Source organism: Proteus sp. FZP2095, assembly GCF_023701425.1.
In the GTDB taxonomy this organism is placed as follows: Bacteria; Pseudomonadota; Gammaproteobacteria; order Enterobacterales; family Enterobacteriaceae; genus Proteus; species Proteus cibarius.
The window spans coordinates 115,344-230,686 of record NZ_JAMQBJ010000001.1 but is presented as its reverse complement, the minus strand read 5'-3'; the positions used below and the strand labels follow the sequence as shown (position 1 = coordinate 230,686).

The 115,343-nt window shown below is 37.9% G+C and carries 102 protein-coding genes, 2 tRNA genes, 2 pseudogenes, 1 riboswitch and 1 other annotated feature (1 of these 108 only partly in view); of the genes and pseudogenes, 48 read left to right on the top strand and 58 right to left on the bottom strand.

What is annotated here, in order from left to right; genetic code table 11:
• The 3 genes from NBG71_RS01055 to NBG71_RS01045 all read left to right on the top strand — a co-directional run.
• Nucleotides 1–952 carry the 3' portion of an HAAAP family serine/threonine permease gene (locus tag NBG71_RS01055; protein ID WP_075672497.1) on the top strand. Its footprint begins 365 nt before the window's first position, so only the last 952 of its 1,317 coding nucleotides appear in the window; its start codon lies beyond the left edge, outside the window; its stop codon occupies nt 950–952.
• A 124-nt stretch (nt 953–1,076) separates the two neighbouring features.
• Nucleotides 1,077–2,441, top strand: a complete 1,365-nt coding sequence (locus tag NBG71_RS01050) for an L-serine ammonia-lyase (protein WP_250916460.1) — start codon at nt 1,077–1,079, stop codon at nt 2,439–2,441.
• A gap of 361 nt (nt 2,442–2,802) precedes the next feature.
• Nucleotides 2,803–4,473 carry a formate--tetrahydrofolate ligase gene (locus tag NBG71_RS01045; protein ID WP_250916459.1) on the top strand — a complete coding sequence of 557 codons (1,671 nt, stop codon included), beginning with the start codon at nt 2,803–2,805 and terminating at the stop codon, nt 4,471–4,473.
• Nucleotides 4,474–4,622: 149 nt separating this feature from the next.
• Here NBG71_RS01045 and NBG71_RS01040 read toward each other — a convergent pair whose 3' ends face one another.
• The gene (locus NBG71_RS01040) at nt 4,623–5,825 is read right to left on the bottom strand and encodes a serine hydrolase (protein WP_075672503.1); all 1,203 of its coding nucleotides are present in this window, start codon (nt 5,823–5,825) and stop codon (nt 4,623–4,625) included.
• Between the two features lie 157 nt (nt 5,826–5,982).
• On the opposite strand from NBG71_RS01040, the gene NBG71_RS01035 reads away from it, so the two are divergent.
• Nucleotides 5,983–6,603 carry a glutathione S-transferase family protein gene (locus NBG71_RS01035; protein ID WP_250916458.1) on the top strand — a complete coding sequence of 207 codons (621 nt, stop codon included), beginning with the start codon at nt 5,983–5,985 and terminating at the stop codon, nt 6,601–6,603.
• 1 nt (nt 6,604) lies between these two features.
• Here NBG71_RS01035 and NBG71_RS01030 read toward each other — a convergent pair whose 3' ends face one another.
• Complete coding sequence (locus NBG71_RS01030) at nt 6,605–7,426, bottom strand: SDR family oxidoreductase (protein ID WP_075672507.1); 822 nt, start codon at nt 7,424–7,426, stop codon at nt 6,605–6,607.
• A 357-nt stretch (nt 7,427–7,783) separates the two neighbouring features.
• Nucleotides 7,784–7,913: a sequence feature (His leader region), on the top strand.
• 44 nt (nt 7,914–7,957) lie between these two features.
• Here NBG71_RS01030 and hisG point away from each other — a divergent pair.
• From hisG to hisIE, 8 genes are read left to right on the top strand one after another with little or no spacing between them, the layout of a single operon-like run.
• Nucleotides 7,958–8,857, top strand: a complete 900-nt coding sequence (hisG, locus tag NBG71_RS01025; protein ID WP_075672509.1) for an ATP phosphoribosyltransferase — start codon at nt 7,958–7,960, stop codon at nt 8,855–8,857.
• 6 nt (nt 8,858–8,863) lie between these two features.
• Nucleotides 8,864–10,192: a histidinol dehydrogenase gene (hisD, locus tag NBG71_RS01020; protein ID WP_075672511.1), complete on the top strand. Its 1,329-nt coding sequence runs from the start codon at nt 8,864–8,866 to the stop codon at nt 10,190–10,192.
• Nucleotides 10,182–11,264 carry a histidinol-phosphate transaminase gene (hisC, locus tag NBG71_RS01015; RefSeq protein ID WP_075672513.1) on the top strand — a complete coding sequence of 361 codons (1,083 nt, stop codon included), beginning with the start codon at nt 10,182–10,184 and terminating at the stop codon, nt 11,262–11,264. Before hisD ends, hisC begins: the two co-directional genes overlap by 11 nt.
• Nucleotides 11,265–11,310: 46 nt before the next feature.
• Entirely contained in the window at nt 11,311–12,378 is a 1,068-nt protein-coding gene (gene hisB, locus NBG71_RS01010; RefSeq protein WP_211838940.1) for a bifunctional histidinol-phosphatase/imidazoleglycerol-phosphate dehydratase HisB, read from the top strand.
• A complete protein-coding gene (gene hisH / locus NBG71_RS01005; protein ID WP_075672517.1) occupies nt 12,378–12,968 on the top strand; it encodes an imidazole glycerol phosphate synthase subunit HisH in 591 nt (196 codons plus the stop codon). The genes hisB and hisH overlap by 1 nt, the downstream gene beginning before the upstream one ends.
• 6 nt (nt 12,969–12,974) lie before the next feature.
• Nucleotides 12,975–13,712, top strand: a complete 738-nt coding sequence (gene hisA / locus NBG71_RS01000; RefSeq protein ID WP_099659786.1) for a 1-(5-phosphoribosyl)-5-[(5-phosphoribosylamino)methylideneamino]imidazole-4-carboxamide isomerase — start codon at nt 12,975–12,977, stop codon at nt 13,710–13,712.
• Nucleotides 13,694–14,467: an imidazole glycerol phosphate synthase subunit HisF gene (hisF, locus tag NBG71_RS00995; RefSeq protein ID WP_075672521.1), complete on the top strand. Its 774-nt coding sequence runs from the start codon at nt 13,694–13,696 to the stop codon at nt 14,465–14,467. Before hisA ends, hisF begins: the two co-directional genes overlap by 19 nt.
• The gene (hisIE, locus tag NBG71_RS00990) at nt 14,467–15,084 is read left to right on the top strand and encodes a bifunctional phosphoribosyl-AMP cyclohydrolase/phosphoribosyl-ATP diphosphatase HisIE (protein WP_075672523.1); all 618 of its coding nucleotides are present in this window, start codon (nt 14,467–14,469) and stop codon (nt 15,082–15,084) included. Before hisF ends, hisIE begins: the two co-directional genes overlap by 1 nt.
• 147 nt (nt 15,085–15,231) lie before the next feature.
• Here hisIE and yiaY read toward each other — a convergent pair whose 3' ends face one another.
• On the bottom strand, nt 15,232–16,383 hold the full coding sequence (yiaY, locus tag NBG71_RS00985) for an L-threonine dehydrogenase (protein ID WP_075672525.1): 1,152 nt from the start codon (nt 16,381–16,383) through the stop codon (nt 15,232–15,234).
• A gap of 313 nt (nt 16,384–16,696) precedes the next feature.
• Between yiaY and NBG71_RS00980 the strand changes: the two genes are divergently transcribed.
• The 3 genes from NBG71_RS00980 to NBG71_RS00970 all read left to right on the top strand — a co-directional run bounded on the left by NBG71_RS00980 (nt 16,697) and on the right by NBG71_RS00970 (nt 21,166).
• A complete protein-coding gene (locus tag NBG71_RS00980) occupies nt 16,697–17,194 on the top strand; it encodes a YbaK/prolyl-tRNA synthetase associated domain-containing protein (RefSeq protein ID WP_075672526.1) in 498 nt (165 codons plus the stop codon).
• Nucleotides 17,195–17,625: 431 nt separating this feature from the next.
• Nucleotides 17,626–18,975 carry a dicarboxylate/amino acid:cation symporter gene (locus NBG71_RS00975; RefSeq protein ID WP_075672527.1) on the top strand — a complete coding sequence of 450 codons (1,350 nt, stop codon included), beginning with the start codon at nt 17,626–17,628 and terminating at the stop codon, nt 18,973–18,975.
• 838 nt (nt 18,976–19,813) lie between these two features.
• Nucleotides 19,814–21,166, top strand: a complete 1,353-nt coding sequence (locus NBG71_RS00970; protein ID WP_191901866.1) for a dicarboxylate/amino acid:cation symporter — start codon at nt 19,814–19,816, stop codon at nt 21,164–21,166.
• 147 nt (nt 21,167–21,313) lie between these two features.
• On the opposite strand, the gene nfsB is transcribed toward NBG71_RS00970, so the two are convergent.
• Nucleotides 21,314–21,967 (bottom strand): oxygen-insensitive NAD(P)H nitroreductase, encoded by a 654-nt coding sequence (nfsB, locus tag NBG71_RS00965; protein WP_075672529.1) that lies wholly within the window; start codon nt 21,965–21,967, stop codon nt 21,314–21,316.
• A gap of 99 nt (nt 21,968–22,066) precedes the next feature.
• Between nfsB and NBG71_RS00960 the strand changes: the two genes are divergently transcribed.
• On the top strand, nt 22,067–22,435 hold the full coding sequence (locus NBG71_RS00960; RefSeq protein ID WP_075672530.1) for a winged helix-turn-helix transcriptional regulator: 369 nt from the start codon (nt 22,067–22,069) through the stop codon (nt 22,433–22,435).
• A gap of 217 nt (nt 22,436–22,652) precedes the next feature.
• Here NBG71_RS00960 and gnd read toward each other — a convergent pair whose 3' ends face one another.
• On the bottom strand, nt 22,653–24,059 hold the full coding sequence (gnd, locus tag NBG71_RS00955) for an NADP-dependent phosphogluconate dehydrogenase (RefSeq protein ID WP_023581264.1): 1,407 nt from the start codon (nt 24,057–24,059) through the stop codon (nt 22,653–22,655).
• Nucleotides 24,060–24,303: 244 nt separating this feature from the next.
• Here gnd and NBG71_RS00950 point away from each other — a divergent pair, with 244 nt between their 5' ends.
• Nucleotides 24,304–25,884 (top strand): TerC family protein, encoded by a 1,581-nt coding sequence (locus NBG71_RS00950; RefSeq protein WP_075672531.1) that lies wholly within the window; start codon nt 24,304–24,306, stop codon nt 25,882–25,884.
• Nucleotides 25,885–25,960: 76 nt separating this feature from the next.
• Nucleotides 25,961–26,260: a hypothetical protein gene (locus NBG71_RS00945; RefSeq protein ID WP_075672532.1), complete on the top strand. Its 300-nt coding sequence runs from the start codon at nt 25,961–25,963 to the stop codon at nt 26,258–26,260.
• Between the two features lie 112 nt (nt 26,261–26,372).
• Here NBG71_RS00945 and dcuC (NBG71_RS00940) read toward each other — a convergent pair whose 3' ends face one another.
• The 5 genes from dcuC (NBG71_RS00940) to apbC all read right to left on the bottom strand — a co-directional run bounded on the left by dcuC (NBG71_RS00940) (nt 26,373) and on the right by apbC (nt 32,615).
• On the bottom strand, nt 26,373–27,734 hold the full coding sequence (dcuC, locus tag NBG71_RS00940; protein ID WP_075672533.1) for an anaerobic C4-dicarboxylate transporter DcuC: 1,362 nt from the start codon (nt 27,732–27,734) through the stop codon (nt 26,373–26,375).
• Nucleotides 27,735–28,009: 275 nt separating this feature from the next.
• Nucleotides 28,010–29,944 (bottom strand): outer membrane assembly protein AsmA, encoded by a 1,935-nt coding sequence (asmA, locus tag NBG71_RS00935; RefSeq protein ID WP_250916457.1) that lies wholly within the window; start codon nt 29,942–29,944, stop codon nt 28,010–28,012.
• 47 nt (nt 29,945–29,991) lie between these two features.
• On the bottom strand, nt 29,992–30,573 hold the full coding sequence (dcd, locus tag NBG71_RS00930; protein ID WP_075672535.1) for a dCTP deaminase: 582 nt from the start codon (nt 30,571–30,573) through the stop codon (nt 29,992–29,994).
• A 67-nt stretch (nt 30,574–30,640) separates the two neighbouring features.
• On the bottom strand, nt 30,641–31,282 hold the full coding sequence (gene udk, locus NBG71_RS00925; RefSeq protein ID WP_075672536.1) for a uridine kinase: 642 nt from the start codon (nt 31,280–31,282) through the stop codon (nt 30,641–30,643).
• A gap of 220 nt (nt 31,283–31,502) precedes the next feature.
• Nucleotides 31,503–32,615, bottom strand: coding sequence for an iron-sulfur cluster carrier protein ApbC (gene apbC, locus NBG71_RS00920; RefSeq protein ID WP_075672537.1), 1,113 nt, complete (start codon nt 32,613–32,615; stop codon nt 31,503–31,505).
• Between the two features lie 204 nt (nt 32,616–32,819).
• On the opposite strand from apbC, the gene metG reads away from it, so the two are divergent.
• The 6 genes from metG to sanA all read left to right on the top strand — a co-directional run bounded on the left by metG (nt 32,820) and on the right by sanA (nt 40,018).
• Nucleotides 32,820–34,847, top strand: coding sequence for a methionine--tRNA ligase (gene metG, locus NBG71_RS00915; protein WP_075672538.1), 2,028 nt, complete (start codon nt 32,820–32,822; stop codon nt 34,845–34,847).
• Between the two features lie 134 nt (nt 34,848–34,981).
• Entirely contained in the window at nt 34,982–35,455 is a 474-nt protein-coding gene (locus NBG71_RS00910) for a CidA/LrgA family protein (protein ID WP_075672539.1), read from the top strand.
• On the top strand, nt 35,449–36,150 hold the full coding sequence (locus NBG71_RS00905) for a CidB/LrgB family autolysis modulator (RefSeq protein ID WP_191901862.1): 702 nt from the start codon (nt 35,449–35,451) through the stop codon (nt 36,148–36,150). The genes NBG71_RS00910 and NBG71_RS00905 overlap by 7 nt, the downstream gene beginning before the upstream one ends.
• Nucleotides 36,151–36,349: 199 nt before the next feature.
• Nucleotides 36,350–37,234: a cytidine deaminase gene (cdd, locus tag NBG71_RS00900; protein ID WP_075672540.1), complete on the top strand. Its 885-nt coding sequence runs from the start codon at nt 36,350–36,352 to the stop codon at nt 37,232–37,234.
• 213 nt (nt 37,235–37,447) lie between these two features.
• A complete protein-coding gene (locus tag NBG71_RS00895) occupies nt 37,448–39,145 on the top strand; it encodes an NAD-dependent malic enzyme (protein ID WP_075672541.1) in 1,698 nt (565 codons plus the stop codon).
• A gap of 141 nt (nt 39,146–39,286) precedes the next feature.
• On the top strand, nt 39,287–40,018 hold the full coding sequence (sanA, locus tag NBG71_RS00890; RefSeq protein ID WP_075672542.1) for an outer membrane permeability protein SanA: 732 nt from the start codon (nt 39,287–39,289) through the stop codon (nt 40,016–40,018).
• Here the strand turns inward: sanA and yeiB are convergent.
• The 3 genes from yeiB to NBG71_RS00875 form a co-directional block, all read right to left on the bottom strand.
• Nucleotides 40,015–41,166 carry a DUF418 domain-containing protein YeiB gene (gene yeiB, locus NBG71_RS00885; protein ID WP_099659792.1) on the bottom strand — a complete coding sequence of 384 codons (1,152 nt, stop codon included), beginning with the start codon at nt 41,164–41,166 and terminating at the stop codon, nt 40,015–40,017. The two genes, sanA and yeiB, sit on opposite strands and share 4 nt — an antisense overlap.
• 15 nt (nt 41,167–41,181) lie before the next feature.
• Nucleotides 41,182–41,841 carry a GTP cyclohydrolase I FolE gene (gene folE, locus NBG71_RS00880; protein WP_023581251.1) on the bottom strand — a complete coding sequence of 220 codons (660 nt, stop codon included), beginning with the start codon at nt 41,839–41,841 and terminating at the stop codon, nt 41,182–41,184.
• 148 nt (nt 41,842–41,989) lie between these two features.
• Nucleotides 41,990–43,159, bottom strand: coding sequence for a YbfB/YjiJ family MFS transporter (locus NBG71_RS00875; RefSeq protein WP_075672544.1), 1,170 nt, complete (start codon nt 43,157–43,159; stop codon nt 41,990–41,992).
• Nucleotides 43,160–43,368: 209 nt separating this feature from the next.
• On the opposite strand from NBG71_RS00875, the gene moeA reads away from it, so the two are divergent.
• The gene (gene moeA / locus NBG71_RS00870) at nt 43,369–44,610 is read left to right on the top strand and encodes a molybdopterin molybdotransferase MoeA (RefSeq protein WP_191902103.1); all 1,242 of its coding nucleotides are present in this window, start codon (nt 43,369–43,371) and stop codon (nt 44,608–44,610) included.
• A 5-nt stretch (nt 44,611–44,615) separates the two neighbouring features.
• On the top strand, nt 44,616–45,383 hold the full coding sequence (moeB, locus tag NBG71_RS00865) for a molybdopterin-synthase adenylyltransferase MoeB (protein ID WP_250916456.1): 768 nt from the start codon (nt 44,616–44,618) through the stop codon (nt 45,381–45,383).
• A gap of 73 nt (nt 45,384–45,456) precedes the next feature.
• Here moeB and NBG71_RS00860 read toward each other — a convergent pair whose 3' ends face one another.
• Genes NBG71_RS00860 through NBG71_RS00850 form a run of 3 tightly spaced genes read right to left on the bottom strand, consistent with a single transcriptional unit; the run spans nt 45,457 to nt 48,062 of the window.
• Complete coding sequence (locus NBG71_RS00860) at nt 45,457–45,888, bottom strand: NUDIX domain-containing protein (protein ID WP_075672547.1); 432 nt, start codon at nt 45,886–45,888, stop codon at nt 45,457–45,459.
• A complete protein-coding gene (locus tag NBG71_RS00855; RefSeq protein WP_075672548.1) occupies nt 45,885–47,084 on the bottom strand; it encodes a DegT/DnrJ/EryC1/StrS family aminotransferase in 1,200 nt (399 codons plus the stop codon). The genes NBG71_RS00860 and NBG71_RS00855 overlap by 4 nt, the downstream gene beginning before the upstream one ends.
• 15 nt (nt 47,085–47,099) lie before the next feature.
• Nucleotides 47,100–48,062 carry a Gfo/Idh/MocA family protein gene (locus tag NBG71_RS00850; RefSeq protein ID WP_250916455.1) on the bottom strand — a complete coding sequence of 321 codons (963 nt, stop codon included), beginning with the start codon at nt 48,060–48,062 and terminating at the stop codon, nt 47,100–47,102.
• Nucleotides 48,063–48,615: 553 nt separating this feature from the next.
• Here NBG71_RS00850 and NBG71_RS00845 point away from each other — a divergent pair.
• Nucleotides 48,616–50,316, top strand: coding sequence for an amidohydrolase (locus NBG71_RS00845; protein ID WP_109420147.1), 1,701 nt, complete (start codon nt 48,616–48,618; stop codon nt 50,314–50,316).
• 89 nt (nt 50,317–50,405) lie between these two features.
• Here NBG71_RS00845 and NBG71_RS00840 read toward each other — a convergent pair whose 3' ends face one another.
• Together NBG71_RS00840 and NBG71_RS00835 are read right to left on the bottom strand one after the other, a co-directional pair.
• Nucleotides 50,406–50,870, bottom strand: a complete 465-nt coding sequence (locus tag NBG71_RS00840; protein WP_075674377.1) for a GNAT family N-acetyltransferase — start codon at nt 50,868–50,870, stop codon at nt 50,406–50,408.
• Between the two features lie 9 nt (nt 50,871–50,879).
• Complete coding sequence (locus NBG71_RS00835) at nt 50,880–51,458, bottom strand: LOG family protein (protein ID WP_075674376.1); 579 nt, start codon at nt 51,456–51,458, stop codon at nt 50,880–50,882.
• 331 nt (nt 51,459–51,789) lie between these two features.
• Here NBG71_RS00835 and rhtA point away from each other — a divergent pair, with 331 nt between their 5' ends.
• Nucleotides 51,790–52,680 (top strand): threonine/homoserine exporter RhtA, encoded by an 891-nt coding sequence (gene rhtA / locus NBG71_RS00830; protein WP_075672772.1) that lies wholly within the window; start codon nt 51,790–51,792, stop codon nt 52,678–52,680.
• Between the two features lie 274 nt (nt 52,681–52,954).
• Entirely contained in the window at nt 52,955–53,461 is a 507-nt protein-coding gene (dps, locus tag NBG71_RS00825; protein WP_075672771.1) for a DNA starvation/stationary phase protection protein Dps, read from the top strand.
• Between the two features lie 64 nt (nt 53,462–53,525).
• On the opposite strand, the gene dinG is transcribed toward dps, so the two are convergent.
• The gene (gene dinG / locus NBG71_RS00820; protein WP_250916454.1) at nt 53,526–55,634 is read right to left on the bottom strand and encodes an ATP-dependent DNA helicase DinG; all 2,109 of its coding nucleotides are present in this window, start codon (nt 55,632–55,634) and stop codon (nt 53,526–53,528) included.
• A 252-nt stretch (nt 55,635–55,886) separates the two neighbouring features.
• Here dinG and NBG71_RS00815 point away from each other — a divergent pair, with 252 nt between their 5' ends.
• From NBG71_RS00815 to fabZ, 3 genes are all read left to right on the top strand, one after another.
• Nucleotides 55,887–56,795, top strand: coding sequence for a LysR family transcriptional regulator (locus tag NBG71_RS00815; protein WP_075672769.1), 909 nt, complete (start codon nt 55,887–55,889; stop codon nt 56,793–56,795).
• A 74-nt stretch (nt 56,796–56,869) separates the two neighbouring features.
• Nucleotides 56,870–57,751, top strand: coding sequence for a dihydrodipicolinate synthase family protein (locus NBG71_RS00810; RefSeq protein ID WP_211838925.1), 882 nt, complete (start codon nt 56,870–56,872; stop codon nt 57,749–57,751).
• A 186-nt stretch (nt 57,752–57,937) separates the two neighbouring features.
• Nucleotides 57,938–58,363: a 3-hydroxyacyl-ACP dehydratase FabZ gene (fabZ, locus tag NBG71_RS00805; RefSeq protein WP_075672767.1), complete on the top strand. Its 426-nt coding sequence runs from the start codon at nt 57,938–57,940 to the stop codon at nt 58,361–58,363.
• A gap of 56 nt (nt 58,364–58,419) precedes the next feature.
• Here fabZ and NBG71_RS00800 read toward each other — a convergent pair whose 3' ends face one another.
• Both NBG71_RS00800 and purB read right to left on the bottom strand, forming a co-directional pair.
• Nucleotides 58,420–59,808 carry an MmgE/PrpD family protein gene (locus NBG71_RS00800; protein WP_191901857.1) on the bottom strand — a complete coding sequence of 463 codons (1,389 nt, stop codon included), beginning with the start codon at nt 59,806–59,808 and terminating at the stop codon, nt 58,420–58,422.
• Nucleotides 59,809–59,889: 81 nt separating this feature from the next.
• Nucleotides 59,890–61,257 carry an adenylosuccinate lyase gene (gene purB / locus NBG71_RS00795; RefSeq protein ID WP_075672765.1) on the bottom strand — a complete coding sequence of 456 codons (1,368 nt, stop codon included), beginning with the start codon at nt 61,255–61,257 and terminating at the stop codon, nt 59,890–59,892.
• 404 nt (nt 61,258–61,661) lie between these two features.
• On the opposite strand from purB, the gene metC reads away from it, so the two are divergent.
• From metC to sseA, 4 genes are all read left to right on the top strand, one after another.
• Complete coding sequence (gene metC, locus NBG71_RS00790) at nt 61,662–62,837, top strand: cystathionine beta-lyase (RefSeq protein WP_250916453.1); 1,176 nt, start codon at nt 61,662–61,664, stop codon at nt 62,835–62,837.
• Nucleotides 62,838–62,871: 34 nt separating this feature from the next.
• The gene (dcuC, locus tag NBG71_RS00785) at nt 62,872–64,239 is read left to right on the top strand and encodes a C4-dicarboxylate transporter DcuC (protein ID WP_075672763.1); all 1,368 of its coding nucleotides are present in this window, start codon (nt 62,872–62,874) and stop codon (nt 64,237–64,239) included.
• A gap of 285 nt (nt 64,240–64,524) precedes the next feature.
• Nucleotides 64,525–64,710, top strand: coding sequence for a YohO family small membrane protein (locus tag NBG71_RS00780; RefSeq protein WP_075672762.1), 186 nt, complete (start codon nt 64,525–64,527; stop codon nt 64,708–64,710).
• A 13-nt stretch (nt 64,711–64,723) separates the two neighbouring features.
• Entirely contained in the window at nt 64,724–65,566 is an 843-nt protein-coding gene (sseA, locus tag NBG71_RS00775) for a 3-mercaptopyruvate sulfurtransferase (protein WP_075672761.1), read from the top strand.
• Between the two features lie 76 nt (nt 65,567–65,642).
• Here sseA and NBG71_RS00770 read toward each other — a convergent pair whose 3' ends face one another.
• From NBG71_RS00770 to rhlE, 3 genes are all read right to left on the bottom strand, one after another.
• Nucleotides 65,643–65,891, bottom strand: coding sequence for a GlsB/YeaQ/YmgE family stress response membrane protein (locus NBG71_RS00770; RefSeq protein ID WP_075672760.1), 249 nt, complete (start codon nt 65,889–65,891; stop codon nt 65,643–65,645).
• A gap of 193 nt (nt 65,892–66,084) precedes the next feature.
• Nucleotides 66,085–67,017, bottom strand: a complete 933-nt coding sequence (gene dusC / locus NBG71_RS00765) for a tRNA dihydrouridine(16) synthase DusC (protein WP_099659806.1) — start codon at nt 67,015–67,017, stop codon at nt 66,085–66,087.
• 11 nt (nt 67,018–67,028) lie between these two features.
• Nucleotides 67,029–68,453, bottom strand: a complete 1,425-nt coding sequence (gene rhlE, locus NBG71_RS00760; protein WP_075672758.1) for an ATP-dependent RNA helicase RhlE — start codon at nt 68,451–68,453, stop codon at nt 67,029–67,031.
• Between the two features lie 372 nt (nt 68,454–68,825).
• Here rhlE and NBG71_RS00755 point away from each other — a divergent pair, with 372 nt between their 5' ends.
• Genes NBG71_RS00755 through NBG71_RS00735 form a run of 5 tightly spaced genes read left to right on the top strand, consistent with a single transcriptional unit; the run spans nt 68,826 to nt 74,572 of the window.
• A complete protein-coding gene (locus NBG71_RS00755) occupies nt 68,826–69,524 on the top strand; it encodes a CerR family C-terminal domain-containing protein (RefSeq protein WP_075672757.1) in 699 nt (232 codons plus the stop codon).
• An 11-nt stretch (nt 69,525–69,535) separates the two neighbouring features.
• Nucleotides 69,536–70,522 (top strand): secretion protein HlyD, encoded by a 987-nt coding sequence (gene hlyD / locus NBG71_RS00750; protein ID WP_075672756.1) that lies wholly within the window; start codon nt 69,536–69,538, stop codon nt 70,520–70,522.
• Nucleotides 70,523–70,535: 13 nt separating this feature from the next.
• Complete coding sequence (locus NBG71_RS00745) at nt 70,536–72,305, top strand: ATP-binding cassette domain-containing protein (RefSeq protein ID WP_099659808.1); 1,770 nt, start codon at nt 70,536–70,538, stop codon at nt 72,303–72,305.
• A complete protein-coding gene (locus NBG71_RS00740; RefSeq protein ID WP_159241882.1) occupies nt 72,298–73,449 on the top strand; it encodes an ABC transporter permease in 1,152 nt (383 codons plus the stop codon). Before NBG71_RS00745 ends, NBG71_RS00740 begins: the two co-directional genes overlap by 8 nt.
• A gap of 13 nt (nt 73,450–73,462) precedes the next feature.
• Nucleotides 73,463–74,572 carry an ABC transporter permease gene (locus tag NBG71_RS00735; RefSeq protein WP_075672753.1) on the top strand — a complete coding sequence of 370 codons (1,110 nt, stop codon included), beginning with the start codon at nt 73,463–73,465 and terminating at the stop codon, nt 74,570–74,572.
• 108 nt (nt 74,573–74,680) lie between these two features.
• On the opposite strand, the gene NBG71_RS00730 is transcribed toward NBG71_RS00735, so the two are convergent.
• The 5 genes from NBG71_RS00730 to moaA form a co-directional block, all read right to left on the bottom strand.
• On the bottom strand, nt 74,681–75,391 hold the full coding sequence (locus tag NBG71_RS00730; protein WP_036938325.1) for a Bax inhibitor-1/YccA family protein: 711 nt from the start codon (nt 75,389–75,391) through the stop codon (nt 74,681–74,683).
• Between the two features lie 194 nt (nt 75,392–75,585).
• Nucleotides 75,586–76,047 carry a molybdopterin synthase catalytic subunit MoaE gene (gene moaE, locus NBG71_RS00725; protein ID WP_075672752.1) on the bottom strand — a complete coding sequence of 154 codons (462 nt, stop codon included), beginning with the start codon at nt 76,045–76,047 and terminating at the stop codon, nt 75,586–75,588.
• A 1-nt stretch (nt 76,048) separates the two neighbouring features.
• A complete protein-coding gene (moaD, locus tag NBG71_RS00720; RefSeq protein WP_075672751.1) occupies nt 76,049–76,294 on the bottom strand; it encodes a molybdopterin synthase sulfur carrier subunit in 246 nt (81 codons plus the stop codon).
• Nucleotides 76,291–76,770, bottom strand: a complete 480-nt coding sequence (moaC, locus tag NBG71_RS00715; protein ID WP_072062889.1) for a cyclic pyranopterin monophosphate synthase MoaC — start codon at nt 76,768–76,770, stop codon at nt 76,291–76,293. The genes moaD and moaC overlap by 4 nt, the downstream gene beginning before the upstream one ends.
• 39 nt (nt 76,771–76,809) lie before the next feature.
• Nucleotides 76,810–77,790 carry a GTP 3',8-cyclase MoaA gene (gene moaA, locus NBG71_RS00710; protein ID WP_099659810.1) on the bottom strand — a complete coding sequence of 327 codons (981 nt, stop codon included), beginning with the start codon at nt 77,788–77,790 and terminating at the stop codon, nt 76,810–76,812.
• A riboswitch (molybdenum cofactor riboswitch) is annotated at nt 77,780–77,922 on the bottom strand. Its footprint overlaps the gene before it by 11 nt.
• Nucleotides 77,923–78,201: 279 nt before the next feature.
• Between moaA and yvcK the strand changes: the two genes are divergently transcribed.
• Nucleotides 78,202–79,140: a uridine diphosphate-N-acetylglucosamine-binding protein YvcK gene (gene yvcK, locus NBG71_RS00705; protein ID WP_075672749.1), complete on the top strand. Its 939-nt coding sequence runs from the start codon at nt 78,202–78,204 to the stop codon at nt 79,138–79,140.
• Between the two features lie 103 nt (nt 79,141–79,243).
• On the opposite strand, the gene NBG71_RS00700 is transcribed toward yvcK, so the two are convergent.
• The 6 genes from NBG71_RS00700 to bioB form a co-directional block, all read right to left on the bottom strand.
• Nucleotides 79,244–80,194 carry a DUF1266 domain-containing protein gene (locus tag NBG71_RS00700; RefSeq protein WP_075672748.1) on the bottom strand — a complete coding sequence of 317 codons (951 nt, stop codon included), beginning with the start codon at nt 80,192–80,194 and terminating at the stop codon, nt 79,244–79,246.
• A gap of 188 nt (nt 80,195–80,382) precedes the next feature.
• The gene (uvrB, locus tag NBG71_RS00695) at nt 80,383–82,392 is read right to left on the bottom strand and encodes an excinuclease ABC subunit UvrB (RefSeq protein ID WP_075672747.1); all 2,010 of its coding nucleotides are present in this window, start codon (nt 82,390–82,392) and stop codon (nt 80,383–80,385) included.
• A 470-nt stretch (nt 82,393–82,862) separates the two neighbouring features.
• Entirely contained in the window at nt 82,863–83,546 is a 684-nt protein-coding gene (gene bioD / locus NBG71_RS00690) for a dethiobiotin synthase (RefSeq protein WP_075672746.1), read from the bottom strand.
• A complete protein-coding gene (gene bioC, locus NBG71_RS00685) occupies nt 83,539–84,303 on the bottom strand; it encodes a malonyl-ACP O-methyltransferase BioC (protein ID WP_075672745.1) in 765 nt (254 codons plus the stop codon). The genes bioD and bioC overlap by 8 nt, the downstream gene beginning before the upstream one ends.
• The gene (gene bioF, locus NBG71_RS00680) at nt 84,278–85,441 is read right to left on the bottom strand and encodes an 8-amino-7-oxononanoate synthase (protein ID WP_075672744.1); all 1,164 of its coding nucleotides are present in this window, start codon (nt 85,439–85,441) and stop codon (nt 84,278–84,280) included. The genes bioC and bioF overlap by 26 nt, the downstream gene beginning before the upstream one ends.
• A complete protein-coding gene (gene bioB, locus NBG71_RS00675; RefSeq protein WP_075672743.1) occupies nt 85,441–86,478 on the bottom strand; it encodes a biotin synthase BioB in 1,038 nt (345 codons plus the stop codon). The genes bioF and bioB overlap by 1 nt, the downstream gene beginning before the upstream one ends.
• A 103-nt stretch (nt 86,479–86,581) precedes the next feature.
• Here bioB and bioA point away from each other — a divergent pair, with 103 nt between their 5' ends.
• Nucleotides 86,582–87,856 carry an adenosylmethionine--8-amino-7-oxononanoate transaminase gene (bioA, locus tag NBG71_RS00670; RefSeq protein ID WP_075672742.1) on the top strand — a complete coding sequence of 425 codons (1,275 nt, stop codon included), beginning with the start codon at nt 86,582–86,584 and terminating at the stop codon, nt 87,854–87,856.
• A gap of 76 nt (nt 87,857–87,932) precedes the next feature.
• Here the strand turns inward: bioA and pgl are convergent, their stop codons facing one another.
• Nucleotides 87,933–88,922, bottom strand: a complete 990-nt coding sequence (gene pgl, locus NBG71_RS00665; RefSeq protein ID WP_156733119.1) for a 6-phosphogluconolactonase — start codon at nt 88,920–88,922, stop codon at nt 87,933–87,935.
• A 149-nt stretch (nt 88,923–89,071) separates the two neighbouring features.
• Between pgl and NBG71_RS00660 the strand changes: the two genes are divergently transcribed.
• Entirely contained in the window at nt 89,072–89,893 is an 822-nt protein-coding gene (locus NBG71_RS00660; RefSeq protein WP_075672740.1) for a pyridoxal phosphatase, read from the top strand.
• An 82-nt stretch (nt 89,894–89,975) separates the two neighbouring features.
• Here NBG71_RS00660 and modC read toward each other — a convergent pair whose 3' ends face one another.
• The 4 genes from modC to NBG71_RS00640 form a co-directional block, all read right to left on the bottom strand.
• Complete coding sequence (gene modC, locus NBG71_RS00655; protein WP_250916452.1) at nt 89,976–91,040, bottom strand: molybdenum ABC transporter ATP-binding protein ModC; 1,065 nt, start codon at nt 91,038–91,040, stop codon at nt 89,976–89,978.
• The gene (gene modB, locus NBG71_RS00650; protein ID WP_075672738.1) at nt 91,034–91,726 is read right to left on the bottom strand and encodes a molybdate ABC transporter permease subunit; all 693 of its coding nucleotides are present in this window, start codon (nt 91,724–91,726) and stop codon (nt 91,034–91,036) included. Before modB ends, modC begins: the two co-directional genes overlap by 7 nt.
• 17 nt (nt 91,727–91,743) lie before the next feature.
• Nucleotides 91,744–92,514, bottom strand: a complete 771-nt coding sequence (gene modA, locus NBG71_RS00645) for a molybdate ABC transporter substrate-binding protein (protein ID WP_250916451.1) — start codon at nt 92,512–92,514, stop codon at nt 91,744–91,746.
• 344 nt (nt 92,515–92,858) lie between these two features.
• Nucleotides 92,859–93,002: an AcrZ family multidrug efflux pump-associated protein gene (locus tag NBG71_RS00640; protein ID WP_071788544.1), complete on the bottom strand. Its 144-nt coding sequence runs from the start codon at nt 93,000–93,002 to the stop codon at nt 92,859–92,861.
• 159 nt (nt 93,003–93,161) lie between these two features.
• Between NBG71_RS00640 and modE the strand changes: the two genes are divergently transcribed.
• Complete coding sequence (modE, locus tag NBG71_RS00635; protein ID WP_075672736.1) at nt 93,162–93,953, top strand: molybdenum-dependent transcriptional regulator; 792 nt, start codon at nt 93,162–93,164, stop codon at nt 93,951–93,953.
• A 145-nt stretch (nt 93,954–94,098) separates the two neighbouring features.
• Here the strand turns inward: modE and NBG71_RS00630 are convergent, their stop codons facing one another.
• From NBG71_RS00630 to NBG71_RS00605, 7 genes and pseudogenes are all read right to left on the bottom strand, one after another.
• Entirely contained in the window at nt 94,099–94,605 is a 507-nt protein-coding gene (locus NBG71_RS00630; protein WP_156733117.1) for a contact-dependent growth inhibition system immunity protein, read from the bottom strand.
• Between the two features lie 3 nt (nt 94,606–94,608).
• Nucleotides 94,609–94,902 (bottom strand): annotated as a pseudogene (locus tag NBG71_RS18820) (endonuclease toxin domain-containing protein); the annotation flags it as partial.
• Between the two features lie 263 nt (nt 94,903–95,165).
• Nucleotides 95,166–95,522 (bottom strand): contact-dependent growth inhibition system immunity protein, encoded by a 357-nt coding sequence (locus NBG71_RS00620; protein WP_238795175.1) that lies wholly within the window; start codon nt 95,520–95,522, stop codon nt 95,166–95,168.
• A gap of 155 nt (nt 95,523–95,677) precedes the next feature.
• Nucleotides 95,678–95,776, bottom strand: a pseudogene (locus tag NBG71_RS18815) (hypothetical protein); the annotation flags it as partial.
• Nucleotides 95,777–96,139: 363 nt separating this feature from the next.
• Nucleotides 96,140–96,472, bottom strand: coding sequence for a hypothetical protein (locus tag NBG71_RS00615; RefSeq protein ID WP_069369151.1), 333 nt, complete (start codon nt 96,470–96,472; stop codon nt 96,140–96,142).
• On the bottom strand, nt 96,469–101,814 hold the full coding sequence (locus NBG71_RS00610; protein ID WP_250916450.1) for a DUF637 domain-containing protein: 5,346 nt from the start codon (nt 101,812–101,814) through the stop codon (nt 96,469–96,471). The genes NBG71_RS00615 and NBG71_RS00610 overlap by 4 nt, the downstream gene beginning before the upstream one ends.
• Nucleotides 101,815–101,829: 15 nt before the next feature.
• The gene (locus NBG71_RS00605) at nt 101,830–103,371 is read right to left on the bottom strand and encodes a ShlB/FhaC/HecB family hemolysin secretion/activation protein (protein ID WP_196576133.1); all 1,542 of its coding nucleotides are present in this window, start codon (nt 103,369–103,371) and stop codon (nt 101,830–101,832) included.
• Nucleotides 103,372–103,564: 193 nt separating this feature from the next.
• Between NBG71_RS00605 and modF the strand changes: the two genes are divergently transcribed.
• A complete protein-coding gene (gene modF / locus NBG71_RS00600) occupies nt 103,565–105,031 on the top strand; it encodes a molybdate ABC transporter ATP-binding protein ModF (RefSeq protein WP_099659817.1) in 1,467 nt (488 codons plus the stop codon).
• A gap of 389 nt (nt 105,032–105,420) precedes the next feature.
• Complete coding sequence (gene gpmA, locus NBG71_RS00595; protein WP_036938379.1) at nt 105,421–106,173, top strand: 2,3-diphosphoglycerate-dependent phosphoglycerate mutase; 753 nt, start codon at nt 105,421–105,423, stop codon at nt 106,171–106,173.
• Between the two features lie 74 nt (nt 106,174–106,247).
• Here gpmA and aroG read toward each other — a convergent pair whose 3' ends face one another.
• Nucleotides 106,248–107,306 (bottom strand): 3-deoxy-7-phosphoheptulonate synthase AroG, encoded by a 1,059-nt coding sequence (aroG, locus tag NBG71_RS00590; RefSeq protein ID WP_075672732.1) that lies wholly within the window; start codon nt 107,304–107,306, stop codon nt 106,248–106,250.
• A 243-nt stretch (nt 107,307–107,549) separates the two neighbouring features.
• Nucleotides 107,550–108,278 carry a nicotinamide riboside transporter PnuC gene (gene pnuC, locus NBG71_RS00585; protein ID WP_083629089.1) on the bottom strand — a complete coding sequence of 243 codons (729 nt, stop codon included), beginning with the start codon at nt 108,276–108,278 and terminating at the stop codon, nt 107,550–107,552.
• Between the two features lie 252 nt (nt 108,279–108,530).
• Between pnuC and NBG71_RS00580 the strand changes: the two genes are divergently transcribed.
• Nucleotides 108,531–109,418, top strand: coding sequence for an aminoglycoside 6-adenylyltransferase (locus tag NBG71_RS00580; protein ID WP_075672731.1), 888 nt, complete (start codon nt 108,531–108,533; stop codon nt 109,416–109,418).
• 177 nt (nt 109,419–109,595) lie between these two features.
• On the opposite strand, the gene NBG71_RS00575 is transcribed toward NBG71_RS00580, so the two are convergent.
• The 9 genes from NBG71_RS00575 to ybgC all read right to left on the bottom strand — a co-directional run bounded on the left by NBG71_RS00575 (nt 109,596) and on the right by ybgC (nt 115,314).
• Nucleotides 109,596–109,671: transfer RNA gene (locus tag NBG71_RS00575), tRNA-Lys, on the bottom strand.
• 31 nt (nt 109,672–109,702) lie between these two features.
• Nucleotides 109,703–109,778: transfer RNA gene (locus NBG71_RS00570), tRNA-Lys, on the bottom strand.
• 155 nt (nt 109,779–109,933) lie between these two features.
• Nucleotides 109,934–110,701, bottom strand: a complete 768-nt coding sequence (gene cpoB, locus NBG71_RS00565) for a cell division protein CpoB (protein WP_156733112.1) — start codon at nt 110,699–110,701, stop codon at nt 109,934–109,936.
• Nucleotides 110,702–110,710: 9 nt separating this feature from the next.
• Entirely contained in the window at nt 110,711–111,205 is a 495-nt protein-coding gene (pal, locus tag NBG71_RS00560) for a peptidoglycan-associated lipoprotein Pal (RefSeq protein ID WP_075672729.1), read from the bottom strand.
• A gap of 45 nt (nt 111,206–111,250) precedes the next feature.
• Nucleotides 111,251–112,546, bottom strand: coding sequence for a Tol-Pal system beta propeller repeat protein TolB (gene tolB, locus NBG71_RS00555; protein ID WP_075672728.1), 1,296 nt, complete (start codon nt 112,544–112,546; stop codon nt 111,251–111,253).
• 142 nt (nt 112,547–112,688) lie between these two features.
• Nucleotides 112,689–113,756: a cell envelope integrity protein TolA gene (gene tolA / locus NBG71_RS00550; protein ID WP_075672727.1), complete on the bottom strand. Its 1,068-nt coding sequence runs from the start codon at nt 113,754–113,756 to the stop codon at nt 112,689–112,691.
• 28 nt (nt 113,757–113,784) lie between these two features.
• A complete protein-coding gene (gene tolR, locus NBG71_RS00545) occupies nt 113,785–114,210 on the bottom strand; it encodes a colicin uptake protein TolR (RefSeq protein ID WP_023581195.1) in 426 nt (141 codons plus the stop codon).
• 22 nt (nt 114,211–114,232) lie between these two features.
• Nucleotides 114,233–114,919 (bottom strand): Tol-Pal system protein TolQ, encoded by a 687-nt coding sequence (tolQ, locus tag NBG71_RS00540; RefSeq protein ID WP_075672726.1) that lies wholly within the window; start codon nt 114,917–114,919, stop codon nt 114,233–114,235.
• Nucleotides 114,919–115,314: a tol-pal system-associated acyl-CoA thioesterase gene (gene ybgC, locus NBG71_RS00535; RefSeq protein WP_250916449.1), complete on the bottom strand. Its 396-nt coding sequence runs from the start codon at nt 115,312–115,314 to the stop codon at nt 114,919–114,921. Before ybgC ends, tolQ begins: the two co-directional genes overlap by 1 nt.
• Nucleotides 115,315–115,343: the final 29 nt, after the last annotated feature.

The following is a 115,343-nucleotide window of genomic DNA, read 5'->3' as shown; positions in this document are numbered from 1 at the left end:
TATCACCAATACAGTAGAAAGCTTTATTGTGAACCAAATGCACATGGCTGCACCACCTCGCGCAATTTTATCACTGGTACTTATTGTTGGTATCATGTCGATTATTCGCTTTGGTGAACAAGCTATCGTTAAAGCAATGAGCGTATTAGTATTCCCATTTGTTGCAGTTCTAATGATCTTAGCACTGTATCTGATCCCTGAGTGGAATGGTGCGGTTCTTGAGACTCTCTCTTTTGATCACGCAACAACATCAGGTATGGGTCAAGGACTATTAGTAACCTTATGGTTAGCTATCCCTGTAATGGTGTTCTCTTTTAACCACTCTCCAATCATCTCTGCGTTTGCTGTGGCGAAACGTGAAGAATACGGCGAAAATGCTGAGAAAAAATGTTCACGCATTTTAGCTTATGCGCACATCATGATGGTTATCACTGTAATGTTCTTCGTGTTTAGCTGTGTATTTAGCTTAACACCAGAAAACTTAGCAGAAGCTAAAGCACAAAACATCAGTATCCTGTCTTACCTTGCTAACCATTTTGAAGCACCAGTTATCGCTTATATTGCTCCATTTATTGCTTTCGTTGCGATTACTAAATCTTTCTTAGGCCACTACTTAGGTGCTCGTGAAGGTTTCAACGGTTTAATCATCAAATCACTGCGTGAAAAAGGTAAAACAATCGAGAAAGATCGTTTAAACAAAATCACTGCACTGTTTATGCTGGTTACAACTTGGATTGTTGCAACATTAAATCCAAGCATTTTAGGTATGATTGAAACTTTAGGTGGCCCAATCATTGCAATGTTACTGTTCCTTATGCCTATGTATGCAATCCGTAAAGTACCAGCGATGAAAAAATATGCAGGCCATATTAGCAACGTATTCGTTGTAATCATGGGTCTTATCGCAATCTCAGCAGTTTTCTATAGCTTAATTAACTCTTTCATGGGCTAATAAGGCATCTGATGGCTACTTTCCGAAAGGAAGTAGCCATCACAGCTTTAGATTTCAAAACTGACACTTAACACTCTAATAATCACACAGTTGCGCCTTTAAATTAATTAGGGAGGCGAATATTATGGTTAGCGTCTTTGATATTTTTAAAATTGGTATCGGTCCTTCAAGCTCACACACTGTAGGCCCAATGAAAGCAGGTAAGGAATTCGTTGATTTACTTGCTGAAAAAAATCTCCTCTCTTCTGTTTCCCGCGTTATCGTTGATGTTTATGGCTCTTTATCTTTAACAGGTAAAGGTCACGCAACTGATATTGCTATTATTATGGGACTCGCAGGAAATTTACCTGATACTGTCGATATTGATTCTATCGCCCCATTTATTAAACAAGTAGAAACAACTGGTCGTTTAATGCTGGCAAATGGCATTAAAGAAGTCGATTTTCCGGTTGAGGGCGGTATGAACTTCCATACAACCAACCTACCCCTCCATGAAAATGGCATGACCATCACCGCGTATAACGGTGAACAGGTTTTATTGAAGAAAACCTACTATTCAATTGGTGGCGGTTTTATTGTTGATGAAGAGCATTTTGGTCAACCTGAAGAAAATTCGGTTCAAGTTCCTTATCCTTATCAATATGCGGCTGATTTACGTCGTCATTGCAAAGAAACTGGGCTTTCTTTATCTGCATTAGTGATGCAAAACGAATTAGCATTACGCAGTAAAGAAGAGATTTCGGCTCATTTCGCAGCTGTTTGGGAAGTGATGAAATCTGGAATTGAGCGCGGTGTAAATGCCGAAGGCTTATTACCTGGGCCTTTACGCGTACCTCGCCGTGCTTCTGCATTACGCCGTATGTTAGTAACCGAAGATAAAACCACAACCGATCCAATGACAGTTGTTGATTGGATTAACATGTTTGCCCTTGCCGTGAATGAAGAAAATGCGGCGGGAGGACGTGTTGTAACAGCACCAACAAACGGTGCTTGTGGCATTATTCCAGCAGTCTTATCTTACTATGATAAATTTATTCGCCCTGTGAATGAAAACTCTTACACCCGCTTTTTCTTAGTTGCTGGTGTTATTGGTTCACTTTACAAAATGAATGCATCTATCTCAGGTGCGGAAGTGGGTTGCCAAGGCGAAGTTGGTGTTGCTTGCTCAATGGCAGCAGGCGCATTAACTGAACTTTTAGGCGGTAGTCCAGAACAAGTTTGTATCGCAGCAGAAATTGCGATGGAGCATAACTTAGGACTTACCTGCGACCCAGTGGCAGGACAAGTACAAGTTCCTTGCATTGAACGTAATGCTATCGCGGCCGTACAAGCCGTAAACTCATCTCGTATGGCTTTACGTCGTGTCAGTGATCCTCGTATTTGTTTAGATAAAGTTATCGAAACAATGTACGAAACAGGCAAAGACATTAACGCTAAATATCGTGAAACGTCTCAAGGTGGATTAGCCATTAAAATTTCTTGTGACTAAACCTGAGAGTCTCAATACAGATATTTATAATATATAAGGCGCTGATATCAGTGCCTTTTTTGTTTATTAATATCAATCTCAATACCCTTTTTTTTATATCATCTTTTTTGTATGAGATTAAATTGTCATCCTTAGTTAAAATACGTTTTTTCAAAAACGCAAAGCACCACTCAATAGTGATAATTTAAAGTAAAAGTAGGAGCTAACAATAAATATTATTTAAATGGCGTGACAATGAACGCGTTATCTAAAGTAAATAACTACAAATTAATCAATCTATTGGTGATATTTAGATTATTGTCTAAAGTTGATAAGTAAAGATCACTAGAGACATCAATAAACGGGATAAACGAGAACTAAAATGAAATCAGATATTCAAATCTCCCAAGAAGCACACCTCTTACCTATTCAGGACATTGCTAAAAATTTAAATATTAATCAAGACGATATCGAGTTTTATGGCAAATACAAAGCTAAATTTAGCCACAGTATTTGGTCAAAAGTTGCGACAAAAAAAACCGGAAAGTTAGTTTTAGTTACAGCCATTAACCCAACGCCTGCTGGTGAAGGTAAAACAACGGTCACTGTGGGACTAGGACAAGCACTTAACCATCTTGGAAAGAATGCCATTATTGCGCTACGTGAGCCCTCTTTAGGTCCTTGCTTTGGCATTAAAGGCGGTGCAACGGGAGGTGGTTATTCGCAAGTCGTTCCAATGGAAGATCTCAATCTTCACTTTACTGGCGATTTTCATGCTATAACCTCTGCCAATAACTTACTTGTAGCCATGCTTGATAATTCAATTTATCAGGGAAATCCTTTAAATATCGATCCTAAAAAAATCGTGTTTAAACGTTGTATGGATATGAACGATCGCGCTTTACGTAATATTGTTGTGGGATTAGGTGGCGAAAAAGACGGTATCACAAGAGAAGATAATTTTGTTATTACTGTTGCTTCTGAAATTATGTCTATCCTCTGTTTAGCAGAAGATATTGGCGATTTAAAACAGAGGCTTTCTCGTATTATTGTTGCCTATTCTTATAATGGTGATCCTATTACAGCAAACGATTTGCAAGCTGTCGGAGCAATGGCAAGTTTATTAAAAGATGCAATTAATCCTAATTTAGTACAAACACTCGAAAATACGCCAGCCATTATTCATGGAGGCCCCTTCGCTAATATTGCACATGGATGCAATAGCGTAAGAGCAACAAAATTGGCACTTCAACTTGCAGATATTACCGTAACAGAAGCCGGTTTTGGTGCCGACTTAGGTGCTGAAAAATTCTTTGATATAAAATGTCGGATCAGTGGATTACGCCCTGATTGTGCCGTCATTGTTGTAACCACTAAAGCGCTAAAATATAACGGTGGTTTAAGTAAAGGTGAATGGAATAATGAAGATTTAGTTGCCCTTGAAAAAGGGATTGTGAATCTTGAAAAGCACATTGAAAACCTTAAAAAATATGGCTTACCGGTGATTGTCTCTCTTAATGCTTATGTCACTGATAGTATTGCAGAGCATCAGTTTATCGAACAATTTTGCCAAGATAGAGGTTGTCGATTCGCAATTACCAAAGTGTGGGAAAAGGGAGGCGAAGGTGGCATTGAATTAGCTAACCAAGTTATTGATACTCTTGAAAATGAGCATAGCCAATTTCAATTAATCTACCCTAATAACATACCATTGAGTAAAAAAATCAATACCGTTGCAAAAGAAATTTATGGTGCAAATGGTGTGACTTATAGCCAACATGCTCGCAAAATGTTGGATAAAATAGAAAGTATGGGCTTTTCTCATTTTCCTGTTTGTATGGCAAAAACTCAATATTCACTTTCAGATAACCCCGCCTTATTGGGTCGCCCGACTGATTTTACAATCAACGTTCGTGAAGTATATGTTTCTGCTGGTGCTGGTTTTGTTGTCGCTTTAACAGGTTCTATCACAACAATGCCTGGATTACCGAAAACCCCTGCTGCTATCACAGTGAATGTTGATAATCAAGGTAAAATCGATGGGCTTATTTAAGTTCTAGACTAGAGATATTCCCTTACTTTATTGAATATAAAAAATCCGTAATCATTAAATAATTACGGATTTTTCTATAAAAATAACAACTAGTCTTTCTTTTTGGGTGAGAAACTCAGTAACGCTTTGTTAAAGCTATTATTGGGGAATTAACCAAAAATAGCATTAAACCAACCAGATACTGTTTTAACAACAAAATCCCAAATACGACTAAAGAAACCACCTTCTTTAACAGTTTCTTTTACCACTAATGGGCGCTGTTCAATGATCTCGTCATTTAATAAAAAGTTAACTGTACCTACAACCTGATTTTGCGTTAATGGTGCTTCTAGTACTGGATCCGTTAGAGTAAAAGAGGCTTTTAGATTTTTCAATTCACCTTTAGGAATCGTGATTGAAGCATCATTAGCAACACCTAACGAAACTTCGCCTTTATCGCCGTACCATACTTTTTGTGTAGTCAGTGGTGTATCTGCTTTTACTGGTGTTACCGTTTCAAAAAAGCGGAAACCCCAACCTAATAATTTTTCACTTTCAGCAAAACGTACTTTATCTGATGGTGTTCCTAAAACAACAGCAATTAAGCGCATATTACCTTCCGTTGCCGAAGAGACAAGATTGTACCCTGCCCCATTAGTGTGACCTGTTTTCACACCATCGACATTCATATTCTTATTCCACAATAAACGGTTACGATTTGGCTGACGAATATTGTTGAATGTAAATTCTTTTTCTTTATGAATTTCATACTCTGAAGGTACATCGCGGATCATAGCTACTGTAAGTAATGCCATATCTTGTGCAGTGGTATATTGTCCTTCAGAATCTAACCCATGAACGGTTTTAAAGTGTGTATTTTTTAAACCAAGATTGTTAGCGTAGGAATTCATTAAATCAACAAAGGTTTCCTGACTACCTGCAACATGTTCTGCTAAAGCAATGCTGGCATCATTACCTGATTGAATAACCATGCCTCGGTTTAAATCAATTACTTTGACCTGATCACCCGGTTTTAAGAACATCAATGATGATCCCTTTAATACCGGATTTCCTGTTGCCCATGCATTACGCCCTACAATCACCGTATCGTCAGGTGACATACGGCCTTCTTTAATAGCTTGTCCAACAACATAGCTACTCATAATTTTTGTAAGACTGGCAGGATCTAAACGCTCATCAGGTTTTTCTGATGCCAGAATTTTTCCGCTGTTGTAATCCATTAATACATAAGATTTTGCCTCTATTTGAGGAGGCACCGGATTATTTACCGCAAATGAAGGACTAGAAATAATTAGCAGTAAACCCATTCCCGCGGTAACCTTACCCAGAACAGATGGAATATTTTTTTTCATTACCGATCACCCTTTTATATCAATTTGTTAAAGCTTTCCTACTATATGGCTTTCTGGAATAAGACGCCAACATTGATATATAGAGATTTATCTTATATTCATATTTAGCGCCCTATAGAGGGAAATTTTATTACTTATCGTGGTTTAGGAGACCTTTATGTTAAAAGTCTGGGGTAGAAAAAACTCATCTAACGTTAAAAAAGTTCTTTGGTGCTTAAAGGAACTAAATGTTCCTTATGAACAAATCGATGTTGGAGGCCCTTTTGGTGGACTCAATGAAGCCAATTATTTAGCTATGAATCCCAACGCTTCAATTCCAACCTTACAAGATGATGACTTTGCTTTATGGGAGTCTAACACCATTATTCGTTATTTATGTGTAAAATATGAAAATAACACACTCTATCCCATTGATCCTAAACAACGAGCAAATGTAGAAAAATGGATGGATTGGTCAAATGGCAGCTTATTTGCTCCCATTCAACAAATGATGATCACGATTGTTCGTACACCTAAAGAGCAACAAAACCCTGAGATTGTTAACACATTAAAAGAGAAGCTTAATAAATTAATTAAAATTGCTGATGACCAACTTGCAAAAACAGATTACTTTGCAGGAGATGCATTCTCCCTTGCTGATATGGCGATCGCACCATTGGTCTATCCATGGTTAGAAGTTTGCAAAGATAGACCTCACTTCCCTCACATTGAGCGTTGGTTTGCACAATTAAGTGAAAGACCTATTTTCCGTGATATCGTGTTACTACCTGTCAATTAAGTTAATTCATCGGCATTTTGTCGGGATCTGGATAATGGTAATGGAATCCAAGATCTCGACAGATCTCCTGACCATCAATTTCTCGTATTAAAGGCTTCTCTTCGTCAGCAAATTCTGGCGGAATAAGGTCGAGTTGATTTGACACTCTTGAATAGAAATCTTTCTTTTTAGGGTGAATGGGGGCACATAAATTATATAAATGACCACCTTCATTCTGTGCAAGAAGTTGTTCAACAGCAAAAATCACATCATCCAAGTGGACTAAATTAACGCATTGATGAGCGCCTTTGACCTGTTTTTTACCTGATAAAAAACGTCCTGCATGACGCCCCGGCCCGACTAATCCAGCTAATCGAAGAATATCAACTGTGGTCAACGGTAAACGATGTAGCCAATTCTCAACTTCCGCTAACATTTTTGCTGATTGTGTTTCTGGTCGAATATCCATTTCTTCCGTGATGTTACCTGTTTGATTGCCATATACAGAAGTAGAGCTAATGTAAATGACTCTCGTAACATGTCGAGACATTGCGCTATCTACCAGCGTTTGAATGGCTTCAACATAATCATAACCACCACCAGCTGCACTTGGCGGTAACGTGATAATCAGGACGTCCGTTTCCATTAAGTAATCAAAATCATCTCTATCACATTCAATTGCGGGTGTTAAATTCACTAAACAGCAGTCAACGCCACTCATTCTTGCTGCTTCTACGCCATCTTCGGTGGTTTTAGTCCCTTTAACTTGATAGCCTGCATCACGCAACGCAACGGCAAGTGGTAAACCTAACCAACCTAATCCTACGATGGTTATTCGTTTCATTTTGCTCCCCTACTTAAATGGCTTAGTCAAAGTATGCTATAAAATTTTCGTTTCGCCATTACTTATAAATACTACTTATATTTCGTGAACGTTTAGTACCTCCCTATATACTCGCCTACTTGTTCCATTAAGTAAATAAGAGAAATATTAAAATTACATTAAAAACAAAAGGTTACAAAATAATTAAATTATTATTAAAAAATAGGTTGCTTTCTGCTTTACAAATCATGTAGGTTGAAAGGCAGACAAATTCTAAATGCAGGTTACTAAATACAGATTAACAGTAACGGGCATTATTAAATAACAAATAGTGTTATTAGCTAGGAAAATAATTATGTATAGCATTCAACTAAACCACCATCATCACCATCACCCTGACTAGTCTTTCAGGCGATGAGTGCTGGAAGACGTTTAAGAAACGCTTCCGGTGGTCTGAATGCAGATAACAACTAAAACCCCGGAAGGCAACTTCCGGGGTTTTTTTATAGCTAATTTTCACCACAAAAATACGGATAATGATAGGGTAATATTATGTTAGATAAAGCAAGATTAAGAATCGCAATGCAAAAATCAGGACGTTTAAGCGATGATTCCCGTGCTCTTTTAGCGCGTTGTGGCATCAAAATTAACTTAAATCAACAACGTCTGATTGCTTACGCTGAAAATATGCCAATCGATATTTTACGTGTTAGAGATGATGATATCCCAGGGTTGGTAATGGATGGCGTTGTTGATTTAGGGATCATCGGTGAAAACGTTTTAGAAGAAGAATTATTAAAACGTCGCTCTCAAGGTGAAAACCCAAGTTACCTGACGCTACGCCGTCTCGATTTCGGTGGCTGTCGTTTATCTCTGGCAACTCCTGTCGATTTCGATTATCAAGGTGCGGAATGCTTAAATAATACTCGTATCGCAACCTCCTATCCAAATCTGCTCAAACGTTATTTAGATCAAAAAGGCATCAAGTTTAAATCGTGTTTATTAAATGGCTCTGTTGAAGTCGCGCCTCGTGCGGGCCTTGCTGACTCTATCTGCGACTTAGTTTCTACTGGTGCAACATTAGAAGCGAATGGATTAAAAGAAGTTGAAGTGATTTATCGCTCAAAAGCATGCTTGATCCAACGCGATGGTGAAATGGAAGCTGATAAGCAAGCACTTATCGACCGCTTACTGACACGTATCCAAGGTGTTATTCAAGCAAGAGAATCAAAATATATAATGTTACACGCACCAAGTGATTGCCTTGAAGAGGTGATTGCATTACTTCCGGGAGCTGAAAGGCCGACTATTTTACCTCTGGCGGGTGACCAAAATCGTGTTGCAATGCACATGGTAAGTAGCGAAACCCTATTCTGGGAAACAATGGAAAAGCTTAAAGCATTAGGTGCAAGTTCAATTCTTGTTTTACCAATTGAAAAAATGATGGAATAAGGTGAAATGATGAAAACGGGTTTTAATACATTAACTTACTGGAATAAATGCACTAAAGAACAGCAACAAGTGCTATTAACTCGCCCTGCTATTTCTGCATCAGGTTCAATTACAGAACAAGTTGCTAGCATCATTTCACAGGTACGCAATGATGGGGATAAAGCGCTTAAAGCACTTAGCCAAAAATTCGATAAGGCAGCGCCGGAAAGTGTTTTGGTGTCAAAATCGCAAATCGATGAAGCTTCATCAAAACTTGATAGCAAAATAAAACAGGCGATAGCACAAGCGATGAATAATATTCGTCGCTTTCATGAGGCGCAAATTCCTAACACTATCAACGTGGAAACGCAGCCTGGCGTATTTTGTCAGCAAGTCAGCAGACCCATTGATGCAGTAGGACTTTATATTCCCGGAGGTTCGGCGCCATTACTGTCAACGGTAATGATGTTAGGTATTCCAGCCCGTATTGCTGGTTGTCGCAAAGTGATTCTTTGCTCACCGCCCCCTATTGCTGATGAAATTTTATATATTGCTCAACAAATTGGTATTGATGAAATCTTCCAAGTCGGTGGCGCGCAGGCGATTGCAGCCATGGCGTTTGGTACTGAATCTATTCCTAAAGTTGATAAAATTTTTGGCCCCGGTAATGCTTATGTAACTGAAGCAAAGCGTCAAGCAAGTCAATCGCTACAAGGTGCTGCAATCGATATGCCAGCAGGGCCTTCTGAAGTGCTAGTGATTGCTGATGCGAACGCAAATCCTGCATTTATTGCTGCTGACTTACTTTCGCAAGCTGAACATGGCCCTGATTCACAGGTTGTATTATTAACACCTGATGAAACACTCGCCAAAGCCGTTATAGCTGAAACTGAAACACAACTGGCACTATTAAGCCGTGCCGAAATCGCGAAACAAGCACTTGCAGAAAGCCGGGTCATTATTACTCGTGATCTTGACCAGTGTATTGAAATCAGTAACAGCTATGGCCCAGAACACTTAATTATTCAAACCAATGATGCTGATGCTCGTGTTGATAGCATTACCAGTGCTGGCTCTGTTTTCCTTGGTGCTTGGTCACCTGAATCAGCAGGAGATTATGCTTCTGGTACTAATCACGTTCTGCCGACTTATGGCTATACAGCAACCTACTCAAGCTTAGGCTTAGCTGATTTTATGAAACGCATGACAGTACAGAAACTCACCGCCCAGGGTTTATCTGATTTAGCACAAACCATTGAAATATTAGCGCAAGCGGAACAACTCACTGCACACAAAAATGCTGTCACACTTCGTGTTAACGCTTTAGCTCAGGGGAAAAAGAGTGATGAAAACTAAATTTGATATCAATACACTTGCAAGAAAAAATGTACGTGAATTAACACCTTATCAATCTGCTCGACGCTTAGGGGGAAATGGTTCTGTTTGGTTAAATGCAAATGAATACCCTATCGCGCCTGACTTTACTTTTAATGAAAAAAACTTAAACCGTTACCCTGAATGTCAGCCTGTTAACGTCATTAATCGCTACGCAAAATATGCAGGTGTAGAGACTAACCAAGTCTTAGTTAGCCGTGGTGCAGATGAAGCTATTGAGCTTCTTATTCGTGCTTTTTGCGAGCCGGGTAAAGATGCCGTACTTTATTGCCCACCAACATATGGAATGTATAGCGTTAGTGCTGAAACTTTCGGTATAGAACAGCGTGTTGTCCCTACACTTGCTAATTGGAGTCCAGATGTCAAAGCCATCGCATCACAGCTTGATAATGTAAAACTTATCTATCTGTGCAGCCCTAACAACCCGACAGGAAATATTGTTGAACCTTCACTGATCCGCGATGTATTGGAGCTTGCTAAAGGTAAAGCTATCGTTGCAGTTGATGAAGCTTATATTGAGTTTTGTCCACAAGCATCAATTGTTTCGTGGCTAGAGGATTATCCAAATTTAGTTATTTTACGAACCTTATCGAAAGCATTTGCATTAGCAGGGCTTCGTTGTGGATTTACACTGGCCAACCCACCTGTCATTGAATTATTACTGAAAGTGATCGCACCGTACCCACTTTCAACACCTGTTGCAGATATTGCTGCACAAGCATTAACAGCAGCAGGCATTGAGATAATGAAAAAGCGAGTGGCAGAAATTTCACGCAACAGAGCCATTTTATCTGATTCGTTAAAAAAATTGCCTAATGTTGAACAGGTTTATAACAGCGAAACCAACTATATTTTAGTGAAATTCACTGATGCGACTCTGGTTTTCCGTACTTTATGGGAACAAGGGATTATTTTACGCGATCAACAGCGTCAATATGGGCTTAATGGCTGTTTGCGTATTTCTATCGGTACAGCTGAAGAATGTGATAGCGTGATTAATGCTATAAAAAATATTCAAACTACAAACGCATAAAACATTAAAAACGATAACAACAAATCGCAACTGAGGGATCTCAACCATGAGCCAAAAAATTCTTTTTATTGACCGTGATGGCACTTTAATCACTGAGCCACCAACAGATTACCAAGTTGATAGACTTGATAAACTTGCCTTTGAAAATGGCGTGATCCCCGCACTGACTGCGCTGCAAAAAGCGGGTTATAAACTCATTATGATCACCAATCAGGATGGATTAGGCACTGAAAGCTTTCCTCAAGCAGATTTCGATCCGCCTCATAATTTAATGATGCAAGTTTTTTCATCTCAAGGGATCACTTTTGATGATGTGTTAATTTGTCCTCATAAACCTGAAGACAACTGCCCTTGTCGCAAGCCAGAAACAGGGCTTGTCACCCAGTATTTAGTTGATGGCGCACTCGATAAAGATAACAGCTATGTCATTGGCGATAGACAAACTGATATTCAGTTAGCTGAAAAAATGGGTATCAAAGGCCTGCTTTATAATGCCAATGAACTCAACTGGGCTGTTCTCACAGAGCAACTAACGAAAAAAGATCGCTATGCCCACGTTGAGAGAAAAACTAAAGAAACACAAATTGCGATCGATGTTTGGCTTGATCGTGAAGGCAATAGCCAGATCAGCACCGGTGTCGGTTTCTTTGATCATATGCTTGATCAAATTGCCACACACGGCGGCTTTCGTATGAACATCAATGTTAAAGGTGACTTAGTTATTGATGATCACCATACGGTGGAAGATACCGGTCTTGCTTTGGGTGAAGCATTACGTGAAGCATTAGGTGATAAACGAGGTATTGCTCGTTTCGGCTTTACATTACCAATGGATGAATGCCTTGCAAGTTGTGCGTTAGATATCTCTGGTCGTCCACACCTTGAATACAAAGCCGAATTTAAATATCAGCGTGTCGGTGATTTAAGTACAGAGATGATTGAACACTTTTTCCGTTCACTCTCTTACACCATGGGATGCACATTACACCTGAAATCGAAAGGCAAAAACGATCACCACAAAGCTGAAAGCTTATTTAAAGTCTTTGGCCGTACATTACGCCAAGCCATTCGTGTCGAAGGCAATACTTTACCAAGTTCAAAAGGTGTTCTGTGATGAAAGTGGTTATTCTTGATACGGGTTGTGCCAATTTAGCCTCTGTCGCTTACGCCGTGAAGCGACTTGGTTATGATCCAATTATTTCCTATGAAAAAAATGTTGTGTTATCTGCGGATAAACTCTTTTTACCCGGTGTTGGAACTGCTAGGGCCGCGATGGAACAACTCAAAGTACGCGAGCTAATTCCGCTAATTAAAGCGTTAACACAACCTGTTTTAGGTATTTGTTTAGGAATGCAAATATTGGCTTCACTAAGCGAAGAAGGTAAAGATATTCCTTTATTAGGTTTAGTTGATGGCACCATTGATAAGCTTGATACGGCAGGATTACCACTACCTCATATGGGTTGGAACCAAGTATTAGCAAAACCAGGACATCCTCTTTTTCGTGATCTTGGTGATGATGCTTGGTTCTATTTTGTTCATAGCTACGCTTTAGCGCTCAATGAATCGACGATTGCTGAAACTGAATATGGTTCGCGTTTTAGTAGTGCAATTCAAAAAGATAATTTTTATGGAGTGCAATTTCACCCAGAGCGTTCAGGAAAAGCCGGTGCTCAACTTATCAAGAACTTTTTGGAGATGTAATCCGTTATGATTATTCCAGCATTAGATTTAATTGATGGAAAAGTAGTTCGTTTACATCAGGGTGATTATGCAAAACAGCGTAATTATGATGATAATCCACTGACTCGCTACCAACAATATGAGAAAGATGGTGCAAAATTACTTCACTTAGTGGATTTAACAGGTGCAAAAGATCCTTCAGCTCGCCAAATTCCGCTGTTAAAAGAACTTGTTGCTTGTGTCACTGTACCTGTACAAGTAGGTGGTGGCATTCGCACAGAAGATGATGTGAAATCGCTACTTGATGCAGGGGCAAGTCGAGTTGTTATTGGCTCAACTGCAGTCAGCCAACCTGAAATGGTAAAAACATGGTTTGAACGCTATGGTGCAGATGCCATTGTGTTAGCCCTCGATGTTCGTATTGATAAACAAGGTAAAAAATGGGTAGCTGTCAGCGGTTGGCAAGAAAACTCATCCTATACACTTGAAGATATCATCGAGCTTTATCAAAGTGTGGGTTTAAAGCATGTATTGTGTACTGATATTTCTCGTGACGGCACATTAGCGGGTTCTAACGTCGAACTGTATAAAGAAATTAGCCAGCGTTTTCCCGATATTTTATTCCAAGCGTCGGGCGGTATTGGTGATTTACAAGATATCGCAGATCTTCCAGCATCAGGTGTTGCCGGTATTATTGTTGGTAGAGCATTATTAGAAGGCAAGTTTACATTAAAAGAGGCGATATCATGTTGGCAAAACGCATAATTCCTTGTCTTGATGTCCGAGATGGACAAGTTGTTAAAGGTGTTCAATTTCGTAATCATGAAATCATTGGTGATATTGTTCCTCTCGCTGAACGCTATGCCAAAGAAGGTGCGGATGAACTGGTATTTTATGATATTACAGCATCTTCTGATGGCCGTGTTGTTGATAAAAGCTGGGTATCGCGTGTCGCTGAAGTGATTGATATTCCTTTTTGTGTTGCTGGTGGTATTCGCTCTGTTGAAGATGCAGGGAAAATTCTCTCATTTGGAGCAGATAAAATTTCGATTAACTCCCCTGCACTTTCTGATCCTTCACTAATATCTCGTTTAGCGGATCGCTACGGTGTGCAGTGTGTTGTTGTGGGTATTGACACTTGGTTTGATGAAAAAACCGGTGAATATTTAGTTTATCAATTCACAGGCGATGAAAAACGAACACAACAAACGCACTGGAAAACCCTCGATTGGGTACGTGAAGTTCAGAAGCTAGGCGCGGGTGAAATTGTTTTAAATATGATGAACCAAGACGGCGTGAGACAAGGCTATGACCTAAAACAACTTGCTCTAGTACGCCAAGTTGCAGATGTTCCTATTATTGCATCAGGGGGAGCTGGCGAAATGTCACACTTTCTTGATGCATTTAAATTAGCCAATGTTGATGGCGCTCTTGCAGCCTCTGTTTTTCATAAACAAATAATTAATATCAACGAACTAAAACAGTATCTTGCAAAGAATGACGTTAAGGTAAGAATATAATGAATAATGAAACATTAGCGCAATTAAATTGGGAAAAAGTCGATAATCTCATGCCTGCGGTTATCCAAAATGCCATTTCAGGCGATGTATTAATGCTAGGTTATATGAACAAAGAAGCATTAAATGTCACTCTAAAAAGTGGAAATGTTACCTTCTATTCACGCACTAAACAGCGTTTATGGACAAAAGGTGAAACCTCAGGCAACTTCCTAAAATTAGTCAATATTTATCCTGACTGTGATAACGATACTTTACTTATTTTAGCTAATCCTATCGGTCCTACTTGCCATAACGGCACTGAAAGTTGTTTTGCCCCAGCACAAAGCCAATGGGGATTTCTCTATGAACTTGAGAATTTATTACGTGACCGCAAAAATGCCTCACCAGATAGCTCTTATACTGCCCGCCTTTATGCCAGCGGTACAAAACGTATAGCCCAAAAAGTGGGAGAAGAAGGCGTAGAAACCGCGTTAGCTGCCACTGTTAATGACCGAGAAGAGCTAAAGAATGAAGCCTCAGACTTGCTCTATCACTTAATGGTGCTATTACAAGATCAATCATTATCACTCTCTGATGTAATAGGTTGCCTTCAAGAGCGCCATAAAAAAGCTGAATAATTTCCAGTTAATCAACATCCTCTAGAGCTAGCAGACTAGAAAGCGATACATAAACAAAAAAGCACCTCATGAAAAATTCTGAGGTGCTTTTATTACGCGGTTAAGAGATAAAATAACAAACATTAGTTGTTATTTATTTCTTACACATTACATTGCTTTGCGGAATAACTCGATAACATCACTTTCAGAACCCTGCACTGGGTTAGTGATTGCACAAGCATCTTTCAACGCATTTTCAGCTAATGTCTTGAAGTCTTCTTCTTTCACGCCTAATTCTTTCAGGCCTGCTGGAATACCAACATCTTTAGCCATTTTACGAATTTCTTCGATACATGCTTTAGCGCCTTGCTCATCGCTCATAGCAGAAACATCAACGCCCATTGCTTGCGCAATATCTTTTAAACGACCTGCGGCTGCTTGAATGTTATAAGCTTGAACATGAGGTAATAAAACCGCATTACATACACCATGAGGCAAGTTATAGAAACCACCTAATTGGTGAGCCATAGCATGCACATAACCTAAAGAAGCATTATTAAATGCCATACCTGCTAAGAACTGAGCGTAAGCCATGTTTTCACGAGCTTGTGCATCACCACCATTATCAACCACTTTACGTAAAGATTCACTGATCATAGTGACTGCTTTTAATGCACATGCATCAGTAATTGGGTTTGCAGCAATTGAAACATACGCTTCAACAGCATGAGTTAATGCATCCATACCTGTTGCAGCGGTTAAACCTTTTGGCATACCAATCATTAATTCTGAATCATTTACAGATAAGAGTGGTGTAACGTTTTTATCAACGATAGCCATTTTAATATGGCGCGCAGTATCTGTGATGATACAAAAACGTGTCATTTCTGAAGCTGTACCTGCTGTGGTATTAATAGCAATAAGTGGTAATTGAGGTTTTTCAGAGCGGTCAACACCTTCATAATCTGCAATTTTTCCACCATTAGAAGCGACTAACGCAATACCTTTCGCGCAGTCATGTGGAGAACCACCACCTAAAGAAATGACACAGTCACATTGATTTTCTTTCAGCAGAGCTAAACCCGCTTCTACGTTTTCAACAGTAGGGTTTGGTGCAGTTCCGTCATAAGTTACGCTAGAAATACCAGCTTCTGTCAGTAACTTACTGACTTTATCAACAACACCCAGTTGATTTAAAATGCTATCAGTGACGATCAACGCTTTATGAAAACCGAAGTCTTTCATTGAACTCACAGCTTCAGCAAGACAGCCAGCACCAATTTTATTTACAGAAGGGATATAGAATGTTGAAACTGCCATTATTGACTTCCTTTTTAGTAATTAAATCTACGTTTTAATATGTTCTATTCTTTTTGTTCTTAAATTGATCATCATCAAAATAATGAATAAATATCAATTTATTTATAATATTAGTACACGAATATAATATTGGTAATCTAATTCCCCTATTAATTCAATAGGATAATACTATTAACATGTTATTATTTGTAATAAAATAATTTGAAAAGCTTATCAAAATAATCAAAACCAGCCGTGAACATCACAGCAGAAAATTTTTTTTAAAGTCGTATAATGCCTCTAAAGAAATAACTTATTAAATCAGGAGTCATTGATGTCTTTGACTATTTTTGAGCAACTTACTGCTTTATTAGATAAAAACCACGCTACTTATCGTGTTATGGAACACCCTACCGCAGGTCGTTCTGAAGAAGTTGCAAAAATCAGAGGAACACAATTAGGACAGGGAGCAAAAGGACTAGTTTGCCATATAAAAGGTAACGGTATTAAACAACATGTTCTTGCGATATTGCCTGCTGATAAACAAGCCGATCTATCAAAACTCGCTCACCAAATTGGTGGAACAAGGGCATCTCTAGCCAGCCCTAAAGAAGTGGACGATCTTACCCAATGTGTATTTGGTGCTATCCCTCCTTTTAGTTTCCACCCTTCATTAAAACTTGTGGCTGACCCTCTGCTCTTTGAACGGTTTGATGAATTAGCTTTTAATGCAGGTACATTAGAGCGTTCAATTATTCTTAATACGCAAGATTACAAACGTATTGCACAACCTGAATTAATCTCTTTTATTCGAGATGAAGAAAGTGAGTAATAAAAATAACTGATTTATTTTTAACAATTACCCTAATCATAATTCAGTTAAGGGTAATTGTTATCATGATATCTATTCTTATTGTATATATAGATTTACACACCAGAAAGTAATATTAGATAATCTAACCTAAAAAAACGCCAACATTTAACACCAAAAATAATCAATAAATCAGAATAAACTCCATTAATTTCATATTACCTTGGCTATAACGCTACAGAATGTACAAAACAGAAATTTTTAACTATTTTTTTCGATTCAGCACTCAATAATTAACTAAATAGATTTTATGTTATTGACCTGATTTACTCGTACATTTAAGTTAGCTCCAATAAAAATACAATAATGTAAAATCTTATTTACATGTCGGTTATTTTCTAACATACAAATAAATATATAAACAATGTACCAATAGGTGCAGGGAAATCTTCATGCAAACTTCAACTAAAAAACAACCACTTTATAAAGTGCTATACGTGCAAGTTATCGTCGCCATCTTACTCGGTATCTTGCTTGGGCATTTTTACCCTGACGTGGGTGAATCCTTTAAACCGCTTGGTGATGGATTTATCAAAATTGTAAAAATGATCATCGCACCTGTTATCTTCTTAACTGTGGTAACAGGTATTGCAGGTATGAATAATATGAAAGCGGTAGGTACTGTCGCGGGTAAATCCATGGCTTACTTCCTGACTTTCTCTACCATTGCATTAATTATTGGTTTGATTGTCGCGAATATTATTCGTCCTGGTGATGGATTGAATATTTCCCCTGCCTCATTAGATGCAAGCAAAGTAGAAAGTTATGTAGCAAAAGCACATGACTCTTCGATTGTTGGTTTCTTAATGAATATCATCCCTGATACTGTTGTCAGCCCATTAGTTAACGGTAATATCTTACAAGTTCTGTTTGTTTCTGTGGTCTTTGGTATTGCCTTAGCGTCTATTGGTACTCGAGGAGAGCCGGTTCTTAAGTTTTTACAAAACTTTTCTGAACCTGTATTCAAAATGGTCGGTATGCTAATGAAATTAGCCCCTATCGGTGCTTTTGGTGCAATGGCCTTTACTATTGGTAAGTATGGTATTTCATCAATCAGTAACTTGGTATTACTTGTTCTAACTTTCTATATAACTTCATTATTATTCGTTCTTGTCGTGTTAGGTGCTGTTGCAAAATATAACGGCTTCTCTATTCTCTCGTTAATTAAATATATTAAAGATGAACTTTGGTTAGTATTAGGTACCTCTTCTTCAGAAGCAGCATTACCTAGCTTAATGCGTAAAATGGAAAATGTAGGTTGTAAAAAATCAGTTGTCGGTTTAGTTATTCCAACAGGTTATTCCTTTAACTTAGACGGTACTAACATCTACATGACCATGGCGGCTCTATTTATTGCACAAGCGACAGGTATTGATCTTTCATTGACAGAGCAGATCACACTACTCTTAGTTGCCATGATAAGTTCAAAAGGTGCAGCAGGTGTGACTGGTGCTGGTTTTATTACTTTAGCTGCCACCTTATCTGTTGTACCTAGTGTTCCTGTCGCGGGTATGGCATTAATTCTAGGAATTGACCGCTTTATGTCAGAGTGTCGTGCATTAACTAATCTTGTGGGTAATGCTTGCGCCTGCATAGTTGTTGCTCGTTGGGAAAATGCTTTAGATAAAGAAAGAATGAATGATGTCTTTAGTGGCAGAGCATCAAGTGAATTTATTGAAGATGCTCCATTAGCGCCTATTGAAATTGAATCTGACAATGCAATTAAAATCCCAGTAAAATAAAGACCATTTTCTATGATCTATAAAAGAGCGCTGATGTGCTCTTTTATTTTTTATATTCCTTACCACTACGAACAAACACTTGTCTTTTTTATAATTTATTTATTATTGTCTCTTTTTCTCATAGATTATTCTTTGCTTATTTTTATGATTTTTTAAATATTGGTTGGGTGGTTCTGCCATAATAATTGTTAGTAGTATTGTTCTTTTTTATATCGTTGTTGTGTCACCGTGTTTTCTCTCTATATATCGCTATTTATTTTGTTGCATTTGCTTTAGCAATAAAAACTCTGTTTTCTGCAATCATGCTACTTCGTTTTTTTATCTTGGTAAGAGATACTTCAGAGTTTCCTTCAATACTCGCCTTTATTATTGTTCTTTCTGAATGCTTATTTGTTTGTTGGTTAGAGTTTATTTATATTGAAGGGTTTATCAGTAACTCATTTTTTCCTTAACAAAAAATTCAATAAAAACAAATAATTATAATCACACCCCCCATTTTCCCCTCCTCACCCTATATTTTTTACATTTTAATTATTTTATTCACCAAAAAACAAAGCAAAATATACATAATTTTAAAGAAATACAATAAATTAAAACAAATTATAATTTCATTAACTTATTGATTTAAGAAAAATAAATTCCACAAATAGCAATAAATTGAAATTAAATCTAATTTTTTAGATGAAGAGCACAATATTTGATAAAATCAACTTTATTTTATTGACCTGATTTACGCATACCTTTAAGTTACCTGTCACAACAAAATAAATGTAAATAATAATTTACATCATAATTTCTTTTTTATTTAGTCAATATCTTTCAGTTACAGGGAATTTTTATGCAGACTTCATCCCGCAAGCTCCCCTTTTATCGTGTGTTATATATCCAAGTTATTATTGCTATCATTTTCGGTATTCTATTAGGACATTTTTACCCTGATATTGGTGAGTCATTCAAACCTTTGGGTGATGGATTTATCAAAATAGTAAAAATGATCATCGCACCTGTTATCTTTCTAACCGTAGTGACAGGCATTGCTGGTATGAATAATATGAAAACCGTCGGAAAAGTAGCAGGTAAATCAATGATTTACTTTCTTACGTTTTCTACGATTGCGCTCATCATTGGATTAATCACTGCCAATGTTATTCGTCCTGGTGATGGTTTAAATATCTCTCCTGAGTCATTAGATAGTAGCCGAGTAGAAATGTATGTCACACAGGCACATAACTCTTCTCTTGTTGATTTTTTCATGAATATCATCCCTGATACCATCGTTAGCCCACTAGTAAACGGTAATATCTTACAAGTACTGTTTGTTTCTGTGATTTTTGGTTTGGCGTTGGCGTCAATAGGTTCACGAGGCGAACCTGTATTAAAATTCTTACAACACCTTTGTGAGCCCGTCTTTAAGATGGTTGGTATGCTAATGAAGTTAGCGCCGATTGGTGCTTTTGGCGCAATGGCTTTTACAATAGGTAAATATGGTATTTCTTCCATTGGCAATTTAATGTTGTTGGTAATTACTTTTTATTTAACAGCATTACTTTTTGTGTTAGTGGTTTTGGGTGCGGTTGCTAAATATAATGGCTTTTCTATCCTCTCTTTAATTAAATACATAAAAGATGAGCTCTGGCTTGTATTAGGTACTTCTTCATCTGAAGCCGCACTACCTACATTAATGAATAAAATGGAAAAACTGGGTTGTAAAAAATCAGTCGTCGGCTTAGTTATTCCTACGGGTTATTCCTTTAATTTAGACGGTACTAATATTTATATGACTATGGCAGCCCTGTTTATTGCGCAAGCAACAGGCGTAGACTTGTCATTAACCGAACAAATTACATTACTCTTTGTTGCCATGATTAGCTCAAAAGGCGCGGCTGGTGTGACTGGAGCTGGTTTTATTACTTTAGCTGCAACATTATCAGTAGTGCCTAGTGTTCCTGTCGCAGGTATGGCATTAATTCTAGGTATCGACCGTTTTATGTCAGAGTGCCGAGCATTGACCAATCTTGTGGGTAATGCTTGCGCCTGTATTGTTGTTGCTCGCTGGGAAAATGCCTTAGATAAAGAGAGAATGAATGATGTTTTTAGTGGGAAAATATCCAAAGAGACCCATTTAGATACTGCTCTTACATCAGATAAAATAAATGAAAAAACACATTGTATAAAAGCATCTGAACAATAATTTTTATATTTCTTAATAAAGAACAAATAAAAAGAGAGTATTTAAGTACTCTCTTCTTAAGCAAGAACGATAATCATTAACTAAAATAAAAGCTATAATGAAAAAACCTCTCTTAATAAAGTGAGGTTTAAATCAAAAACTTAAAATCTAAATATCTGTGATAATTTCACTTTGTGGCAATCTTGATTTTGGCAAATTGTAGTTGAAATCATCTTCTTCCCTATAACCTAATGCAACAATTGCCACAGCATGAAGACCTTTATCATTTAAAGAAAATGTTGAATCTATTTTTGATAAATCAAAGCCTTCCATTGGAAGAGCATCTATTCCTAACGTTGCAGCACCTAGTAATAGTGATCCCATATTTAAATAAACCTGTTTCTCTATCCAATGAGATAAATCACCAAGTTGTTTTTCATGTAGATTAACAAAAAATGATCTTGCGAGATTATTTTGCTCTTTAAATTCAGCTTCTGGATATCGTCCTGCTTGATCTTCTAATTCAAGCAAATGAGAGAGATATTCTTCAGATAACGTATTTCTTGCACACATAACCACAACATGTGAAGCACTTAATATTTTCTCTTTATTGAACTCATACCCCCCTTCTGTTGAGCCAGCAATTTTCTGCTTAGCATCATCAGTTTTCGCGATGATAAAATGCCATGGTTGAGTGTTCACACTTGATGGGCTTAGTTGTAATAATGCTTTAATTTGTTCTAATTCTTGCTCAGGGATCACTTTGTTTTTATCAAAATGTTTTGTCGCATAACGTGTTTTCAATATCTTTAATAAATTCATTTATTACACCTATTCCAAAGTAAGACACTTGTATCGGGCACATTTTAATTATAATTTACTATCTGGCAAGTACGTACAATTTATGTATATAGGATACAAATGGATACTGTCAAAAAGAATAGATATAACGACTACACCTATGATGGATGCCCTGTTGAAGCGTCTTTAGAGCTAATGGGAGGTAAAGGAAAAGGTATGATCCTTTACCATTTACAGGGAAAAATACTGCGATTTAATGAGCTAAAAAGAAAACTTATTTCAATAACGCCTCGAATGCTGACTAAACAGTTACGTGAACTTGAATCTGATGGACTTATTGAGCGCAAAGTGTACGCTGAGATTCCGCCCAAAGTTGAATATAAACTCAGTGAAGATGGAGAATCACTCTCTCACGTTTTAGCGGCACTACAAAGCTGGGGAGAAGAAAGAGCAATACCTCTATTAGAAAGATCTGCCAATAGAAAATGATATGTGAAGATTGAGGTCGACACTTTTTAGCCACCTTACCTTATACCATTCAATATTATGCACAAGCACAACAACTGCTGGTAAAGTTAATAGTAGTGTTGTTTATACCCTGCAATATAAATAATTGGATATTTATTTTCATTAAATAAAAAAGGTACTCAATTTGAGCACCTTTTCTTTGTTATATTTTAATTATATAACCTAATATTAAATCTATTTATTCCATCCACTCAGTATGGAATACGCCATCTTTATCAGTACGTTTATAAGTATGCGCACCAAAATAGTCACGTTGAGCTTGGATTAAGTTTGCTGGCAACACTTCTGCGCGATAGCTATCGTAGTAAGAAATAGCCGCAGAGAATGTTGGAGTAGGAATACCTGCTTGTACACCATAACAAACAACATCACGTAGAGCTTGTTGGTAATCATCAGCGATTTGTTTGAAGTATGGTGCTAACAGCAGATTTGCAATACTTGCATCTTCGTTATAAGCATCTGTAATTTTTTGCAGGAATTGAGCACGAATGATACAACCCGCACGGAAAATCTTCGCGATTTCACCGTAGTTTAAATCCCAGTTATATTCGTCTGATGCAGCTTTCAGTTGTTGGAAACCTTGGGCATAAGAGACAATTTTACCTAAATACAGTGCGCGACGTACATTTTCAATAAAGGCTTTTTTATCGCCAGAGAATGCTTTAGGTGTTGGGCCTGATAATACTTTAGATGCAGCAACACGTTGATCTTTTAATGAAGAGATATAACGAGCAAATACAGACTCAGTGATAAGAGTAACTGGTACACCTAAGTCTAAAGAGCTTTGGCTAGTCCATTTACCTGTACCTTTATTTGCCGCTTCATCAAGAATAACGTCAACAAGATATTTACCTTCGTCATCTTTTTTACGGAAAATATCAGCAGTAATTTCAATCAGGTAGCTACTTAATTCACCTTTATTCCACTCGGTAAAGGTTTCTGCTAATTCTTCATTAGTTAGACCTAAAGAGTGTTTTAATACTGAATACGCTTCTGCAATCAGTTGCATATCGCCATATTCGATACCGTTGTGAACCATTTTCACATAGTGACCCGCACCATCAGCACCGATATAAGTCACACAAGGTTCACCTTCAGCAACAGCCGCAATTTTTTCAAGGATTGGCGCAACTAATTCGTAAGCTTCTTTTTGTCCACCCGGCATGATTGAAGGACCTTTTAATGCGCCTTCTTCACCACCAGAAACACCAGTACCAATGAAGTTAAAACCTTGTGCTGATAATTCACGGTTACGACGAATGGTATCTTTAAAGAAAGTATTTCCGCCATCGATAAGGATATCGCCTTTATCTAAATGCGGCGTCAAAGCAGCAATTGTTTTATCCGTTGCTTCACCCGCTTTTACCATTAATAAAATACGACGCGGTTTTTCTAACGAATCAACAAACTCTTCAATAGAATAATTCGGAACCAGTTTTTTACCTGGATTTTCAGCGATAACTTCGTTGGTTTTATCGCTTGAGCGGTTGTAAATGGATACAGAATAACCACGGCTTTCAATATTTAGCGCAAGGTTACGTCCCATTACTGCCATACCAACCACGCCGATTTGCTGTTTTGACATGAAAATAACTCCCGTCTGAAAATAAACCTGCCAGTATCACTGTACTGACAATGTGTTAACCTGATCACATAGTAACGCACTCTCATCATTGGTGGTAGTTATTGATGCAATCGATATCGCACTCTTTCACGCAAAATGAAATTATTACCTTTATATTAATAATAAATTATTGAAAAATTCCTGCAAATTGCTCATTATTCCCTTGTCGGCATATGCCGTCTTTATAGAAGGTAAAACAAACTGTATGGAATGGATCTTGGATCCGACGATCTGGGTAGGACTCTCCACCCTAATTGTTCTCGAAATCGTACTTGGTATTGATAACCTTGTTTTTATTGCTATTCTGGCAGATAAACTCCCAGCAAAACTAAGAGATAAAGCACGTATAACAGGCTTATTGTGTGCCCTTGTTATGCGGGTTGTGTTGTTATTTAGCCTCTCTTGGCTTATCACTCTGACAAAACCTCTTGTTACACTGTTTGATCATCCTTTCAGTGCAAGAGACTTAATTATGCTTCTCGGAGGGATATTCTTGCTGTTCAAGGCCACCATGGAGCTTAATGAACGGCTAGAAGGTAAAGATCACAACGAGGGAAAACAACGTAAAACAACTAGCTTTTGGTCTGTTGTTGCCCAAATTATCGTGCTGGATGCAGTATTCTCGCTTGACTCAGTAATAACTGCTGTGGGTATGGTTGATCATTTAGGCGTTATGATTGCAGCTGTTACTATCGCAATGCTCTTGATGATCCTGGCAAGTAAACCTTTAACAAACTTCGTCAATAACCACCCAACCATTGTTATCTTGTGTTTAAGCTTCTTGCTGATGATTGGTTTTGCATTAGTTGCCGAAGGCTTTGGTTACGCCATTCCAAAAGGTTACCTGTATGCAGCGATTGGCTTCTCTATCATGATAGAAGTCTTTAATCAGTTAGCACAATTTAACCGTCGCCGTTTCTTATCAGCTTCTCGTTCTTTACGTGAACGAACAGCAGAAGCGGTGTTACGTATTATTAATGGTAAGCCTGAATCATCCGAATTAGATCATCACACATCTGATTTAGTCTCTGATGCTGAAGAGGTGTTTGATCCTCAAGAACGTCAAATGATTGTACGTGTGCTTGGTTTAAGTCAACGTAATGTGAACAGTATCATGACTTCTCGCCATGATGTTGAATATGTAGACTTGAACGCAACACAAGATGATATCCGCCAATTATTGGAAAAGGATCCTCACTCTCGCCTAGTGATTACTGATGAACAACACAGTGATGAACCTGTTGGGGTTGTTAATGTGATCCAACTGTTAAACCAACAGTTACGTAATGAACCACTAGACTTACGTTTACTGGTCACACAACCGCTGATTTTCCCTGAAGGTTTATCCTTGCTGCAAGCGTTAGAGCAATTCCGAAGTGCGCATACTCACTTTGCGTTTGTCGTAGATGAATTTGGTTCAGTAGAAGGGATCGTGACGCTAACTGACGTTATGGAGACCATCGCGGGTAACTTACCAGTCAGTTCTGAAGAAAACGATTCACGTCACGACTTGGTTCAAAATGAAGATGGTTCATGGACAGTTAACGGCTTTACACCACTTGAAGACTTAGTGCTTTATATTCCAATTAAATTGGATGAAAAACGTGAGTATGAAACCTTAGCCGGCTTATTAATGGAACATTTACAACGTGTTCCAACTGTTGGTGAAAAGATCCTTATTGATGGCATTGAATTTGAGCCGTTAGAAGTGAACAACCACCGGATTAATAAAGTTCGGATCGTTGAGCCCACACCAGAAGATGAAGAAAACGTTGACGAAGCGTAATTCTTATCAAATAGCAAAATATCCGCCTTTAAGGCGGATATTTTTTATCTGAAGATAGTACCTACTGGAAAATAATATGCGTACCAATGTCTGCGTTAAAATAGTCTGGTTAACCTCTATTGAAGGAGGAAGGCTATTACCACCTCTTTCAGCTGGTTTTTATTATCCAACGACTCAACTGCCCTATGAGCCAAATCGCTGGAGTCTTGCGATTGAAATCACTCATACACAACAAGAGTCTGAACATTGGATAAGTGAGGGCAATATGCAGTTTTTAGTTGAACATGCCCCTCATCACTTATTAGAAAAATTAGAAAAATTTGAAATTTATGAAGGTGCTAAAAAAGTCGCAGATGCCTTTATTCAGTTTAAATAATTATTTTTTATACGACTTTTCTTAAGCCAATAAAAAACGGGCTTTGTTCAATTACAAAGCCCGCCAATAAAATTTAAAACAATAAATTTAGATTAATTTAATCAGTTAATAATCAACCTAATGTACTTGGTACCAGAATTTCAGTCGCAACAATAACAATCACCAGCCCTACTAATACTGGGACAGAAACTCGTTTCATCACTTCAAACGGTGAAATTTTTGCCATACCAGATACCGCAACCACAACACCAGAAACCGGTGATAATGTACGGCCTAAATTTGAGGCTTGTAACATTGGAATAGTTAAATAAGCTGGGTTAACACCCATATTGCTTGCTAGACGAGGAATTAATTCAACGAATGCATAGAATGGTGCGTTACCAGAGCCTGTGGTCATTGCCGCTAACATGGTAATTAATACCAATGCAATCATCATCACAATCGCACCTGAACCTAATGACTGAGCACCTTCAATTAATGCATTAATAAAGCCAACCGTCGTTAAACCTTGAGCAAATACCCCAGCAGCGACTAATAACATAACAACTTGAGCAAATGCATCTGCCATACCGCGGTAAGCAACTTCTAAACCTTCGAAAACTTGTTTTGCGCTAAAGCTGCGAATAAATTCGATAACAGCCGCTAAAATCATACAGATAATAATAATGGCAACAATATGAAGTTCTGGTAACCATTTACCATCAAAAACGAGAACACCGATAATTGGTGTGAAAGGTAAAATCGCATAGAAACTTGGTGCGTGAGTTTTGATTTCATTCACGTCTAACATTTCAGTTTCGATATGCTCTTTACGGTCAAGATAACGTTGCCAGAAGAAATGAGCGATACACATACCAATAATTGCAGCAATAGAGATAGGTAATGTGGTTTTAAATGCGAAATCAATCAGCGGCATTTTAGACGCTTCAGCGGCTAAAATAACATCTCCTGATGTTGGCGCTAAAATAATAGAAGCTGGAGACGCACAGATTGCAGCTGCAGCTCCGCGACTAATTCCCATATTCACCATAACAGGGAATAGAGTTGCCATTAACAACACCCCTAAACCTGTTGCTGATGAAACAGCCAGTGACATCAAACATGCAACAATGTAAGCCGCAACCATCAGAAGATATGGTGAGTTAATCATTTTTAGTGGGCGTGATGCTAATTTAACAACAACATCATTAGCACCAATGTGTGTCATATAAGAAGCAAAACCACAAAGTATCATGATCATCATACCTAAATCGCCACCACGGCTCATTAGTAGATTTTTCACATACTCAACAATATCGATTAAACCGTAGCCTGTTGCAGTTGCACTTGCAGGTAAAACAGCCCTTCCCATAATAACGCTGATGATCAGTAATAACAGACCACCCGTCATTAAAACACCGGTTGGTGAATAGCCTTTTACAATATAACGTCCAACACCTACAGCAACGAAGGCGCCGATAAGAATTTCAATCATTTATTTATCCTGTCTAAAGTAGTCATTTATAAAATGAAGTTTTTTATTTTTATCATCATTTTTGCGTTTAGTGCGATTGACACACTCTGCCCAAAGGCAACGTTGCAGTGTATGACATATATCAAAAAAAACGACTATTTTTTTACATATACATAGCACGAATGCTTACTTTTCATTCAAAATATAAATTAAATGATAGATATAAAGCAAAAAGCACACAATTATCAAAATAGTGTGCTTTTATTAAGAGTGTGATGAAGTTAAAATTCGTGAAATTAGATTTTCTTCAATAACTGATTAAGTGCTTTTACTTCTGGGCTTTCAGCATCTTGCTTATTTAGCCAATTATCGATGGCTTGTTTTGCTTTTTGCTGTAATTGATCGCGCAGTAATTTTTCAACATTGAGCTCATATTGCACCGCATTCCAATCCCCATAAAGCCTTAAAGGAATATCAATTTTAGCCAGTTGGCGAATAAATTCATTTTCTTTACCCCACCCTTTTTTAATATTAACCAATAGTGTTACATCAAGATCATGGCGTTGAAGGTTAACTTTACCCTGCCCTTTAATTTGATAAGTATCAGCTTGAGCATCAAGGGAATTAATCGTCAATTGTCCTTTTGGGGTTAATTTAAATTGGGCAATCACATTATCTGCTTGGGTGTAACTCTCGATATCTTCAGGATAAATTACTTTATCTGTCGCTTGAGCGACTGATTGCTGAATAACCTGCGGAACATTTAATCCTTGCATTTTAAATTGGCTAACAGATGTATTGAGCGTACCTTGCCAATAATTATAAAAGGCTTTTCGGTTATATCCCGCACCTTCTAAATTCCCTTTTGCCGAAATTAATCCACTGAAATTTTCAGGTTGATTAAACACACGCAATAGCGGTTGTAATGGAATATTGTTCATTGTGACATCCATGCTGATATGTGCTGGCACAATGCTTGTAGAGATAACTGTTGGAAGTGAGAAGTCACCTTGAAGGACATGTCCTGTTAAGGTTTGAATATTCAGCGACTTAGGATTATTTAAAGCATCAATTTTAAAATTATTAATCTCTAAATCTTTATAAAGAAGCTTATTCAGTGCTAATTTCAGCGTAAACTCAATATCGCCCCAATGCGTTAAATCATATTCTTTATTTTCAATAGTAACTGAAGTAATAACCGGCTTTGCCATAATTGTGGCATTTGGTGCTGGCGCTGCATGTGCAGTATTAAATAATGAAAATGATGATGGTGTCTTATTATCTTTAGGGGACAATAATGCGGTTTCCGTTGTTTTAGCCACTGCTAACTCTGGTAACAACGTATTTAAATTTAATTGTTCACCTTTTAAATCAACCTGATAACGAGTTTTACCTGAAAACTCCGCACTGATATTACCTTGCAGTTGGCTATCATTAGCAGTGAGATTTAAGTTATCAAGTGAAACCTTTCTCACCCCCTCATTTTGGATCGTAAAATCTGAAGTTAAACTTCCTGTTATGCCATTTTCAGGGATCCCTATTCCTGATAAAGCATAATCTAACTGTGTGATATTACCTGCAATTTGGTAAGGATAACTGTTCATATCCGCATTAGCGGCAACATTTAGGGTGATCTCACGACGGTCACGATTCATTTTCGTGCTCATCTCAAGACTAATTTGTTTTTTCTCGTCTGTTTTCAACGATAAATTAATATCGCGTAAATTAAGCTGCTCGCCGTCTTTCATTTGCCAAATAATTAAGCTGTCTGAAATTTTTACTTTGGCGATATTCAATTGCCAATTATTGGCTCTAGGTTCGATTACTGGGTGAGAAATATCTCGAGGAGTAGAAGGCGGTGATATTTTAGGAATAGCTTTGCTTTCCGGTGTTTGGCGAACAACGGCACCTTTAAGCATGACTTCTTTTACTTCAAGTTGATGAGAAAGTAGCGGTAATAACTCAACATCAAGACGCATATTATCGGCTGTAACTAAAGGCATTTCAGCACCAGGTGCTGTCAATGACATTTTACCACTAATAATGCTTAACTTTGGCCATACATGCCAACGCATATCATCTTGTAATGTGAGTTTATAACCGCTTTGTTTTTCGACCCTTTCAACAAGGTATCCGCGGAAATCATTGGGGTTAATGAGTAAAACTAACGCTGTTAAGCCTGCCAAAATAACCACAAGCAAAATAGCCAGTGTTGTCAGAAACCTTTTCATACAATTACCCGCTTAGTGAAATATGATAATAATGATTATAAAGATAGTTAATCTTCACTAATCCGACTACCAACTGCACCTTGTTGATTTTTATATTTTGCATCTTGACGACGATTATAAGGTCTATCAGCAGAACCAGACATAGGCTCAAAGCTTAATGCACCAATAACCATACCCGGTCTTAATGCGAGAGGGAGTTTACCTGAATTGAAAAACTCTAATACGATTTGTCCATGCCAGCCAGGATCAATACGATGAGCAGTAACATGCACCATTAAACCTAAACGAGCTAATGATGAGCGTCCATCTAACCACCCCACCACATTATCAGGTAATGTGACTGATTCAAGTGTCACAGCTAACGCTAATTCACCAGGATGTAAGAAGAATGCCTCACCTTCAGGTAAAACAATTTCATCACTCATTACACGCTCTAGCGCTGCATTTACTTCTGCCTTAGGACCACTTAAATCAATATAAGCTGCAGTATGACCTTGGAAAACACGAAATTGATTTCCTAAGCAAACATCTGCTGTTGCGCCGTTAATTCGCTCGATGGGCGGGCGGGGTTCAATGACTAATTTACCTTCATCCAGCCACTGAATAATATCACGGTCGCATAATCGCATTTTATTTCCTTCTTCAAATTAAACAGGCAGTTTCATCATGCATGAAAGCTGCCCACAAATGAATCTATTATTCGCAGAACTGACCAATTTTTGCTTTCAGAATATCAATCGCAACACGGTTTTTACCCCCTCTAGGGACAATAATATCGGCATATTGTTTAGAAGGTTCAATAAACTGGAAGAACATAGGACGAACGGTTTTATTATATTGTTCAATGACTGAGTCTAAGCTACGTCCACGTTCATTCACATCACGTTTAATTCTACGCATTAAGCAAATATCTAATGGCGTATCAACAAAGATAGAGAAATCCATCTCTTCACGTAGGCGTTTATCTGTTAATAACAAGATGCCTTCAATAATAATAACTTTTTTGGGTTGAAAAGAAATGGATTCTGCTTTGCGAGTGTGAGCAACGTAGTCATATTGAGGGAGTTCGATGGTTTTTCCTGCTTTGAGTTCACACAAATGCTGATATAAAAGTGCGTGATCCATCGAATTTGGGTGGTCATAATTGACCTTATATCGTTCTTCCATCGTTAAATCACTTTGGTCACGATAATAACAATCTTCTGGTATCACACCGATATTATGATCACCTACTTGTGCTCTTAATTCGCGGTAAAGTGTACTTGCAATAAGACTTTTACCCGAAGCAGAAGCTCCAGCGATACCTACAATTGTGCACTGATGTGCTGTGTCAGCCATAATCAAAAACCTGGTTTGAAATAAAAAGAGGGATAACGTAATAATATGTAAATATTACGCTAGCGCAGATTATAGTTTTGAAATCACTCTGGTTCCAGCGTAAAACCAGAAATCTATTTGTTTTTTATCAAAAACAGTCGGAAATCACATGTAAAAAATGGAAAGCCTAATGACTCTCCATTTTAATCAGTAAATAATTCAATGTATTATTTTACTGTAATTACACTGCGCGGAAAGAAATTTCCGTTGGAATAGCATCACCATCCCAATACATTTGAGCAGAAACAGTCGATGCGATTTCGCGATAAATATCAGCAAACTCGCCTTCAGGATCACGCATCACTGTTGGTTGTCCGCGGTCTAAGTCTTCACGTAAAGAGATATGAAGAGGAACTTGACCTAATAATTCACAATGATACTTCTCAGCCAATTTCGCCGCACCACCAGTACCAAAGATAGGTTCAAGGTGACCACAGTTGCTACAAATATGTGCACTCATGTTTTCAATAATACCTAATACAGGTACATTGACTTTCTTAAACATGACGATCCCTTTCATCGCATCCACCAGCGCAATATCTTGTGGTGTTGTTACTACAACAGCAGCGGTTACTGGGATATTTTGAGATAAGGTTAATTGAATATCACCTGTTCCCGGCGGCATATCGATAACCAGATAATCCAAGTCAGGCCACAGCGTATCTTGGAGCATTTGCATTAATGCTTTACTCGCCATAGGACCTCGCCATACCATCGCATTATCATCAGTGACTAAATAACCGATAGAGTTAGACGCTAAACCATAAGCCATAATCGGCGCCATATGTTGTCCATCAGGAGACGTTGGACGCTCCATTGTCGTACCCAACATATTAGGAATAGACGGGCCGTAAATATCAGCATCAAGAATACCCACTTTAGCGCCTTCTTGTGCAAGTGCTAATGCAAGGTTCACTGCTGTACTTGATTTACCTACGCCACCTTTACCAGAGCTCACTGCAAGAATATTACGAACACCATTAACACCAGGCAGATCATTTGCGCGACGTAAGGTTGAAATATTGTGCTTGAGTTTCCATTCAATGGCTTTTGCGCCAGTGATGTTGCGAAGTTCAGCTGTTTTTTCTTCGATTAGGACTTGGAAAGGTTTTTTCCAAACAAACGGCATCACTAATTCGATATGAAGAACATCGTCAATCATCGCACATTGATGTAGTGCTTTTAGAGAAAGCAGATTACGTTTCAATGTCGGGTGTTCAAAAGTAGACAAGACACCTGAAACTTTTTCGTTCAGAATCTCAGGGGTGGTCTGCTCGGGGGATTTATCACTCATCCCGGCTCCTCTCGTTTTCATTATTTATTAAATATATGAGTGTATCTATCATATCAGATAGTAGATGACTACGATAATGCCTTACCTCAATTTGCCAACTGAAATTTCTCTTGCAAAAACTCGATTATTGCCCTAGCGACATCATGATGGATCGGTTACCATCAAAGTCCCTTTTATTAATTTTATGGAAGTAAGATCCTTACTATGTCTCACGTCGCGAATAAATTATTGGTAACCTGCGCGTTACCTTATGCTAACGGTTCAATTCATCTCGGTCATATCCTTGAGCACATTCAGGCAGATATCTGGGTCCGTTATCAACGAATGCGCGGCAAAGAAGTTCATTTCATCTGCGCTGACGATGCCCACGGCACCCCAATTATGCTGAAAGCTCAACAATTGGGCATAACTCCAGAAGCCATGATTGAAGAAATGAGCAAAGAGCATCAGCAGGATTTTGCAGGCTTCAATATCAGTTATGACAATTATCACTCTACACACAGTGAAGAGAGTCGCCAATTATCGACTAAAATTTATCTTGCACTGAAAAAGAATGGTCACATCAAAAGCAAAACAATTTCTCAGCTTTATGATGAAGAAAAAGGCATGTTCTTGCCTGACCGTTTTGTAAAAGGCACTTGCCCTAAATGTAAAGCGCAAGACCAATATGGTGATAACTGTGAAGTTTGTGGCTCAACTTACAGCCCAACAGAATTAATTAATCCACGCTCTGTCGTATCAGGTTCAACGCCTGTAATGCGCGAAACAGAACACTATTTCTTCGACTTACCTGCATTTAGCAACATGTTACAAGCGTGGATACGCTCTGGTGCACTGCAAGAACAAGTTGCGAATAAGATGCAAGAATGGTTCGACAGTGGTTTACAACAGTGGGATATCACTCGTGACGCGCCTTATTTCGGTTTCGAAATTCCAGATGCACCGGGTAAATATTTCTATGTATGGCTAGATGCACCGATTGGCTACATGAGTTCATTCTTAAACTTATGTGAAAAACGTGGTGATTTAAGTTTTGATGAATTTTGGAATAAAGACAGCAAAGCTGACCTTTATCACTTTATTGGTAAAGATATCGTCTATTTCCACAGCTTATTCTGGCCTGCAATGTTAGAAGGTAGCGAATATCGCAAACCAACAAACTTGTTTGTTCATGGTTATGTCACAGTAAATGGTGCGAAGATGTCAAAATCTCGTGGCACCTTTATTACTGCTCGCGCTTATCTTGATCATTTTGATGCGGATTGCCTACGTTATTACTATGCTGCAAAACTTTCATCACGCATTGACGATATTGACCTAAACTTAGAAGACTTTGTTCAACGTGTAAACAGCGACATTGTTAATAAAGTGGTGAACCTTGCATCGCGTACAGCAGGTTTTATCAGCAAGCGTTTTGATGGCAAATTAGCTGATTCTTTAGATGATGCTAAACTTTATCAACACTTTGTTGATATGAAAGAAACTATCGCACAATCATTTGAAAATCGTGAGTTTGGTAAAGCCATTCGTGAAATTATGGCACTAGCTGACGAAGCTAACCGTTATATCGATGAAAAAGCCCCTTGGGTAGTGGCAAAACAAGAAGGTCAAGATACTCAGTTACAAGCAATCTGTACTATGGGAATTAACTTATTCCGTGTATTGATGACGTATCTGAAACCTGTATTACCTTCACTGACAGAACGTTCAGAAGCCTTTTTACAAACCCAATTAACATGGGATGCACTTGATCAACCACTGTTAGGCCAAGAAATCACTAAATTCAAAGCGTTGTTTAACCGTATTGAAATGGATAAAGCTAACGCAATGGTTGAAGCATCAAAAAGTACCATTGCTCCAGTAAAAGAAGTAACGGGGCCATTGGCTGATGCACCTATTCAAGAAACCATCAAATTTGATGATTTTGCGAAAATCGATATGCGTATCGCTGAAATTAAACAAGCAGACTTTGTTGAAGGCTCAGACAAACTACTGAAATTAATTTTGGACTTAGGTGGCGAAACTCGCCAAGTATTCTCAGGTATTCGTACTGCATACCCAGATCCTAAAGTGTTAGAAGGTCGCTTAACGGTAATGGTAGCAAACTTAGCACCTCGTAAAATGCGTTTTGGTATTTCAGAAGGCATGGTAATGGCAGCAGGCCCTGGCGATAAAGATATTTTCTTACTCAGCCCAGATTCTGGTGCAAAACCGGGTCAACAAGTGAAATAACAACCAAGATTCATTTGCCAAATAAATATATGGCGGGGTTCTATTAGAGCCCCGCTCTTTTTTTATTGTGATCCATAGCACACTTTCAAAATCGGTGTATGATAATTCTGTTAGTTGATTTGGGACACTTACTTATGAAATCTAAACGGGCACGATTGCAGATTACACTTTGGCATTATCTACGATCTTTTTTGGTACTTTATCTTTGTCTTTTTGCTGGTAATCTTATTTCAGCTCTTCTACCCTTCGCGGTTCCAGGTAGTATTATTGGGTTACTGATCCTTTTTGGTTTACTTGCTTTCCAGCTTATTCCTTTGCGTTGGGTTAAACCTGGCGCCAATATCCTGCTGAAAAATATGTCATTGCTCTTTATCCCTATCGGGGTAGCCGTAATGAATTATTATGATTTACTTAGTCAGCAACTTTTCCCTATCGTTTTAGCCTGTATAGTCAGTACGTTTGGGGTTATGGCACTGGTTGCTTACTGTTCACATTATGTTCATCGTGAGCGTATTATCGTAGGTTCAAAACCAGATCTAGTTGAAGATATTATTGAAACAAAAGAAAAAGATGATGATAAAGCATTAAGTGAGAAGAAAAAATGTTAGTGTTAACGAATATATGGTGGTCACTTCCTTTAACCATAATTATCTTTTATTTATCACGTAAACTTGCTGCTCGTTATAAATTACCTATATTGAACCCTTTACTTATTGGTATTGCGGTTATTATTCCTATCTTATTAATTACACATACTCCTTACGAACACTATTTTGCAGGTAGCCGTATTTTAAATGATTTATTACAACCTGCCGTTGTTGCTTTAGCTATTCCGCTTTATCAGCAATTACATCAAATTCGCGCACAATGGAAATCACTAATAAGTATTTGCTTTATTGGTAGTGTTGCAGCCATGGTCAGTGGTACTGCGATTGCCTTATGGGCAGGAGCAACTCCCGAAATTGCCGCATCAGTCTTACCTAAATCAGTCACAACACCTATCGCAATGGCAGTTGCAGACTCCATAGGTGGTATTCCTGCAATCAGTGCTGCATGTGTTATTGCAGTAGGTATTTTAGGTGCCATTTTTGGTCACACTCTATTCAAGATATTGCGAATTCCAACTCACGCCTCTCGGGGATTAGCGATGGGAACCGTTTCGCATGCAGTAGGAACAGCAAGAGCGGCAGAAGTGGATTATATCGAAGGTGCTTATAGTTCATTGGCATTAATGACATGCGGGATTATTACATCCCTTACCGCACCATTTATCTTCCCTATTATTTTGCATCTTTATAGTTAATATTTTTTATACTCTACCTTTCAAATCCCCGATTTAATTAATTTTACTTCGGGGATTTTTGCTATAAATTTGAGATACATCTCTCAATTAATGAATTTGTTGCAATTGTTTCATTGAAAATATGATTTTCATCACATATAAGAATGAGTAAAGATGCCTAGAATCTTATAATACAGAAAGATTAATGGGAGACTCATGTATGCATACTCGTTTTCAGGCAGTTTGGTCAGATTTATCCCCTCAGTTACAACAAGCACTTGCTCCTTATCTTGAGCAGGATGAATTCCCTGCAATGTTTACAGCAGAGCAGGTCAATGCCATAAAAACACAGTTACAATGTAATGATGATGCCTTAGCCCTCGCACTTTTACCAGTCGCGGCTGCTTGTGCAGTGACACCGATATCTCATTTTAATGTTGGTGCTATTGCTCGTGGTGAAAGTGGTAATCTCTACTTTGGTGCCAACATGGAATTTGCAGGTGCCCCACTACAACAAACTGTTCACGCAGAACAAAGTGCTGTGACTCATGCGTGGTTACAAGGTGAATCTCGCTTGATCTCCGTTACCGTTAACTATACACCTTGTGGTCACTGTCGCCAGTTTATGAACGAATTGAACAGTGGCACCCATATTCAAATTCAGTTACCGGGAAGAAAAATGGCAACATTAGGTGATTATTTACCTGATAGCTTTGGCCCGAAAGATCTCAATATCACCTCTTTATTAATGGACAAAGTTAATCACGGTTACAAAATTGATAACCCTAGTGAATTAGCACAACAAGCGCTACAAGCCACGAATCGTAGCCATGCTCCTTATAGTGAGTCGCACAGTGGTATTGCTGTTCAAATGAAAAATGGCAAAATATTCCAAGGTAGTTACGCAGAAAATGCCGCATTCAACCCAAGTTTACCGCCACTACAAGCCGCATTAATTTTGTTAAATATGGCGGGTGAGAGTGTTATGGATATTGAATCTGCTGTCTTAATCGAAAAAACAGAGACAGTTTTAACGCAATGGGATGCAACACAAGCAACATTAACTGCTTTAGGTTGTCGCCAAATGCAACGTATCACTTTGTAAAAAGTTTTAACTTATTCCTCTAAAAATCTCTCCTAAAAAAGCATCAGCATGTAAATTTTGCTGATGCTTACCAGAAAAAGTTGTAACAACCGTATCTATCTCTCATTTCTAAGCATAAAAATCATAAAAAAATAACATAAGCTGTACATATTTTTATTATTTTGTAGGATCTACAATTGTCATGTGACTAACTGCCTTACAAGAGTATTTTTCATGGAACTGGAACACGAAAGTAAACGCCCTCTCTACATCCCGTATGCAGGTCCAATCCTGCTTGAATTTCCCCTGTTAAATAAAGGTAGTGCTTTCAGCGAAGAAGAACGCAGCACCTTTAACTTACATGGTTTACTGCCTGAAGCAGTTGAAACCATCGAAGAACAGGTTGAACGCGCTTATCGCCAATATCTTGATTTCAAAAACGATAACGATAAACATATTTACCTACGAAATATCCAAGATACCAATGAAACCCTATTTTACCGTCTATTGGAATCTCACCTAACTGAAATGATGCCTATCATTTACACACCAACAGTAGGTGAAGCTTGTGAACATTTCTCTGATATTTATCGTCGTGCTCGTGGTTTATTTATCTCTTACCCTAACCGTGCCAATATCGACGATATGCTACAAAACGCCACGAAACAGAACGTAAAAGTCATTGTTGTAACAGATGGCGAACGCATTCTTGGTCTAGGTGACCAAGGTATCGGTGGTATGGGTATTCCTATCGGTAAACTCTCTTTATATACCGCGTGTGGTGGTATTAGCCCGGCGTACACACTGCCTGTTGTACTTGATGTGGGTACTAACAACCCACAACGTTTAAACGATCCTCTGTATATGGGATGGCGTCATCCTCGCATTACAGGTGATGAATATAACGAGTTTGTTGATGAGTTTATTCAAGCTGTTAAACGTCGCTGGCCAAATGTTTTACTGCAATTCGAAGATTTCGCACAAAAAAATGCGATGCCTTTATTAAACCGTTATCGTGATGAGCTATGTTGCTTTAACGATGATATTCAAGGTACAGCGTCTGTTACTTTAGGTAGCTTAATTGCAGCAAGTCGTGCTGCTGGCCGCCAATTAAAAGACCAAACTGTCACTTTCTTAGGTGCAGGCTCAGCAGGTTGCGGTATTGCTGAGCAAATCATTGCCCAAATGAAGTCCGAAGGTTTAAGTGATGAACAAGCGCGTCAACGTATCTTTATGGTCGACCGTTTTGGCTTATTAACAGATAAACTGCCAAATCTACTTGATTTCCAAAGCAAACTTATCCAAAAAAGTGAAACTATTGCTGATTGGGAAACCGGAAGCGATGCGATTTCACTGTTAGAAGTGGTTAAGAATGCAAAACCGACTATTTTGATTGGTGTTTCAGGACAAGCAGGTTTATTCACTGAAGAAATTATTCGTGAAATGCACAAACACTGTGAACGCCCTATCGTAATGCCATTATCTAACCCGACTTCTCGTGTAGAAGCGCGTCCTGAAGATATTATCAATTGGACTAATGGACAAGCTTTAGTCGCAACGGGTAGCCCATTTGCACCGGTTAAATACAAAGATAAAGAGTATCCAATTGCACAATGCAACAACTCTTATATCTTCCCAGGTATTGGGCTAGGTGTTATCGCATGTGGTGCAAAACGTGTTACTGATGCCATGTTAATGGTTGCAAGCCGTGCATTAGCTGATTGCTCACCAATGGCAAAAGATGGTGATGGTTCTCTGTTACCTTTACTGGCTGATATTCAGCAAGTTTCGCGTTATATCGCAAAACAAGTTGCAAAAGAAGCTCAAGTACAAGGTGTTGCTACCGTAACTTCTGATTCAGCATTAGAAGAAGCTATTGAACGTAACTATTGGTCACCAGAGTACCGTATTTACAAAAGAACCTCGTTCTAAGTAGCTTGAAACACTAAGTACCATTCTGAAAAGCGCATCATTACTTAATATGAAGCGCTTTTTTCTTGCTTCCCTATCTCCGCTCAAGTAGCCTTAAGCATTATGAAAGTCATTCATTATTTGCGTCATTAAGGCAAGGAAATGCTAAAACGCCTCATTTATCTCTTTCTCACACTTTTTATTCTGCTTGCTGTCATCTTGATTGCCTGCGATCGCTGGATCGGTTGGAAAACCAATCCTTATATCTTTGAAGATGTGGATACGCTACCTGCTAAAAAGGTAGGCATGGTATTAGGCACATCGAAGTACTACACCAGCGGTTATATAAATCAGTTTTATCAATACCGCATCCAAGGCGCTGTTAATGCTTATAATAGTGGCAAAATTCAGTATTTATTGCTCAGCGGTGATAATGCCAAGCACAGCTATAATGAACCGAATACGATGCGTAAAGATCTCATTAAAGCAGGCATTCCGGCCTCTCGTATTGTGATGGATTTTGCAGGCTTCAGAACACTTGATTCAGTAGTACGAACAAAAGAGGTATTTGGTACAGATGGATTTACCATTATCACTCAGCGTTTTCACTGTGAACGTGCCGTTTTTATCGCATTAGAAAAAGGAATTGACGCACAATGCTTTGCTGTTGCATCCCCTAAAAGCATGTTTAAAGTACGTGTACGCGAAGTATTTGCCAGAGCTGGTGCAATGATTGATGTGTATATTCTAAACCGTGAACCACGCTTTTTAGGGCCACCAGAAACTATTCCTGCAATACAATCTATTCCAGAAGGCATTAAAGGTTATCCTGCGGTTTCACCAGAGGAAGTCGAATCACTTCCTCTAAACAAAAATAATCATGAAAAAACCTAAAAGAATTGCGCTAATTTTGAGGCTGATTTACGCCAGATCCACTCTATTGGCCCTTGTGGGAAAAAACGTAACCAAATCACAGCAAAAGTGATATTGATTGCCCAAATGGCAACAACAAAAGGCATCAATTCCGGCAGAGTAAATTGATTAAATAGCCCCATACGCTGAAATAAATAAATCCCGATAAGGCTTTGCATTAGATAGGTTGTTAACGCCATTTTGCCAACACAACGTAAAGCATAGGCAAGATAAGAGTGTTGAATAATATCCCAACTCCAATAAAACAGCGCAATATACCCCAAACTTTGCATCACTTGGATCAGCATGGTTAAAGGTTGTGCCAAAATAGCAGCCCAGCGGTAATCCCAATCAAGGTAATAATCCACCAGCACAATAGTTGTTTGTAAGCTTAAACTGATTGTGAGGAAATAAAGTGCCACATGACCATAATGAGCACGACTAAATTTCTGCTGTAACCAACCAGACGCCATTAGTGCAGAGCCCATCAACATCGCACCAAACAAAAACCAACTGTATTGACGTACTAGATTAAAAATAAAAAGACTTAGCTCATTCAAACGATAATAAACACTATTTAAATAAGGCCCTGTTTTCCAATCTGATTCAGCCAATTGAGAATATGGCGTGCTGTACCAAACGGTATCAATAAAGTCGCGATAATAGTAAAACAACGCACCTAAAATAAGTGCGCCACAAAAATAGAGTATTACTCCCAATATAAACTGGTGTTTTGTCGCTATTGATTTAATAAACACAAAAACAAATAAACCACATATACTATATGGAAATAAAATATCACCTTCCCAAATAAATAGTGTGTGAATAAGGCCAATCAATGCCAGCACAACTAACCGCGATATATTAAAACGCGCTCCTTTATGCAAAAGGAGATAAAGCGTACCACCAAATAGCAACGCAAAAATAAAGAGGAATTTTCCTTGAGCAAACAGATTTAATGCCATCCATGTTATGCGATCACCAAAAGAGGCCTCCCCCGAATGTAATGGGTTAAATGAAGCCACTCTTAATAATGCAAAACCTGAAATATTGAGCAATAAAATGCCAAGGATCGCCATTCCTCTCAACGCATCGAGAGCTTCAATACGTTGATGAGACGATTCATTCATTTTTATTTAAAAATCTCAAAGATGACGAACAGCGCGCAAAAACTCCTGACGCGTATTTTGACTAGATTTAAATAATCCACCCAACGAGGTAGTTGTTGTTGCACTCGTTGCATCACGAATACCACGAGCCTTAACACAGTAGTGAACCGCATCAATAGAAACAGCCACATTTTTTGTGCCTAGTAACGTTTGTAATGCGATAAGGATTTGCTGTGTTAAACGTTCTTGAACTTGAGGACGTTGAGCAAAGAATTGCACAATACGATTGATTTTAGATAACCCAATCACTTTATCTTTCGGGATATAAGCCACAATCGCTTTACCATCAATGGTAACAAAGTGATGTTCGCAAGTACTTGTTAATGTGATATCTCGTACTGTCACCATTTCATCAACTTGCATTTTATTTTCAATTAGCGTGATTTTTGGGAAGTTGTGGTAATCCAGCCCTGAGAAAATTTCATCAACATACATTTTAGCGATACGACGAGGTGTTTCAGCTAAACTATCGTCGCTTAAATCCAGATTTAACAGCTTCATCACTTCTGTCATATGATGTTCAATTTGCTGTTTACTCTCACTTGGAGAGAGTTTTGGTTCACGAAGAGGCGTTTCCAAACCGCGTTCAACTAACGCAGCATGCACCCATTGCGCCTCTTTACTTAATGATGACATTGGACTCTCCGATAAACACATTAATTAAGTAGCAGTTATCACTCTTAGCAACAACAGCCTACACTTTAGATGACCTCAATCACATTATCCAGCGATACCGCATTTTTCGTTATGAAATTATTGCATTTTTGTATGAGCTATTTTTAGTTTACTGATGCTCTTTTTCTTTTACACACACCAGAAAACCACCGATTATCAACACAATAAAAGCAACATAAAGTGCAGGTTCTAATTTTCCTGTTAATGCGGTTGAAAGTGAAGAAATTACGGGGCCAACTAATTGTCCAATAGCATAAAAAGTGGTGAGTAACCCCGCCATATAACGCCCATGATCAGGTGCTAATTCTCTGCCTCGTAAAAAAGCAAGTTGTACAGCGCACATAAGACCGCCACCAATTAAGAAAGCGCCAATCGCAAGCCCTGTTATCGTCGGCATCCACTCTGCAATCAAAATGCCTAATGCTTGTAACCAAAGCGTAATAGCTAAGCGTAACTGCGTATTTAGTATGTTACGCGTTAAAATGGCGATCCCAATACACAATGCAGCTGAAGCACCAAAAACAGGCCAAACAAATTGCGCGATCAAGCTACCCGGAAAACGTTCTGCCGCCATTTGAGAAAGAAATGTGGCAGGTAAAATATAGCCAAATCCGGCAAAGGTATAACCCCAAATCAGCTTTTTCATCGCTGGAGTGAGCGTTAAAGGGGCAACTTTTACTTCTTCTCTGCTCATTTTCCAAGGTTTGGGAAGATGATAGCTCACATATATGGCACAAATAAAAGCAAGAGAACCATAAATTAACCACCCCGCCATAGCACTCATTTGCCATTTCATAATTAGCACGGCGAGAATACCGCTAATAAAGATACCTGCACCCGTTCCTGCATAAACTGCCACACTTAATGCAGGCCGATTAAGACGAGCCAGTAACTCATTAGCCCATGAAGCCACCAACACTAGCGTCCAACCACTTGCCCAGCCAATAAAAAAGCGCGCAATACTATGTGTAAAAGCATCATTTAAAAAAGCAGACAACAGAGTGATTATCACCGCGCCCCAAAGACCTGCCCACAAACGATATCCCACACCTTTAACGGCTTTCATCGCATCATAAGAGCCCGCGAGATAGCCAAGATAATTAAATGCGGCGACAATACCCGCACTTGTTAGCGTCAATTGATATTCTGCAATCATCAATGGCACTTGAGGTGTAAATGTAAAGCGCCCTATCCCCATTGCAACCACTAAAGCAAGAAACCCACTAAAAGCGATATGAAAAGCTTGTGCTGAATGACTTTGGTGATTTGAAGTATTCATGGATATCCATTATTTTGTTTTATCATTTTAATGTGCCGCCCATTAATAACAGAACAAGTAACACATTAACCCCAAACAGTTAACATTTTTACAATAAGACGTTTCATTTCTTTCTATTCACAAGATGATCTCTGACATGATGATGTTCATCGTGATAGATTAGTATCATGAAATAAAACAGAACATTTCGATAGATCTTGGAGTATATGATGAGTCAATGTCACGTTAGCGGTTTATTATCTCTTGATGAAGCGCTAGAAAAACTACTTGAAAAACCGCTGGCAATTACCAATACCCTTAACATTCCATTAAATAACGCCGCAGATTATATTCTAAGTGAAGATATTACATCCCCACTGAATGTTCCGCCTTTTGATAATTCGGCAATGGATGGTTATGGACTTCGTTACGCTGACTTAGAAGCTCAAACTCCACTTCCTGTTGCAGGTAAATCGTTCGCAGGTATTCCTTTTGAGGGAGAACTCCCTGCTGGGCAATGTGTACGCATTATGACAGGGGCAATGGTTCCTGCGGGTGTTGATACTGTCATAATGCAAGAAGAAGCTGAAGTGACTGAAAATGGTGTCCGTTTTCCACATCCTGCTAAAAAAGGCCAAAATATTCGCCGTATTGGTGAAGATATTAAAGAAAACGACATTGTATTACCGGCTGGCACTAAGCTTTCAACAGCGCAATTACCTTTAATCGCCTCTTTAGGTGTAGCAACAGTACAAGTTTATCGTCGTTTAAAAGTGGCTGTTTTCTCAACGGGCGATGAATTACAAACCATTGGCCAGCCATTAAAAGCAGGTCAAATTTATGATACAAACCGCTTTGCGGTACGTTTAATGCTTGAAAAATTAGGATGTGAAGTCTTAGATTTAGGGGTTATTCCTGATTCACCAGAAAAACTGCGTGAAACCTTTAAAAAAGCTGATCAAGAAGCAGATTTAGTGATCAGCAGTGGGGGGGTTTCTGTAGGTGAAGCCGATTACACCAAACAAATTCTTGATGAAATTGGTGAAATTGGTTTTTGGAAACTTGCCATTAAACCGGGAAAACCTTTTGCCTTTGGTCGATTACATAATGCATGGTTCTGCGGTTTACCAGGTAATCCAGTATCAGCGACCGTAACATTCTATCAATTGGTTCAGCCTCTGATCGCGCGGTTGTCAGGCTTTAGCCATTGGAAAGCGCCACAACGTTTCCAAGCTATTGCTCAATCACCATTAAAAAAATCAGCAGGTCGCCTTGATTTTCAACGCGGTATTGCAAGTATTAATGCCGAAGGTGTATGGCAAGTCGATACCTCTGGTCATCAAGGCTCACACGTTTATAGCTCCTTTAGTGTCGCTAATTGCTTTATCGTTTTAGAGCGTGAACGCGGTAAAGTTGCAGCTGGTGAAACGGTTACTATTGAGCTATTTAATTCTCTATTAAAAAGTGAATAGCCTTTATGAGTATTGAATTAACCGATAAAGAAACGCTGCGCTACAATCGCCAGATTGTATTAAGAGGTTTTGATTTTGATGGTCAAGAGGCACTGAAAAGTGCTTCTGTATTGATTGTTGGCGCAGGTGGCTTAGGATGTAGTGCCTCGCAATATCTTACAGCCGCAGGTGTGGGAAAACTCACATTATTAGATTTTGATACAGTTTCTCTTTCTAATCTTCAGCGCCAAATTCTTCATCGCGACGCCACGATTGGTCAACCAAAAGTGCTATCTGCAAAAGCGACATTAGAAGCAATTAATCCTCATGTCACGATAGAAACCGTCGATGCATTACTTGAAGACGAGGCTTTAGCAGAGCTTATTAGCCAACATAATATTGTTATGGATTGTACTGATAATGTGACAGTACGTGAGCAACTTAATCGTCTCTGCTTTCATCAGAAAAAGCCTCTCGTTTCTGGTGCCGCTATTCGGATGGAAGGTCAAATCAGTGTATTCACCTACCAAGATGATGAGCCTTGCTATCGCTGTTTAAGCCATCTTTTTGGTGATAATGCGTTAAGTTGTGTTGAAGCGGGTATAATGGCACCTGTAGTCGGTACAATTGGCACATTACAAGCAGTTGAAGCCATTAAATTACTCACCGGCTATGGTGAAAATTTACATGGTAAGGTATTAATGTTTGATGCAATGCGTATGCAATTTCGCGAATTCAAATTACCTAAAAATCCACATTGTGAAGTGTGTTCTGCCAATTCACCCGATAACTAACCGCTTTCTATCCTAGATAAGGTAAGTCTAACTTCTTTAAACTTACCTTATCACCTTTCGAAGAGAGAGGTATTCACTCTAATGTAATTATCTTAAGCATAAACTCATCTAAATTACTCAAGAAAGAATCTAATCTTGAAAAGATAAATTCAGAGTGTTCATCACTTAGTTTCACATTCCCAGAACAACGTACATTAAAGTTTATTTGTAGGCATTTAGCTTCACTGGCAAGATAATCAACGGCACTGACAAATTTCTCAACATATAAAATATCTAGATTTGTCTCTTCTTTTATTTCGCGTTTAAGTGCTTGAAGCATGGATTCTCCCTCTTCAATACCACCTGAAGGTATTTCCCAAACATTAGGCATAAACTCATGCTGAGAACGTTTTAGAAAAAGTACTTTATCGTTTATGTCATCAACTTTAATGATGCCGCCAACTACGATACGATCATATTTATCCAAAGAATTTAATATGTTATAAGGAACTAAAGGCTCAATCATTTTTTATATAACTCCGCAACAGTTCTAATAATGGATAAATAGTTATCAATAAAATTGTAGCGTTCTTCACCATACCAAACATCTAATTTGAACATACTATTATGAAATTTAATGGCATTCTCGAAATGACATTTTTGAATGCGTACTTTTTTACAATAACTTTGAGATATCTTCTGTGGAGAGTGAAATAAAAAATAATTATTAAGTGGGCAAGTTGTTCCCGGAATATCAGCCTCTACAGCACCAAGTTCATTTAATTTTTTAACAAAATCATGGAGCTCAATTGTAAATTGAGTTTTATCAAATATGATAGGTAATGCGTACCAAGCAGGATTAGCTTTGTCAGGAATACGGACTATTTTTAAGCCATTAATAGACTCAATGCCTTTTTTCATTAACATTGCCGTTTCTCGCTTTTCCTCCATTATTTGCCCAAAGTGAGCCATTTGAGGCATAACAATGGCTGCTCCTAATGGGTGCATTCGCAAATTCAACCCAGTACCAGTAATAGCAAAATCTTTTAAATCCTCATTATGAACTTCTTTTTTTGCACGTTTATTAAAATGCCCAATTAGGATAGCTCTCTCATATATTCTGCGATGTTTAGTTGCAAAAAAACCACCTTCACCAGAAGTCAGGATCTTCTTACCTTGAAAACTCCATGCCGAACCATCAGAAAAGCTACCAATTATCTTGTCGTCCCACATTGCACCATGTGCATGTGAACTATCTTCCAGAAGAAGCAAACTGTTGCGTTTGCAAATATCTATAAGCTCATCCATATCACATGGAATACCCCACATATGGGTTATCACTACAGCTTTTGTCTTACTAGTAATTAAAGCTTCTACAGCCTTAGGATCAACATTGCCATTATCTCCACAATCAGCAAATTTCAATTCTGCTCCCAGTTGATGAAGGGGCGCACAAGTTGCAAAAAAAGTATAACTAGGAACAATAACTTCATCACCATGAGTAATTCCAGCACCGTAGAACATAGAAAATAGAGCTGTTGTTCCAGAATTAACTGCAACAGCATTTTCTACATTAAATTTTTTTTTGAACTCATTTTCAACTCGTTCATAAATACCACCGTTATCATAAATGGAGATATCCTCAATAAGCTGGTTTTGCACACTCTCTTTTATTTCATCAGAAATTTGGGGATGTAAGAATTTAGAATAATTTGAATTCATAGTTAGATATCTCATTTATATAGTTCTATTAAAATTACTTTTTTTTACTGCTTGTTCTAAAACATGCATTATAGATATTGAATTATTTAAATTTTTTTCAAAACCGGCCTCACCACCATCAAAAAGAAAACTTTGATACATCCTTATAAAGGGTGATATTGGTTCTGCTTTATAAAAATTAATTACTTTTTGTTTTTTATTTTTAATAGTGACACCTTCTTTATTGGCATGAAATATTCTATTTCTCCCATAGGCAGTAATATCTTCATTTTTTTCCATTCCTACACATGAAATATTGGCGAAAATAGTTACCCCAGCACATTCAAATTCAACAAAAGCAATATCATCAACGTTATATTCTCCTTCTGATGAGTTTATTAATTTTGCATAATTAATAGTAATCTTCTCACCATTGAATAAATAATTTATAATATCAACAACATGATATCCCATATCTAACCAGACGCCACCGCCAGAGGTTAAAAATTGTCCTCTCCAATTTGCATTAGGATTTTTACTTGAAATGATATAATTAATCATTATTTGAGAAATTTTATCGCCTGATTTATCCATTTCTTTTTTAAGTAATTCATAAGATGGTGTATATCTCTTTTGACAAACCGTAAATATTTTAAAATTCTTTCCACGAGAAAAATCACTAAATAATTTCGCTTGCGTTAAATTAAGCGCGAATGGTTTTTCTTTTATTATTTTCAAAGAATAATTACTACAATACTTTAATGTTTCACAATATAAATCATGAGGCAAAGCAATAATCAACGTATCAGGTTGAATATTACCTATTAGCATCTTATAGCAAGAATAGATTGGAATTTCATAATTAAGAATTTCTTTAGCTTGATTAATATTATCTGAAGATATATCACACAAAGCATGAATTTTAACACCTAATGAAATCATTGCAGGTAAGTGTTCTTTTAATACAATGCCCCCACAACCAATTACTGCCACTTTCATTACAAACTCCTTTCTTGTAAAAATTAAATATATTTAAACTATTTAATTTTAAAATTATTAGATGGTAATAAAAATCTCATTCACACAATAAAAACCCTATAAAAACCCTATAAAAACCCTATAAAAACCACTATACAAATAAATTACTTAAACAAGTAAGAATATAATTTAAAACTACCATGTTAAATTATAAAGCAATTTTAATTTGATATTTTTATATAAAATAACTTACATAAAAATATAAATAACAAACTCATAATTAATTATAAAATCATTGTATTTATTTCATTTCAATTAAAATATTTTTAACATTACTTTATAAGTCTAAATTATTTTAGCTTATTAAAATAAATTAAATAATAAAAAATAAAATTAGAAACATTAATAAAAGTAGGTTGTACTCTTATACATACCTGTTTTATATTGATTAATTATTTACGGCATATTTTCAAAACATTATCGCCCGCGTCAAAACGCAACAGGATGCCCTATAAGCAGAATAATCATTTAAGCACGCGTTTTATGTACTTAAAAAGCAATACAAGGTAGAAGAATGACATTTCAAATTGCAGACACTCTCTATTACAACGGGCTTATTTATACCGCTGATCATAATAACAATATTGTTGATGCTATCGCGATCAGCCAAGGTGTAATTATTGCTTCTGGTAAAAAAGAGGGGTTACTTTCTTACTGTAATGAAAATACTGAACAGATTGATTTACAGGGAAGAATGGTCATGCCGGGCATTATTGATGCACATATGCACCCATTCTGGGGAGGTGCAACGTTAGCGGGTTGCCATCTTGATTATCAATCGCTCTCTATCGATGACATTTTATTGCGTATTCAGAAATACCTTGATGAAAACTTTATTGATGGTGATACCGAATGGTTAAAAGTCTCCGCATGGTATCGTGAAGGTATGCAACCTGAAGGCGTGCAAATGACACGTTATCACCTTGATACCTTAAATACGAATCGCCCTATTTTGCTCTTTTCTAGCGATTGTCATAGTGTTCTTGCTAATTCTCGTGCTTTAGAGTTGTTAAATATCACCGCTGAAACGCCCGATCCACCCGATGGAAATATTGAACGTGATGGTGACAGAACACCTATTGGTATTCTTGAAGATGCGCCAGCAATGCAAGCCATTGACAAGTTACCGCCACTGACTGAAGCACAAAATCTGCAAATAGCCCGTCATGTTCAAAAATTATTAAATGAACAAGGCGTGACCACTATAATGGATGCACGTGTAGGCGAGCCTCAATTACGCGCCTTTAATACATTAAGAAAAGCAGGTGAACTGACTCTTCGCGTAGAGAATGCCGTTGAAATCACGCCGGATGATGTACCTTGTATTGAAGATATTCCAAACGCTGTACACCATGCTGCCACTCGTTTTTCACAATGGCATCAAATCAGCGAAAATGCTCAACCTAGTGTTGCAATCCGCCATATCAAGCTTTTCCTTGATGGTGTATTACAAGCGCCGATTATGACAGCCCGTTTACACTCACCTTATCGTATCAATGTTGGCACTGATGAAACGCCACACTGGCAAGATTCTGAACATATTGGCGATCTCTATTTTCCACCTGAAATCTTAACGCCGCTAGTCACCGAAATTGCCCGTGCTGGTTATCACCCTCATATTCATACTGTTGCTGAAGGTGCAATTAGTACGGCTCTTGATGCCATTAGTGCAATGCGTGAAGCCTTACCTGAGAAAGACATTAGACCGGGGCTTGCGCATAATGAATTGATGTGTGAAAAAGATTACGCTCGTTTTACACAATTAAAAACCTACCCTTTTATCTCCTTCCAATGGGCGGCGGCAGAACAGAGCAATATCGAAAAAGATATTGAAATGCTGGGTAAATCTCGCTGTGACTATCTAGAGACTGCTGGCAAGTTTATTGATGCTGGCGTTACTGTTGCTTTTGGTAGCGATTGGCCAATTGATCCACTTAATGAATGGTACGATTTTAAAGTCGCAATGACTCGTCAAAAAGAGGCAACAAGTCCTCGTCTTGATAATGATCGTAACCTAACATTAATTGAAGTCCTACGCGCAGCCACTATTAATGCGGCAAAAGCTTTGGATATGGATACTCAAATTGGCTCATTAGAAGTCGGAAAATTTGCCGATTTTATTGTATTAGATAGAAACCTGTTTGAAATATCGGCAGAAGATGTTGAAAATGTCAGGGTATTGTGTACGATCATTGCGGGGAAACCCACAATTTAGCTGAATAATATAAGTAATAAACCCGCGTAAAGCGGGTTTATTTTTATCTATGCGCTTAATCCTATGAAAATTAACGTAAATTGGATCTGCTATAAAGCAATCCCCATCACTGTGCTCACTTCTTTTAATCCTTCACGTTCGTAAAAACGTTTTGCTGCACCATTTTCAGCTAATACCGATAACTCGAGATGCGTCATTTTTTCTGATTTAGCCCACTCTTTCATCGCTGTTAATAATAAACTGCCTGCGCCTTGGCTACGTAAAGAAGGGTCGACAACAATATCATAAATATAAGCATATTTACGCTGAACCAAGCAGTTAAACATTGGTGTTTCTTGAATTTGCGCCATGCTAAATCCAACGACTTTACCGTCTAAATCTGCCACTAAAAGATGAAACTTATCATTTTTTACTCCATTAATAATAAAAGCTTCATCTTGCTTACCCGGTTTTAATCGATCTGGTTGTAAATTCGCCATTTCATTAAATAAATAAGTGTAAAGCGTATTAATTTCTTCTACATCAGACAAAATTGCTTTTCTTATTATTATCATTTTTTACCTTTATTTGTTGTAGGTTTTTACAGGGGGTGCAATATATGTTTCAAATTTATCTAATAATTGAATAGGACATTGTTCTACAATCGCCATATTCCGATATTTTTCATGTAAGAATTGTTCGTCCGCCATTTTATCAATCATCATTAATAATGGAGAATAGAACTGATTGATATTAAGTAAGCCTAATGGTTTCTGATGCAATCCAATTTGGCTCCATGTAAAGACTTCACTAAACTCCTCTAATGTACCAAAGCCACCAGGTAAAGCGACAAAACCGTCAGCTAGTTCAATCATTTTACTTTTACGCTGATGCATTGTTTCAACAACATGTAATTCGGTCAGATTTTTATGTGAAATTTCACGCCCTTCTAGCAACGTAGGAATAACACCAATTACCTTTCCGCCTTCGACTAATACTGTATCGGCGAGTGTGCCCATAATTCCTACACTTGCACCACCATAAATTAAGGTAATATTACGTTTAACCAGCTCTTTGGCAAAAATAATTGCTTGTTCTTTATAAATAGGTGAAGCCCCTAAACTAGAACCACAATACACTGCGATAGATTTTATTTTACTCATTTTTTTATTCTCTTTTAGCTAGTTAAAACGAGTTTGGAATTATACTGAAGGTACTTTTAATAAAAAAGGTTAAAAAAAGTGTTTTTACACTTTTTATCGCACATATATATTTAATGATTATCAACCCTTATATTTATAAGAGGCTGTTTTTTATTTTATTAAAAATAAATTAATTTATATTTAAGATAATTTAACTAAACTGAATTAAAACAAAAAATATTTATTAAGGAATAACTGTATTAAAGCTGGTGATTTTATTTTATATTATGCGATCCTTTGTTATCAGCTAACAGAGAACACATACGATTGATTATTGACGAGGTTTTATAGGATGTTGTCAGCCAGACACTCAGCTAAATTACAGGTATTTTACCCTGTGCTTCTTTTGCTTCTCTCCATGCTTTCAATTCAAAGCGGCGCATCCCTTGCTAAAAGCCTATTTCCTGTTATTGGTGCCCCCGCTGTAACGGCGTTACGCCTGTTATTGGGCACTTTGATCCTCTTTTTTATTTTTAAACCGTGGCGACTTAAGTTTACTCGAGAATCGATTATACCACTGTTTTTATATGGTTTATCTTTAGGGATGATGAATTACCTTTTCTACCTCGCCCTTGAAACCATTCCTTTAGGTATTGCGGTCGCCCTTGAATTTACAGGCCCTCTAGCTGTTGCTATGTTTTCATCGCGCAGAGCCATCGACTTTTTATGGATAATTTTAGTCATTGCTGGTTTAGGATTATTGTTGCCTATTGGCGATAATATTCATGGATTAGATCCTCTAGGTATCCTTTATGCACTGGGTGCTGGTGTAGGTTGGGCGTTATATATTGTATTCGGACAACGTGCAGGCAAAGGTTACGGCGCAGCAACGGTTTCTATTGGCTCGTTAGTTGCGGCCTTTATTTTCGTTCCTATTGGTATGTTACAAAGTAGCCCAGATATTATGTTTAGCTGGTCAATTTTACCTGTTGCATTAGCTATTGCGATTCTATCAACTGCTTTCCCCTATACTTTAGAAATGATTGCGCTTACACGCTTACCCGCTAAAACATTCGGGACTTTAATGAGCTTAGAACCTTGTATGGGTGCCTTTATTGGTATTATTTTCTTACACGAACATTTGACGTTAATACAATGGGTTGCCCTCGCCTTTATTGTGTTAGCTTCAATTGGTTCAACGGCAACCATAAAAAGTAAAACCAAAATTGAAGAGGTTAAATAATTATTTAACCGTATTTTTTTCTTATAAATAAATATTTATTTAAAAAGGATCTTATGATCCTTTTTACTTATTAAATAATAACTTTACTGACCTATCATTGCTATTTTTCACACATTGTCTTACCCTAAATAGACTATTTCGATAGATTAGATTTTTTTAATAGATGACCTATCAATTTAATAGTATCAATCGATAAGACTAACCATTAATAATTTACTATCATAATTAACAGAAATTAAGATATTGAGTTATTAATTATTTAGGGAGAACGATTATGAGTACTGCTAAATTAGTCAAATCCACACCTTCAACCCTGCTTTATACCCGTAATAATCTCGATGACAGTGTAAAATTACATGCTATCGAATTACTGCAACAGATGGTGACGCAGTTTATCGACCTATCTCTCATCACAAAACAAGCTCATTGGAATATGCGCGGTAGAAACTTTATTTCCGTTCATGAAATGGTCGATGGTTTCCGTGACACGATTAATGAACACACCGATGAGTTTGCAGAGCGTATTGTTCAATTAGGTGGCACTGTTTTAGGCACTCCACAAGTGGTGAGTAAAAAAACACCATTAAAAGCATACCCATTGGATATTCATGATGTGCAGGATCACTTAAAAGCACTGGCTGATCGTTACGCTATCGTTGCAAATGATATTCGTAAAGCCATTGACGAAGTTGAAGACGAAGATACCGCTGATATGTTTACTGCAGCATCGCGTGATCTTGATAAATTCTTATGGTTTATTGAAGCCAATATTGAGAATTAATTCGTAATAACAAATTGAAATTATGACGTTAAAAGGCTACCTCTCTTTCTCTAGGTAGTCTTTTTTATTTATCTTTAGGCATCTCTGGTTGATAAATAGGGAAAATAGGTAACGCGGTTAATAAACGCGAACCATAGTTTTTTGTTAGCAAGCGTCTGTCATAAATCACTATTTCACCGTGACAATGATGACTACGAATAAGGCGTCCAACTTGCTGAATTAAATTAAACGATGCACTCGGTAAACTCTGCACTTCAAAAGGATAACGTTTTAGCGATTTAAGCCACTCCCCTTCTGTCACAATTACGGGATCTGTCACAGGCGGAAAAGCAATTTTATGAATATGCACCTGCGTTAAATAATCCCCTTTTAAATCGAGCCCTTCTGCAAAAGATTGCAAACCTATCAACACGCTATTATCACCAGCATCGATACGCTTACAATGTGTTTCGACTAATCGATAGCGTGGCTGATCACCTTGCACTAATAAGCACAAACGTAAATCTTTCACTTCTTCTAAAAAGCCTTCCATTGCCCGCTGGCTACTAAATAAAACCAATTGGCCTCTGTGGTTATTCTCTTCCATGCAGTGTCGAAAATAACGCGCCATCTCTTTTAAATGTTCACGTTCATGGATCATGGTCGGTTCATAACGCATTTTAGGAATAACTAATCTACCTTGCTCTTTATGTTCAAAAGGCGAAGACAACGTAATAAAGCGATCATCAAAATGCTCACTTAAGCCTGTTAATTCTTGAATACGAGAATAGCTATTTAATGAGCGTAATGTCGCAGAAGTAATAACCACATGTGGGATATTTTTCCACAACAATTGCGTCAGTTGTTCGCTAACACGAATGCCAGCACAATGAAAATAGAGATGAGACTGCTTTTTATCGTAACGGCGCGTTAGCCATTTGGATACTGGCGCTTTTGAGGTTTGCTCTAATGTAGCTAAGCGCCATAGCTTTGCCATGTTTTCTAAATATCCCACCATCCTACTGGTAGTTAAAATAGCACGATGTAAACGTACAACATCTTCTTTCGCTGTGCGCTCTGTTAAATCATTTAAAATAGCTTCGCCCAACATTTTTAAACCATCTGTTAGCTTAAATAATGTCTGGCAACTTAACAGAAGTTGTTCAGGCAATTCACCTAACGGGAAAAGGTATTCATCTTGCTCACTACGTTCTGGCAATAATGCACGTGTATATGTATCAACCTCTTGATAAGCTTCACGCAACTTAGCGATATGGGCATCGAAACGAATAGGATCAGCCAATTTAGGCGGTCTTACCGGAATAAATTGCGCTAAATACTGGCTAACATGGCGAGTGATATTATCAAGCTGATTATTAAGAGCAACTAAGGTTATTTCCCCTTCGACTTCAAGGGCATCTCGCGCAACATCAGGAATATGGTGCCCTTCATCAAGTACCAAAAGTAGATTTTTAGCATCAGGCAACACAGATTCACTTTCCATTGCCGCCATCACTAAAGCGTGATTGGTAATAACCACATCCACTTCATCAATTTCACGGCGAGCAATAAAGAAAGGACAACGATGATAATATTGGCAATTACGCCCTAAACAGTTCATCTTATCCGTGCTGATTTTGCGCCATAAACTATCTGTTAATGCGCGTTTATGGTGATCACGCAAACCATCCCAACCAAAACTAGTAAAATCATTTTTCAGTTCTAGGCAAATTTCTCTTTCTGCACTTGTCGCCACATCAACTTTATCTTCAAGCAAAAACATAAGGTCAATTTGCTCACCTTCTGTTGCACAAATCGCATCTAAATTGCGAGGGCATAGGTAACGCCCACGACCAAAAGCGCCAGTAAACGTAAGATCAGGAATGATTTTTTTAAGTAATGGTAGATCTTTGCTATAAATTTGATCTTGCAGTGCCACATTGGCTGTACTGATTATCAGTGGTTTTTTCTCATCACGGCTAATAGCAATACCTGGAATAAGGTAAGAGAGTGTTTTACCCACGCCAGTTGGGGCTTCTATCACTAAATGACGTCCCATTTCATCAGAAAAAGTCTTAGCCACCTCAGCTATCATTTCACGCTGTGGCGCACGCGGAATAAACCCTTCGATATGCTCAGGTAGGGCTTTATACCACTGACTTATTTGATTTTTAACTGATTGAGAAAGGGACATAACCACTCTGTAACTGATTTTAATAAAGGCGCCATTGTCTCATAACACTGTATAAAAATCAGTAGTTACCTTCATTTGCTCTCCTTTTTCATCAAAGAATGGATAACATCTCGAAATTATTGAGCTTTGTTATAGATTATTAATTCAACTCTTCATAGTATGAGTATTCATTACGTAACATCTAAAATAGTCTTATAAAAAATGTGATTTCTTGGTTTTATTAAACACAACACCAGTTAAGAGATATCTATAATGACCTCTGCAAAGCGCCCTATTTTTAACTTAGAACTTGATTTGCTCCGAACCTTTGTTGCTGTTGTCGATGGAAATACCTTTGCAGCGGCGGCTGAGTCTGTTTGTCGTACACAATCTGCTGTAAGCCAGCAAATGCAACGACTTGAATCGCTGATAGGCAAAGAGCTGTTTGCTCGCCAAGGGCGAAACAAAACACTGACAGAAGCAGGTACGCAACTGCTTAATTATGCTCGCCGTATTTTGCGTTTGAATGATGAAGCCTGTCTTTCATTGATGCATGAAGAAATTGATGGGATCTTAAAAATTGGCTCTCCAGATGATACGGCAAACACGATTTTACCTGATCTTCTCGCGCGTTTTTCTGGAGCCTATCCTCGCCTCATCATGGAAATTATTGTTAAACGTAGCCCATTTTTAATGTCTATGTTAGAAAACAACGAACTGGATTTAGCCATTTCCACTGAAGAACATGTGGGTTATCCCAAAATTGTATTACGTGTTTCCCCCTCTTTATGGTATTGCGGAAAGCACTTCAGATTTGATCTTGATGAACCCTTACCGTTAGTTGTATTAGATGAACCCAGTACATACCGCGATATGATGATAAATCACCTTGATCAACAAGGTATTCGTTGGCGAATCGCTTATATTGCTACCACGCTTTCGGGTGCTAGAGCCGCCGTACGTGCAGGCTTAGGCATTATGGCACGTTCAATTGAGCTTTCAGGTGATGACTTACGTATTTTAGGTGAAAAAGAAGGCCTACCTCCTTTACCCGCAATTAGCTATAACCTGTATCTGAATGCCAATAGCCCAGGAAAAGCAGCTCAAATACTGTTTGATTCATTAAAAAATGAACAAAATGAAGTGATTAATCATGCCGACATAACACTTCAAAAAGAGTAGAGATCCTAGAGCCCTTAAGTCGTGTTGATAACCAAAGTAATAAAAGATTAAAACCATAAAACAGGACACCGATTATGACCCAATTTCATGGCATTTTTCCTTACCTTGTTTCACCTGTTGATCAAACAAAAGGCACCATTCTCGAAGCTTCATTACGCCGATTAGTCGAACATCTGATTTCGTGTGGCGTTCATGGTTTAAGTCCATTAGGTAGCACTGGTGAATACGCTTATCTCTCTCAAACACAACGCAATGAAATTGTGCGTATTACAGTTGATCAAACCGCAGGTCGAATTCCCGTTATTGCGGGTGTTGCAGGTTTTTCAACTGCTGATGCTTGTCATCAAGCTGAACAATACGCTCAATTAGGCGTTGATGGCATGGTTTTAATTTCACAAAAAATGTACCCGTTAAGCGAAACTGCACAAGCTAGTTATTTCCGAACTATCGCTGAAGCTTTTCCTGAAAAATCCATGACAATTTATACCAACCCGGGACTTTTGGGCGATGTTCTTCCTATCTCTTTATTCAATGAGCTTAGCTATATCCCGAATATTGAATATATTAAAGATGCATCCAGCAATACCGGTCGCCTGCTCACCATGATCAATACGTTTAGTGAGCGCGTTAAAATCTTTAGTGCTTCAGCTCATATTCCATTGTTAGTGTTAAAACTTGGTGGTGTAGGTTGGATGGCAGGCCCTGCTTGTGTATTGCCAAAGCAATGTGTTGAACTGTATGAGCTAGCAACAAAAGGCGATTTTGATGTCGCTTTAGCAAAACAAAAAGAGATGTGGCAAATCAATGAAGCGTTTACAAAGTACTCGCTCGCATCATGTATTAAAGCATCCCTAAATATTCAAGGTTTTGAAGTGGGCTCTCCTATTTTACCGCAAGAGCCTTTAAATGAAGCCGCAATGAACGACCTACGCCAAATCATTGCTCGCCTTGATTGATAAATTATTCTTATTCAGAAATAACAAAGGCTAGATTTTTCCTATTCTGGTCTTTGTTATCTGTTTAACTCAATTTTCTCATCAAAAATACAGCTCAATACTGTACCATATTGAATAAGAATGAAATAATAACCGCCGTTGTTGTAAAACTGAGTTTACCCTATCACCATAACGAGGAGAAAATATATGCCCATTTCCGTCAGTGAAATAATGGAAATATTGCCTCATCGTTATCCATTCTTATTAATTGATCGCGTTATTTCTGAGCCAGCTGAACTTGCCAGTGGCAAATTAACCGCCATTAAAAATATCACAACCAATGATACGGTTGTTTTTGGTGAGTTTTATCCACCTTTATTACTACTTGAAAGTATGGCTCAAGCTTCTGGCGTTCTTGCCCATTACTACCTTTCACCAATGGGTAAAGATCAACAATGTTATTTTGCCAGTATAAAAAATGCGCGTTTTTATGACGTGGTAAAAGCAGGTGATCAACTTTATATCGAGATCCAATTTCGCCGACAACGACGCACAATTGTTAGCTTTTCAGGTACGGTGAAAATTGGTGAGAAGATAGTTTGTACATCTGAATTTATGTGTGCAAGACAATAAAAAAGGATTGGTAGATAGAACCAATCCCTCACTTCATCATCTTATTTACTTTATTTTTAATCAATCACTTCTTTAATACGTAATAACTGTGTTATTTCTGCAATAGTAATATTTTCGAAATGCAGTACTTTTTCAACTAACTGTGCTGATTGTTCTGCTTCTATCGCCAAAGATGCATTATCGTAAAACTTACTAATCACATCTTTATCTGTCATTGGATTTTTCGGATTACCGTATTGAATGTCTAATCTCTCCGTGATCTTCTCACCATTTTTTAATGTCACGAAAATTAATCCAGGGAAATAGGTAGGAAATGGGATTTCCCCTTTTTCGGGATAACGATAACTTACACGCTTCGCTAGTGACTGAATATCTTCCCGTTGTAGGTTTTCAGGTAATAATGAAGAGAGCGTCAAAGCATTATCTAGAAAAACCGCAGCAAATAACCATGGCAAACTAAATTTAGCACCATACGCGGTTTGAGGTGCCCATTTTGTTTCAGGTGGCTCACAAATCAAAGCAGCCGCTACTGGATCGACAACACACTCAACACTATCAATATCATCAGCCGCGATCCCTTTTTTCAGCAAATTACGCCCACAGTCCACAGTCGCATGAGCGAAATGGCATACCGGATAAGGCTTAATAGAAACATTTAAAAATTCCCACACATCACCTAATCCTAATGCCACTTGTTCTGGTTGTGCTTGCTCTTTAATACCATGTGTTTGATAAAGGCTATAACGACCTTCAAATATTGTGTCTGGGCCTGTCATTCCTCCTTTTGCTAATGATGCTGCGATAATACCTGATTGTGCAGCCCATCCCGCATGAAAGCATTTAGAAGATGAACTGTTAGTTAGATACTCTGCTACTCCTCCTGCTTGGCTTCCTGTTAACCCTAATGCATTCACAGTTTGTTCTGGCGTTAACTTTAATAGTGAAGCGGCACAAGCTGTTGCACCAAAAATACCCGCAATTGCTGTAGCGTGAAAACCTCGCTGATGAAATCCACTATGGCTTGCTAAGCCAACTCTTGCAGCCACTTCCCAGCCAATCACCCATGCCGTTAAAATATCTTTTGATGACGCACCAATAGACTCACCCAATGCAAAAGCAATCGGTGTTAATACCGCGCTACCATGTGCAATTGAATCTGTGTGTGTATCATCAAAATCTAAGGCATGTGATGCAATACCATTTGTCAGTGCCGCCACCGTAGTGCTTGCTGTTAGCGAACTTCCCCAAATCGGAATGTTACCTTGGCTATCAGGTAAAAAAACCACACCTTGACGACTTTGAATAGCACTTTGTTGCACACTTCCTGCAAGTGCGACACCTAATGTATCTAATAAATGAATTTTGGCTCGGCTAACAACTTGATCAGGTAAATCAGAGAAAGTGGTTGTAGTAATAAATTGGGCTAACTGCTGACTCAATGTCATAAACACCTCGGGATAGATAAGAAAAAGCCAGCAATATCACCGGCTTTTAGATAATAAGAAGGTTGGATGTAATTAAGTCACTTAGTCATTTAACCAGCCAGAGGCTTTGGTTTGTGCGACTACTCGATCAACTTGGGCTGGTGCATTACCGACATATGTCGTTGGATCTAAAAGTGCATCAAGCTCTTCTTGAGTAATGTGATCACGAATACGAGTATCGCGATTAATCGCTTCAACGAAAGTTATGCCTTCTTCTTGCCCAGACATTGATGCTTCATACACAATTTCATGTGCGGTTTGTTTACCTGCTTTATCAGATAATGCAAACATCACACGCTCTGCCAGCATAAAACCCCCCAGAATATCCATATTTTCGCGCATTTTCTCAACATGCACATTCAGTCCACCAATTACTGTTTTCATATTATCGAAAATAACAGACAGCATCAGGCACATTTCTGGCATGATCTTCCATTCCATTTTCCAGATAGCACCATCACGCTCATGTTGGTGTTTCATCATATCCGTTAAAACAGAAAGATTCGCTTTTAGGGTATTACTCACACAGGCCGCATTTTCAACAATAGCTGGGTTACGCTTATGTGGCATGGTCGAAGAGCCCACTTGTCCTTTACTGAAAGGCTCGGATAACTCATCAATTTCGTTATGCGCTAATAGTAGGATTTCATTAGCAATTTTACCTAGAGTTCCGCTAATTAAACCCATTAACATGCCATATTCGCTGAATCTATCACGCGCAGGTTGCCATGAAATTTCAGGTACACCTAAACCTAATCGTTTTAATACACGAGCTTCTAATTCATCAGCTTTATCGCTTAAAGAGGCCTTTGTACCCACCGCGCCAACAACACTACCGACAAATAAGCGAGGTTCGATCTCTTTAAGACGTTGATAATGACGCGCTAACTCAGTTAGCCAAATTGCGGTTTTATGGCCAAATGTAATTGGCAGAGCTTGTAAGGCTAATGTACGCCCAACCATTGGTGTGTTGCGATGTTGTTCACTTAATGAAAGTAAGGCACGACCTAATACTTTGATATCACGTAAGAAAGTATGATGAGCATCTTTTAGTTGTAGAACAAGGCCAGTATCAATAACGTCTTGTGTTGTTGGACCAAAGTGAACGTATTCTCCATAGTGTTCTGGGCAAGCATGTTCTAAACCACGAATTGTTGGCACTAATGGATGGCGAGTAAGACGCACTTGTTCTAATACATAGTCCATATCGAGCTTTTCAAGTTTCGCGGTGTCTGCAATCACTTTTGCAGCCTCTTTTGGGATCAAACCTAATTCAGCTTGTTCAATCGCTAATGCGGCTTCGTAATCAAGCCAGTTTTGCATTCTAGTTTTATCCGAAAAAATAGTTCTCATCTCTTCTGTTGACCATAAATTCTTTAATAAAACCGAATCGAAAACGCTGGTTCCCATAATTATTTCCCCTATTAAAAGAATAATAAAAAAGATCGTTTTTTTAATCAAACGACTTGTTAGATTGTTATTTTATTTATGCAATATAATCTCAATAAAAACACTTTGATAATTTTAATCTAATTTTAAATATTTCTAATCAATTAAAAAATAACATTAATTCAACCAGTTATAAATAACTCTTTATTTATTACTTATAACTTTTGAATCTTAAATAACATTTAAGATTTAATTAGAATAATTAATGCTAAAAAGTTAGAGGAAGATCATCATTTTTAGAAAATAGCTATTTTAAAAATAAATAAGTTTGTTATAAATAATAGAAACAAAATAAGCGCAAACAGTAATTAATCCTTTTATTTAATTACCGGGGAACTCTATTTCTATATTTGGAGATATTAATAATGAAACAAAATAAACAAACAAAACTGATACACAGTGGACGCCAAGAAATAAAAACTTCAGGCCCCATCAATCCACCCGTAATGAGAGCCAGCACCATCGTTTTTGACTCGATTAAGAGTTGGCGTGATGTTCGTGATCGTCGTGCAACAGAGCGTGTTTTAAGTTACGGCGCGCGTGGTACAGAAACCGCATTTGCCCTTGAAGCTTTAATAACCGAATTAGAAGGCGGCTATCGTGCTCAGTTATTCCCTACCGGATTAGCTGCTATTGCCGTCACAATTATGGGATATGCCCGCAGTGGTGGACATGTTTTATTTGCTGATTCTGTTTATGAGCCTGTTCGTAAAATTGCATCGGCTTTTCTTGAGCCTAATAATATCGCTTATAGTTTCTTTAAAACCGATGGCTCTGATTTTGAACAAAAAATTCAACAAAATACACAGCTTATTTTTGTCGAATCACCGGGCTCACTCCTTTATGAAATGCTCGACCTGCCTGAAATTTGCCGTATTGCTCATGAGAGAGATATTCCTGTCGGTGTTGATAATACTTGGGGCTCTGCATGGCTCTATAACCCGCTGGAATTAGGCGCAGATGTCTCTGTTATCGCGGCAACCAAATATTTATGCGGTCACTCTGATGTGATGATGGGCATTATGGTTGCGAATGAAAAAGCATGGAAAAAAATTGGTGCATTACCTGAAGCATTAGGTCAAGCCAGTAGCCCAGATGATGCAGCATTAGTTCTTCGTGGTATGAGGACATTAGGTCAACGCATCGCGGCGCATGGTAAATCAGCACTAGCCATTGCACAGTGGTTAGAGACTCGCCCTGAAGTTGAAAAAGTCTGGTTCCCTGAATTACCTAATCACCCTCGTCATGATTTATGGAAACGTGATTGCAAAGGTAGTAACGGTCTATTAACCATTGAATTTAAACAAGAATATACCACTAAACAATCAGAACAATTTATTGATGCGCTTGAGCTTTTTGGTATTGGTGCTTCTTGGGGTGGATTTGAAAGCCTCGCTTTACCTGCCAATGTTGTCGGTGCGAGAACAGCGTCTGATTGGCGAGAAGGTCATGGCCCTTTTGTCCGTTTACATATTGGCCTTGAAGCAACAGATGATCTTATTGCAGATATTACACAAGCTTTTTTAGCATTAAACCAATAACAAAAAATATTGCATCATTACCGGGGAATTCACTATGACAGGTTTAATCATTGCCGCGCTGGTAACAGCGTTGGTGGTTTATTTACTGGCGCGAGGTTATAAACCTCAGCCAGTATTATTACTCGGCGGATTATTGCTATTACTCTTAACTGCATCTCTCGACCTTAATCCGTTATTGCCAGAAAATAAATCCACCCAATTTAAATACTTTGATATTTTCCAAATCTTTACGAATATAATGAGTTCTCGCCTAGCGGGTCTTGGTTTAACATTAATGGCAATTGCGGGTTTCTCTCGTTATATGGAACACGTTGGCGCAAGCCGTGCTTTATTTGCTATTTTTGAAAGACCATTAAAAGCGATAAAATCGCCTTACTTATTATTAGTGATTTCATTTTTAGTCACCCAAATCTTGGTTATCTTTATTCCTAGCCATGCAGGTTTAGGTATGCTGTTAATGGTCACCATGTATCCGATATTAATTCGTTCTGGTATTAGTCCTCTTTCCGCTTTAGCCGTAATTGGATGCTGCCAATTTATCGACCATGGCCCTGGCTCTGGTAACGTGATTATGGCGGCGAAAACAGCGGATATTGAACCTGCCGTCTACTTTGTTCAACACCAGTTACCGATCACAATTCCTATTATTATTGCTGTTGCGATCACTCATTTCTTTATTCAACGCTGGTGGGATAAACGTGAAGGATTTGTTTTTGACCCAACAACTATTGATGCAGTAAAAGAAGAAGGCAATAAAATTCCACTGTCTTATGCCTTATTACCTGTGATCCCTTTAGTTCTGATTATCGGCTTCAGTCCATTGCTACACCCTTATATTAAATTAGAAGTCACCACCGCGATGATTATTAGTACTGTGATTGCACTTCTTTTTGAATATGTTCGCTTACGCGATGCAAAAGCAGTAATGAATAGCTTTATGTTGTTCTTTGAAGGAATGGGTAAGCAGTTTGTTTTAGTGGTATCGTTAATTGTATCTGGTGAGTTCTTTGCCAATGGTTTACTAAAAAGTGGTGCCGTCGATACGTTAATTAGCTCAGCTCAAGATGCAGGTTTTGGTATTGCAGCCATGATCATTGTAATGAGTGCCATTCTTGCATTAGCAGCCTTTTTAATGGGTTCAGGTAATGCGGCATTCTTCTCATTTGCCGCCTTAACACCCAAAATTGCCGCCTTCTTAAAAGTCGATGTCATTACCTTAATTTTACCAATGCAAATAATGACCAGTTTTGGCCGTACCGTTTCACCAATTACCGCAGCCATTGTCGCCATTGCAGGTATTGCGAATGTCTCACCTTTCCAAATAGTTAAACGTACCGCCATTCCTATGGCTGTCGCGGCTATCGTGAACTTAGCAATGACATTCTGGTTTTTATATTCCTAATTAAGTTGCGTTACCCTTCCCCTTAAACTCATTTACTCCTGAGTTTAAGGGATTTTTTCTTATCATTGACTGTAACCTTTGATTGAAATAATTAACGTCAACATTAACTCTACTCAGGCTATTTATAAAAAATAAATAGCCTGTTTATTTATCTATTTAATCCTTTTTTTGCCTAAAAATAAGACGTTTTAGCCATTATCATTTGCTGATTAAACCGACTTAGTACTTGTTTCAACTTCATATCTCGATATACTTTTGCGCAACATTCATCTGCAAATGAACATTATGAAAAAAATAATTATTGTGATTATCGCGCTACTTGCTTTTGGTTCTATCGGTGGTGTTTTCCTTGCCGGCTTAAATATCTATACGCGCTCCACAACACCAATAGAAACAGAGCAGGCTCAACCTGAAACATCACCTACACAGCAATTTCCAGCTATCCCAGACAGCTCACCTTCTGCTAAATAAATGAGGTCGCACCGTGGAATACGATTACTTTGTTACTCCCCAATGGTTATTTGAACATCAAAATGATGCTGATCTTGTGATCCTTGATGTAAGCGCACCAATGCCAACTCAACAGATTGACTATCAAGCACTTTACCTTGAGCGTCATATTCCACATGCCCATTTTTTTGATCTTGATGAAGTCGCAGATAAAACCACATCACTGCCACATATGTTGCCTTCTGATACCCTATTTTCAGAAACATTGACACAATTAGGTATCTCTAATACCACTACCGTGATTATTTACGATCAAGGTAACTTATTTTCTGCACCTAGAGGTTGGTGGACATTAACAACACTAGGTTGTCGTAATGTACGTATTCTTGCTGGTGGTTTACAAGCATGGATTGAGGCTGAATTTGCAACAGAACAAGGTGAGGCAATAAAAGTACCAGCACAGTCTCCTTTTATGGTTGAACGTCATGCACAGCGTTATGCCAATAAACAACAACTTCTTGATAATTTAGAGACCAAGCAAAAACAGATGATCGATGCTCGCTCTGCTGATCGTTTTTATGGTAAAGCACCAGAGCCTCGCCCGGGCTTGCGCAGTGGACATATTCCCGGCAGTAAAAACGTTCCGTGGAATGAGTTAGTTATTAATGGGCAATTAAAACAGAAAGCTGAGTTAAAGCAGATATTTGAACAAGCAGGTGTTGATTTATCACAGCCTATTATTGTTACCTGTGGCTCAGGTATGACTGCGGCAATTTTATTTTTAGCATTAACCGTATTGGGTTGCCAATCTATTGCGCTCTATGACGGCTCTTGGGCGCAATGGGGTGCTGAAAGTACCCTTCCTTGTGAATGTTAATTAATCCGTTGATGCTTTAAAAAAGTAAACCCGCATTATGCGGGTTTATTATCAATATCTATTGGGTGTGAAGGTATTAACTTGCGAAGATTTTTGCAAGATAGAGCACAACAATGGCACCGATGACAGCAACGACGAAACTACCAAAGTTAAACCCATCAACTTTACCTTTACCAAAGAAGCTACTAATTGCACCACCAACAACAGCACCCACAATACCCAGAATACAAGTCCATATCAGACCAATATCATAAGAGCCAGGCATTAAGAATTTCGCCAAAATACCTGCGATCAGACCAAAGATGATCCAAGCAATAATTCCCATATTTCCCCCTAAAAATAGTCATGATATAAACAATACATCCCAAAATGTCACTTATTGAGTGTAAGTCTAAAGAGTGATTTTTTCCAATAATGAGTGATAAATGGTGTGATATTTAAGATAGGAGTTAGTTTATTTATAAAAAATAGCGCTGATTGATTAGCACTATTTTTTATCGGATAAGATGATTTTTAAACTATAACGCCTCTATTGCCACTGCAATTTCTGGTGACGTTTTTAATGTTCTAATTTGCCTAAATAACTCATCAGCTTCTGGATACTCTTTACGTAAATAGCTAAACCACTGCTTAATACGTGATGCATGATAAATCGTCGTATCACCACGCTTTTCTAATCGAACATAACGCTTTAATAATTCAATCACCTCTTGCCAAGGCATTCTAGCTTCGATGCCTTTTACAACACGGCTTAAGTTAGGGGTATTCATTGCACCGCGGCCAATCATTATCGCATCGCAACCAGTTGTGGCTAAGCAAGCTAATGCATCTTCACGGTTCCAAATTTCGCCATTAGCAATCACAGGTATTGAAAGTCTTTGGCGAATATCTCCAATGGCCTGCCAGTTAATTTTTTCGGCATTATAACCATCTTCCTTTGTTCTGCCATGTATGGTGATTTCCGTAGCACCACCTTGCACCACAGCATCTGCAATTTCATGGCTATACACAGAAGAATCCCAGCCAAGTCTCACTTTAACAGATACAGGTAACTCTAAAGGCACTGCATCACGCATTGCTTTCGTTGCTTGATAAATCGTTTCTGGCTGTTTTAGAAGTGAAGCACCACCACCGCTACCATTGACTGTTTTTGAAGGGCAACCGCAGTTTAAATCAACCCCCCAAGAGCCTAAAGAAACGGCTCTAAAGGCATTTTCAGCTAACCATTGTGGGTGTTGTCCTAATAATTGCACCCGTACTAGCGTGCCACTTTTTGTGCGACTTTCGGTATGTAATTCAGGACATAAGCGGTAAAATGCTTTCGTTGGCAATAATGAATCTACAACTCGTACAAACTCTGTAATACAGAGATCGTAATCGTTAATCGAGGTGAGTAACTCTCTCACAAGGGGGTCTAAAACCCCCTCCATTGGCGCTAATAGAACTCGCACTTTTTATAACCTCAAAACTCTTTTCTAGCTTTTGACCAAGGGCTTTGATTATCACTACCTTCATCACTTTTACGTGAACGACGGGGCCCTAATTTTCCAGTACGAGAGCCATCTTTATTTCGGTAGTTTTCTTTGCTTTTATTACGTCCAGACTCTTTGCCTTCACTATCGCCATCTTTACGACTATTGTTGCGATTGTCTTTACCACGAATATCTGCACGCCCATGACCACCGCCACTTCTACGTGGTGCATTATTCTTTGGTTTTTTATGCAAAGGCGCTGCTTTAATTGAAGGGTCAGGATCGTAACCTTCTAACGCTAAACGTGGAATTTCACGTTTTAATAAACGCTCAATATCAGCTAATAAACCATGTTCATCAACACAGACAAGTGAAATAGCCTTACCCGTTGCAGCAGCGCGGCCTGTTCTACCAATACGGTGAACATAATCTTCTGCGACTTGTGGTAATTCAAAATTGACAACATACGGCAGTTGGTCGATATCAAGACCACGAGCGGCAATATCTGTTGCAACTAATGCTTTTAATTTACCCTCTTTAAAATCAGCTAATGCGCGAGTTCTCGCACCTTGGCTTTTATTGCCATGAATAGCAGCTGATTTAATACCATCTGCATTTAAATGTTCAGCAAGTTTATTCGCACCATGTTTAGTACGGGTGAAAATCAGCACTTGAGACCAATTTTCTAAACCAATTAAATGTGATAACAGCTCGGTTTTACGCTTTTTATCAACTAAATGCACATGTTGATCAACAGATTCCGCTGCTGAGTTTCTTGGTGCAACGGAAATACTCACCGGATCATTTAATAGAGAATTGGCAAGACCAGTGATCTCTTTAGAGAATGTCGCTGAAAATAGTAAATTTTGACGTTTTTTCGGTAATTTATTAATTACACGGCGAATATCGTGGATAAAACCCATATCTAACATACGGTCAGCTTCATCAAGCACTAAAACTTCAACGCGAGAAAGATCAACTGCATTTTGATGTTCAAGATCGAGTAAACGTCCCGGTGTTGCAATCAGTACATCAACGCCACCGCGTAATTTCATCATTTGTGGATTAATGCTTACTCCACCAAAAACGACTAACGAACGAATTGGAATATAACGGCTATACGCTTTTACATTTTCAGCAATTTGAGCTGCCAGCTCACGCGTTGGTGTCAAAATCAGCGCTTTAACGGGTTGACGACCTTTTGTTTTGGTTGCTGATTGAGACAGCTTTTCCAATATTGGTAATGTAAAAGCTGCTGTTTTACCTGTGCCCGTTTGCGCACTCGCTAATACGTCTTTACCCGCCAAAATCGGCTCAATCGCCTGCTGTTGAATAGGGGTTGGGGTTTTATACCCTTGTTCATCAATAGCGCGGAGAAGCGCCTCACTTAAACCAAGCGATGTAAAATCGGTCAAAACAGTAGTCTCCTACAACCAGAACGTATAACACGGTGATTGAAATTAAAATGACGGGCTTTCATACTGTCAATCTATAGGTAATATTACTCTATAGGAGCTATCATTTTTCAATATAGACAGTGATGAAAGAGAATGAACCTTGTTAGGTTAACCTAATAACCCCTATTCTAACAGTTTTTGCTGTATTCAGAATACAAAAATAATTTTCAATAATAGATTGCACTTTTTTTATTACACATCACCTTTATTTGATTATTTATCACAAATTTTCCCTATTGTTCAATATCATCTAATATAATACGCCTTGTTATCGCTGTTTTTAATATCATTGGTTTTGTTACATTTTACTTAAGTAAGGTATCTTCTATTATGTCAGACACCCAACAGAAGACGACGCGCGGTGAACTAGCAAAACGACAATTATTGGAAGCGGCATGTGAGATCTTTGGTAAAAATGGGCCAGATGCCGCCACAACACGCCAAATTGCACAAGCTGCTCAACAAAATATTGCCGCTATCGCTTATTATTTTGGTTCCAAAGAAGGGTTATATCTCGCCGTTGCACAGCATATTGCTGATCTTATTCGCCTTGATTTTGAACCTACCGTTGCCATTCTTGACGAATTTCTTGAGCGGCCCAATCCCACAGAGCATCTACCATTGCTACAAACGCTTATTACAGATAGCTTTTTACAATATGCTCAACTGGTACTTGATAAAGCCAATATTCATCTTAGCCGCATTATGGCAAGAGAACAGCTCGTTCCAACCGAAGCCTATTCTTTGATCCACCAGCAAGCGTTATCGCCTCTTTTAACGCGTGTAAACAAACTATTAGCTATCTATATTGGTTTAGATCCTGCACTACCTACAACGATGTTACACACTCACGCTATTTTAGGAGAAGTGCTATCATTTCGTTTAGTAAGGGAAACCATTCTAAGACAAACAGGATGGGATAGAATTGGTAAGAATGAGTATCAAGTTATCTCCAATACTTTAAAAACACATATTACGTTATTACTCAATGGATTAAGAGAGATTTACACTCACCCACATCATGCATAAATAGAGTTATTATGAAAACTAAAAAAATCAGCTTCTTTATCATCTTAATGATTATTATCGGTATTGTTGCAGGTATCTATTATTACGAAGAAAACAAAGAGTCTGAATTAGTGCTCTATGGCAATGTCGATATACGTACAGTCAACCTTAGTTTTCGTGTTACTGGAAGATTAGACACATTACAAGTTGATGAAGGTGCTCCTGTCCAAAAAGGGCAATTATTAGGCAAGCTTGATGATGCGCCCTATCGCAATGCACTCAATAAAGCTTATGGTGAGCGTGATAGTGCAATTGCTTCGCTCGCTTTAATGGAAGCGGGATATCGCACTGAGGAAATCGCGCAAGCTCAATCTGATGTGTCATTAAAGCAAGCAGCTTGGCAATACGCAGATAACTTTTATAAACGCCAACAAGATCTTGCTAACCGAAAGGTCATTTCAGCCAATGATTTAGATAGCGCAAGAAATAATCGAAATCAAGCAGCAGCTGCATTGAAGGCGGCACAAGATAAACTAAATCAGTATCAAAATGGTTATCGAAAAGAAGACATTGATGCGGCGAAAGGACAAGTTATGCAAGCTAAAGCCGCCGTTGCTCAAGCTGAATTAAACCTCCAAGACACGCAATTAATCTCTCCATCACAAGGTACGGTGCTAACTCGTGCTGTAGAGCCTGGCACTATGTTATCTGCTGGAAGCCCTGTATTTACGGTGTCATTAACCAATCCAGTTTGGGTCAGAGCTTATATCAGTGAAACCCACTTAAGCGAAGCCGTTCCTAATCGAGAGGTTTATCTATACACCGATGGGCGTAAAGATAAGCCTTATCACGGTACAATTGGATTTGTTTCGCCAACCGCCGAATTTACCCCAAAAAGTGTGGAAACACCGGAGTTAAGAACCGATTTAGTTTATCGTCTCAGAGTGGTTGTAACGGATGCTGATGACGCATTGCGCCAAGGTATGCCTGTCACCTTAAAATTTGCCTCCTCTCATTAAGTGTGGGGGAAAAATGGAACACACTGATTACACAATCCAACTTCAAGGTGTTGAGAAATGCTTTACAGGGCTAGAAAGCCCTGCTGTTTCGTCATTAACAGCCACCATTACAGGTGGCTCTGTAACAGGTTTAGTTGGCCCTGATGGTGCGGGCAAAACAACCTTAATCCGTATGCTTGCAGGTTTATTAAAACCTGATGCGGGTGATATTCATATTTTAGGAATGGATCCGCAAAAGCAGAGTGTTGATGTCAGAGCTATTCTTGGCTATATGCCACAAAAATTTGGTCTTTATGAAGATTTAACGGTATTAGAAAACCTCAATCTTTATGCTGACTTAAAAAATGTTGTCGGTGATGAGCGCAAAAAAGTTTATCACCAACTGCTCACTTTTACCGATCTCACTCGCTTTACATCTCGCCTAGCAGGCAATCTTTCAGGAGGGATGAAACAAAAGCTGGGTCTTGCTTGTACTTTGTTAGGTAGCCCTAAAGTTCTGCTTCTTGACGAACCAGGCGTGGGAGTCGATCCCATTGCACGCCGTGAACTTTGGCAAATGGTACATGCTTTGGCCAGCGATGGTATGTTGATACTATGGAGTACCTCTTATCTTGATGAAGCTGAGCAATGTAAAAACATTCTCTTACTTAACAAAGGAGAGCTACTTTACAGTGGCATTCCTCAAGATCTAACAGCAAAAATGGCAGGTCGCTCTTTTCTGCTCAATGTTGAAGGCCATCAGCGTAGAAAAGTATTGCAACAAGCAATTATTCAACCTCAAGTCACTGATGGCGTTATTCAAGGACAATCCGTTCGTTTGATCTTGAAAAAACAGAGTGATCAAACTGAATTACTGAACGCTTTGGGTAAGTCTGATACGAAGCTTATTCCCGCGACACCACGTTTTGAGGATGCTTTTATAGATTTATTAGGAGGTGGCCCTTCTCATAAATCTGAATTAGCTGAAATTATGCCACAGATCCCTCCTGCACCTAATGAAACGGTAATTGAAGCACAGCAGTTAACCAAAATGTTTGGTCAATTTGCAGCGACCGATCATGTTGATTTTCAAGTTAAACGAGGTGAAATTTTCGGTTTGTTGGGCCCTAATGGTGCTGGTAAGTCGACAACTTTCAAAATGATGTGTGGTTTATTAGTCCCCACTAGCGGCAAAGCGCTTGTGTTAGGTATGGACTTAAAAGAGAGCTCAGGTAAAGCACGTCAGCATTTAGGTTATATGGCACAAAAATTCTCACTTTATGGCAATTTAAAAGTGGGACAAAACTTGAAATTCTTCTCTGGTGTCTATGGCTTACATGGCAAACAACAGCGCAATAAAATCAACGATATGATAACCGCCTTTGGCTTAGGGCCTATGGTAAATCAAATCACTGAAACCTTACCTTTAGGTTATAAACAGCGCCTTGCTCTTGCGTGCTCATTAATGCACGAACCTGATATTCTCTTTTTAGATGAGCCCACATCAGGCGTTGATCCACTAACACGACGGGAATTTTGGCTACATATTAATGGCATGGTTGATAAAGGAGTGACCGTGATGGTTACCACTCACTTTATGGATGAAGCAGAATATTGTGATCGTATTGGTTTGGTTTATCGCGGAAAAATCATTGCCGCTGGCGAGCCTGATTCTCTCAAAAAAATGGTTGCTAGTGACGATAATCCAACCCCTTCAATGGAAGATGCTTTTATTGGATTAGTGCTGGATTACGATAAAAAACTTCAAAGTGAAAATGATAAAGGGAGCGAAAAACATGCGTAATTTAGCTCAATCCTCTCATGCCCGCTTTTCTTGGCGACGTCTATACGCTCTGTGTTTAAAAGAAACCAAGCAAATTACTCGTGATCCCAGTAGTGCTTTAATTGCTATTGTTATCCCACTTACTTTGCTGTTTATCTTTGGTTATGGCATCAATTTAGACTCAAGCAAATTAAATATTGGTATTTTAACTAATCAACAAAGCCAACCAACGCAAGAGTTAGTTTATACCTTCACAAATTCGCCATATATCAATGCAACTATTAGCGATAATCGACAATTATTAATTGATAAAATGCAGGCGGGACAAATTCGAGGTATTGTGGTTATTCCCGTTAATTTTGCCGAATTACTCGCTCGACAAGATACTAAAGCCCCTATTCAAGTGATCACCGATGGCAGTGAGCCCAATACCGCAAACTTTGTTCAAGCTTATACCAAAGGGGTTTGGCAAATTTGGTTGCAACAACAAGCCATCAGTAAGGGAATAGATACTACACCATTAATTGAAATAGAGCCTCGTTATTGGTTTAACCCTGCCGCAATTAGTCAACATTATATTATTCCGGGCGCTGTCACTATTATTATTACCGTAGTTGGCGCTATTCTTACCTCGTTAGTGATTGCCCGTGAATGGGAAAGAGGTACGATGGAAGCCCTACTTTCCACCCAAATAACACGCACAGAACTCTTACTTTCAAAGCTTATTCCTTACCAAGTGTTAGGCAGTTTTGTCATGGTGTTATGTATGGTAGTCACCGTGTTTGTGCTTGGCGTACCTTATCGAGGATCGTTGTGGATTTTAGGTGGGATCACCTCACTATTTTTAGCTACCGCTTTAGGCATGGGATTGCTTATTTCCACGTTAACGCGTAATCAATTTAATGCCGCGATGATTTCGCTAAATGCCGCATTTTTACCCGCAATTATGTTATCAGGCTTTGTTTTTGAAATTGATAGTATGCCCATCTTTATTCAAGTGGTGACCTATTTTATTCCTGCACGTTATTTTGTGAGTAGTTTGCAAACGCTATTTTTAGCTGGCGATATTCCGTTGATATTGATGCTAGATATGTGGCTATTAATTGTATCGGCGATATTTTTTATTGGATTAACGGCGTTAGCAACACGTCGTCGATTAGATTAAAGGGAGAGCTTTTATGTTTTATCGCCTTCTCACCCTGATAATGAAAGAGTTACAGTCATTATTACAAGAGCCTCAAACACGTATTATTTTAATAATGCCGGTTATCTTTCAGATGATCTTATTTCCTTTTGCCGCGACGTTAGATGTTACCAATGCCTCTATTGCCATTTTTGATGAGGATAATGGTAAACAATCTATCGAGTTAACCCAACGTATCGCCAAAGCGAGTGCATTCTCTCAAACTCTTTTGCTTAAAAATGAACATGAAATAAAAGAAACTATTGATAATCGCAAAGCGCTTTTATTAGTTCGTTTTCCGCAGAATTTCAGTGCTGATCTAGAAAGCCATGTTCCTGTTAAATTGCAAATAATCCTAGATGGTCGAAATTCTAATAGTGCGCAAATTGCCGCTAATTATGTGCAACAAATCGTACAAAACTATCAAACTGAATTAGCAGGCAATACACCTTCTTTACTGAATAAAACAGAGCTTGTTGTTCGCAATTGGTATAACCCGAATTTAAATTATAAATGGTTTATTGTGCCTTCTTTAGTAGCGTTGATTATCACTATTGGCGTGATGATAGTTACTTCACTTTCTGTTGCTAGAGAGCGTGAACAAGGCACATTAGATCAACTATTAGTTTCGCCACTATCAACATGGCAAATCTTTGTTGGCAAAGCGGTTCCAGCAATGGTTGTAGCGGCTGTTCAAGGCACAATCGTATTAATTATTGGGATATTCGGTTATCAAATTCCATTTTCAGGTTCATTAATCCTATTTTATTTTACCATGCTTATTTATGGCTTATCGCTGGTGGGTTTTGGCTTATTAATATCCGCATTAAGTTCGACCCAACAGCAGGCTTTTATTGGTGTATTTGTGTTTATGATGCCTGCGGTTTTATTATCTGGATATATTTCACCGGTAGAAAATATGCCTGTTTGGCTACAACATGCCACTTGGATAAACCCAATTCGCCATTTCACTGATATCACAAAACAGATTTACCTTAAAAATGCCGATATTACTGTTATATGGCACAGCTTATGGCCTTTATTAGTAATTGCAGCAGGCACAGGTACTTTTGCGTATTATCTTTTTCAAAGAAAAATAGCTTAAAACGATAGCCATTAATTTATTAAATAAAAAAATCCCACAACTTATTAAGTTATGGGATTTATTTTTTATGCTGTTTTTAAACTACGTTATCCGCAGATATCGTTAAAATTAACGACGGTCGCCTAAAATACGCAGTAACATTAAGAACAGGTTGATGAAATCTAAATAAAGCGTTAATGCACCCATAATGGAGTAACGGCGCATATTTTCTTTATCTTCTTGATTAATCTCATTACCCATATCTTTTAATTTTTGTGTGTCGTAAGCAGTTAAGCCAGCGAAAATTAACACACCCGCGTAAGAGATAACCATGCTCATCATTGAGCTTTGCATAAAGATATTAACGATAGAAGCAATAATGATACCGATAAGCCCCATAAACAGGAAGCTACCCATACCCGTTAAGCTACGCTTAGTGGTGTAACCATAAACACTTAATGCACCGAACATTGCCGCACAAATAAAGAATGTACTCGCAACTGATGATGCAGTGTAAATAATTAATACACTAGAGATAGTTACCCCTGTTAATGCGGAATATAGCATAAATAATGAGGTTGCAACTGCACCACTCATTTTATGAACCATACCTGATAACACGAAAACTAACCCTAACTGAGCAATGATCAGACCAAAGAAGACGACCTTGCTAGAAAAAATCATTGATAATAATGCTTCGCTTGATGCAACGTAGAGTGCTACAAACGCAGTTAATAACAGACCAACAGTCATCCAACCATAAACCTGAGCCATAAAGGTTTGTAGGCCAGAACCTGTGCGCTGTACGATTGAATCATTAGAACGTGAAAATCGATCCATGATGATTACCCTTTAATCATAGTGATAACGTTAGGTTTAACGATAACGTTTATTTCAGTAAAGAGCCCATTATGGGCTCATTAGAATTTAATTTTATCACACTGATTTTACATTTCCATGAAATAAACTGTATGAAATGTCACCATAAAATAAATTTAGGTAAAGTAATGTAGTGTTTAATTGAGTGTAATGATTTATTCCCAGCGCTCAGCTGAGTCATAATCACTTTGGCGTGCATCAACCCATCTATCATTATTTTCAGAAAGCCCTTCTTTTTTCCAAAATGGCGCACGTGTTTTTAAGAAATCCATAATAAATTCAGCAGATTCAAAGGCGCTATTACGATGAGAACTAGTGACACCCACAAACACTATTTCTTCGCCAATATTTAATGTGCCCACTCGATGAATAACACTGACACGTTGCAAAGGCCAACGACCTCTCGCTTCATTCACAATATCTGTCAGTGCTTTTTCAGTCATTCCCGGATAGTGTTCAAGCGTGAGCGTACTCACTTCATCACCGAGATTATGATTGCGAACCTTACCAGTAAATGTCACAACAGCACCATCGCTGTCACACTCTGAAAGCCATTGGTATTCATCACCAACACTAAAATTTTCAGTTTGTACTGAAATACGAGTTGATGCGCTCATCTTATCCTCCTGTAACAGGTGGGAAAAAAGCGATTTCATCACCATTACTAATAACGTGAGAGCCTTGGACAAAGGATTGGTTTACCGCAGAGAGTAACTTGCCATCTTCTAACGCGAGTGACCAACGTTCACCTTTAGAGATTAATGCCTTACGTAAATCATCTACCGTGTGATACTCACAATCTAATTCAAGAGAATCAACACCGACTAATTCACGGACTTGAGCAAAAAAGAGAACTTTAATCATGCTTCCACCTTAAAGTGACCAGATTTTCCACCTGTTTTTTCTAATAAACGTACAGGCCCAATCACCATATCTTTTTGAACCGCTTTACACATATCATAAATAGTCAATGCTGCTACTGATGCCGCAGTTAATGCTTCCATTTCAACCCCTGTTTTACCGGTTAAACGGCAAACAGATTCAATGCGTACACGGTTAGATTCAGTGAGTGCTTCTAAACGTACTTCAACTTTAGTTAATAACAGCGGATGGCATAACGGGATTAATTCCCATGTTCTTTTCGCTGCTTGAATACCTGCAATTCTTGCAGTCGCAAATACATCGCCTTTATGATGTTTACCTTCGGTGATCATACTTAATGTTTCTGCTGACATTTCAACAAAGGCTTCAGCACGTGCTTCTCGCACTGTTTCAGCTTTAGCGCTAACATCCACCATATGAGCTTCACCGGCAGCATTAATATGAGTTAGTTGAGACATGCACAACTCCTGAAATTAACGAAATAACAGAGCGAAAAACTACCCACCAATAACAGATAAGTTCGGTGTAATACCGCTATCACCTTGATGAAGAAAATGGGTTTCTCGTTTATGAAGAAGGCCACCCTGAATACGCTGTTGTAATGCTTCTTGTTGACTATCATCAGCAAGTAAGTCGCGTAGAGGAATACCATTTTCACCAAATAGGCAAAGATGGAGATTACCAATAGCGGAAACACGTAAACGGTTACACGTTAAACAAAAGTCTTTCTCATAAGGCATGATAAGACCAATTTCACCTTGATAATCAGGATGGGTAAATACTTGAGCAGGCCCGTCACTACGCGCGCGAGGAATTTGTAACCAACCTTCATTGAGTAAGCGTTGGCGAATAACTTCACCAGATAAATGAAAACGGTTGAAAATATCACTACCGTCACCAGTTTCCATTAATTCGATAAAGCGCAGTTGGATAGGTCTGTCTTTGATCCAATTAAGAAAATCAGGGAGGTTTTTATCATTCACATTGCGCATTAGCACAACGTTAACTTTTACTTTTTCGAAACCTGCAGTGAATGCGGCATCGATGCCTTCCATCACTTGGTTGAATTTATCTTGCCCAGTAATAGCATGGAATTGACGAGGATCGAGGCTATCAACACTCACATTAATTGCACTTAAACCCGCATCACGCCATTGGGCAACATCTCTGGATAAACGATAGCCATTGGTTGTTACTGCGATTTTTTTAATTGCGGCATTATCTTTGATTGTCGCGATAATATCAGTAAAATCGCGGCGCATTGTCGGTTCACCACCAGTTAAGCGGATTTTTTCTGTTCCTAATGCGGCAAAAGATTGTGTCAGTCTGCTGATTTCATCTAACGAAAGAAATGATTTATGACCGTTAGGCTTATAGCCATTAGGTAGGCAATAAGTACAACGGAAATTACAAACGTCTGTAATTGAAAGACGTAAATAGAAAAACTTGCGGGAAAACGCATCAACGAGTTGTTGCATAATAACACCTTTCCAAATCGGGAGATGCAGACATTTCTACCTTGCACCCTGGTGACTTGCTTCGTCACGGCCAGAACATCATATCTTGTCAATACACGACTTAGACGTTAAGGCTAGGAGTTTATCTTTACCTGTTTTTCACAGGTTTCTAATACCTATATATTTATTGTGGATTCTACCTGCTAATTATGTAAAAAGCGAATAATGTTTTCGCTATATAATTTATAATACAACGACTTACAACACTTTAGTTCCCCTAATAACATAAGTAAAAACACTTTCATTGATTAAATATCAAGCTATCAAAAATAAAATTCAACTAGGAATGTGATGAAATCACGTCGTGATCATAGGCTTAAAATTTAATTGTGATAAATTAGCGGCAAATTTTTAAAGATGAGTAGAACAAATATGCGAAATCGCACGCTAAGTGATTTAGATCGTGTTGTTGCCCTTGGTGGTGGTCATGGCCTTGGACGTGTGCTTTCAGCACTCTCCTACTTAGGCTCTCGTCTTACTGGTATTGTTACAACAACAGATAATGGCGGTTCTACTGGCCGTATTCGCCAAGAGGAAGGCGGTATTGCGTGGGGAGATATGCGCAACTGTATTAATCAGTTAATTACAGAACCTTCCGTTGCTTCTGCAATGTTTGAATACCGTTTTTCTGGTACTGGTGAACTGGCTGGGCATAATTTAGGTAATCTAATGCTTAAAGCACTCGATAACTTAAGCGTTCGCCCTTTAGAAGCCATTAATCTAATTCGTGGATTATTAAGAGTGAATGCTCACCTTATCCCTATGTCTGAACAAGCCGTTGATCTTATGGCGATAGACGACCAAGGAAATGAGATTTATGGTGAAGTCAATGTTGATATTTTACCTAAGATCCCCCAAAAGCTTGATCTCTACCCTAAAGTCCCAACAACACGAGAAGCCATTGAAGCGATTGAACAAGCAGATTTGATCTTAATTGGTCCGGGTAGCTTTTTTACCAGTTTAATGCCTTTATTATTATTACCAGAGCTTGCTCAAGCATTACGCCGTAGCAGTGCAACAACGATTTATATTGGTAATTTAGGCAAAGAACTAAGCCCTGCGGCTGCCAGTATGACGATGTCTGATAAAATCGCCATGATGGAGAATTATATTGGTTTACAAACAATAGATGCGGTGATTATTAGCCCTGAAACTCAATATGAATCGATGAAAGGTCGATTAATTGTACAAGCGCAATTAGAAGCCAAAGACATTCCTTATCGTCACGACCGCCATCTATTAGGCAAAGCTATTGAGTTAACGTTGCAGCAATTAGGACAACGTAATGCATCACCTCAAACTATTAAATAGGATTTAATTACCTACTTTTATAAAAAAAACGCATCTGCAAGAAACAGCAAGTGCGGTTTTTTGTTGGTAAAAAACAATATCATTATTGGTTTTCAGCGCGTTATTAGCTATTAAGTTGTTTTAATGTAATACGCTGGCTGATGGTTTCTTCAATTTCAGATAATGTCATTGGGATATCATTTTTCATTAAACCCAGACCTGCCACTGTACGAGAGAAAGAGGTTAAATCTAATGGTGGTAAATCCATGATCCAATTTTCTTCTGTTGCTAGTGTATCTTCAGCATTTAGAATATTTTGTATAACATCCGTAAAAGCTTGATGAGAAGATACCCAATCTTGATCACCACTTGCCCAAAACCAACGAGCAGCAATAAAGTTTCTCCACATATCTTCCCAACCATCATAAATGCGACGCAACATTGATGCGCTCATTAATGACCATGTTTGGGCTTCTTGTTGAGTAATATAACCTTGTTGACAACCTTCTAAGCAGAGCTTGTTAAAACGGCAGAGATCCCAAATAAGATATTTCACATTTTGGATATTCATGCGATTTGTGCTCATCATATCGATTTGCCATAAACGCTCATTTTTATCGTGTTCAGTTAACTCAGAAAGTAAAATATCATTTTTTAATGACTGAACATCGTCTTCTTTGCCATCCAAAATTTGGTCACGTAGCTGATAAAAATCATTAGTGTGACCTTGAGTAAGCAACCAAAATAGTTGATAGACTAAATCCCAACGGTCGTTTATTCCCCAACCTGCTGATAATCCACCGTCATCTTTACCTTGCCCATATTCGTTATATGCCCACTCATTCATTGCGGCATAAGGCGCTGCAACATATAATCCCCATTCATTGGGTAACAATTGATCTGACGTATTTTCTGCTTCAGATAAAATAGGCTCCTGCTCTGCTGTTGATGGTTTTTGCAACTCACTATCTTGTACAGCAAATCTGCGTAGCCATTTAAAAAGCATAATAAGAAGAATAACACCAAGAATTACCCCTGCAGAGCTGGGAAACCCTGCATAAACATAACCACTCATTCACTGTCCTTAATGTCTTTTTTATCTTTGTAAATAATTGACGCTTTGTTTGTTGTGGTATTTAAACAGTTGAACGCCATTAAGGGAATATCAAACAAGGTAAAAATGGGAAGATAGAAGATAAAAAGGGATAATCCCCGTAAAAATACGGATATCCCTTTATCAATTTGTGAGCTTAATTTCTCTGATCAAGAGTTAGCAATAAATTGAGCCCGTAATGCTTGCAATTTATCACGAGTACTCGCCGCTTTCTCAAACTCAAGATCTTTTGCATATTGATACATTTCGGCTTCTAAGCGTTGGATCTCTTTCTCCAATTCAGCCGTTGATAACAACGGATAATTTTCCTGAATATCCGCTGCCTTATGCCCTTTCTTATTACGTCCTTGAGAAGGCTGACCAATCTTAAGGATATCGCCCACTTTCTTGTTTAACCCTTTAGGCACAATGCCATGCTCAAGGTTAAACTGTTGTTGTTTCTCACGACGGCGTTCGGTTTCACTTATGGCTCTCGCCATTGAATCAGTAATTTTATCGCCATATAAAATCGCTTTACCTTCAAGGTTACGAGCGGCACGACCAATGGTCTGAATTAATGAGCGCTCTGAACGTAAGAAGCCCTCTTTATCAGCGTCCAAAATCGCCACCAAAGAGACTTCTGGCATATCCAAACCTTCCCGAAGTAAGTTGATACCCACTAAGACATCAAACTCGCCTAGGCGCAAATCACGAATAATTTCTACACGTTCAACAGTATCAATATCAGAGTGTAAATAACGAACACGTTCGCCATGCTCTTCAAGATATTCCGTTAAATCTTCAGCCATTCGTTTTGTCAGTGTTGTCACCAGCACACGTTCATTTTTTGCCGCACGAACACGAATTTCAGAAAGTAAGTCATCAACTTGCGTGCTAACTGGTCGCACTTCGACAATGGGATCAAGTAAGCCTGTTGGCCTTACAACTTGCTCAACAATTTCATCACCCGATTTTTCAAGCTCATATTTACCCGGCGTTGCTGAAACATAAATTGTTTGTGGTGCTAATGCCTCAAACTCTTCAAAACGTAATGGGCGGTTATCAAGTGCAGAAGGTAAACGGAAGCCATATTCAACGAGGGTTTCTTTACGAGAGCGGTCGCCTTTATACATTCCACCGATTTGAGGAATAGTAACGTGTGATTCATCAATCACTAATAAACCGTTAGCAGGAAGGTAATCAAACAAAGTTGGTGGTGGCTCGCCAGGGCCTCTACCAGATAGATACCGTGAATAGTTTTCGATGCCTGAGCAATATCCCAACTCATTCATCATTTCGAGATCAAACTGGGTACGCTGTGTCACGCGTTGCTCTTCTACCAGTTTATCGTTAGCTAAAAGCACTTTGCGTCTCTCTGCAAGTTCTTTTTTGATTTCTTCCATCGCTTCAAGAATACGTTCACGCGGGGTGACATAGTGCGTTTTAGGATAAACAGTAAAACGAGGCACATTGTAGTGAATTTGCCCCGTTAAAGGATCAAACAGTGAAAGACGTTCGACTTCTTCATCAAAAAGCTCAACACGTAATGCATAATCATCAGATTCAGCAGGAAAGATATCTATCACTTCACCACGGACACGAAATGTACCGCGCTGAAAAGCTTGATCATTGCGAGTATATTGTAAATCAGCAAGACGACGTAAAATGGCACGTTGGTCGATTATCATGCCGTTAGTCAGATGAAGCATCATTTTTAAATAGCTATCAGGATCACCCAAACCGTAGATAGCAGAAACCGATGACACAACAATAACGTCTTTACGTTCTAGCAAGGCTTTAGTGGCTGATAGACGCATTTGTTCGATATGTTCGTTAACAGAAGCATCTTTTTCAATAAAAGTATCAGAGCTTGGAACATACGCTTCAGGCTGATAATAATCATAATAAGAAACAAAGTATTCCACTGCATTTTCAGGGAAGAATTCTTTCATTTCACTATAAAGCTGTGCTGCCAATGTTTTATTTGGCGCCAACACCATAGTCGGACGATTTAGATTGGCAATCACATTGGCAATCGTAAAAGTTTTACCAGAACCTGTTACCCCCAAAAGAGTTTGATGAGCAAGACCATCATCTAATCCTTCACAAAGTGAGGCAATAGCGGCAGGTTGATCACCACCCGGTTTAAATTCAGAATGCAGTTTAAAATCTTTGCTCATATTTTCTTCTCCTCGCTGACACTCCTTATGATACTGGATAAAAATCCAGCTTCAATCTCTATCTAATAAAATTTGTCTGAATAATTAGCATAAGTTATCCCCAGTTTTGGAACTGGAATTTTTTCAAAAAGCAACCCCCTTTTTTGTGAATTATTCAAAGAGACACACTGACACCATTCGCTCTATTGATTTTATTTAATTAATTGATATATAAGAATTAAAAATAAAAGTTGAGAATAACACCAATCTTTAGCAATGCCTTGTATTCTCTCTATTCAGAGTATTTTTATAATGGTAATACACAAGGTTATCCACAGGAATAGTGGATAACTACACAAAGTTGTTATCTCTCGGTAGGTTACGTCTTTTTTTCTACCTTAAAATATCCCTCAAAATTGGCGAAATTTATTTTTTTTATTTTTTTATTGGTATAAAAAATGGACTTTTATAACTTACTTAATAATGGCCTATCAACTTAGTTTTAAACAGGAAAGATCAAGATAAGGAGTGAAATTATGCTCTTTTACTTCGTTTAAATAGGGTATTTTGCCTAAAAAAGGAGCCTTTATATGCTGTTTTAATGTTGCTAGATACTCTTTCTGATATCGCCCTGCTGGCTCAACTTCGTTCGCAATCCAACCCGCCAATGTTAAACCAGATTGAATAATTGCTTGTTGCGTTAATAACGCATGATTAATACAACCCAATTTAACACCCACAGTCAAAATAACAGGTAGCTTTTCATTGATAACCCAATCAGAGAAAAATTGGTTTTCTGATAGTGGTGTAAACCACCCCCCTGCTCCTTCGACTAAAACCCAATCAGCTCGTTGTTTTAAGTAAGACAATCCTTCTGACATCACATCAAAATCAATAGGCTGGTTCATTTCTTGACTAACAATATGTGGCGATGTAGGCGTTTCAAAACAGTAAGGGTTAACACGCTGATAATCTAATTTTACCGTACTGAATTTTTGCAGTATAAGTGCATCTGAATTACGTAAACCTTCATTTAGCCACTCACTTCCTGATGCAACAGGTTTATAGCCCGCAGTTTGATATCCTTGATACGCTGCACATTGTAACAGAGCACTGCTTACCACAGTTTTACCTACTTCTGTATCTGTACCTGTTAAAAACCATGTCTTAGCCATGTGATATTTTTCCTATAACAATTTGATAGGTAAGTAAATATTTGCCTGATTCTGTTTTCCACACATTTTCTAGTGCACGGAATTTTTGTCGTGTCATTAACCCCTTTTGTCGATCACCCTGCACAAAATTGGCGCCAACCCCCTTCAAAGAAGCAAAGAGCGCATGTAATGAGTCGTATTGTTCAGTGACAGTTTCAGTAGAAAATTGGCAATGAAAACCACGACACGCTTTCTCAATATCTTGAAGCGATAAAAAGGGATTTACATGAGGGTGTTTATCAAGAGATTGCCAAGCATCTCTAACTTCTTGCAGTGTCAACGTAGTGAGTGTTGAGAAATAAAGTGCACCTTTTACATTGACTGTATTCATTAATGTTTTAATAGCACCAGATAAATCCTCACACCATTGCATCGCTAAATTACTAAACACAATGTCCACACTTTGTGGTGCAATCGCGCAGTGTTCGATATCACTTTGTAAGTAACCATCAGCTCGCTGTTGTTGTTTTGCTACTTGTAGCATACTGTGTGACAGGTCAAGTGCGATGACAAACTTGCCTTGTTGCTTCCATTTTTGGCTGAAATATCCTGTTCCACATCCTGCATCTAACACAATATTGCCACTATCATGATGCGCTAAATCCATTAATTTATTGCCACTATAGCGCTGAATATTAGCGTGATTATCGTAATGAATAGCTGCTTTACCAAAAGTTTGAGCTATACGTTGTTTATCTGTTTTGACTGAAGAAAGCATGAAGCGTCTCGATTAACAGCTTAATATCTGAAAGGTGATGGCGAGTAGTTAACGTTATTCGTAAACGTGCACTTTGAGGGGGTACGGTGGGGGGGAAAATTGCTTTTACCCAAAGTCCTTTAGATTGCAGATAATCTGAAAGTGTTTGGCATAATTGTTCATCACCAATAATTAATGGCTGAATAGCCGTTTTTGAAGGTAATAATTTAATCGGAAGTGAAATTACACCTTGGCGAAAGGTATCAATTAATTGTTGAAGATATTCCCGTTCATTATCCGCTTGCTTAATAACATTCAAAGCAGAGTTTAAGGCTATAGCTTGTGCCGGTGGCATTGATGTACTGTAAATAAGATGCCGAGCATATTGTTCAAAAAACTCTGCGGTTGGCTTATTACAAAGCACTGCCGCCCCGCTGACACCAAACGCTTTACCAAAAGTGACTACCAATATTTCAGGTTTAATCCCTGCATCATCGCAACTGCCTCGACCTTCTTTACCTAAAACGCCAATACCATGCGCATCATCGACCATTAACCATGCATGATATTTTTGGCTTATTGTTGCTATTTCTCTTAATGGTGCTTTATCTCCATCCATACTAAATACCCCTTCTGTTACCACTAAGGTTTTATTAGCTGACGTTTTATTAAGACGTTGAGATAAAGACTCAGGAGAATTGTGTAAAAATCGCCATAATGTAGCAGGTGATAATACTGCAGCTTCCATTAAAGAAGCATGACAAAGTTTATCTGCAATAATTGCATCGTCTTTTTCAAGTAATGCCGAAATGACACCTTGATTAGCACTGTAACCGGATGAAAATAATAGCGCATTATCGTAACCTAACCAATCTGCAAGATGATGTTCTAACTGCGCATGAGCTTGTGTAAATCCTGTAATATGCCCTGATCCACCGCTACCTACACCGTATTCATCAGCACCTTGTTGCCATGCTTTAATGACGTCCGTATGCTGACTAATGCCTAAATAATCATTGCCTGAAAAATTAAGGTATTTTTCACCGGATGTGGTGATCAAGAAACGCCCATCCGCTTGTTTGATCACTTTGCGTTTTCGCCATAATGGCGTATTTCTACGTACATTAAGTTGTTCATTTAAATAGGTTTGCCAGCTCATTACAGTGCCGCGTTATAAAATTGTTCAGTGTCTTTATTGGCAACAGCTTGTATCAAAGCTTCTTCTTGCTGATTGTCACCCATAGATACTGCTAATCGTTCAGGATTTAAGCCTAATTTGCGGAATAATTGGTGATCTTTATCTTCGGTTGGATTGGTTGTCGTTAATAATTTGCAACCATAGAAAATAGAGTTAGCGCCAGCCATAAAACAGAATGCTTGTGTTTGTTCACTCATTTGCTCACGCCCAGCAGAAAGACGCACATAAGAGCGAGGCATCATGATACGAGCAACGGCAATAGTACGAATAAAATCAAAAGGATCGACATCTTCATTATCTGCAAGTGGTGTCCCTTTTATTTTGGCAAGCATATTGATAGGCACACTTTCAGGAGGCTGTGGCAAATTAGCTAACTGCACCAACATTGCTGCCCTGTCTTTAACTTCCTCGCCTAACCCTAAAATCCCGCCAGAACAGACTTTGATGCCAGCATTGCGTACTTTATCAAGCGTATCTAAGCGATCTTGATAGGTACGTGTTGTCACTATACTGCCGTAAAATTCGGGTGAGGTATCAAGGTTGTGGTTATAAAAATCCAGCCCGGCATCTGCTAAGCGGTTAGCTTGTGAATCATCTAATTTGCCGAGTGTCATGCAGGTTTCCATACCCAACGCTTTAACTTCTTTCACCATTTGCTCAAGGTAAGGCATATCGCGCTCATGCGGATTTTTCCATGCAGCTCCCATACAAAAACGCGTTGAACCAGCTGCTTTGGCTTTTTTAGCTGATTCAATTACTTGTTGCACTTCCATTAAGCGCTCTTTTTCTAATCCTGTTTTATACCGCGCGCTTTGGGCACAATATTTACAATCTTCAGGACAAGCCCCTGTTTTAATGGAAAGCAAAGTACTCACTTGGATTTGTGAAGGGTCAAAATGTTGACGGTGAACTTGTTGTGCCTGAAAAACCAAATCTAAAAATGGCATATCAAACAGTGCTCTGGCTTCTTTTAGTGTCCAACGTTTTAGTACGCTCACAATGCAATCTCCTTTTTAAAAGTGATTGCCAGTTTAAATAATAGGGTTATCATGTCAACCAAAATTGATCACCATTGGTTTACATGATTAAGTGAAAAATAGAATGACACCTGAAGATATCGCTTTCGATTTACGCCACATTTGGCATCCATACACCTCGATGAGTAATCCTTTACCTGCTTACCCTATCGTCAATGCAAAAGGCGTTGAATTAGTCTTGGCTGATGGTAGAAAACTGATTGATGGAATGTCTTCATGGTGGGCAGCAATTCATGGATATAATCATCCTGAGCTTAATAATGCAGTTACCACACAACTAAACAATATGTCTCATGTGATGTTTGGTGGTATTACTCATCCACCAGCAGTCTCGCTTTGTCGTAAATTATTGGCGATAACACCAGATCCTCTTGAGTGTATATTTCTAGCAGATTCGGGTTCAGTTGCTGTTGAAGTCGCACTGAAAATGGCCTTGCAATATTGGCAGGCAAAAGGTGAAAAACGTCAACGTATTGTGGCGTTAAAACAGGGTTATCATGGCGATACCTTTGGTGCCATGTCAGTGTGTGATCCCGATAATTCGATGCACAGTCTCTACAAAGGTTACTTACCTAATCATCTCTTTGTGGATGCACCAAAAACCGGTTTTTATGAAGAGTGGGACCCTACTGATATCCACTCATTACGCTCAACGTTAGAACAACATCATCAAGAAATTGCTGCGGTTATGCTTGAACCCATTGTTCAAGGTGCAGGTGGAATGCGAATTTATCATCCTGAATATTTAAAGCACGCAAGAGCTTTGTGTGACGAGTTTGATGTACTACTCATTGCCGATGAAATAGCCACTGGTTTTGGTCGAACAGGTAAGTTATTTGCCTGTGAACATGCTGAAATATCGCCAGATATCATGTGTGTAGGTAAAGCATTAACAGGTGGGTATATGACTTTATCTGCGACCTTAACTACGCGTCATATTGCAGAAACCATCAGTCAAGGTGATGCAGGGTGCTTTATGCATGGCCCTACTTATATGGGAAATCCTTTGGCTTGTGCTGTTGCTGATGCCAGTTTATCTCTATTAGCAAAAGGCGATTGGATAAACCAAGTTGCAGAAATTGAAAAACAACTAAAACGCGAGTTATTACCGTTAAAACAGGCTAAAAGTGTCAAAGATGTGCGCGTTTTAGGTGCGATTGGTGTGGTCGAAATGAATGAGCCAGTCAATATGGCAAAATTACAAAAAATCTTTGTTGATGAAGGGGTTTGGATCAGACCTTTTGGCAAGCTTATTTATATTATGCCACCGTTTATTATGCCGCCAGTAAGCCTCACTAAACTCACTCAAGCTATTGAAAAAGTGGTTAGTCTCTCATAAATCTTTCATAAAAAAATAAACCTCTAGCAAGGCAATATTCTGCTAGAGGTTCACAGTGATTTTTATACTGTGACAGTTATTTCGTCACGACGGTAACCCACATTGCACCTTTACCTACTGGGTAACAGGCTAATTCAGTTAATGCGCCAGTGTGTTTATCAATACGAGAGACAGAGGCAAAATCTGATTTTTGACCACAAGAAATCAGGTAATTTCCTGTATTATCAAGATTAAAACCACGAGGCTGTGTTTGAGTTGGGTAATAACCCACAGGTTGCAGATAATCGCCCGACTCTGAAATTGCCATCGCACAAATAAAGCTTTCTGAGCGCTCGCTGGCATAAAGAAAACGGCCATCTGGTGTAATATGAATATCTGACGCCCAACGGGTACTGTTAAAGGTTTCAGGAACGATATCGACCGTTTGCATTAAACGATATAAATCCCCCATACGACGGTATACATTAATTGTCGCATCTAATTCATTCAGGCAATAAAACACATCCCCATTAGGATGGAACGCCATATGACGAGGACCTGCATTTTGTGCTGTTGTCAGCTCTTCAGTGCCCGCCTCTGTTAAATAACCCTTTTCTGATAAATTAAATAAACGAATATGATCTTCACCTAAGCAAGGAACAATCAGTTGTTTATTATTCCAATCGATATTGGATGAATGAGGTTTATTTAATCCTTCAATAATTTGAATAGCTGATTGAGGGATCCCCTTCTCATTAATAGGCAAAACTGCCAAATTGCCTTGGTGATAAGAAGGAACAAATAAGAAACGCTCTGTTTTATCTAAACATAAATGGACAGGCGTACTTGGAATGGAAGTGATAGCCTTTTGCTCTAACTGGCCGTCGTCCGCAATCGCAAATGTCACCACACTAAAATGAGGACGAATACCCACATAAAGGTATTTCCCATCTGCACTTGCAATCATTGGTTGTACTTGCCCTGCAACCTCAACAACCTGCAATAAATCCATTTCACCTTCAGTGTTTAATGCATAAACATGGATTTGTTGACTCTCTGGACTTGCTACGTAAACTACCTGTTTCATCCCTTCTCCTCAAAGCCGATTACCCATTGATTTATAAAGAATAATAGAACAACTAACGATAACCTGTCACGATTAAGCTAGTTTATCTTTTATTGGTTAACGTGTACCATCAACGACATTGCATCTCAATACTATCAAGGGGCTTATTTATGTCATATCGCGTTATTGCTTTGGATCTTGATGGCACTCTGCTTGATGACCAAAAACGTATCCTGCCAGAATCTTTAGAAGCACTCAATCTTGCAAGAAAAGCAGGTGTTAAAGTTTTAATTGTAACAGGTCGTCATCACGTTGCTATTCATCCATTCTATCAAGCACTCGATCTTGATACCCCTGCAATCTGCTGTAATGGAACTTACCTTTATGATTATATTGGTAAAAAAGTATTAGAGTCGGACCCTCTAACTACACAAGAAACCAGAGCAGTATTAGATCTCGTTAAACAAACTGATGTACACCATTTAGTGTATGCTGACGATGCAATGATGTATGACCAACTTACCTCAGCAGTACAACGCACACTTAATTGGTCTGATACTCTTCCTCTGACACAGCGCCCTAATCTCGTTAAAGTCGACGATTTTTATAAAGCAATGCATGATGTTAATGCTATTTGGAAAATTGCGACAACAACGCCTGATCACGATGAGTTACGCACTTTAGTTGAAAAAATTGAGCAACAAGTCGGTTTAGAGTGCGAATGGTCTTGGGTTGATCAAGTTGATATAGCTAAAAAAGGCAACAGTAAAGGTCGTCGTTTACAACGTTGGGTTGAAGCAAATGGCATGAATATGAGTGATGTTATTGCTTTTGGTGATAATTTTAATGACCTTAGCATGTTAGAACATGTGGGATTAGGTGTTGCAATGGGTAATGCTTCAGATGAAGTAAAAGCTCGCGCTAAAATGGTCACCAAAGTAAACTCACAACCGGGTATTGCAGAGACTATTCATAAATATATTTTGTCTTAGTCTTATTTTTACCATTCCCCCAAAAGTAAAAGACCTCATTTAATATGAGGTCTTTTGTTTATCGACAAATACAATTGATAAATCAAAGATGACGGCTTAGTGAAATACTCTTTATTTGCGCATAAAGCCATTGTCCTTCTTGAATATTCAATTCACCTTTTGCCCAAGGCGTGATCCTCGCCCATAAATAATTACCATCATTGACTAGTTTCACATCAACTTGGCCATCATTTTTAATGGTTTCAACCACTTTCATATGCAATATATTACGAATACTGCTATTTGATGGACGAGTGGTAGTCAGTGATACGTCAGAAGCATCGATACGAACACGCACATCACGACCAATTTTAGCCTCAATTTGAGGCAACCACAGCACTTGGTTACCGAAAGCCGTTGCTGTCATATCGTAATGGCTATGGTGTTCTACTACCATCACATTCGCGATACTGCTGAGTGTCTCTTTTTGTAACCACGGACGTAATGCACTACTTGCCCATACATCTTCCAGCTTGCCTGTCGCCTTAATTTTTCCTGCATCCATCACAATGACGTTATCTGCAAGTCGGATAATTTCATCAAGGCTATGACTCACATACAAAATAGGAATTTGTACATCTTGTGAGAGTTTCTCTAAATACGGCAGTAACTCACGTTTACGCGGCAAATCAAGCGATGCTAAAGGCTCATCCATTAGCATAATATCGGGTGCTGTTAACAACGCTCGCCCTATGGCAACACGCTGCTTTTCGCCACCTGATAATGTTATCGGAAAACGCGGAAGTAAATGTTCGATACCTAACAAATGAATAATGCGATCAAACTGCACTTTCATTGTTGGAGACATACCGTAAAGCAGATTTCCTTTTACTGTGTAATGAGGAAACAGTCGTGCATCTTGGAATACATAACCCACTTTGCGTTTTTCAGGTGGCAGATAAATTTTCTTTTCTGTATCCACCAGTGTGTGATTATTTAATACAATCCGTCCTGAATCTGGCTTGGTTAAACCGCCAATCACATTAATCAATGAGGTTTTACCGGCTCCGGATAAACCAAAGACTGCGGTAATACTTTCTGTTGGTAGTTCAGTATTGACTTCCAGACGCAGTGATCCTAGCGTCTGTTTAAAATTCATCTCTAGCATACGCCCCCCAATCTTTTACGACCCCAACGAGTTAGCCACTCTGAAGCCATTAAAGAGACGAGCGCCAAAATAATTGCAATAACACATAAACGGGCGGCATCCATTTCCGCACCCGGTGTTTCAATTAAGGTATACATTGCCAGAGGGATCGTTCTTGTTTCCCCCGGAATATTGGAGACGAAAGTGATTGTTGCGCCAAACTCTCCCAACGAGCGCGCAAATGCCAACACAATCCCTGCGATGATCCCTGGCATAGACAAAGGTAACGTTATGGTAAAAAAGACGCGTATCGGTGATGCCCCTAAGGTTCTTGCCGCTTGTTCCATACGTTGATCGACAGCTTCTAATGCTAATCTGATCGCTCTAACCATCAGTGGAAATGCAACAACTGCGGATGCAAGTGCTGCGCCTCGCCAACTAAAGGTAAAGCTAAAACCAAACCAGTCATACAACCATTCACCAATAAATCCACGTCTCCCCATACTGATCAGTAAAAGATAACCGACCACAACAGGAGGTAGAACTAAAGGTAAATGAATAATGCTATCAAGCAATGATTTACCAGGAAAACGTACCCTAACTAAAAGCCAAGCCATAAAAATACCAAAAGGTAGACTAATAATAACTGCAATAGTCGATACCTTAAGGCTTAGTATGATGGCTTGCCATTCGTATTCACTTAACATCTCCAAAAGTATAATTCCTACAGTGGGCTAAAGCCGTATTTCTTAAAGATTTCTGCGGCTTGAGGTGTTTTCAGATAGTCATAAAAATCACGAACTGCTTTATTGTCCTGACCTTTTACAACTGCCATTGGATACTCAACAGGTTTGTGGCTATCAGCTGGGAATACGCCGACCACTTTCACTTTATCACTCGCAACCGCGTCAGAATCGTATACGATACCTAATGGTGCTTCATCACGTTCAACCAGCGCCATACCGCTACGCACGTTATTAGTACGCGCCATATCTGGGCTTACTGTATCCCATGCGCCTAAATATTCTAATAATTCTTTTGCATAGATACCAACAGGCACATGGTCCGGATCGCCAACAGCTAGTTTTCCGCCATTAAGTAAGGATTTCCATTTGGTTTCCTTATTAATAACAACGTCATTTAATTTACTATCTTTAGGGGCAATGAGTACTAAATCATTACCTAATAGTGTATGACGTGAATCTGCAACCATTAAATTTTTATCGATTGCGTAATCCATCCACTGCTGATCTGCTGAAATAAACAGATTTGCAGGTGCTCCTTGTTCAATTTGGCGAGCCAGCGTTGAAGAAGATGCATAAGATGCAACAACTTCAGTTTGCTTTTCTTGCTTATATTGTGCCGAAATTTCATTAAGAGCATTGGTAAGAGAAGCGGCAGCAAATACCGTTACTTTTTCCGATGCAAAACTTTGGCTTACTAAAGCAAAAGAGATAACTGCGCCAGCAAGTAACTTGCCTGATAATTTTTTCATGTTCTAATTCCACTTAAATTAAAGGATGACACGCTGTATATACCAAGATACAGCGTAAAATGAAAGAATTAGATGTTAGAAACTGGTTATATATCAATAAATATAGCCATTAAAAAGAAACAGAAAATGAAGATGAAGATGAAGATAGATAAACTTATATACTCTAAATAATTCAAGTCACAGCTAGGCGACAAGTGAATGAGTCGCTAGGAGCATACACAAGTATGTGACTAGTGCGAATGAACGCCGTCAACAACGCTGTGGCTTGAAGTATGACGAGTACGAGTAGATAAAAAACAGCCCTCTACAAAATAAAGGGCTGTTCTAAATCAGGGAGGGAGAAATTATGATTTTTTGTCTGCTTTTGGCTGACTTGGTGAAATCAAGTTAAACACTTCACCTAAACCATAAATGATGCCCATAATCAGTACCATTACAACAGGTACCATCAAGAGAGCAAACCCTAAACTTTTCAACAATTCAAGCATGATAACCTCTTTATCATGGTATATTCGGAAAGCCAGAGTTGGCATTTCTTCACGAATGACGAATAATAACGCTATAGATGTATATATTCTAGAGAATTATCGCTTTGTGTCGGCACAAAAAATGCGATAAACACACAAAAAAAGAAGAAGCCTATCATTATGCAAGCAGAAATATTATTAACTCTTAAACTTCAAGATAAGCTCTTTGCCGATCCTCGTCGCGTTGCATTGTTAAAACAGATCAAGGCGACGGGTTCAATTAGCCAAGGGGCAAAAATGGCGGGCATTAGTTATAAAAGTGCTTGGGATGCCATTAATGAAATGAATCAACTCGCAGACGAACTTCTTGTTGATAGAGCAACAGGCGGTAAAGGTGGCGGTGGTGCAACTCTCACACATTATTGTGAGCGCTTACTTCAACTTTACGATCTGCTCGGTCAAATTCAGCAAAAAGCCTTTGATGTATTGAAAGATGATTCACTCCCTCTGGATAGTCTTTTAGCGGCTATTTCTCGTTTTTCACTACAAACCAGCGCTAGAAACCAATTTTTTGGTACGATTATTGAGCGTGATAACCTACAAGTTCAACAACATGTTAATGTGCAACTTGCAGATAGAAAAACAACTATTCGTGCTGCTTTGACAGAGAAAAGCGCTGATCGCCTAGGGCTTAAAAAAGGTAAAGAAGTACTGATTTTAATTAAGGCACCTTGGGTCAATATTGAAAAAGGAACTTCTTTAACACAGCAATATGATAATGCGCTTTCAGGCACACTCACTCAAATTGAGACCGGAAGTGAAAACAGCGAATTAGTGGTGACATTAGAAGGTGGACAAGAAGTTTGTGCCACATGTTCTAATCAGCACGTTAAAGAGCAAAAACTGCATATTAATGATAGCGTAACCGCTTTATTTAATGCTGATCAGGTGATTGTCGCAACACTGTGTTAATCATTAATATGATTGCTTTTAAATAAAAGATAAAACCATCACTTAGTTATTATTTTAACAATAATATTAAGTGATGGTTTTTAATTGATAAAATTATAAAAAGTTACCTTACACTTGGTTGATATAAGATGATTTTAATATCCATTTAAACTTTCCGACTAATACAACGCGTAAACGCCTCTTTTATTGAGGCACCTAAAACCTCATCACTACAATTGCTTTTTAACGTAATAATTGCACTATCAGGTATTCCCTCGCCGACCCAATGATCCATACGTAAATGGTTTTGAGGACTAATAGTAATTTCATCATCTGTAAGCTCTAAGCTACATCGATTCATATTATTAAAAAGTGCTGTTTTATTTTTATAATCATACTCTTTAATTATTTTTTTTATCCAGTCTTGATAAGGTTTTTTATCATTATACATTTGATTAAACTTATCTGAACTTCCTTTAATTTGTTCACTTTTAATCAGAGCGAGTTTTGCATAACAACCTAATTCTTCATCAAGAATATCATTAGGTAAAACTTTATAGCCTTTTTTTAGATCCATTATATAGATAGAATGACCAGAAAAAGTTAATAAAATATAATGAGCGTCATTATAATAAACACTTGCTCTTAATTTATTATTTTTTAATTTAAAAATTAATTATTCCTCAATAATCGTAATATTAACTTTTATATTTTTTGAAGATGCATTTTTGATAGAGTCATTAATAGCATCCCATTGTTCTTTAGTGGTTTTTTCTGGAACTCCTAATTCTAATGTTTTTAATTTTACATCTTTTTTAGAAATTTCTGTAATTCCACGCCCATCGCCACTATATTTATCCATAGTTGAAATATATGTATTTAATGTATTTTCTATTGATTGTGGATTTTTAAGTCTTGAGGCTGTTTGGGTATTTAATATCTTTACACTAATATATTCACCTGTATTAGCATCATAATGAGAGGATCATCCCAAAAAACCACCACTGCAACGCCCCATACAACTTAGAAAACCATATAGTTGTTCTGTTACGTTAATACGATATAAACGTTCAATTTTTTTATCTCATCATCAGAATACCCCTTTATTTTATGAATATTGATAGGAAGCTCTGAATAGACAGAATGTAAATAATTTATTAATTGATAATTATTCATATAATGAAAAATCACCTTACTCATAATTATCATAAGATTATTTTATTTAGCATCCATTTAAACTTTTCGACTAATACAACGTGTAAATGCTTCTTTTATTGAGGCACCTAAAACCTCATCATTACAATTGCTTTTTAACGTAATAATTGCGTTGTTAGGTATGCTTTTACCAATCCAATTATCCAATCGTAAGTGATCATAAGGAATAATAGATATGATACCATCAGTCACATTTACACTACATAAGTTCATATTTTTGAATAGTGTCGTTTTATTTTTATAATCATACTCTTTAATTATTTTCTTTATCCATTCAGAATATGATTTTTCATCATTACGCATTTCATGATATTCAGATGAATTAGCATCTAATATTTCGCTTTGGATTAATGCATTTCTTGTAAAAAAACCCAAATCAGCATCAAGTGGATCTTTGGATAAAACCTTATAACCTTTTTTTTAAAATCCATCAAATAAATACCACTTTTTGAAAGGGTTATTATAATATAATAATCATTGTTAAAATAGACATTTGCTCTTGAATTATTTTTTTTTGATATAGACACTATTTACTCCTCAACTATTGTAATATTAATCTTAATATTTTTTGAAGATGCATTTTTGATAGAATTATTTATTGCATCCCATTGTTCTTTGGTTGTTCTTGCAGGAACACCTAGTTATAGAGTTTTTGATTTAACATAACTTGGTAAAATCTCAGCACTTTCCTTTCTTTCTCCAGAATATTTATCAATTTAAGTATTTTTAAATAAAAACCACCACCTAATTATTATTTTTAAAATAATATTAAGTAATGGTTTTGGATTGATTAATATTTCTATTAAAGATTATTATCTAATTTATTTATTTTGAATACATGCGAGTAAAATAATCACTAACTTTATTGTTATCGAGCAATCTATCTTTGGTAAAATCAATACTATCAGAGACTACAATATATTTTCTTAACTCTTCAGGAATATCTTCTATCGTTGCATAAATAGTTGGAACAATAAAACGAAAACAGTTACCTATTTTGGTAAATTTACCGCAACAAGTAGTTTTAACCTTAATTTTTTATCCTTTATTTTTTTTGAATATAAATCTAATGATGATATATTGATATCTTTAAATTCACCATTAAATCTAGATAATTCAAACTCAACAATAGAATCTTTATTAACTAATAATGTATACAGATCATAATCTTCTTCTAAAACATGCTCCAAACAATATACACTTATTATATTAGAGAATCTATTTTTTAAAAGACAATTAATTTTTTCATTTTTTAGAATAGAACCTTCATTTTTAATTAACCTATCCTTAATAATCATTTCTTTTCTAGAACCAATTAATTTCATTTTAGTCTTCCTGGCGTTACCGTTACTAAATTACCTAAATTATCCGTTAAAATTGTTATGATATTCGTTGAGTTTTTAGTAAATTTATCAATACCAATATATTTATCTAATATAATAACTCTTTCATACAATTTTTCATCTTTACTATTGATGATTCTACTAATTTTTATTTTTGAAATATCATTACTTTGAAGTATTAGCTTTAAATCTACTTGACTTATAGTGAATTGGCTAGCATTTTTATCTGAAAAATGCCGATGAATCACATGTACCCAACCACGCTTTAAGTTACCATTATCAATATTAATCCTAGATTGAACAATAGGATATTCTAATTCATTTTTAGAAACTACTGTTTTGGCTCCATTAGATACTTTATATCCATTCGTAGTTACTCCTGAATATGTTATAAGTTCCCCGTTGTTGATTATTTCAATAACTTTTTTATTTGCTGCTATTAATAATTTTTCTTGTTCTACTATCGGTTTTATAGCAGTAATATTTAATTTGCCTGACGTTATTAAAGACTTTGAGCTATTAGCTAACATGCTCGAAAAAGCTTTAGCACTTTCTTCTGAACTTGCTAACACCTTATAACCACTGCCAAAAGTGACGCCTGCTATTGCTGCTTCTGGAGCCGATATCCCTGCAATATTAATACCTAGCTGATTAGTACAATAAACCCAGTTAGCTTTACAGGTATTAAATGCAACTTGAGCAATAGTGATAAGTTCAGGTGTTGCTGCAATGACAGTATGACCAGCAATAAAACTTGCACTTCCTCCTAAGCCAAAAGCGATTGCAACCATTCCTGCATTTTGTCGATTTACAACTCTTTCTGCTGCTGCAACATCTCCCTTCGAAGCTGCGATCATATCTTTATTATTTTCTAAGGCTAAATTAGAAAACATATGCTCACTGTAATTATGCCGATAAACCAACTCAGCAGAATTAGCCGCAGAAAATACGCCCTCAGGCTTACGAGTCACAATAGCGCCTGTCAGTGCACCAATTAATTTAGTGAGCTGTGTTTTTCCTTCATTGCCCTGTAGTGCCTCTTGAATTAATGCAACTTGTCTGTCAGTTTCATTTAAATAACTAGGCTCAAATAATTTACTTTGTAGTGATATCGCCGCTATTTCTGCCGCTAAGGCACCCGCGACAGCTCCTGTAACACTACCTCCTGCAATTTCTGCACTAATACCTGCCACGATGGAATGACTTAACACCTTTCCCGCATGTCCTAATACAGCACCGTTATCACCAATTAGGTTGGCACCTTCTGCATGGAACTGACTGCCAATATTGCTTAATAGTGCAGTTTTAAAATTATCAATAAAACTACCGCCTTGAATGGCAGTGCCCAGGGTTGAACTGACGACTGAGTGTGAGGCAACACGCTGTGCAACTTGATTCCATGTTGCGTTATCAGTAAGCAATAACTTACCTGTTGAGGGTAAGGTTCCTCCTTGGATTGCCTGATCCCAACCCATAAATTGGTCAAGACCTTGCAATGCCCCTGCAACCACCATACTTGTAACGACAGACTTGACAGTGTCGCTACGACCGAGTGATTCAATAGTTTTATAAATACTGCCTTTGTTCTCAGCTAAAGAGACTGTAGCTTGAGATACTAAAGAGGCAAAACCCGCTTGTGCCGCAACCGATGCCGTCGAAGCCACACTGGCTGATGCACCTGCCGCAATGGTGGCTTCACTTGCCATTCCACCAATGGTTGCCGCCGTTGCAGTACCGTAAGTTGCAACCCCTACCGCGATAGCAATGACCGCACCGACAACAGGATTTAATTGCTGAGTTTTATCATCCCAATTGGAATAAGTGTCTTTAACTAAATTCCAATTAATATTTTCTTGATGTTGGAGATCTTTAAGCCAAACATATTCTGGTGTATTACTTAAAACAGTTAATGCTTGTTCTAGTGATTCTTTTTTCTTAGCTTTAATATCCGCAGATATACCTTTTGGGGCATCAATTGTGAGCATTCCACCAATATAAAGTTCAGGTAATACCCATATTCCTTTGGTATATCCCTGATCACGCTGAGTAATATAAATATCTTTTGAATTGGTAATAACTTGTTTAAAGGCCGTGTTTTTTACTGCTTTAAAATTAACTTTTCCTGTTTTACTGGTTAACTTGGCATTTTTTGCTGTATCAATTTTAGTAGCTTCTAAAGTGATATCATCTTTAGCAAATAAATTAATATCGCCATTAGCGATAAACTCGGTAACTTTATTATTTGTATTATGACGTTTTTTCGTGTATTTCTTTTTGGTAATACATAAAGTCCATCGATTACATTTTTTATTCTCTTCTTCGTAATAACTCGATTCTTCCATCGCTTGTGCGTAAAGAAATCCACCTTTAGCTGCAATATCTATCTTTTTATTGGCAGTCAAATTTGATGCCTGAAATAAAATACTGCCTTCAGATAATAGAGTTAAATTATTGCCACTATTAATTTCAGTACTGACTTGTTTGTGAAGTTCTTCTAACTTAGAGCCCGACTCTTTACGAAAATGTGTTTTTACCGATCCCAATTGAATATTACCACCACTGGATATCGTAATGTCACCATCTGATTTGAGTGAGCTTCCTTCTGTTATTAACGCACCTGATGACGCAATAGAAATGCCTTTATTTCCTGTAATAGCCGCTGTGCTATACTGAATATCTTGAGAATCTTCGTGGGGATCTTTGATAGCAGAATAAGCGTTTGCACCCAGCTTTATATTTCTACCGGCTAATACAATGACTTTATCTTTTGAATTTAATATGGTTGAAGTTAAATCAATATCACGAGCGGCGTTTAAAATAAGGTTATTGTCTGAAAATAATTTAGATTGTAATTGAGGATAATGAATATCACTAAAGAAAGGATCGGCATCTTTTATTGATTTAGAGGAAAGAAAAATATCCTGTCCGGCATTAAAGGTTATGGCTTTATTACTATTATATTTTATTCCTTGACTAATAATATCTTTACCGGAAGTGAATGTAATATCACCTCGCATTTTCCAGCTTTCCGTTTTTGATAATGCAGGTTCTTGAGTATATAAATGGAAATAAGGTAATATCTTAAAAAATTCTGATTCATTCCTCTGAATTTTTATATCACCAGATGAAATTAAATTGAAAAAATTGGCATTATTAACCTCAATATTATTAAAAGTAATATTTCCTCCCGACTGAAATAAGATAGAATTAGGAACATTAATAATAGGGGGAGTTAAAATATTATTTTCATTAAATGCAGAAATAGGGTTTAATGTATAATCAATGTTTCCATTTTTGGCAAGAACAACACTATCTTTTGCTGTTAAATCTACTTGATTAAGTTCTATATTTTTATTTGAAATTAAACTTAATGAATGTTCAGATGAGAGTTGCGCATCTTTTATTGTAATATCATCATTAGAAATAATAGATAGATCATTATTTGATTTTATATTTGAAGATACGTTAATAGAACTAGAATTAATTAATATATTATCAGCTAAAATTTCATAACCAGATGGAATTTTATTGATCAATCTTTTTGTTGGTGAATATTTAGATGGTGGCTTCGTTTCTATATTAATACTATCTTTAAAATCTAAAATTAAATTACCCTTTGATGATATTGTTAACGAATTATTTCTATTAGGTAACCAAGAATAAAATTTATTAACTAATTCAAACTTCAATGGTTCTCTTACATAAAGGATATCGTAATTATCTTCATCATCCTCCTCATCTGCATATACCCCTAAATGATCATATGCAGTCTTATACTTGTACCATAAATTTAATTCTCCAGATCCTAAATTTGAAATTACAGCATTACTTCCTGTTAAAATAGTATTTTTATTACTCCGTATCACTCCTAATTTATTAACCAATTCATTAGCTTTAATATAAATGTTTTTTCCTGAATCTATATATCCTATAGAATTACTATACTTATATTTATACCTTTCAGTATTAATAACGTCCGTACTTGTTAAATCTAGATACCCAAACCATTTTTTATATGGAAAATTCTCTAATTCGGGATAATAGGTGTTTATAGAAACAACACCTTGACTATTTCCCCAATATGATGCGACAAAACTTCTTTTAGCGGTAGAGTTTGCTTCAATACTTGAAATAATGGGTAAATCACTTAAAGATGTATTAACCAACTTCTTTGTCCGAATAATCAAATCACCCTTTTCTGTTTTTATCGTGGCGGATTGATTTTCAATTAAACTACTGGGATCACCCTGCGCATTTCTCTGTATCCATAAATTATCTTTCGCTTGAATAAGTGCCTTTTCATTTTTATTAGTGAGTTTATCTGAGATAACTTCACTATGATTAATCAGCGTATTAGTTGCTAAAGTAATATCTCTTTTTGCTTTTAACTTTGTATTACTATTAATTTGTAGTTCTTTACTACTAACATTAATATCTTGATCAGATTGAATATTGCCATTAAAGGTAATTTTTCCATCAACGGTTAAATTCACACTGTTTTGATTTGTTTTAATATTACTTAAATTAACACCAACACCTTTTTCTGTACTGACTAGACGTATTTGATTGGCATACATTCCACCTAGCACTTTCGTATCAATAGATAGCGTAGGTTTAACGCCTTCACCATTAATGCTATTTACTGTACCTTTATCAAAATCGATACGGTTATTTCCTTGCATTAAAGAAAGGGTTTTAGCGTTAATTTTTCCATTTAATTCAATACTACGGCTGATAATGTCGGCATAATCCTGAGTTTGGAGATCTATACCTTGCGTACCAATAACAACACCACCTTTTTTCACTTCTATTGCCGAATAAGCACCTTGAGGGTTAAAAAGAGGTTTTCCTGTTGTGAGCGTAATTGCTGGGGTATTTATAAACGAACAGCCATCACACGTAATGCCATTTGGATTAGCAATAACAACTTTCGCTTGTTCTCCTGCAACTTCCAGTTTTCCTTGTAATTGTGAGCGTCCATTTCCCACTACTTCATTAATAATTAAATGAGCAGCACTACCTTTTAAATGGGTATTTGCATTCACTTGTTTGGCTAATTGTGTGTTAACAGAAGTTGTCGCATTATTAAGTACAACACCTTGCTTGCTAACATTGAACGAATGAAACTTATTATGAGAAATACCAAGATTATTAGGTGTTGAAATATTAATAATAGGAACAGTATTTTGTTGATTAACTTTAATCGTTTTATCGGATGGCGTAATTGCTAAACTCCAAGCTGGATGTAATGGATAAATAGCAATGACATAAGCGATGATATAACTTATTAAACGTTGTTTCCAAGAAATATCCTTTTCACACATAAAAACTCCTAACATTTAAATAGCAAGAGAAATGGACCAATAAAAAGACCAGCAATCTGGCTTTAATGATCTGGGATAAAACATAGGTTTATTAATTAATATCTGAGAAGAAAAAGTGGAATGATAGAAAGAAGCACCTATTGCACTTCCAATTATTTTATTCTTTTCTGTTTCATATTGATCTGAATGGGCGACACCATAATCAAGTGCAAAAATAAAATTCCACTTACTTAAAAATGAAGTTATTGGTGATATATTTATTTCATTGCGCCAATAAAACCCACTATTAGCATTAAAATTTATTTCTTTATATCCACGAACAGCTTTTATTCCATCTATTACTATTTTTTCCGAACCATAAAGATTATCAGGCGTATATTGACTATGAAATGAAGTGAGATAGGAAAACTGATCAGTCAATAAATATTGATAGCTTAAATTTAAACTTAATTTTCGATATTGACTACGAGGTGAATTATCAGCAATATAATCAGGTGTCGCACCAAAAAGAGAGATCCCAAACTCAGCAGTTGGATTAATGATTAAATATCCATTATGTAAACTTAAAGTATATTCAGGGCTGAATGATAAAGAAGTCAATGTGGGACTATTTATTAATAATTTTTGTTGTGCTAACTGTGTTTTTGCTTTCTTATGCTTTAACGTTCCCTTTAGTGTTATTCGTTGTTTATTATCTCGATAAACTAGACGACTAATATCAAATTGCTGATCTCTATTTTTGTTTTTATAAATATATTTGTGATTATTTTGGAAGGAATAAGATGAACTACTATCAGATAACTGGTATTGATAAAACCAATAGCCATAAGGGATATTCACACTTGCAGTATAAGCACGAGAATAGTGAGCATGAGGGAAATCTGTATTTGTTTTTAGTGAAAAAATCCACTGTTCACCCAAGCCAAATAAAGAATCTATTGTTGTCGTGTTAGTAAGTAAGATCTTTCCTGTTGTTTCTGTTCCTGAATTATCAATTGTTAATCGATTCTTTAAAGGGAGTTTTTTAGCTTTTCGATTAATAGTTACAGATGAATATCCCACACTATCGCTTGGTTGAATATCCAAGGCATATTGCGCTGTTGTTAACCGATTAAGCTGTTCTAATCCATGTTCTAAATCTCGTAGATTTAAAACTTTCCCCTTTGAGGAAGGAAAAATAATATCAATTAATCTAGATGAAATACCATTGATAGAAATATTTTTTATTCTGCCTTCAATAATCCTTATTACTAACTTATTATTAGAGAGATCTTGCTCTGGAATAATAGCTTGTGAAGTAACATAACCTTTTTCAATATAATTATTAGTAATTGATTTAGCGACCTCTTGCATATCATTTAATGTTAGACATTGTTGTAGATACGGTGAAATCACTTTAGATATATTTCTATAATCTAATGGAGTACTTCCTGTAAGATCAACTTTATCAATAAGAAAGCAATTACTGTTTACATTTTCATTATTCAAAGAAAAACTATTCTTACTAATGAGTAAAAATATAAAACAAAATAAGTTTATGTTTTTAAATTTATGCATATATAAATCATCCTTAAAGAGATATTTATATATTTACATAAGAAACGCATTTTAAAGGTTATCATTAAATAGTAGGTGTATAAGGCTTTTAGAAAAAGTTCTTTCAGCAAATATTGACAAGTTTCTATTAACCCTATATTGCTAGATACTTAACTTGCACTTAGCTTACATTAAAAAAATAAGGCTAATAATAATGAAATACTTACAACTCAACAAAACACAATTCCGCTTAAGCGATAAACTCTGTTTACAAATTGACAATTTAGCCATAAATGAAGGTGAAAGTTGGGCATTTGTAGGCAGTAATGGAAGTGGCAAAACCGCCTTAGCAAATGCATTATGCCAAGAAGGTATTTTGCTCTCTGGTGAGTTTATCAATACATTTTCTCGCCCGATTAGTCTCTCTTTTGAAAAACTACAAAAAATGATTGAAGAAGAGTGGCGTCGTAATAACACAGATTTATTAAGTGAAGGTGAAGAAGACACTGGCTTAACCGTAGCTCAAGTTATCCAAATGCAGGTAAAAGATGATGACAGATGCTTTTTATTAGCCAAACAATTTGGTGTTGAATACTTGCTATCAAGACGATTTAAATATCTTTCTACTGGTGAATCTCGAAAAATATTGCTTATTCAACTCTTAATGAATAAACCTGATTTAATTATTTTAGATGAGCCTTTTGATGGGTTAGATGTGGATTCTCGCCATGCTTTAAATGAATTGTTAACACTATTACATCAACAAAATCTAACTATCGTACTAATTCTAAATCGTTTTAACGATATTCCTGATTTTATTCAGTATGCAGGTCTACTGATTAATTGTGAATTGGTAGCCAACGGCAAGAAAGAACAAGTTTTATCTGACTCAGTAATAGGCCAATTATCTCACAGTGAAACGCTAGAAAATCTCACATTACCTGAACAAGATTCGCCTGATGCCATTCCTCAACTATCGCCGACTCTTTCTCCTATTGTGCTAAACGATGGTGTAGTGAGCTATAACGACAAACCTGTTCTTCACCATTTAAACTGGGAGGTAAAACCTCAGCAACATTGGCAGATTTTAGGCCCTAATGGTGCAGGGAAATCGACATTATTAAGTTTAATTACGGGTGATCACCCTCAAGGCTATAGCAATGACTTAACGCTATTTGGCCGTAAAAGAGGAAGTGGTGAAACAATATGGGAAATTAAACGCCATATTGGTTATGTCAGTAATGCCTTACATCAGAGTTACCGTGTTTCTTCAACGGTAAAAAATGTCATTATTTCAGGTTTTCATGACTCTATAGGCATTTATCAAGCAATTACAGATAAACAGTTTAAACTCGCTGATGAATGGTTAGCGTTAATTGGTTTAACCGCACATGCTAATCATCCATTCCATTCCTTGTCGTGGGGTCAACAACGCTTAGTTTTAATTGTTAGAGCATTAGTTAAGCACCCTACTTTGCTCATTCTCGATGAACCACTGCAAGGATTAGACACAACAAACCGACTCTTAGTACAGCGTTTTATTGATATCATGATAAGCCACAGTAATACGCAACTTTTGTTTGTAAGCCACCATCAAGAAGATGCGCCATTATGTATTACTCATCGATTGACTTTTATTAAAGAAGGCGAAATTTATCGTTACCAGCAAGAAATTTGTTAAATGTTGATTTTTACTGCCATAATCAGGGCAATGATTTTATAAATTAACGCTAAACTTAGGTCTGAATTTTTATTTAAATCGACATTTTCTTGCTTGTTATTTAAACAATAATAAATAAAGGAACTGTCGTTTTTATGGACGTCATTTTCGTCTATTTTTTATACAAAACGGATATTTTGTTTTTTTACACCGATCCAGCTAGATTAATAGCTTGAACGATTAAGCAAAAGGTGTGACAACTGCGCAATAATTCATCGAACAAACGACATTTTTGACTTAATCCCCCTTGTTTTGTCACTTATGTTTGGCGTTCTTGTCGATGATCCATATAATGATTGAAGTGCTAATTTTAAACTTATATTAAGAAAGTAATTATAGGAGTCTAAACTATGGCAGTAACTAAGCTTGTGCTAGTTCGACACGGTGAAAGTGTATGGAACAAAGAAAACCGTTTTACAGGCTGGACTGACGTTGAGCTGTCCGAAAAAGGCCGTAATGAAGCGCAAGAAGCAGGTAAACTGCTGAAAGCTGAAGGTTTCGTTTTTGACTATGCATATACTTCTGTTCTGAAACGCGCAATTCACACCCTGTGGAACATTCTTGATCAAGTTGATCAACAATGGCTGCCAGTTGAAAAATGCTGGAAATTAAACGAACGTCATTACGGTGCTCTGCAAGGCTTAAACAAAGCTGAAACTGCTGAAAAATACGGTGATGAGCAAGTTAAACAATGGCGTCGTGGTTTTGCTATCACTCCACCAGAATTAACTAAAGACGATGAACGTTTCCCAGGTAAAGATCCTCGTTATGCATCTTTAACCGCGGCAGAACTGCCATTAACAGAAAGCCTAGCATTAACTATCGACCGTGTAACACCATACTGGGAAGAAGTTATCAAACCACGTGTTGCTTCTGGTGAGAAAGTAATTATTGCAGCTCACGGTAACTCACTGCGTGCTCTGGTTAAATACCTAGACAACATGAGCGAAGATGAAATTCTTGAGCTGAATATCCCAACAGCTGTACCTTTAGTTTACGAATTTGATGAAAACATGAAACCAATCAAACGTTACTACTTAGGTAATGCTGACGAAATCGCAGCAAAAGCAGCCGCTGTTGCTAACCAAGGTAAAGCGAAGTAATTTTACTGTTATTTTGAGTTACATAAAAAAATGCCACTTTTTAAAGTGGCATTTTTATACTTTTAATTTAATTATTACGCTTTATTACGACGAGCGACAACTGCATCTGCTAATTGGCGTAACAGAGTTTCTGTATCATCCCAGCCAATACAAGCGTCAGTGATGCTTTTGCCGTAAACCAGAGGTTCACCACTTTCTAATGATTGATTACCTTCTTCTAAATGACTTTCAACCATAACACCAATTAATGCTTTTTCGCCTGCGCTAATTTGTTGGCAAATATCGGCACCAACTTCCATTTGTTTCTCAAATTTCTTGCAACTATTGGCGTGGCTGAAGTCAACCATCACATTTTGTGGTAAACCTGCTTTTTTAAGCCCTTCTTTTACCGCTGCAACATGTTCAGCGCTGTAATTTGGCTCTTTACCACCACGTAAAATAATATGGCAATCGCCATTACCCGCTGTGCGCACAATGGCTGAATGACCCCATTTGGTTACAGAAAGAAAACAGTGTGGCGATCCTGCGGCATTAATTGCATCAATAGCAACTTTAATAGTTCCATCTGTACCATTTTTAAAACCAACAGGACAAGATAAACCTGAAGATAACTCACGGTGTACCTGAGATTCAGTAGTACGAGCTCCAATAGCACCCCAACTCATTAAATCAGCAACGTATTGAGGTGTTATCATATCTAAAAACTCGCCAGCAGTTGGCAAGCCACTATCGTTGATAGTTAATAAAAGATTACGAGCGATACGCAAGCCTTCATTAATATCAAAGGTATGATCCATATGAGGATCATTAATTAAGCCTTTCCAGCCTACTGTTGTGCGTGGTTTTTCAAAATAAACACGCATAACAATTTCAAGTTTATCTTTAAGCTCTTCTCTAATGAGGCTTAAACGTTGCGCATACTCCAATGCAGCTTTCGGATCATGAATAGAACAAGGTCCAATTACCACTAATAGACGATCATCTTTTCCTGCTAGGATTTGATGAATAGCTTCACGGGCATGACGAACTGTAAAAGCCGCGTTATCAGTTGCTGGAAACTTTTCCAATAAAGCAACTGGCGGTAAGAGTTCATTAATTTGTGTTATTTTAAGGTCATCATTTTGATAATTCATTCCCGTGTATCCACTCTATGTTATCTAGTCAATGTTATTATTGCTTTTCCAATCTAACCATTCATTTTCTATCTGTAAACACCCTTTCAACCTAAAGCATCTATAGTCACCTTTCTAAAAATTTCAATATAAAGGGAAATAGCGCATTTAAGCGAAATAATGATTCAAAATTGCGGTAAAGATAAGAATAAAAACAACGAATAGTAAGGCTGGAGAGAAAGATAACTCTACCAGCCTTTTTTATTAGGAGAGATAATTATTTTTGCTAGAGCGTTTTGCTGTTTTGATCCACAAACGAGAACCATTGATAGCGATAGCCAGTAAAATGATATATTCAACAGACATTGCATAAACGCCCTGTTTGTAGAATATAACAATACTAATCACGTTAATAACTGACCAAACTAGCCAGTTTTCAACTAATTTCCGCGTCATTAAGATCATCGCCACAATGGAAAGAACCGTCATTGTAGAGTCCCAGAATGGGTAAGCATCAGGTTCAAGAACTGGTGTAGCTAAACTCGCACCAAAGACGTTTAATATATCAACAGCAACAACAGCTAAATAACCAAATACGGTATCAATATTAAAAGTAAGCGCAACGATAGCCACTATCGAAACAACGATTAAGAAGAGACGATGACTCGATTTTAACCAACGTATTCTCAGCGTAGCTTGCTCAAAGTCATTCACTCTGCTCCATGCATACCATCCATAAATATTAGCGGCAAAGAAAAATATTTGAAGGAGTAAGCTTGCATATAGCTGAATTTGGAAAAAAATAATGGCAAACAAGGTGACATTAATAAGTCCAAATAAATAGTTGATAATTTTTTCCTGGCTTGCAAGCCAAATACACAATAGACCAGCGATGGTGCCAACAGCTTCAATCCATGAGAGTGGATATCCACCATCTCCGAGTGGGATATTGACTAAAATATTATTGATACTAAACCAACTCATCACATCCATTTTACAACCCCGACTTAATCATAGAAAAAACAAAGAAAATATGGGTTATTGCGACATCTTTGCAAAGTAGTAAAGATATATTATAAATTCATATTTATAATGGTACTTAGTTTCTAATATTAAACATTGTGCTTCTTATTTAGAAAAACAACAAACAAATGTTTTATATACTAAACAAAATATTCTAATTTTACTTTTTAAACAATAAAAACGACAAATAACTTTATTACATTTTACTTATTAGAGAGAAATATGGAGCCAACAACACGTTTAATCGATCGCATGCTATCTTTTGCACTCCTTGATCCTAGAATTGAAGCGGTAGTACTAACAGGATCGTTAGGACGCAATAGAAAGATAGACAGTTATTCTGATATTGATATAGAGCTTATCGGTTATGGTGCGACAGAGCTCGCAAAAAACCAACATTGGTTATCACAATTCGGTGATGCTCTTGTCAGCTTACAGTTGGAGTGTGAAGATCCCAAAAGTAAGTTTTGGCCTATTTATTTACATGTTTTAGCTCAAGGTCGCAAAATAGACATTATGATGGCAGAGCCTGAGCGTATTTTTAACATGAAAACTGAAGGACTTAGCCCAGTTTACCAGCGTGGATATCAAATCTTACTTGATAAAACGAGTTTATGTGACGGGCTTCCTGAAATTGGCACTATAACGCCCCCTACGCTTTCAAAAGAGCAAGCATGTAATAATGCTCAAGAATTCTGGTTTGAGGCGACACAAGTCGCTATAGCCATTCTACGCCATGAATTTTGGTCTGCAAATTATCGTATACATGATATGCGTGAATGGCTGATGGAGTTACTTGAACAAGTTGCGTTACACAATGCGCCAACACAAGATGTGTGGTATCAAGGGAAAAACTTAAAAGAATGGCTACCTAAATTTTATTCATTACGATCATTGGAAAGCACTCTTGCAATGAGTACCCCCTATGAATCAGCAGCAACACTTTCGATTATGATGGCATTTTTTCTTGATGCATCGAAACGCCTCAATCACCCTATTGATACAGCAATAAAAACGCAAGAATTGGTCAGTGATTGGTTAATCGATAATGAATTTTTGACTGAAAATGAATACACCCAAATCACGTCATCAATTATTTGTCATTACTGATTTGAATGTCATTTTAGATTAAGGCTAGGTAGTTTTTTCCATTTTGAGAAAACTATCTTCACTACTTAATAAAGCGATAAATTGCACTATCAAGAAACGAAAAGGTAACTAAGTGTTTGTTTAGTATTTATGAAATAATAGTTTAGGGAATGATAGATATACAGGAGAGGTTTGAAATGGTGGGTCGTGGGCGATTCGAACGCCCGACCAATTGATTAAAAGTCAACTGCTCTACCGACTGAGCTAACGACCCATTTCAATAAAAACGGATTGGTATTCGAAAATGGTGGGTCGTGGGCGATTCGAACGCCCGACCAATTGATTAAAAGTCAACTGCTCTACCGACTGAGCTAACGACCCTTTTTCGAACTCGGCCACATTCTCTGTGGCAACGGCGGGTAATAATACTGATTTAATGTTTTTGTGCAACGTTTTTTTTCAAAAAAAAGTTCAACAGTTGAAAAAACAATCATTTAACCCCGAAAATGCAACATTTTACATTACGGGGTCAATAATTAGAGTGTTCCTAGCTGCTTTTGCGCTAACTTAGCGCCAGCGCTATTTGGATATTGCTTAATCACTTGTTGGTAAACAGCTTTAGCATTATCCTTTTGCCCTTTCTCTTGCATGATCAAACCTATTTTATAAAAGGCTTCACTTGCTTTTTGAGATTTTGGATAGTTTTTAACAACGATAGCAAACGTGCTTGCCGCCTGATCCTTATTACCTTTTAGATAATACATCTGACCCAACCAAAATTGTGCATTTGATTGATAGCTAGACTTTGGATAGTTATTGATAAAGTTGTTTAATTCAACAATTGCCTTATCGTAATCTTTAGAATTCAATACAATATCAATTGCTGCATTATAATCGGTCTTCTCATCACCTTTTCCTGAGTTAGTTGCAGCAGGAGATGTTGAAGAAGCAGTATTATCAGGTTGAGTGGCTTCTGTTGATGTTGAAGCTCCGCCACCAAGGCTATCTAATTGTTGATAGATATTGCGTTGGCGTTCAACAACTTGATTTAACTGGTATTGATTTTCCTGAATTTGACCACGTAACATATCAATATCACGCTGAGAATCAGCGAGTTGTTGCTGTAATTGGGTCAAAAGCTGGCTGTGAGCATTTGAAAAACGCTCAAGTTGGGCGAGTCGTTCATCGGTCGAACCCGAACCGATATTACTGATTGGCGCTTGGGCAATAGCGGCTACAGGAGCCGCTACGCCAACCAGTAACAACAGACTCATCAAGAAAGGTCTGAAGTTACTGTTGTTCATGCCGTTCTCTTAGTAATCCAGTACTGCACGACGGTTTTTCGCGTAAGCGGCTTCGTCATGACCCAGTACAGCTGGTTTTTCTTTACCGTAAGAAACGATTGACAGTTGATCAGCTGATACGCCTTTACCTTGCAGGTACATTTTCACAGCGTTAGCACGACGTTCGCCCAGAGCGATGTTGTATTCTGGAGTACCGCGTTCGTCAGCATGACCTTCTACAGTGATACGTACTGATGGATTTGCACGCAGGAATGCAGCGTGTGCGTCTAACAGGTTAGCGTAGTCTGAGCTAATGTCATATTTGTCGAAACCGAAGTAAACGATGTTTTGTTGTTTCAGTTGTTCTAATTGCTGACGTGCTAATTCTTCAGCAGTAGGACCTTGTTCAACAACTGGTACATTGTTTGTATCAGCTTGATCGTCGTTTTTGTTTGAGCTACATGCTGCAACAGCAACGAGTGGTAATGCTAACATCAACCCTTTAAACACTTTGTTTAATTGCATCTCTATTTGTTCCTTTATTTGTTTGCCATACATAATTTTTATGCATCACATAAACGGTGACCAGGCAGGTGCTTTAACCTGACCATCAGTCGCCGGAAGACGCGCTTTGAAACGTCCATCAGTCGATACTAGCTGCAAAATGGTGCCTAAGCCTTGTGTAGAGCTATAAATAACCATTGTGCCGTTAGGCGCGATGCTTGGCGTTTCATCCAGAAACGTATCTGTTAGATATTGTACGGAATTCGTTTCCAGATCCTGCTTAGCGATATGTTGCCTACCGCTTTCAGAACTCACCATAACTAAGAAACTACCATCTGGGCTTACTGCTGGGTTCTGGTTTTGTTTACCTTCCCAAGTAATACGCTCTGGTGTTCCACCGTTAATATTAACCTTATAAATCTGAGGATTTCCACCTTGATCTGAAGTATAGACCAAAGTTTGTCCATCTGGCATCCAAGTTGGCTCGGTATTATTACTTCTGCCATTGGTTACCTGAGTCATATTCCCACTCGCTAAATCCATAACATACAGATTTAAGCTACCGCTCTTAGAAAGAGCAAATGCAAGTTTAGAACCATCAGGTGAAAACGAAGGTGCACCATTATGTCTTGGGAATGATGCAATTTGGCGAATTTCACCTGTTGCTAATGTTTGTACTACTAAAGCAGATTGACCGCTTTCAAAGGTCACATATGCAAGTTTAGCACCATCTGGCGACCATGCTGGTGACATTAATGGCTGTGATGAACGATAAACACGATCTTGGTTAAATCCATCATAATCTGAAACGCGCAATTCATAAGGATATGCGCCACCATTTGTCACAACAACATAAGCAATACGTGTACGGAATGCACCACGAATACCAGTCAGTTTTTCAAACACTTCATCACTAGCAGTATGTGCAGAGTAACGTAACCATTTAGATGGCACTTTAAACTCACTTTGAGATAAAACTGCACCCGGTGAGCCAGCAACATCCACTAACTGATAGCTAACTAAATATTGACCATCCGCTGATGGTTGCACACGTCCCACAACAACAGAATCAATGCCTAATGCCGTCCAAAGTGCAGGCTGGACTTCAGAAGCAGTAACCGGTTGTTGAGGTATACGAGATACATCAATCGGATTGAATTTTCCGCTATTTCGTAAATCAGCTGCAATGATACCAGCAACATCTTCTGGCATTTGACCAGTACCTTCCCATTTAAAAGGAACGACACCGATAGGGCGAGCAGTATTCACCCCTTGTGTAATTTCAATTCGAACCTCAGCGTTGGCCAGAGTGGTTACGCATAAAATTAAAAGTCCGAAAATAACATTTAATGCCTGCTTCATCATGTCTCCCTTTTATTATTGCGGTTATTACGCAATAACGCACAGAATAGTAACAAACGCTTTTCAACAACACCATACAACGCATCAATAACATTCTAAAATAGCTATAAATTAGTGTATGTTTTCCTACTATCAGACAGTTTTATGGCTTAAACTCAATTGTCGGTGATTTTACTTTCTCGTAAATATCCTTTGGTGGCTTAGGTAATGTTGCCATTTTAGCCGCTTGTAATGCGACTTGGCATAAAGCCGGATCTCCACCTACCGCTTTCGCGCTTACCAACATTCCGTCTGGTGCAATACTTATTTTAAGATCACACTTACGACCTTTGTATAAATCAGAATCAAAAAACTTCTGCTCAATAGCAATTTTCACTTGCCCTGTATAGCGATCAATACCAGCATCATTTGCACCAGTGCGATTTCCACCACCTTGCCCTGCAGCTGATGCTCCGCTTTGTTTATTGCCATCAGCCATTAAACCATCAAGCAAACTATCGACGGCTTTACTCTGTTGCTGGGCTGCTGCTTTGGCTTTAGCTTCCGCAGCAGCTTTAGCTTTTGCCTCTGCTGCGGCTTTTGCTTTAGCATCCGCTTCAGCTTTCGCTTTTGCATCGGCCTCTGCTTTAGCTTTAGCATCTGCCTCGGCTTTAGCTTTCGCCTCTTCCGCTTTTTGTTTTGCTGCTAACTCAGCTTGTTTTTTTGCTTCGGCTTCAGCTTGTTGTTTAGCATCCGCTTGTTCTTTTAAGATGCGATCACGCTCTGCTTTCGCTTGCGCAGCCGCTTCTTCTGCAACTTTTTGTTCTTCTTTTGCTTTTGCAGCGGCTAATGCAGCTTCACGTTTTTGAGCTTCTGCCGCCTCTTTAGCTTGTAAACGTTCAACTTCTAACGTTTTCAAACGCTCTTGTTCTTTTATTTGCTGCTGGCGCAACTCTTCTTCTTGTTGCTCTGCACGCTCTTTACGCTCTTGCTCGGCTTTTTGGACGTTAGCTTGTTGTGCTTTCTGCTGATTATACTGTTGTACCACAGCATTAGGATCGACCATAATAGCATCAATAACTTGCCCGTCTTCTCCACCGCCACCACCTAAATCCCATTTCTGAGTTAATGACCCCCAGATAAGCAATGCGATAACGAGTAAATGCAAGGCGGTAGACAAGATAACTGAACCGCTCAATTTACTTCGGATTGGTTTCGTCTTCTTTCCCACGCTATCATCCAAACTTATTTCAACCTAATTACATAGGCTGAGTCATTAAACCTACAGATTTAACACCTGCTTGACGTAACATGTTGAGTGCTTTAATTATCTCATCATAAGGAACATCTTTAGCACCGCCAATAAGAAATACAACTTTCGGATTTTTTTCCAATTGTCGTTTGGCTTCAGCCATAATCTGTTCTTGTGGTAATAATTCTAATACTTCCTGATCAACACGAATGTTGTATTGCCCAACACCTGCAACTTCGACAATTACAGGAGGGTTATCGCTACTTGAAACAGTTTGTGTCTCTGTTGCTTCAGGAAGATCAACCTCAACACTTTGCGAGATAATAGGTGCTGTTGCCATAAAAATAAGTAACAGCACTAATAATACGTCTAGCAAAGGAACAATGTTAATCTCTGATTTTACGCCTCGGCGGCTACTGCGACCCCGTGCCATCAGCTCTCTCCTTCTGCGTTAACTATTTCTTTTCTGCGGAGGCAAAAGCTTGGCGATGTAAAATCGTCAGGAACTCTTCCATAAAGTTATCGTAACTTTGTTCCAGTTTATTTACACGCTGCGTAAACCGGTTATAAGCCATAACTGCGGGGATTGCCGCAAATAAACCGATAGCTGTTGCAATTAGAGCTTCAGCAATGCCGGGGGCGACCATTTGTAATGTTGCTTGTTTAACGCTACCTAATGCAATAAATGCGTGCATGATCCCCCAAACTGTACCGAACAGACCAATATATGGACTGATAGAACCAACAGTACCAAGGAAAGGAATATGATTTTCTAAAGATTCTAATTCACGATTGAAAGAGACACGCATTGCCCTTGATGCACCATTAACAACCGCATCAGGTGCATGAACGCTTGCTTGATGCAAACGCGCAAACTCTTTAAAGCCAGAATGAAAAATTTGCTCTGAGCCAGATAACTCATCACGACGAGCTTGGCTATCTTTATATAAACGAGCCAAATCAGTACCTGACCAGAATTTATCTTCAAAATCTGCAGCTTCACGATCGGCGGCATTCAGAACTTTAGTTCGCTGAATAATAATCGCCCAAGATGCAATAGAAAATCCGATTAAAAGCAACATGATCAACTTGACTAAAAGCCCTGCTTTTAGAAAGAGATCGATAACATTCATGTCAGCCACTACTTAAACTCCGCGATAATGGACTTAGGAAGCGCTACTGGCTTCATTTTTGATGAATCTACGCAGACAACAAGCACTTCTGCGCTACACAATACACAACCATCTTCATTAATAATCTTTTGAGAAAATATCATTGAAGCACCACGCAATGTGGTAATTTCACTTTCTATTTGCAAAAGATTATCAAGTCGAGCTGGCGCAATATATTCTATTGATAATTTACGTACAACAAATACAACATGATCATACTCCCGTAAATCATGCTGATGAAAACCTTTTTCTCTGAGTAGTTCAGTTCTAGCACGTTCAAAATACTTCAGATAACTGGCGTGATAAACAACACCACCGGCATCAGTATCTTCATAATAAACACGAACAGGCCAAAGAAACTGCATATTACCTCCTTTACATTTCCCGAGTTAAG

Coding starts and splice junctions, on each gene's coding strand:
- NBG71_RS00580 (WP_075672731.1), top strand. CDS start 108,531: ATGGAGCCAACAACACGTTTAATCGATCGCATGCTATCTTTTGCACTC.
- dcuC (WP_075672763.1), top strand. CDS start 62,872: ATGACAGGTTTAATCATTGCCGCGCTGGTAACAGCGTTGGTGGTTTAT.
- NBG71_RS00910 (WP_075672539.1), top strand. CDS start 34,982: ATGAAATCTAAACGGGCACGATTGCAGATTACACTTTGGCATTATCTA.
- NBG71_RS01035 (WP_250916458.1), top strand. CDS start 5,983: ATGTTAAAAGTCTGGGGTAGAAAAAACTCATCTAACGTTAAAAAAGTT.
- bioD (WP_075672746.1), bottom strand. CDS start 83,546: ATGGCTAAGACATGGTTTTTAACAGGTACAGATACAGAAGTAGGTAAA.
- moaD (WP_075672751.1), bottom strand. CDS start 76,294: ATGATTAAAGTTCTCTTTTTTGCTCAAGTCCGTGAATTAGTCGGTGTT.
- sanA (WP_075672542.1), top strand. CDS start 39,287: ATGCTAAAACGCCTCATTTATCTCTTTCTCACACTTTTTATTCTGCTT.
- NBG71_RS00845 (WP_109420147.1), top strand. CDS start 48,616: ATGACATTTCAAATTGCAGACACTCTCTATTACAACGGGCTTATTTAT.
- udk (WP_075672536.1), bottom strand. CDS start 31,282: ATGGCTGACACAGCACATCAGTGCACAATTGTAGGTATCGCTGGAGCT.
- hisG (WP_075672509.1), top strand. CDS start 7,958: ATGTTAGATAAAGCAAGATTAAGAATCGCAATGCAAAAATCAGGACGT.
- fabZ (WP_075672767.1), top strand. CDS start 57,938: ATGCCCATTTCCGTCAGTGAAATAATGGAAATATTGCCTCATCGTTAT.
- yvcK (WP_075672749.1), top strand. CDS start 78,202: ATGCGAAATCGCACGCTAAGTGATTTAGATCGTGTTGTTGCCCTTGGT.
- pgl (WP_156733119.1), bottom strand. CDS start 88,922: ATGAAACAGGTAGTTTACGTAGCAAGTCCAGAGAGTCAACAAATCCAT.
- NBG71_RS00740 (WP_159241882.1), top strand. CDS start 72,298: ATGCGTAATTTAGCTCAATCCTCTCATGCCCGCTTTTCTTGGCGACGT.
- moeB (WP_250916456.1), top strand. CDS start 44,616: ATGAGTATTGAATTAACCGATAAAGAAACGCTGCGCTACAATCGCCAG.
- NBG71_RS01040 (WP_075672503.1), bottom strand. CDS start 5,825: ATGAAAAAAAATATTCCATCTGTTCTGGGTAAGGTTACCGCGGGAATG.
- modB (WP_075672738.1), bottom strand. CDS start 91,726: ATGTTAAGTGAATACGAATGGCAAGCCATCATACTAAGCCTTAAGGTA.
- modC (WP_250916452.1), bottom strand. CDS start 91,040: ATGCTAGAGATGAATTTTAAACAGACGCTAGGATCACTGCGTCTGGAA.
- NBG71_RS00735 (WP_075672753.1), top strand. CDS start 73,463: ATGTTTTATCGCCTTCTCACCCTGATAATGAAAGAGTTACAGTCATTA.
- gnd (WP_023581264.1), bottom strand. CDS start 24,059: ATGTCAAAACAGCAAATCGGCGTGGTTGGTATGGCAGTAATGGGACGT.
- yeiB (WP_099659792.1), bottom strand. CDS start 41,166: ATGAATGAATCGTCTCATCAACGTATTGAAGCTCTCGATGCGTTGAGA.
- hisD (WP_075672511.1), top strand. CDS start 8,864: ATGATGAAAACGGGTTTTAATACATTAACTTACTGGAATAAATGCACT.
- apbC (WP_075672537.1), bottom strand. CDS start 32,615: ATGAGTGATAAATCCCCCGAGCAGACCACCCCTGAGATTCTGAACGAA.
- NBG71_RS00755 (WP_075672757.1), top strand. CDS start 68,826: ATGTCAGACACCCAACAGAAGACGACGCGCGGTGAACTAGCAAAACGA.
- asmA (WP_250916457.1), bottom strand. CDS start 29,944: ATGAAAAGGTTTCTGACAACACTGGCTATTTTGCTTGTGGTTATTTTG.
- NBG71_RS00660 (WP_075672740.1), top strand. CDS start 89,072: ATGTCATATCGCGTTATTGCTTTGGATCTTGATGGCACTCTGCTTGAT.
- nfsB (WP_075672529.1), bottom strand. CDS start 21,967: ATGAATTTATTAAAGATATTGAAAACACGTTATGCGACAAAACATTTT.
- moeA (WP_191902103.1), top strand. CDS start 43,369: ATGAGTCAATGTCACGTTAGCGGTTTATTATCTCTTGATGAAGCGCTA.
- modA (WP_250916451.1), bottom strand. CDS start 92,514: ATGAAAAAATTATCAGGCAAGTTACTTGCTGGCGCAGTTATCTCTTTT.
- NBG71_RS00895 (WP_075672541.1), top strand. CDS start 37,448: ATGGAACTGGAACACGAAAGTAAACGCCCTCTCTACATCCCGTATGCA.
- cpoB (WP_156733112.1), bottom strand. CDS start 110,701: ATGAACAACAGTAACTTCAGACCTTTCTTGATGAGTCTGTTGTTACTG.
- rhtA (WP_075672772.1), top strand. CDS start 51,790: ATGTTGTCAGCCAGACACTCAGCTAAATTACAGGTATTTTACCCTGTG.
- gpmA (WP_036938379.1), top strand. CDS start 105,421: ATGGCAGTAACTAAGCTTGTGCTAGTTCGACACGGTGAAAGTGTATGG.
- uvrB (WP_075672747.1), bottom strand. CDS start 82,392: ATGAGCAAAGATTTTAAACTGCATTCTGAATTTAAACCGGGTGGTGAT.
- NBG71_RS00905 (WP_191901862.1), top strand. CDS start 35,449: ATGTTAGTGTTAACGAATATATGGTGGTCACTTCCTTTAACCATAATT.
- NBG71_RS00860 (WP_075672547.1), bottom strand. CDS start 45,888: ATGATTGAGCCTTTAGTTCCTTATAACATATTAAATTCTTTGGATAAA.
- NBG71_RS00780 (WP_075672762.1), top strand. CDS start 64,525: ATGAAAAAAATAATTATTGTGATTATCGCGCTACTTGCTTTTGGTTCT.
- dcd (WP_075672535.1), bottom strand. CDS start 30,573: ATGCGATTATGCGACCGTGATATTATTCAGTGGCTGGATGAAGGTAAA.
- NBG71_RS00640 (WP_071788544.1), bottom strand. CDS start 93,002: ATGCTTGAATTGTTGAAAAGTTTAGGGTTTGCTCTCTTGATGGTACCT.
- NBG71_RS00730 (WP_036938325.1), bottom strand. CDS start 75,391: ATGGATCGATTTTCACGTTCTAATGATTCAATCGTACAGCGCACAGGT.
- bioF (WP_075672744.1), bottom strand. CDS start 85,441: ATGAGCTGGCAAACCTATTTAAATGAACAACTTAATGTACGTAGAAAT.
- folE (WP_023581251.1), bottom strand. CDS start 41,841: ATGTCATCATTAAGTAAAGAGGCGCAATGGGTGCATGCTGCGTTAGTT.
- moaE (WP_075672752.1), bottom strand. CDS start 76,047: ATGAGCGCATCAACTCGTATTTCAGTACAAACTGAAAATTTTAGTGTT.
- cdd (WP_075672540.1), top strand. CDS start 36,350: ATGCATACTCGTTTTCAGGCAGTTTGGTCAGATTTATCCCCTCAGTTA.
- metC (WP_250916453.1), top strand. CDS start 61,662: ATGAAACAAAATAAACAAACAAAACTGATACACAGTGGACGCCAAGAA.
- NBG71_RS01030 (WP_075672507.1), bottom strand. CDS start 7,426: ATGAAACGAATAACCATCGTAGGATTAGGTTGGTTAGGTTTACCACTT.
- NBG71_RS01045 (WP_250916459.1), top strand. CDS start 2,803: ATGAAATCAGATATTCAAATCTCCCAAGAAGCACACCTCTTACCTATT.
- modE (WP_075672736.1), top strand. CDS start 93,162: ATGCAAGCAGAAATATTATTAACTCTTAAACTTCAAGATAAGCTCTTT.
- dinG (WP_250916454.1), bottom strand. CDS start 55,634: ATGTCCCTTTCTCAATCAGTTAAAAATCAAATAAGTCAGTGGTATAAA.
- NBG71_RS00970 (WP_191901866.1), top strand. CDS start 19,814: ATGCAGACTTCATCCCGCAAGCTCCCCTTTTATCGTGTGTTATATATC.
- hisF (WP_075672521.1), top strand. CDS start 13,694: ATGTTGGCAAAACGCATAATTCCTTGTCTTGATGTCCGAGATGGACAA.
- NBG71_RS00835 (WP_075674376.1), bottom strand. CDS start 51,458: ATGAGTAAAATAAAATCTATCGCAGTGTATTGTGGTTCTAGTTTAGGG.
- dps (WP_075672771.1), top strand. CDS start 52,955: ATGAGTACTGCTAAATTAGTCAAATCCACACCTTCAACCCTGCTTTAT.
- NBG71_RS00800 (WP_191901857.1), bottom strand. CDS start 59,808: ATGACATTGAGTCAGCAGTTAGCCCAATTTATTACTACAACCACTTTC.
- NBG71_RS00980 (WP_075672526.1), top strand. CDS start 16,697: ATGTCTTTGACTATTTTTGAGCAACTTACTGCTTTATTAGATAAAAAC.
- hisH (WP_075672517.1), top strand. CDS start 12,378: ATGAAAGTGGTTATTCTTGATACGGGTTGTGCCAATTTAGCCTCTGTC.
- purB (WP_075672765.1), bottom strand. CDS start 61,257: ATGGGAACCAGCGTTTTCGATTCGGTTTTATTAAAGAATTTATGGTCA.
- NBG71_RS00770 (WP_075672760.1), bottom strand. CDS start 65,891: ATGGGAATTATTGCTTGGATCATCTTTGGTCTGATCGCAGGTATTTTG.
- yiaY (WP_075672525.1), bottom strand. CDS start 16,383: ATGGCAGTTTCAACATTCTATATCCCTTCTGTAAATAAAATTGGTGCT.
- NBG71_RS00745 (WP_099659808.1), top strand. CDS start 70,536: ATGGAACACACTGATTACACAATCCAACTTCAAGGTGTTGAGAAATGC.
- pnuC (WP_083629089.1), bottom strand. CDS start 108,278: ATGGATGTGATGAGTTGGTTTAGTATCAATAATATTTTAGTCAATATC.
- metG (WP_075672538.1), top strand. CDS start 32,820: ATGTCTCACGTCGCGAATAAATTATTGGTAACCTGCGCGTTACCTTAT.
- NBG71_RS00945 (WP_075672532.1), top strand. CDS start 25,961: ATGCGTACCAATGTCTGCGTTAAAATAGTCTGGTTAACCTCTATTGAA.
- NBG71_RS00840 (WP_075674377.1), bottom strand. CDS start 50,870: ATGATAATAATAAGAAAAGCAATTTTGTCTGATGTAGAAGAAATTAAT.
- NBG71_RS00855 (WP_075672548.1), bottom strand. CDS start 47,084: ATGAATTCAAATTATTCTAAATTCTTACATCCCCAAATTTCTGATGAA.
- bioA (WP_075672742.1), top strand. CDS start 86,582: ATGACACCTGAAGATATCGCTTTCGATTTACGCCACATTTGGCATCCA.
- modF (WP_099659817.1), top strand. CDS start 103,565: ATGAAATACTTACAACTCAACAAAACACAATTCCGCTTAAGCGATAAA.
- NBG71_RS00605 (WP_196576133.1), bottom strand. CDS start 103,371: ATGCATAAATTTAAAAACATAAACTTATTTTGTTTTATATTTTTACTC.
- hlyD (WP_075672756.1), top strand. CDS start 69,536: ATGAAAACTAAAAAAATCAGCTTCTTTATCATCTTAATGATTATTATC.
- tolB (WP_075672728.1), bottom strand. CDS start 112,546: ATGAAGCAGGCATTAAATGTTATTTTCGGACTTTTAATTTTATGCGTA.
- NBG71_RS00960 (WP_075672530.1), top strand. CDS start 22,067: ATGGATACTGTCAAAAAGAATAGATATAACGACTACACCTATGATGGA.
- NBG71_RS01050 (WP_250916460.1), top strand. CDS start 1,077: ATGGTTAGCGTCTTTGATATTTTTAAAATTGGTATCGGTCCTTCAAGC.
- NBG71_RS00815 (WP_075672769.1), top strand. CDS start 55,887: ATGACCTCTGCAAAGCGCCCTATTTTTAACTTAGAACTTGATTTGCTC.
- dcuC (WP_075672533.1), bottom strand. CDS start 27,734: ATGATTGAAATTCTTATCGGCGCCTTCGTTGCTGTAGGTGTTGGACGT.
- hisA (WP_099659786.1), top strand. CDS start 12,975: ATGATTATTCCAGCATTAGATTTAATTGATGGAAAAGTAGTTCGTTTA.
- hisIE (WP_075672523.1), top strand. CDS start 14,467: ATGAATAATGAAACATTAGCGCAATTAAATTGGGAAAAAGTCGATAAT.
- aroG (WP_075672732.1), bottom strand. CDS start 107,306: ATGAATTATCAAAATGATGACCTTAAAATAACACAAATTAATGAACTC.
- NBG71_RS00875 (WP_075672544.1), bottom strand. CDS start 43,159: ATGAATACTTCAAATCACCAAAGTCATTCAGCACAAGCTTTTCATATC.
- pal (WP_075672729.1), bottom strand. CDS start 111,205: ATGCAATTAAACAAAGTGTTTAAAGGGTTGATGTTAGCATTACCACTC.
- ybgC (WP_250916449.1), bottom strand. CDS start 115,314: ATGCAGTTTCTTTGGCCTGTTCGTGTTTATTATGAAGATACTGATGCC.
- NBG71_RS00700 (WP_075672748.1), bottom strand. CDS start 80,194: ATGAGTGGTTATGTTTATGCAGGGTTTCCCAGCTCTGCAGGGGTAATT.
- hisB (WP_211838940.1), top strand. CDS start 11,311: ATGAGCCAAAAAATTCTTTTTATTGACCGTGATGGCACTTTAATCACT.
- NBG71_RS00950 (WP_075672531.1), top strand. CDS start 24,304: ATGGAATGGATCTTGGATCCGACGATCTGGGTAGGACTCTCCACCCTA.
- NBG71_RS00975 (WP_075672527.1), top strand. CDS start 17,626: ATGCAAACTTCAACTAAAAAACAACCACTTTATAAAGTGCTATACGTG.
- tolR (WP_023581195.1), bottom strand. CDS start 114,210: ATGGCACGGGGTCGCAGTAGCCGCCGAGGCGTAAAATCAGAGATTAAC.
- NBG71_RS00850 (WP_250916455.1), bottom strand. CDS start 48,062: ATGAAAGTGGCAGTAATTGGTTGTGGGGGCATTGTATTAAAAGAACAC.
- moaA (WP_099659810.1), bottom strand. CDS start 77,790: ATGCAACAACTCGTTGATGCGTTTTCCCGCAAGTTTTTCTATTTACGT.
- NBG71_RS00615 (WP_069369151.1), bottom strand. CDS start 96,472: ATGAAATTAATTGGTTCTAGAAAAGAAATGATTATTAAGGATAGGTTA.
- NBG71_RS00610 (WP_250916450.1), bottom strand. CDS start 101,814: ATGTGTGAAAAGGATATTTCTTGGAAACAACGTTTAATAAGTTATATC.
- NBG71_RS00810 (WP_211838925.1), top strand. CDS start 56,870: ATGACCCAATTTCATGGCATTTTTCCTTACCTTGTTTCACCTGTTGAT.
- hisC (WP_075672513.1), top strand. CDS start 10,182: ATGAAAACTAAATTTGATATCAATACACTTGCAAGAAAAAATGTACGT.
- bioC (WP_075672745.1), bottom strand. CDS start 84,303: ATGCTTTCTTCAGTCAAAACAGATAAACAACGTATAGCTCAAACTTTT.
- moaC (WP_072062889.1), bottom strand. CDS start 76,770: ATGTCTCAACTAACTCATATTAATGCTGCCGGTGAAGCTCATATGGTG.